The sequence below is a fragment of the Virgibacillus salexigens genome (genome assembly GCF_000723585.1).
GTDB lineage: Bacteria > Bacillota > Bacilli > Bacillales > Amphibacillaceae > Virgibacillus > Virgibacillus salexigens.
Map to the genome: position 1 here is coordinate 113141 of NZ_CCDP010000003.1, position 115343 is coordinate 228483.

The window sequence follows — 115343 nt, forward strand, 5'->3', positions numbered from 1 at the left end:
GGATTTACTTCTAATTCTTCTGTTTCATCAATTTTATATTTATACTTTTTATTAACAATATAGACATATCCAATTTTAACATCATCATCGAATTCAATTCTTCTACCCATTTCTTTCTCTCCTTGTTCCTCTAATTTGATTCCATATATATTCCTTGAAGTATTTATATTATACAGATAGGAAGGCGGTGGTAACATATTGTTTATAAATTATAAAATTTTTTTGACGGAACGAGGATAGAATCGTTTTATGTAAACAAACATCCGAGTGGATTCGAGTGAAACCATTCGGATGTTGATAGGAATAAGCTACTTTTGTCTTCGTCTCTATCGCTTAAGTTAATTATTCATTGATCATTATACATCAGTAAACACTAGAGGGATTTGTTTTCCTTGGTCATTCGTCATAGACTTTTCCTAAGATAACTGCATTGTTGTTATACACGTATTGTCGCCTTCAAAGGTGGAGATTTCTGATTCTGATACTTTTCCGCCATATTCTATTTTTACTTGAAATGTTTTATTCCTTGGCAACCATAAATCAATAAATCCATTTTTAAATGAGGTCATGGTTTCATCAATCACCACATTCCCCTCGTCATCTTGAATATATACATCAAACTCTTTTTCGACCAATTCGCCTTGGCAACCAGTTAGACTATGATTGGTACAAGGATGTGTTGCTTTCATAAATGGTGCAATCGAAACAAAAAATTCATCCTCTGGAAGATCATAAGTAGTCTCTTTATTATTACTGTCCGTTACAATAAGTTCTTCTGAAGTAATGGATGCTGTCCCATCATCAACACGATTAACACTGTAATCGTGCACCATTTCTTTTATATTATTTTCTTCCTTTTTATTCGAACTACTATCATCACAGGCAATTACTACTAACATGAGGAATAGTCCAGCCACTGCAAGAAGGCATTTCTTCATCTATTATTCAACTCCTATTTTAATTAAGTAACTTAATGCGATTTCTTTTTCATTTTAGCTTCATTCAAGCTTCTATATACCCTCCTTCTATAATAAGTGAAGCTTTAATGATGTCTTAAGAGCTAAAAACAGGTTTCTACTTGTTAGTTTAAGATAAATAGTTGCAGAAATTATGTAGAAGCTGTGACGGTTTATGAACAAAAATTTTAGGGAGTACCATTTATTTCTGAATTTCAATGGAGTGTTTCTCAAGAGAAAAGATAGTGTCGGCCATATATCTTATAAATCTAAAAATTAGATTGTATATTGACTTTGATTCAAGAGGTTACTATAATCGTGAAGTTGCATCATAGTGGGATAAAACATTATTTATATTTAGTAGCTTTAGAGGTTAAGAAATAGTTGATTTCTAAAGTTTTTTATATATGACTTTTTTTGTTTAAGGAGGTTATTTATATGAAAAATATTTTTAAAGATGTGCTGTTAATAATCGTTGGTTCTTTTCTTATCGCTGCCTCCGTTCAATTTTTTGTTATACCGAACAGGCTCGGTGACGGAAGCACAATAGGTATGTCTCTCATTTTATATTATTTATTTGAGATTCCTACTAGTATTAGTACGTTTATCATTAATCTGATTTTTATTGCCATCGCATATAAATTTTTAATGAAAAGAACCATCGTTTATACCATATTAGGCGTAGCGATGAGCTCTTTATTTCTAGGAATTCTAAGCTTTGTTCCTTTTGGTATTGAAGATATGGTATTGGGCATTATCTTCGGTGCATTATTACTCGGGGCTGGTTTAGGCCTGATTTTCATTGCTGATGGCTCGACCGGTGGAACTACCCTCCTGGCTTATTTACTAAATTACACTAAGGGATACAGCTTCTCCAAGAGTCTTTTTTATATGGATAGTGTTATTATAGCAGCGTTTATATTTATTATTGGAGTTAATAATATGCTGTATAGCTTTATATTTGTTTATCTGTGTACAAAAATAGCGGATCAAGTAATTGGAGGTTTCCATAATAAGAAAGCCATGACAATTATGTCAGATAAATATGAAGAAATCTCTAACGTAATTACAAACGAATTTGGCAATGCCGCTACGATTTATTATGGATACGGATACTACGTAAATAAAGATAAAAGAATTATCTATACGGTTATTAAAAAGACGGAGCTATTAAAAATCAAAAAACGAGTGCAAACCATTGATCCAAGCTCCTTTGTTGTAATTCATGAGGTGAAAGAGGTAGTTGGTGGAAAACTAGGATTTGTAAGTAGTAACACTCGGACAAATTAAAATAGACAAGCTTTCGTCGAGAGCTTGTCTATTTTATCATTCGGATGAATGGAAGGTTATTTCTCTGTAAAAATGAGATACTCGATGTATACTTGATGTTTACTGTATATCCACCATTTCTGGTCACAGCAGTCTCTATAGAACCATGGATTACTTTTAGCATTTGTGTACTCCATTTTCTCCATTACTTTTTAGCTATCATGAAAACCCCCTCGATATTGATATTCTATCGAATTTACATATCTCGCTCCCTATTTTATTATCATTAAAACGATTGTTAATTATTCAAGAGAATGGAAGCTTTATGATAATCATAGATACTCCGATAAGTCTAAACCTTCTGATTGGAAATTTTCTACATTTAGTGACAGAAAGTTTCATGTATGAAAGGGGATACACGCAATAAATTTCAAGTTATGGTACAATGTTTCATAAGTATCTAATGTCATTGACACTAAGTTTCATAGTAATTATCATCAAACTATGTAAGGAGGAGCGATCAATTGAAAATCGCAACCATTCGCTTAAAGGAGTATTACGAGCAGGCGAGTACAACAGAGAAAGAAATTATTTCATATATACTTGCCAATCCAGAAGAAACATCGAAGTTGACCATTTATCAGCTTGCAGAGCGGACATTTTCCTCGCCAGCTTCTATCATCCGACTTTGCAAAAAGAATAGCTTTAATGGATACAAAGAGTTTTCTAAATCGCTTCTATTTGAACAAGCAGTAAGAAAAAACTATAAAAACAAAAGAATAACGGATGTAACCAAGGTGGACAGTGTGAAGGAAGTTGTTGATAAGGTAACCAACAAGAACATCTTATCATTAGAAGAAACAACCAGCTTGCTTGACTACGATGTCATTGATGCGTGCGTCAAATCCATTTACAGATGTGAGAAGCTGGTGTTATTTGGTATCGGTGCCTCGTTAATTGTTGCCAAAGATGCGCAGCTGAAATTTACTCGAATTAATAAAATGGTATATGTAGCGGAAGATTGGCACACGCAATTGTTAATGGCGAAAAATATGACTGCGCATGATATTGGTATTGTTATTTCATATTCTGGTGAGACAGAAGAAATGATTCAATGCGCCAAAACAGTACAAGAAAATCAAGCAGAACTTATTTCTATAACCAAGTATGGAAGCGCAACCATATCTGACATGGCAGATCATAAACTTTTTGTTGCTGCAAATGAATACGCCTTTCGAAGTGGCGCAATGTCCTCAAGAATATCTCAATTGAATCTGATCGATATTCTTTATACAACTTATGTAAATATGCATTATGAAAAATCAATTGAAATTCTAGAAAAAAACCAGATAAAAAAGGAGTCTCATTAAATGATTAACTTAGATAAGATGACAACTGAAAAACAAAATTTGAAGACAATGAACTTGGACCAAATGTCCGTTTTAGAAGCATTGAAGGTGATGAATAAGGAAGATCAGCAAGTAGCAAAAGCAATTGAAGCCCATCTTTCAGAAATTGAAAAGGCTGTAAAAGCAATTATTGAAGCTTTTGAGCAAGAAGGAAGATTGATTTATGTTGGAGCAGGTACAAGTGGGCGTCTGGGTGTACTTGATGCAGCGGAGTGTCCACCAACGTTTGGTACAGAGCCAAATCAAGTAATCGGTTTAATTGCCGGCGGCGAAAAGGCATTTACGAAGGCAGTTGAAGGTGCTGAGGACAGCAAATCAATGGGAGAGCAAGATTTAAAGGAGATTCAATTGCAACCGAAAGATGTTGTAGTCGGTCTTGCAGCTAGTGGGCGAACACCTTATGTGATTGGAGCTTTAGACTATGCTAATACAATAGGTGCAAAGACAGTGGCTATCGCTTGTAACCAAAACTCAGAAATTGGGGAGATTGCCAAAATCGCTGTTGAAGTAACTACAGGACCTGAGGTTTTAACTGGTTCTACTCGATTAAAAGCAGCTACTGCACAGAAATTAATTTTAAATATGCTCTCTACAATCTCTATGGTTGGGATTGGAAAGGTTTATCAAAATTTAATGGTGGATTTACAAACCACCAATCAGAAACTAGAAGTGAGGGCGTTGCGCATCATCATGGCTGCAACAGAAGTGAACCAAGATGTAGCCCAAGCAAAATTAGAAGAGGGGGAAGGAAATGTGAAGCTAGCTATTACCATGATTCTATTGAATTGTGATGTAGCCACTGCTAAACAGAAGCTTCAGGAGTCAAACGGGCATATTAGAAAAACACAACAATAAACAGATGGGAGAGGGGTTATTATGGCGAATGAAAAAGAGAAATTCATAGATGAAATTGTCGAGCTGATTGGTGGAAAGAATAACATCCAATCAGCAACCAACTGTATGACTCGGATGCGTATTCGTATCAAGGATGAGAGTAGTGTGGATGTAAAAGGATTAAAGGAGTTAAATGATGTGATGGGGGTTGTACAAGCTGAAACACTTCAAATCATCGTTGGTCCAGGGAAAGCAAAAAAGCTAACAGATTTGCTGTTGGAAAGGTACAATGTATCCTCTGAAGATAGTCAGACTGAAATGACAGGAAATCAAACAGTTACGGAGGATTGGCAGGAAAATAAAGCTTCTATCAAACAGAAGCAGAAGAAAGGTAAATTAAAGTCCGCACTTGAAACAATTGGTGGTATCTTTATTCCAATGATTCCTGCCATCATTGCAGCCGGTATTTTCAATGGATTCAGCAGCTTGATCGGAACGCTGCAAGGGGAAGGAACGCTGACAGGCGATTTTTGGGAAGCAACACGATTACTGTTTTCTCTAATCGGAACAGGGTTTCTAGGATATTTCTCTATTTTTACAGGTATTAATGCGGCAAAACGATTTGGAGCCACTGAAGCGCTTGGTGGTATGATTGGAGCCATTTCTATTGCTTCACCACTAGTTGAACTTTCGCAGCTTTTTGGGCTTTATGATGCGGATGAGCCGTTAAATTCCATCTTAACGACAGGAAAAGGTGGTATTATTGGTGTTATTTTTGGAGTGTTTATTTTAGCTAAGTTAGAAAAAATGATACGTAAACGAGTTCCAGACGTATTAGATTTAATCGTGACACCAGTAGCAACATTACTGATCACAGTAGCTCTCTTTGTATTTATTATTATGCCGATATCTGGAATATTCTCTGATTGGCTTGTTAGTGGGTTAAGTGTAATTATTGGTTCTGATAACACAATCGTTAGTATTATATCGGGTTATATTCTATCTGCTGTATTTTTACCAATGGTATTACTAGGTCTGCATCATGGTTTGATTCCGATTTACGCTATTCAACTAGATGTACTTGGAGGCGTTTCACTGTTCCCGGTACTAGCCATGGCAGGAGCTGGACAAGTTGGTGCGTCCATCGCCATTTATCTAATATGTAAAAAAGTAGGTAATCACCGCATGAAGCAAATTATAGCAGGTGCGCTGCCAGCCGGGATTCTTGGTATCGGTGAGCCTTTGATATATGGGGTTACCTTACCGCTAGGAAAGCCTTTTATTACTGCGGGCTTAGGCGCAGGTTTTGGTGGAGCATATGTTATGATGATGCAGGTCATGGCGAATGCTTGGGGACCATCTGGATTAGTAGCTGTTCCATTGATGCAAGCAGATAAAATGATTCATTATGTTATCGGTATTTTTATCGCGTATATTGGAGGCTTTATTATTACGCGCCTATTCATTAAAAAAGAAGATGTTGCAAATGCCTAAACCACTAGGGATCTCTGTATATGTGTCTACTTTTGAATTACAAATTCCGATGTTAGAAAAGCTAAAAGGAAAAAACAGTTCCATTTTTACTTCATTTCATATTTCAGAAGAGGTAAACGATAGTTATGTGACTAAGGCAAAGGACATGTGCAAATGGCTTCATCAACATGGTTTTCAAATCATTGCAGATGTATCACCGAAAACATTAGAAATTTTTGCTCAACACGATCTTATTCGTTTTGCAGAAGATATGCATGTTTCCGTACTGCGTCTAGATTATGGCTTTGATGAACAAGAAATAACGCGGACTGCCAAGCAAATTCCAATCGCTTTTAATGCATCCACCTTAAATTTAGATGCACCATTTGTTTTAGAAGGTCACAAGTTATATGCCATGCATAATTTCTATCCAAGACCAGAAACAGGATTAGACTGGAAGCTTTTCGAAACTATTAACCAAACAATTAAGCAAAATGGGTCTGCACAACTGGTGGCATTTATTCCAGGGGATGAAATATTACGTGGTCCGATTTATGAAGGTCTACCAACAATAGAGACCCATCGAGAGTTGCCACCTTATGTTGCTTATTTAGATTTAATCAAGAATCATTCTGTTTATCAAGTGTTTATTGGGGATGTAACCATTTCTTCCGAGCAGCTAAAGCTGATTGAAGACTATCGATCAAGCAAGATTATCTCACTTCCTGTAAGGTTTGAATCTGATTTTGACTACTTATACGATCACGTGTATACCATTCGGATTGACTCACCAAGCGGTTTAATGCGATTGCAAGAATCGCGAGGGTATGCATCTCAAGGGAAAACGATTAACGTACAACATTGTACGGAAAGAACAAGAGGAAAAGTCACAATAGATAATGAGGCGTATAAACGTTATTCAGGAGAGATACAAATCATGCGTCAACATTATCCAAAAGATGGAAGGGTTAATGTCATTGGCGAGATAATAGAAGGGTATGTTCCCCTTGTTGATTGTGTAAAAAATGGAGAAAAAATCCGATTCGTCAAAATTTAATCTGGAGAAAAGAAGATTCTCTATTCCTAGCCTGATTTTTATTACGGTGGTACAGCAGCCATTAAACAGAGAAGGGGGAACAAGTTGACACATTTTGCATTACAGTTTTATGATTTTAACGAATGGGCAAACAAACAAATTTTTAGTCGACTAAACGAACTTCCGGAAGATATTTATCATCAAGAAGTTCAAAGTGTGTTTTCATCGATATCGAAAGTACTGGCACATGTTTATCTTTCCGATCTTGGCTGGTTAGGAGTTTTTTCTGGTAGAAGTATGAACTATGCATTAAGGATAGCTGAACAATTAAAAGAAGAAACAGAGGAAACAGGGTTAGCGGACATGGAGAAGCTGTTTTTGGATTTATCTGATCGATACAAAACATTCCTTAGCCAAAAAGAAAATATAGATAAGCAGCTTGTGATTGAACATCCCTCTGGCGAGCTAATGAACACAAGCGTATCCGAATTAGTACCTCATGTGGTGAATCACGGAACTTATCATCGAGGTAATATTACAGCTATGTTAAGGCAAATGGGCTATGCTTCTGTACCCACAGATTATGGAGTTTATTTATATATACAAAACAGCAATCAAACGAAATAAAATATTAGAAAGTAACTTTATAATTGATGAGCAGCTCTTAAAGGGCACCTCTATTAAATACCCTTTAAGTAGTAATCCACTCTAATCCATTACAGGTTGGGGGATAGAGAGAATGGATATTGTTGGGAAAGGGGCTGCTCATTAATTCAATTCCCTTTCTGAAACAATAAAACACGTAAAATTGTTTTGTAGCAGCCTTCCATTTGGAATAAAGAAGATATGTATAACTAGCAGCATGTAGAAATAGTCCAATAGATGCTTTAGCTTCGATATCATTTTGTTATAGAATATGATTCAATAAAAATAAACACTGTTTTCATCTCCATTATTGTATGCTTACATATAATTTCGATGAATGCAGTGTCTTTTAATTGGTAGTTGGAAAGGATGAATGCAATGAAAAAGCTATATTATGGTGGAGAAATTATCACGATGGAAAAAGACAAGGAACCAGTAGAAGCTGTATTGGTGGAGGATGGTGTCATTCAAGACTTAGGATCGTTATCCAAATTGGAACCACTATTCCAAGATGACAACATCGAAAAACATAATCTAGAAGGAAATACACTATTACCTTCCTTCATTGATCCCCATAGCCATATTTCGATGGTTGGTCCTGTTGCAGCTTTGTGTGATTTAAGTGAATGTGATAATTTCAATGAGATTGTGGACCAATTGAAGGCGTATATAAAAGAGAAGCAATTAAAAGATTCCGATCCAGTGATCGGTTTTGGTTACGACCATAATGTATTACAAGAAGCGGAGCATCCAACCAAGGAAGTTCTTAATCAAGTGTCAATGGATAGAATAGTTATCGTTATGCATACATCTGGGCATATGGGCTGCGTCAATGACTTGGCCTTACAAATTGCTGGCATTGATGAAAATACCAAAGATCATGAAGGCGGCACAATTGGTAGAGTACAAGGAACACTAGAGCCTAATGGGTATTTAGAAGAGGCGAGTATGATGGCTATGCGAGAAAAGTTAATGGGTGACATGGGGACAAATTTTGCAGCCATGATGCAGCAAGGACAAGAGATGTATATCAAAAATGGGATTACGACATGCCAGGACGGGGCGACAAGTAAAGAAATCATGCAGCTTTTTCATACCTTAGCAGATGAGAATGCACTCATGATAGATGTCGTTGCCTATCCATTAGTAATGGAAACACCGACAGAATTGCTGGAACAATATAAAAGATACGCTAAAAAATACAGCAATCGTTTTAAACTAGGAGGGTATAAGCTTTTCTTAGACGGTTCTCCACAAGGAAAAACAGCTTGGTTAACTGAACCATATGAAGGGGAAACAGATTACAAAGGATACGCATGGTATCAGGATGAAGAAGTGCGGCAATTCGCTTTAACTGCAATAAATGATGATGTTCAACTACTGACACACTGTAATGGCGATGCCGCATCAGATCAATTACTACGAAGCTATGCGAATGCTTTGCAGGTCTCAACTAATCCGAATAAACATAAGCTGCGCCCAGTGATGATTCATTGTCAAACTGTACGTGATGATCAATTAGATGAAATGCTGAAATTGGATATGATTCCATCGATTTTCAATGTGCACACCTACTATTGGGGAGATGTACATCTTAAAAACTTAGGAGCAGAGCGAGGCAGCAGGATTAGTCCAGCAAAAACAGCTTTTGATAAAGGATTGGCTGTGAATTTTCACCAGGACTCTCCTGTAGTTAAACCTGACATGCTTCATGCCATATGGTGTGCTGTGAATCGTAAAACAAGAAGTGGAAGTACCATCGGTGAGCAGGAATGTGTTACTGTGTACGAAGCATTACAAGCTGTTACCATCAATGCGGCGTATCAATATTTTGAGGAGAATACTAAAGGAAGTATTGCCATTGGGAAATACGCCGATTTAGTAATATTAGACCAGAACCCACTTACCGCGAATAAAGAGGAGATTAATAAGATTAACGTACTAGAGACCATTAAAGAAGGAAGTACGATTTACCAAAAGAATGAGACATGAACATCATGCTTGGACTCTCAATGAGAAGGTATTCGTTTAAAAGAAAGGCTTCTTGATTTACCCTTGTAGCTTGATTTATCAAAGTAAAAAGAATATAAAGCCTAATTTCTCCATGCGAGAAATTAGGCTTAATTTGTAATAGCTTTTTCATAAAGATGTATCCATGTTTTGATATTATTTAGAAACATGGAGAGGTAATCATCCTGGTTCTTATTGGTTTTGTTCCTCTTCTAATTCGTTTCCTTGATCCTGCTGTTGTTCCGTAGGCTCTTCGCTCGGATCTGGTTCCTGCTCATCATTTGTTGTCCCACATCCAAACAACAAACCAGTAGAAAGAAGTGCTGTGAAAATGGCAACTGGTAATTTCTTTTCCTTCATACTAATCACCTCATTTAGAATTTTTAATTGCTCCCTTATTTTTACCCAGATTAATTGTACCTATTCTTGTTAGATAAAAAGAAGATCAATTGATGAAGGGTTTTTTTGCAAAAGCTATTTAGCTGCTCTCTTGTAAATACTTCTTAGATAAGTTGGGATACTATTTCATGAATACAGTTATAAAAGACTTTTAAAGATATCGGAGTTTACTAAAAAATGACATTATTGCACTTAACTATCGAACTTATCGTCGGTTTTTTTGTTTTATTTATCATCGTTAAATTTGTAGGGAAAAAGATCATTGATCAAATATCTCCTTTTACTTTTATCGCGGCTATTGTATTAGGAGAATTACTTGGAAATGCATTATACGATAATAAAATAGGTGTTTTTTATATCGTGTATTCTTTGATCATCTGGGGAGGTTTACTTTTCTTGGTGGAGTATCTAAGCCAAAAACTCCTATCCTTCAGGGGTATGGTAGAAGGGAAACCCTCTGCACTAATTAAAAATGGCGTTGTAGATCGAGAAGCATTAAGGAAAAACAGGATGAACTTAAATCAGCTGCAAAGTCTTCTCCGACAAAGCGAAACCTTTTCAATACGTGAGGTTGCTTATTGCTATTTAGAAGCAAACGGATCAATTAGTATTTTAAAAAAATCAAAGTATCAAAAAACGGCTCAGGAAGATTTCAATATGCCTTCAAAAGTAGTCTCCGTCCCTGTCACCATAATAAGGGACGGTAATGTTTTATGGGATGAAATAAATGATCTGGGCTATGATGAATCGTGGTTAATATCACAGTTGAATTCCCAGAATATTACTGACTATAAAGATGTTTTTATTGCCGAATGGCTCCATAAAGACGGTCTTTTTGTACAGCCATTCAAGAATTAAACGTTAGTTACATTCATTGCAGAGAGAGTGAATGATAATCACAACTCCGTAATATAGTATGTTATATTCATATTGATAAAGTCATGGAAGGAGCATAATACATGTGTTGCTCATGCTGTCCAGTAACTGATAAACCCCTTATCTAAAAATGAAATTTAATTAGATAAGGAGATGAAAACATGTTAATTCAAAATAAAATGATTCAACGTGTGAGAGAGAAATGTATTCAAGATGATTCCGTTTCAGCTGGTATGATGTATGGATCTTTTACAAAAGGTGAAGGAGACCAGTATTCTGATGTTGAGTTTTATATATTCATTGAAAATGATAAGATGGATGATTTCAGCCCAAGACAATGGATTTCTGAAGTCTATCCATTTGACTTGATCTTCTATAATGAGTATGGAACGGAGGTAGTGATTTTTACAAATATGATTCGTGGAGAATTTCACTTTCTACCTGAATCAGAAATAGGAATCATAAAAAGTTTTAAACCGACGGGTGTTTTTCCAAATACGGATGCTATGTATATTTACGATTCGACAAAAAAATTAAAGGTTTTACTCGACGCTTTAGGTGGGGATGGCCCAAAGCGAATGACAGATGAGAATGTAAACTTCGCCTATAATAATTTTGTGAATGCTTGGTTGATGGGGGTAAACATTATGAAACGGGGGGAGCTAGCACGCTCTCTAGAGGTTCTCACCCATGTACAAAAATTTATCTTACGGCTAATAAGGGTCAAAGAACAAACGGTGGAGCGTTGGTTCAATAGTACGAAAAATTTAGAAGAAGATATAAGCATTGAATCGTACAATGACTATGTTTCGATTACGTCAGCATTAAAAGAAAATGAGTTAACAGATGCGTATAAAAATGCCTTGATGTTAGCCGAAAAATTATATGATGTATTGGCTGTTCACTATAAGCTAGAAGTAAATAAAGATGTGATTGGTAACCTATATAGTTATTATCTCGAGAAATAAAATCAATTACGTTAGCAAAGTTACAGGGCGCTATCCGGAGTATGGATATGCGCTCTATATTATTTCATGAAGATTTTGGTTTAAGAACTTAGATTATCTTGCCTTTTTACCATGCATGATTATACTTAGATCCATACAAAGTGCAATAAAAGGAGGAGTTGAACCATGAAGCAGCGTTTTAACTACATGAAAACGATTCAGAGGTTCTCAGATTAATGATTCAATTGGAGAAGTACAGGAATACAACGGGTTTGAGAATGAATTAATCGAATTAATAAAAATTCGGGCATCTCAAATAAATGGTACTGCGTTGACTTGGATATACACACAAAGGATGCCCGAGTACATGGGGAAACGGAACAAAGAATTTACTGTTTACCTGGTTGACGTGAATATCATTTCTATTCCGAGTCTGAAAAGGCAGCGCTTGAATTAACAGAAGCTGTTACAACGATATCAGTAAATGGTATACCAGACGATCTTTATGAAAAGAGGGAGCCTTCATTTTAATGAAAAGCAATATATTAATCTTGTTACTATTATCGTAACAATTAATGGTTGGAACCGGTCGGCTATTTCATCCCAACGCTTACCAGGAAATTACAAACCTTTAACGGTAAAGTAAATTTGGCAATATAAAATCCTTTATATTCAGAATTGATACGAGGAGGTTGTTCTTGCCGTTATATAGCTTGTTATGCGACGTTTACACAATAATTAACGACTTTGTAGATTTTTTGATTGAATCATAAAGTATCTTATGCTAATATTTAGACGCTGAATATTTAGACGTCTAAATATAGATGTGAGTAGTTCATTAATATTTTCCGCTTACTAAATGACTAAGAAAGGAGAATAATTTATGGGAAGAGTACAAAATAAAGTTGCATTAGTAACAGGTGGAGCATCTGGAATTGCTTTATCAACAGCTCATCTTCTGGCAAATGAAGGGGCAAAAGTTGTCATAGGTGATTTTAATATCGAGGGAGCAGAGAAAGTAGCAAAGTCCATCGTAAGTCGAGGTGGGGTAGCTACAGCAAAATTCCTCGACGCTTCAAATGCTGAGTCCATTAAAGAAGCGGTTGATTATACAGTAGAGACGTTTGGAAAACTTAATGTACTATTCAATAATGTTGGAGTAACGAATATTAACAAAGATTTAGACGTAGTAAACATCGATCTAGGTGAATGGGATCGGATTATGAATGTTAATGCGAAGAGTGTTCTTCTTGGCAGCAGATATGCAATCCCGCACATGGTTGAAGCTGGTGGTGGTTCAATCATCAATACGGCATCTATGGGGGGAGTTGCATCCGATGCTATTCGTACAGCTTATGGAGCTTCCAAGGCTGCTGTTGTAAATTTAACAAAGTATATTGCTACTCAATATGGAAAAGACTATATTCGCTGCAATGCAGTTGCACCAGGATTAATTTTAACGCCTGCAGCTGAAAGTAATATGTCGGAAGCTGTATTGGATATCTTTAAAAAGTATAATGCACTCCCATACAATGGGGAACCAGATGATATTGGATATACCGTATTATTCCTTGCTTCAGATGAGTCAAAATATATTACAGGTCAAACCATCGAAGTGGAAGGTGGTCACTATATTGCTAATCCAACTATTGCGGACTCCAATGCCTTTATAAATAGCCAAGATAAATAATGTTTAACGGTAGCAATATAAAGCATACCCCCATACATGAATGGCGTAATTTAAAAATATATAAGGGGAATATTAACAAATGAGTCAAATTAAAAGCAAAATTCATTTTGCATGGTTCGTATTAGTGGGACTATGTATTATCGTTGGTTTGGGGAAGGCAGGTTTAAATAATACTGCTGGACTATTCATCACACCAGTATCTAAAGACCTAGACATAGGTGTAGGGAATTTAACATTATATTTAAGTATCTCATCAATTGTAACGATGGTATTTTTGCCAATTGGTGGAAGGATTCTGGCAAAGTATGATGTACGAACGGTATTAATCGTTGCGATTCTTTTACAAGCAGGGGCTTTCTCCATGTTTGGATTAATGAACTCTGTTTGGGGATGGTATATCTTCTCAATCCCACTAGCGATCGGAGGAGTATTCATTACAGTTATTGCAGGACCAGTTGTAATCAATACTTGGTTCAAAAAGCGTAATGGGATTGCGCTTGGTATCTTGTCAGCATTTGGTGGAGTACTAGGGGTATTCACACAACCGATAGTTGGAAATTTAATTACTAATCTGGGTTGGAGAACATCTTATTATGCAATAGGTATTGCTGTTATTATTATTGTTATACCAACCGTTTTATTTCTTATTAGAAATAGCCCTAAGGATAAAGGATTAGTTCAATACGGGGCTGAAAGTGTAGCCGAGGGAGAAGAATCAAATGGGGCATCTACTAATTCGGGTATCACATTCAAAGATGCCAAAAAGTCATTAGCATTTTTGCTTTTGGCACTATTTTTCTTTATCATTACTGCGGTTTCAAGTTTTACTATCCATATACCAACTTATTTAGCAAATCAAGGATATGATGTGAAATTTACTGGGAATGCAATGGCAGCAACAGCACTAGGGGTTTTTATTGGTTCATTACTCTTTGGGTACTTAACGGATCGTATTGGAGTTAAAATCACTTCTTTATTGGCAATGTTGATTGGTTTATTATCAATAACCATGTTACTTTTGTTTGTAGATGTAGTTACATTGATTATTGTTGCACTAGTGTTATTTGGGTGTATGACATCTTCCATTGGGACGATAGCACCTGCTTTGACGACAGCAATGTTTGGAAGTCGTGATTATAGTCAAATTTACTCTACGGTTTCTTTAGGATTAGCAGTCGCTTCAGTTATTGCCCTCCCTGCATATGGATATATATTTGATTTTTCAGGAAGCTATGTACCAGCCTTTTATATAATTATTGGGATGTTTGTACTCAATATTCTATTTGTTATTTTAGCATTTCATAATAAAGAGAAAATGGTCCAAGAGGGATTATGGAGGTAATCTCCAATATAACCCTTTCTATTCCAAATAAGTGAAGGATGATTTTAATGAGATTAAAAGGAAAAGTAGGAATTGTAACAGGAAGTGGTTCTGGTATTGGTCGTGGGATTGCACTTGCGATGGCGAAAGAAGGCGCCAATATTGCAATTGTTGATATAAATGAAGAAAAAGCTAAATCTACTTTACAAGAGATTAACCAATACACAGAGGGCATGCTATTTATTAAGGATATTTCCAAAAAGGAATATATTGAGGAAATTATTTCTGAAGTGGTAGGTAAGTTTGGTAAGCTTGATATTCTTGTGAATAATGCCCATGCTTCCAAACAAGCACTTTTTAAGGAAACAACGATGGAATTGTTTGATTTGTCCTTTAACACAGGGTTTTATCCAACATTCTATTTCATGAAAGCTGCTTATCCAGAACTCAAGAAGTCTAAAGGGAAGGTTATTAACTTTGCTTCAGGAGCTGGTATTTCAGGTCAGCCTACACAAGCGTCATATGCTGCAGCAAAAGAAGCGATTCGTGGAATTACACGTGTTGCAGCTAATGAGTGGGGGCCAGAAGGTATTAACGTCAATATTATCGCACCTATTGCACTTACAGAGGGAGTAAAACAATGGAGGCAAAGCGCATCAGAATTATATGAGCAAATGATTAACAATATTCCATTGAGACGCTTGGGTGATCCTGAACAGGATATTGGCAGAACTGCTGTATTTTTAGCAAGCGACGATTCCGATTATATTACTGGACAAACCATCATGGTTGATGGTGGATCAATTAAAATATATTAAGGTGGTAGAGTGAAAATAGGAAGGTTAGATAAAAAGATAGCAATTGTAACTGGTGGAGCATCCGGGATTGGAGAGCAAATGGTTGACCTTTTCAGTAAGGAAGGGGCCACTGTAATTGCCGCTGATATAAATAAAGAAGCTTTAGAAAAAGTAAACCAAAAGGAAAATGTAATTGGAATGAAATTAAACGTCGCTTCGGATGAAGATTGGGCTGCCTTGGCCAAAGAGGTTTATCAATGTTTTGGAAAGATTGATGTACTAGTTAATAATGCCGGTATTTCTTCTGAAAAACCATATGCTGACATTAATCTAGACGATTGGCAAAAAATGCTTTCTATTAATGGTTTTGGTTCTTTTGCAGGTATTAAGCACGTTGCATCTTATATGGCAAAGGAGAAGAAAGGTTCCATCGTAAATATTTCTTCTTATACAGCTCAGATTGGACAAGGGTTTAATCATTACTCTGCATCTAAAGGTGCTGTTCGTGCACTTTCAAAAGCTGCTGCTACGACATTTGGTAAAAGTGGCGTCCGTGTTAACGCTCTCTTCCCCGGTATTATTGAAACACCAATGACAAAAGGATTAAGCACATCAAAAGAGTTAGTCGGACAATTAATCCAAGCAACGCCTTTACAACGTTTAGGACAGCCAGAGGATATAGCAAATGCGGCATTGTTCTTAGCATCAGATGATTCCTCATATATTACAGGTGCAGAATTAGTTATTGATGGTGGGTTTTCTGCCCAATAATATGCTAAACTAAAAGTGTCATTTTTAATAAAGGGGACTCTACTTCTTAGAAAGAAGGATTTAATTACATGGAAGAACAAACAATTTTTGACATTATTCATTCGATGGATAAGGTAACAAATAAGTTAATTATTCAATGGAATAAACTATTTGAAGAAGATCTGGGTGTTTCACATATCCTCATACTTGGCCATTTGAAGGCAAAGGGGAGAAGCCGTCCATCGGATATTGCAAAAGCTTTAGGATTGACTCCACCCTCTTTAACGCATTTATCAGAAAAACTAGTACAAAGGGAATTAATTATTCGAATTATTGATGAATCTGATCGGCGCATTATCTACTTAGACATTACGGACAAAGGTACTGAGATACTTAAAAGAGCCGATCAAGAAGGACAAATACTCCGTAAAAATTTGTTTGAAAAGTTAACAGACGAAGAGAGGCTTAGGTTGTTAGAAATTTATAAAAAGTTGAGCGATCTTTAATTCATGTTTTTGTATAATTAGGAGTGTGCTATTAACTATGTAAGTAAGAATGTGTACGGTTCTACTCACTTGATAGAATACAAAACTAAAAAGTACTGCGATTTATGGAAAAATGATATGCCCCCCATAAGGTAGACAGGCTAGAAATTAAAAAACTGTTTTGCCTTATGGGGGGATTTTTTGTCAAATTGCTTACAACAATGAAGATATACAAAGAGGGAATTTTGTTCAAACTATCAACTTATAATACAACTATTCGTAGATGAATTGAAACATTAAAAAAAGCTTGGTCTAGCTCCTCTTCATTTTTAATAGTTACAATTTCAACTCCCTATTAGAATTTCAATACAGAATTCTTCTAGTTTTTAATCATTGCAATTATGGTTGACATGTAGCCTCTTTGAAATGGATTATCGTGATAGCGAAACGGTAAGCATTTATTTCCCAAGCCATAAGTCTATCCATGACGCTCCTTTATCCTTATAATAGGAACCTAACAATCAAAGTGATTCTAACGAGAAATAAATTGTGAACGATATTTTGCAGGGGACATTCCCTTATATTTCGAAAATTGTCTTGAAAAGTGGTGTGGATTGGTAAAACCAACAAGATAGGCAATTTCTTCAATCGTATTGCTTCCTTTTCGTAATAACTCTGTTGATTTATTCAGTCGTGTCTGTATGATATACGTTTTTGGACTTAAATTCAGGTGCCTTTTAAATAACCTGAATAAGTATGATCGTTGCAATTGAACAACTTTCGCAACTCTTTCCACTGTTAGATCTGAACTGGAATAATTTTTTTCAATATATTTTAATGCACACTGTACATATCTTTCTGAATTTGACATACCTTGACGTAAATCTTCTTGATGCTTGTCAATTAATAATTCTAATATGTGATACGACTCACCAAGTGCAGCTAAGTGTTTATTATTAATAGAATAATAATAAACATTAGCAAAAAGGCTATCCATCTTATCTTTATCATCGTATCTGTATGTGAAGTTTTCCGTCCCTGCTTTTGTAGATGTCAAAAGCCCGCACTTTTGAAAAAACTCCTTACATAACCCCCCTTTAAATCCTATCCATCTGTAGCTCCATGGGTTACCCACTAAAGGATAGTAATTATTCTTTGTATTTGGGGGGATTAAAAAACCTTCTCCGTTTTTAAGGTGATGTATCTCATCATTGATAAAAAAAAGACCTTCACCTTTTAATATATAGTGAATCAAGTAGTAATCGATAGGCTCATATTGGTAAGGATCTCTAGGTTGTACATCCTCATATCCACATTCGAAAATATCGAATTCATCGCTCAGTTTGGTATCTTTTAAATATGTACCTATTGAATCAAACATATAAAAACCCCCATTTGCAACATAATGCTAATCATTAGCAACTTTTAGCTATTTCTGAAATTAATTTATATATATATACTGAAAGCGTAACCACTGATGGTTACGTTTTCTAATGGTATCAGTAAACGGTTGGCAGCGCAACAACAACCTTTATTTTTAAGGAGGGAATAAACATGAAACAAGACCGAAGAAGAATTACTTCCATTTCATTTTTGTTGATGACTTTTACAGCTGTGTTTGCATTTAATAACATCATAAATGCAACCGCTAGTATAGGAATGGCTGCTGTACCTACCTTTCTTTTCGCAACAATATTCTACTTTCTACCTTTTGCTTTAATGATTGGAGAATTTTCCTCTGCAAATGAAGATTCAGAATCAGGTGTATATAGCTGGATAAGAACAGCACTTGGAGAGAAATGGGCGTTCTTGGGTTCTTGGTCATACTTTTTTGTAAACTTATTTTATTTTGTTGCACTATTACCTCAAACACTTATCTATGCTTCGTTTACATTCACGGGTCATAATGTCTTTGAAGGTATTCACGCAACACTTACCATTTCAATACTATCCATTTTGGTTTTTTGGCTGGCTACATTTGTTTCTATCAAAGGGATATCCTGGATCACTAAAATCACAGATGTATCCGGTTTCGCCAGAATATTAATGGGTATAGGCTTTATCGTTCTGACACTAGCAGTAATCTTTTGGATAGGTGTTCCTTCTGCACAGGAATTCAGTACTGAAACAGTAATGCCAACTACGAATTGGACCTATTTTATGACATTGGCCTGGATTCTACAAGCTGTTGGCGGCGCAGAGGCAGTTGGTGTCTATGTAAAAGATATTAAAGGAGGTAATAAATCCTTTGTAAAAACACTTGCCATTTCTGCCATATCCATCGGTGTGATATATGCACTGGGCGCAGTATCAGTTGGCTTAATTATGCCGGCTGGACAACTTCAGGACAATTATTCTACCGCATTATTTGACGCTTTTACTATATTGGGAAGTCACTTCGGCGTTGGAAATGGTATAACAACAAGATTTGTAGGGTTAATTATGCTGCTTAGTGCATTAGGTTCTCTTATTATCTGGATGGCTGCACCTGTTAAAATTTTATTCTCTGAAATTCCAAAGGGTATTTTTGGAAAATGGATTTCCAAAACGAACGAAGAAGGTAATCCGACAAATGCCTTAATAATCCAAGGAATCGTTGTAACCGGTTTAATGATTATACCTGCAATCGGAATTGGGGCAATTGATACATTATTAGCAACTTTAATTAATATGACAGCTGCAACTTCACTAATTCCTGTACTGTTTCTACTTATCTCGTATATCGTATTACGCGTTAAAAAGGATAATATATCACGCTCCTTTAGGATGGGGAGCAGAAACACAGGAATATTCATTGGAATACTATTATTGGCACTCTTTACATTTGCATTTCTAACGTCAACCTTCCCATCTCCGTGGGCTTTAATAGACTATTTCCAAACTGGAACATATGCTGAAGGATCAGTAAATCCCTTATTTAAGCTGCTTTATAACATACTTGGTATTATTGTTTTCATTGGAATTGCCCTTATTTTCTACAAAAAATATGAAACCAAGCAAAAAAATAATTAGGTGGTGTTTGAATTGGTTAATAAAAAACTATGGGAAGACAACCATACAGACAGTATTAACAGAATGGAGCCAAGGGCGCATTTTACCAGTTTCCCTTCAGAAATAGATGCGAAAACTGGTGAACTGGGACATACACATTTTTATCAAAAGTTGAATGGCAGGTGGTCGTTTTTATTTTTAGATGCACCGGAATACAGCCCGCAAGATTTTTATAAAACTAGTTATGATTATACTAGTTGGGATACGATTGAAGTTCCTGGGAATTGGCAAAGACAGGGATATGGAAACATGCATTACTCTGATCTATGGTATAATTTCCCGATCATACCACCGTATGTGCCTGTTGAAAACCCCACAGGTATTTATCGGACAACTTTTGATATAGATGAAATACAGACCGATTATCAATATATTTTAAGGTTCCAGGGTGTTGATTCTGCGTTTGAAGTCTATTTGAATGATACTTTTATAGGTTACAGCAAAGGTGCCAGAATACAGAGTGAATTTGATCTATCTGATCAATTGATTACTGGCAAAAACATGTTAACAGTAAGGGTTTTTCAATGGTCTGATGGAACATATCTCGAAGATCAGGACATGTGGTGGTTAAGCGGCATCTTTCGGGATGTGGAGCTTTTTGCTAGACCCGTTGTCGGTTTATATGATTTTACGGTAAAAACAGTTTTTGACGATGACTATCATCATGCCACCTTAATTGTTCATCCAACAGTTGAATATAAAGGGCAGAACATTCATTATCAATTAGAGGATAACGACGGAAATACTATTTTTCAAGAAGAACAGGACAGCCGTGAAAGTCTTGTAAAAAAAGTAAATAATCCCATCAAGTGGTCATCAGAAGATCCTTATTTATATACACTCGCAATGACTGTTTATAGCGGCAAGGAAATGGTGGAAACAATCCATCAGCAAGTAGGATTCAGACAAGTGGAAGTGAAAGGAAATACTTTTCTGGTAAATGGTGTTGCGATCAATCTGAAAGGCGTCAACCGGCATGATTATCACCCGTTAAAAGGTCGTGTAACAACAAAAGAAGATGTAGAAGCAGATATTACCTTAATGAAGAAGCATAACATTAATGCAGTACGGACTGCACATTATCCAAATGCCCCATGTCTATATGAGTTGTGTGATCAATACGGTTTATATGTCATCGATGAAGTCGATCTAGAATGCCATGGCTTCGAATTAACAGAGGATTATAAATGGCTTGCCGATAACCTGGATTGGGAAGAGGCTTTTGTTAACCGTTTAAAACGAACGCTTATGAGGGATAAAAACCACCCATCCATCATTATGTGGTCACTAGGAAATGAATCTGCTTTTGGGCATAACTTCCGGAAAATGGCGGAATATGCAAAAGCAACAGACCCGACAAGGTTAGTACATTATGAAGGTGACTTTGAGGCCGAGGTAACGGATGTGTACTCTACCATGTACACCTGGCTTGAGCACGACAGCAAACAGACAATGGACCAGATTGCTAGTAGCACAACCAAACCACATATATTGTGCGAGTATGGACATGCCATGGGAAACGGACCAGGGAATTTAAAAGAATATCAGGATATTTTTTACAAATATGACCATATGCAGGGCGGCTTTATTTGGGAATGGTTTGACCATGGTATTGAGTCCTATAGTGACGATGGAAGAACGTATTATAAGTATGGCGGGGACTTTGGTGATGAACCAAACAACGGAAACTTTTGTATAGATGGCTTATTAATGCCAGACCGGACTCCTTCCACTAGCTTGAAGGAATACAAAAAGGTTATTGAACCGGTTGAAACGAGAGCCTTTGACATTCGTGCCGGCATCTATGAATTAGTAAACCGGTTGGATTTTAATTCACTGGACGACTATCAATTGACCTGTCAATTTTATGAAGATGATAAGCTAGTTGCGGAAAAAGAACAGGTCATTCCAGATATACAGCCTGGAAATGCTGCCAATATCGTTATTTCTTATCCTAATGCGAAACAAACCAAACCAGAAATACGATATACGGTGCATTTCACCTATACACTGAAGCGCGCAACAAACTGGGCAAAAGCAGGCTTTGAAGTTACAAGAAGTGTTTTTGTGTATGATGAAGCTATACCTACCATTAATTATAAGGGGGCTGATTCCGGTAATATAACGTACGTCGAAGAGAATGGGCTAGTTACGGTTTCAGGAGAAAAATTCAAGGTAACGTTTGATAAAGTGCTTGGGCAAATATTGGATTCAACATATAATGGTCATCGAATAATCGAACAAGGGCCTGCTTTCAATCTTTGGCGAGCACCTATTGATAATGATATGTATATTTTGGAAGATTATCGAAATGACTATTTCCTGCATCTTGGTCATGACATGGTACGCGATGTGCAATATGAGCTAAAAAAGGACCATTTTGAGTGGCGGATGCGTTCACTTTACGGAACCACGAACAATTCATGGTACTATGATTTAACATACACGTATAAGGTCTTTGCGGATGGCAAAATACAGGTTGCGCTAGAAGGCATTGCTTCCGGTCGTAAAGACAATGCACCGCCAATGTTGCCAAGGATTGGTGTGCAAATGAGAGTAAACAGATCATTAGATAAGGCCTCATGGCGGGGGCTTGGACCACACGAAAATTATACGGATTCCTGTCAGTCAGCCTATCCAGGAGTTTTTCATAAACATATAGATGATTTGTTTGTCAACTATGTGAAACCACAGGCCAATGGCAACCATATGGACTGTGACTGGGTCTGCTTAGGTAATGATAGTATATCACTTCATTGTAAGGCAGATAAAAGGATTAACTTCAGCGCCTTACGTTATGAAGATGCCGATTTAGAGAAAGCAAAGCACACGGTTGATCTGCAGGAACGGGACTATATTATACTTCACATCGATCAACAACAAAATGGCCTTGGCAGTAACTCATGTGGACAAGACCAATTAGATAAATACCGCTGTAAATTTCGAGATTTCACGTTGGAATTTGAACTGTCGCTGAAATAACTAAAGAAGAAAGGGGGGAATCTCCTTTCTTCTTAAATGTTAGTCCGCGTTTAACTTGCCCTTACGGCAATGGTTTTAACAATCTATCTTTTCAGGTGACGCTTGAGTATAACAGACGTTTTGACGAGCATGCAGACATAGGAATAATAACCTTCAGTGGTATTATCTTGGCAGAGTTCGGATAGTGATACTGTTGAGCAATAAATGCAATGGCTACTCCATTAGCCTGCTGTACAACCCGATATATCGCTACCATAGCTGAAATGAGGAACCTAAACATAATATAAAAGGAGGATTTTTATGAAAAAAAGGGGATGGAAAAGAAGCTTCGTTGTTAGCCTATGTATCTTGGTAATGCCTTTTATTGTTTTAGGTTGTGAAAACGAAAAGAACAGTACAAGTAACGAGGCAAACGTTAGTTCAGAGGGGGATACGGGAACTAACTCTGATATAGCCCGTATAAACGTTGATCGATTTGCAAACATATTGGATTTATCAGCGAATCCTACAGAAGAAGCTCATGGGGTATATGAAACAAATAAGTTTAATCATTTTTCTGATCTTGGTGCTTGGCATGGTTACTATCAGCCTGCTAAAGATAATAAAAAATTATTAGGTGGTTTTGCTGGACCATTAATTGTTAGTGAAGAATACCCAGTTAACCTCTCTGATTCCATTAATCGTATTCAAATTACAAATAAAGAAACAAATGAACAGTATGATTTAAGTAAAAGTAAGGATATCGATTTGTCTTCCTATCCAGGTAGATTAGAACAAAAATATGAGTTAGGTGATCTCACATTAGACATTACATTGATTTTTGTTAGTAATCGTACTGCATTAATACGTACAAATATGGTGAACACTGACGAAGAATCTTTGGAATTAGATATTTCTTGGAGAGGTTCAGTATTCAATAGCGTTATTGATGGGAATAATACACTTGATATCGGAACAAGTTTACAAAAAGATGGAAACGCAATACAAGTTAATTTTAGCAACGTTCGAGAACAGTGGAACTATTTCGCTACTGATGAAGTGAAGTATTATATTTCTCACGATAAAAAGATCAATACGGAAATAAACGGATTGGATTATATCTCTTCACTTGAGGATTCTGTAAGTTTAGATCCGGGTGAAACATTTGAAACCTATACAACGGAATCCTACACTTTTACAGAAGATGAGTTTTCTCAAGAGCAAGAAAAATCATCTGATTATATGGGTGAACCAGAGAGTCATTTTAAAGACAATAAGCAGAGATGGCAAGGATACCTAGATAAAACCTTTACTGGAGAAAAAGTAAGAGATTTTCCGCAATATCAGAATGCGGTAGTAAAATCAATTGAAACCTTAATGACTAACTGGCAAAGTCCTGCTGGAGCCATCAAGCATGATGGAATTGTTCCTTCGATGTCTTATAAATGGTTTATGGGTATGTGGAGTTGGGATTCTTGGAAAGCAGACGTTGCTTTAGCAGAATTTAATCCTGATTTAGCAAAGAACAATGTACGTGCTTTGTTCGATTACCAGATTAAGTCTGATGATAACGTTCGTCCACAAGATGAAGGCGTAATTATTGATGCTATATTCTATAACCAGAATAGTTCGCGTGGAGGAGAAGGTGGCAACTGGAATGAAAGAAATTCTAAACCACCATTGTCAGCTTGGGCGGTTTGGAATATTTATGAGGAAACGAATGATAAAGAATTTTTAGAAGAAATGTATCCTAAATTAATGGATTACCATAATTGGTGGTATACAAACCGTGATCACGACAATAATGGTGTTGCTGAATATGGAAGCATGGTAAGTGAGGCCAATTGGAAAACGGATGAAGACGGTAAAGTTATAAAGGATAAAAAAGGACAACCTGAACTTAATGATGAGGCCATAATTGAAGCTGCTGCTTGGGAAAGCGGCATGGACAATGCTACTCGTTTTGATAAAGAAGGTATCGGTGAAGATGATGTAGGTGTAAAAGTGTTTGAAAATAAAAGAGATGGAGAAGTAGTGGGTTATTCAATCAACCAAGAGTCTGTTGATTTGAACTCCTATCTGTATGCTGAAAAAGGCTTTTTGAAACTGATGGCAGCTGAACTTGATAGGAATGAAGACGAGAAAACATTAAGTAAAGATGCAAGCAAACTGAAGATGTATATACAGGAAAACATGTATGACAAAGAATCAGGATACTTTTACGATTTACAAATTAATGATGATGGACCTGAAACAAAATTATTAGTTAACAGAGGTAAGGGAACTGAAGGATGGCTTCCACTTTGGGCAAACTTAGCTACAGACGAGCAAGCAGAAACTGTAAAAGACAATATAATGGATAAAGATAAATTTAATACGTATATGCCTTTTCCAACCGCATCAAAGGATAACGAAAAATTCAGTCCAAGTGACTATTGGCGTGGTCCAGTTTGGTTAGATCAAGCGTTGTTTGGAATAGAAGCATTACAAAATTACGGTTTTGATATAGAAGCAATTGAAGAAACTAAAAAACTTTTTTACCATGCAGAAGGTTTAATGGGTAATGCTCCAATTCATGAAAATTATAATCCTCTAAATGGGAAAGGTATTAGTACGAAAAACTTCAGTTGGTCTGCAGCAACGTATTATTTATTGTATAAGAATAATATCTTGAGTAATAATCCAACTACTCAAGATGCTTTTAAGTAAAATTAGTACTGGTTGTTAGTGTTGTTGTATAAGCAATAAGTAAAAACGCTTAGAGAAACTGATACAAAACCAAATAAAAACTTCTTTCAATGGGATTGAAAAAGTCTGTAAGAAACTAAGTAATTCACTTACAATGGAGAGGCAAAAAATAAAATAATATTTAGCATACCAAATCACATAAGTTTTGGTATGCTATTTTTTGTTCTGTGCATGTGTTATGTCTAGGGAGTGGAGGTCTCTTACGGGCTTGGTAGTAAGCCCCGTTAGACAGAGAGAAGGGTTCCACTGTGAGGTGAAATCTGAAGGGAGTATGTGGCAAAGTAACTCTGCCCCTCACTGATATTGCCAAGGTAATACTATGAATTGTAAACCTTCTTTGAGCTAATACTTCTTTTATGTATTGGCTCCAGAAGTGTAATATTAGCTGATAAGAATACGTAGTGCTCTTGCTCACAGAGTTAATATTATACCCCAATTCAAATATGGTGATCACCATATTTGAAACTACTAAGGTTAACCATTATCATCTTTATTGTGGAGATGATCGTTAAGCTTTCTTAAATGAAGTTACGAATTGGCTAACTAATTATCAAATAGATATGAATGGTCATTACATCGTCCATGAAATGATAGAGATAAATATGACTGTCCAACGTGTGCGGAAGTAATAGGAAGAGAGTTAGCTAGTGCTTCTAGTTTAGGAGTTGCTGTTGATATTGTCATTGAAGGGTTAGGTTCAATTTCAGATAACCCATTATTTGTAGTAAACGTTAAAGATTGCCTCGTTTATTTAGCGGATAATCCAACTGACCCTTCTGAAATTTATGTTTTCTCGCTATGTTCTGTACTTGGATATACAGTACCGGGAACAGTAGGGTAAGTGGTATTACGATGTTTCTTTTATGATATGCAGTGGTGTTGCTACCCATTTAAGTTTGTATCATTGAAACGAACTTAAATGGGTAAGACATTAAAGGGCTACTTTGCAAGAACAGTTAGATTCTTTTTTCAGATGAGAATCAAATCTTATTAATAAAGTGGTTGTTGATTATGACAAGGTGGAAATCCATTTATATCCTGAATCATATAAAAATCGTATTGTTTCATAGCGAACTGATCTTGATACATGTACTCAATAACAAGGACCTTTCTGTCAGAAGTACCGCATAAAACTCCTGATGTGCCTTGCCCATTTGTTAAGGAAATTCCTACAGGTTGCCCTATTAAAAATCTGATTTTTTCTTGCCAAGGCATTGCCATCACTCCTTCTATATAAGTATATTACGTTAGAAATAATGGGTGCCTGTCTATCCCCTATTACATTACTTGTTGATTTTTTTCTTCTGTTACTTGTTGACTATTTAATTTTTTAATACCAAAACTATTTGTATAAGGAGCAAGAAAACCGTATAAAGCAGAGAAAACGATACCGCCCAAGTTAAAAACTGCCCATGGGAGGAACTCAAAGTTACCTACACCTAGTGTCGTTGCCATAAATACACCTGAAACGGTCCATGGCATAAGAACTTCTGTAATGGTGACTGAATCTTCCATGCTACGAGATAAATTTACTGGGTGCAGATTCCTCTTTTTGTACACATCACCATAAATATCTTTGATTAGGAAGTAGGTGACGAGGGCATTCGACGTACAATTGATCACAGCAAAACCTGTTACTAGAGAAGCGAAGATTACACTTCCAATGGATTTTAGGTAAGCTATAACTTTTTCAAGGATAACGTTAAGCGCTTGGGAAACCTCTAATGCAGAAGCGAAAAAGAATGCACAGAACACAAAGAACGTTGCATTGTACATCGAATAAAGTCCGCCGCGGTTAAGTAGTTCCTGAATATCTGCAGAAATAAGTTCTGGAGCGACACCTAGCATTTCTGTATTGAATCCTTCAACGGCCGCCGTAAATAAGTTAGCAACGGTGGCATGTTGAAATAGCAGGGCGATGATCATTGCCGTCACTGCTGAACAAAACAGTACGATTAATGGATTTTTCTTCATGAGAGAACCTGTAATAACGATCACTGCTGGAAGTAAAACCAAAGGGGTAAGACTGAACAACTCACTAATCCCAGTCAGCATCTCTTCAATACTCGTTAACTGCGTTGGTGATGAATCAATTTGTAGTCCAACAAAATAAAAAATGATGATAGCAATAATAGATGAGGGGACAGCGGTGTAGAGCATATGCTTAATGTGTTCATACAAATTCGAGCCTGCGGCAAGTGCACTCATATTGGTAGTATCAGATAATGGTGAGAGTTTATCTCCAAAATAAGCGCCTGACACGACTGCACCCGCGGTGATTGCCATGGATAAATCCATCGTTTGGGCAATACTCATGAGCGCGACACCGATCGTTCCAGCTGATCCCCATGAGGTACCAGTACATGTTGACACGATGGCTGTCGTTATAAATGCAAGTACATATAAGTAAGTAGGGTTGATGATTTCCAGCCCGTAATAAACGAAGAATGGGATTGTCCCTGAAATCATCCAGGTACCGATTAATAGTCCGATACTGAATAATATAAGAATAGCGGGCAAAGCGGTTTTGATTTTTTCTCCCATAACGGTAATAATCGTTTCCCAGTTATGGCCGTAAAACTTAGCGAATAGTGAAAACAGTACGCCTGCGAAGATGAGCATTAGTTCAGCTTGGTATTGAAGCACACCAATACCGACAATAAAAATGATAAGAGACAAGGCAATGGGAATTAATGCCATTCGTACAGTTGGGCGTTTCACTTCATTTTGACTCACTTGTATCTCTCCCTTTAGTAAAATTTTGCTTGTTTGCAGCACATGGAATCCATGTTCAAAAATCGTTGGTTAATAAATTTGAACTGCTTGTTAATAGACCGTTAAATACTATTTTTGTAAACGCTTTAAAAGTTCTGCGAAACAAACTAGTTTGTCTAATAGATTGGAGGAGAAAGGCTCTCTTCTTACTTTAAAGCGGTATCATTAAATGGAGTACAACGAAAGCCATTTGAAAAGTTTCTCGCGTTATGTCCACTTTTTTAATCGTTGCATTTATATTATCATACTATCAACCTGTATGAAAGGTTTGTTTTTTCTGAAAATAAATGCTGGGCCTTTGTTATTAATCAAACCCAATAGTATAATAGCTGTACATAGCTGATTCAGAGGTGAATGAAGTGAAAGCAATAAAAAAGAAGCGATTATCGGAAATCTGTGCAAAGGAAATCAAAGATTATATAAAAAGGGAAAATCTGAAGAGCGGTGATAAACTACCTTCTGTAGCTCAATTGGTAGATATATTGCAAATTGGAAGATCTTCATTAAGAGAAGCCCTTCAGCTCCTCGAAGCTCAAGGAGCCATTGAAGTATTAAATGGGAAAGGGACTTACATTAAAGATATGAATCCTTTTCAGGTTCAGCTTGCCTTTGAAGTGGAAGATAAAAAGAATTTCTTACTAGAGACGCTTGAGGTGAGGGAGGCACTGGAAGGAAAAGCTGTGCAATTAGCTGTACAAGTAGCTGATGAAGCGGATATTCAAGTGATGAAATTACATTTAAAACAATATGTTCGATTTTTGAGTGAAGGGAAAAGAGAGAAGGCAAATCTGGCAGATTCTAATTTTCATCAGGCTATTTACCGTGCATCAAATAATTCGATGCTTGAGAGCATGATCCATTCTTTCTGGGAAACCTTTCATGAATTTTGGAATGTGCCATTTGGAAAAGACGATATTTTTGACCAAAGCTATCCTTACCATGAAACATTGCTACAAGCGATTCAGGAGCGTGATTCGGTAAAAGCGCAGGAAGCATTTGAGAAAATCATGAAGTCAGTGCGGAACTCCATTACGGAAGTTCAAGTTTAGGAAGGAAGTGACTATATCTTAAATAGATAGATAAAAATTATCACCTCCCAGTATAAGGTTCCATAATGAACTATACCTAGGAGGAATGAAAAAATAAATCTTTAAATAAACGATAGTAAGGTGCCTCCGATTGCTCCTGTCAGTACAACTGTCCAAGGAGGCAATTTCCAGTAAACTAACATACTGAAAAGGATGGCAGCAAAAGCAAAATCAATCGGCTCTAAAATAGAGCTTGTCCAAATTGGTTGATAGAAGGCAGAAATAAGAATTCCAACTACTGCTGCGTTTACGCCCATTAATGCACCTTTGATTTTTCGATTACTGCGAAGACTATCCCAAAACTGGAGAGTTCCTAAGATTAGTAGAAAAGCAGGTAGAAAGATTGCAAAGGTTGCAAGGATCCCCCCTAACCAGCCATTCATTATAGCACCTAGATAGGCAGCAAAGGTAAATAATGGTCCCGGGACGGCTTGAGCTGCACCATAACCAGCAAGAAAGGCTTCTTCACTCAACCACCCTGTAGGTACAAATTCACGTTCAAGTAAAGGCAAGACGACGTGTCCGCCACCGAATACTAGCGATCCAGATCGATAAAAACTATCGAACATAGCGATCCAATGATTCGCACTGATTTCTCTTAAAATGGGAAGTAATAGTATTAGCCCGAAAAATAGCGATATACAAATGAACGAAAAACGCTTTGAAATTGGAAAATGAATATTTGCATCATCATTTGTATTGTTTTTTATAGATGAGAAACCCAATAAACCCAGATAATAGTATAATGCCTATTTGGGTATATGCTGTTTGCCATAGCAGGGTTACTACTAATGAAAGTAGTGCGATCGCTTTTCGCTTTAAATCAGGAGTTAGTTTTTGAGCCATTCCGATAATTGCATGAGCAACAACAGCAACCGCTACGATTTTTAAACCTTGAATCCAACCGGCACTACCAATGTCTAGGCCTTGCATGAGTAGAGCAAACACGATAAGAGCTAGTACAGAAGGAATAGTGAACCCTAAAAACGAAACAATACCGCCAAGTACTCCAGCACGCATTACGCCTATCCCAATACCAACCTGGCTACTCGCAGGTCCAGGTAGGAACTGGCATAATGCTACTAAATCAGCATAATGCTTCTCATCCATCCATTTCCGTCTACGAATGTATTCTTCATGAAAATAACCAAGATGCGCGATTGGCCCGCCGAATGAAGTTAAGCCTAATCTCGTTGAGACAAATAAGATTTCCAGTAACGATGGAATAGATACGTTTTTGTTTTGATTGTTCTTCTTCTTTTTCATTTCATCTCCTCCGGCTAATCTTTAATTTCTTTAAATAGTTCATACGCTTTCGCTCGCGCTTCTTTAAGAACAGTCAAGCCTTTATCCGTGGATGTGTAATACTTTCGGATTTTTCCTTCTACATTCTGTTCTTCTTTCGTTAACAAACCATCTGCTTCCATCGAATGAAGGATTGGATATAGGGTACCAGCGCTTATGCTATATCCGTGTTCTTTCAATTCCTCTAACATCCAGGAGCCAAAGATAGGATGCTCTGCAGCATGATGTAAGATATGAATCTGAATAAAACCTAAAACTAATTTTCTTAGTACTCTATCTTCCAATTCTACCCCTTCTTATCGAGTTATTTCGAAATACAATATCGATTTTCGATATCGATAATACCATAGGATTCATACTGCTTCAAGCTGATTGAAAAAATCAGATGTAAATTTTTGATAACATTCATACCTCCTATTTAGTTGTAAGTAAAAAACCAGATCACCATTAAATACGAAGAATTTTTAAGCAATTCTACGTTATACAGAATAAAAACTTTGTACAATAAATATTTTATAAAGTTTTCAAAGTGTATGGATTCAAATGCTTGTTTCGATTGTTGGATCTTTCTCCTATACTTGTATAGGCGACAAAGTTCGACAGTTTAATGGAGGTGCTAGTATTGTTAGAGTTTAAACACGTTTCCAAACAATTTGAAGACGGTACAATAGCCGTTAAGGATTTAAATTTACATATTAAAAAAGGAGAGTTTGTTTGTTTTATTGGGCCGAGTGGATGTGGTAAAACAACCACAATGAAGATGGTCAATGGCCTAATTGATAAAACGGAAGGGTCTATTCTTGTCGATGGAAAAGATGTGGTAGAACAAGATCCAGTTAAATTACGGCGATCTATCGGATATGTGATTCAGCAAATTGGCCTTATGCCGCATATGACGATTAAAGAAAATATTGTGCTTGTTGGTACGCTATTAAAATGGTCCAAAGAGCAGAAGGATAAACGTGCACGTGAGTTATTAAAACTAGTAGATATGCCGGAGGAATTTCTTGATCGATATCCGCACGAATTAAGTGGAGGTCAACAACAACGCATTGGGGTGCTTCGTGCTTTAGCAGCAAATCCACCACTAATTTTAATGGATGAACCATTTGGAGCACTTGATCCAATTACAAGGGATTCGTTACAAGAAGAATTTAAGAAGTTACAAAAAGAACTGGATAAGACCATTGTCTTTGTAACACATGACATGGATGAAGCGTTGAAGCTTGCCGACCGTATTGTCATTATGAAAGATGGACAAATTGTTCAAGCAGATACTCCAGATGAGATTCTGCGAAATCCAGCAAATGAATTTGTGGAAGAATTCCTAGGTAAGGATCGGTTAATTCAAGGCAGGCCTGATGTTACTACGGTCGAACAAATCATGGAGCATTCACCTGTAACCGTACAAATGGGAACGACTTTGAAATCTGCCATATCTACAATGAAAGATAGACATGTAGATTCATTGTTAGTGGTAGATAGTGAGAATAAGCTCCAAGGTTTTATTGACATAGAGGGGATTAATTTAAACTATAAGAAGATGCATCTCGTAGAAGAAATAATGGAGAAAGAGTTATTTTCTGTCTCTCGTTATAGTCTACTACGTGATACGGTTCACAAAATCCTTCGTCGAGGAGTAAAATATGTGCCTGTTGTTGATGATGAGAAAAAACTAGCAGGAATTGTGACTCGTGCGACATTAGCTAATCTTGTCTATGACACAATTTGGGGCGATGGTATGGAAACAAATGACATGGTAGCTGCAGCAGAAGCAGAATAGGAGGGAAGTGAAAATGATGGATTTTCTTGCAGAATACGGTAATGAACTGCTTGTTAAAACATGGGAGCATTTATATATATCACTTGCAGCGATTATTCTTGGCGTTTTAGTCGCTGTACCGCTTGGAATTGTCCTATCGAGGAAACCGAATTTTGCCGATCGTTTCATCTCATTTATTGGTATTTTACAAACCATTCCAAGTCTAGCAATTCTAGCATTCTTCATTCCGATTATGGGGGTTGGAAAGGTTCCGGCGATTTTCGCACTATTCTTCTATTCCTTGCTGCCGATTTTACGAAATACATATATTGGTGTGCGAGATGTGGATCCAGGTGTGAAAGAAGCAGGTAAAGGAATGGGAATGAGCAATTGGCAATCGATTGTGAAGATGGAGCTTCCTTTGTCTCTGCCGGTAATTATGGCAGGTATTCGCCTATCGACTGTTTATCTTGTTGGTTGGGCAACACTTGCAGCTTTTATCGGCGGTGGAGGACTTGGTGATTTTATTTTTGATGGATTGAACTTATATCAGCCATCACTAATTATTGCTGGTACGATACCGGCTACGATACTTGCTGTAATTGCAGATCGCTCACTTGCATTTTTAGAAAATCGGTTAACACCCGATGGATTAAAGGATTCTTATAAAACGGCATAAACTTGGAGGTGTAAATGTGAAAACAATGATTTATAAAGGCAGCATATTCCTTCTACTATTTGTGTTCCTTTCAGGCTGTTCTTTGCCTGGGCTGGCAAGTACAACTAATGAAACAATTAAAATTGGTTCATTAGGTACATCGGAATCCCATATCCTGGCGGAAATGCTGTCAATCATGATTGAGAGAGAAACGGATGCAGATACGGATTTAGTGACGCATCTTGGTTCATCTATTGTTCAGCATCAAGGCATGACGAGAGGGGACCTAGATATTACCAGTACACGTTATACAGGAACGGATTTATCCGGAGCTCTTGGCATGGATCCAATCACGGACCCAGATAAAGCGTTACAAATAGTGAAACGTGAATTCCAAGATCGTTTTAACCAAACTTGGGCTGCTCCATATGGATTTGAAAACAGTTATTCTGTGGCTGTGACCGAGGAATTTGCTAAAGAAAATAATATTGAAACGATATCTGATTTGGAACCGTATGCGAATGATTTACGTTTCGGTGTTGATAACGCTTGGATTAATCGTAAAGGGGACGGATATGACGGATTTAAACAATCCTATTTTTCCTTTGGAGAGGTTTTCCCAATGAATATAGGACTCGTGTATCAAGCGGCGGCTAGTGGCTACATGGATGTTGTTCTAGCATACTCTTCCGATGGACGGATTAAAGAATTTAATTTAAAGGTGCTTGAAGATGATCGACAATTCTTCCCACCTTATGACGCGTCCCCAGTAATTGCAGATGAGGTACTAGAGAAGTATCCGGAAATTCGAGAAATTACGGAACGGCTAAATAATCAAATTTCTACAGAAACGATGCAAGAGCTAAATTATCAAGCGGATGTGGAATTAATTAATCCTCGGAAAGTAGCCAAACAGTTTCTTGAAGAACATAATTATTTTGAGCAGTCAGTAGCAGAGGAGGGTGAGTGAAATGGAAACATTGGAACAATTTATCCATTATGTTAGTCAGAATAGTGGTTATATCTGGGTGCAGTTTTACAGGCATTTTCTGATGGCCGCCTATGGTGTATTATTTGCTGCAATCATTTCGATTCCTCTTGGTATACTAATTGCAAAATACGGGAAATTAAGCAGTTGGGTACTGGCATTTGGGAGTATTATCCAAACAATACCAGCATTGGGAGCAATGGCAGTTATTATGATTGTAATGGGACTTGGTACAAACACCGTAATTGTAACCCTGATGCTTTATTCCATTCTGCCAATTACGCAAAATACATATGTTGGTATGAAAGAGGTAAATAAAGATGTGGTTGAAGCTGGGTATGCTTCTGGAATGACTCGATTTCAACTGCTTCGCATGGTAGAACTACCACTTGCTGTTAGTGTTATTATGGCAGGGCTTCGTACTGCATTAGTTATTGGTATTGGGATTGCAGCAATCGGGGCGTTTGTTGGTGCTGGTGGCCTAGGGGCAATTATCCTTACTGGAACAAATGCCACGGATGGTACACCAATTATTCTTGCTGGAGCCATTCCAACAGCGTTAATGGCGATTATTGCTGATCTGATTATGGGATGGATTGAACGGAAACTGCAGCCCGTCAAATCTTCTAAGTAAGATTTGCTGAATCGTTCAACGAGGAGGAAAATGATGAAAGCTCATAACATGGAGATAGATAAAAATATGCCCTGTGAATTATCTGATGGTACGGTTTTACAATCCGATGTTTACCGTCCCGCCGAAGCAGGAGAATACCCGGTGCTTATGTTGAGGCTTCCATATAACAAGGAAGCGCGACGCTATTATGATGAATACCTAGAAGTCCCAAGAATGGTAGAGGCAGGTTATGTGGTCATCCTTCAAGACGTGCGCGGAAGATATGCCTCTGGTGGAGAATTCTATCCATTTGTACATGAAGGAAAAGATGGATTTGAGGCAGTAGAATGGGCGGCTCGTCTTCCATTTTCCAATGGAAAAGTCGGATTATTTGGCATGTCTTATCACGGATATACACAACTTGCTGCTGCAGTGGAACAACCGCCATCGTTAAAAGCCATTGCTCCTGTTATGACAATGGCTGATCCTTGGGGGGATATTCTTGGTACTGGCTCTGCGCCTCATGCGATTGGTAAGTTTGAAACATGGGTGTTAGGTTCCATCGTTGAAGACCAATTAAAACGAAGGAATCTACTAGATAAAGTACAGCTAAATAACTATTTGGAGCATCTAACCGAATATATGCATGAAGCGCCCGCCAATCAGTGGTCACCAATGAAGAATCTTGATCCAGGCTCATTTTTCTTCGATATCATGCAAGGGAGGTTGGACAATCAATTAGTCGAACGTTTGCAATTGAAGGAGCAGTTATCTCATGTAGATATACCAGCTCTTTTTATGGGAGGATGGTTTGACGCATTGCTTTCCCCAACCTTACAAGCCTATGAAGCGTATCAAGGGGATAAAATGTTGTGGATTGGACCTTGGACGCATGAACAAATGACTGGTCAAGCCGGTGCAGAATTCTTTGCTGGCGCAGCAAAGAATATAGGTGCTGATCAAATTGCAGACCCTACTGAAGTACATATACAATGGTTTGACAAATGGTTAAAAGATAAGCCATTGTCTATTCAAAAACCAGTACAGTTATACTTGATGGGTCAGCAAAGATGGGTAGCATACGATGAATTCCCTAACGTTGAACAACAAAAATTTTTTCTGGAAAGCAGGGGAAAATCGCAAACAAATGCAGGTGATGGAGAGCTAGTTTCCAAACCTTCGAGTAAGGTGACAGAAAGTTCACTTACACTTGATCCATACCATCCTGTTCCGACCAGTGGAGGAGGATCATTGATAGCAGGCGTGGAATCCGGTATATTTGATATAAGTAACCTTCATGAGCGTGATGATGTCCTTGTTTATACAACAAAACCGATAAGTGGCGACATACAATTATTAGGTACGCTCAAAGCAGAAATCTGGTGTTCTTCTCCAACGAGTTTATGTGATATTTCATTGCGAATATCTCATGTAGATCCAAGTGGTCGAGCATGGGTGCTTATGTATTCATTTCATCGTGAAAAGGTGGTGGATAACCATCCATTTTGTTTATTAGCAGATATTGGAACAACTGCATATAAATTGTCGAAGGGCCATCGATTACGCCTTGATATTGCAGCAAGTAACGCACCGTTGTATGATATTAATTTGAATAATGGTAAGACAACGAAAACCCATACCGAGGGTTATGTAGCGAATGAGACGATTTATCATGGAGGAAAAATGTCATCGAAGATTATTGTTCCATGTACAACGATATAATCAAATCTAAAGGAATCATGTAATGGTTAAAGCTCTTATTCTGTTATTCCTTTCCTTTGGCAATTATATAAACAATATGCTGCTTTCGTCATTTTGGTTTTTAGCTACAATGTGGTAAAGTTCAAAGAACATGCCAATAAGGAGATTTATTTAATGAATAATAGAGAACAAATTGAAAATGTTAAGACACAATTTATTGAAAAGATAACGGATAATATGAATGCCTTCGGGGTATCAACAAGTGTTGGGCGCGTACTTGGTATCATTTATATGAATAGAGAACCGATGACTTTAGATGAATTATCTGCTGAGACGGGCATGAGCAAAACCAGAATGAGTCAGGTAGTTAGAGAAATGATTGATATGAACATTGCTGAGCGTGTTTTTAAGAAAGGTGTCCGCAAAGATTTATATCAAGTAGAAGAAGACTATTATCAGACATTCATTTCTCTATTTATATTTACATGGCAAAAAGCGATCAATCGCAGCCGGAATTTCGAACAACGATTAATTCAAAAATTAGATACACTACAGCTGGAATCAGATGTAGCAGAAGAAGATGAACAAGCAATTAATGAACTTCTTCATGAAATTAGAGAGTGGATGGATTACTATGATTGGATCCAACGAGTTACGGAATTCTTTGCAAGTGGTGAAATATTCGAGCATGTACCAAAGAAAAAAACATAAACTAGTTAAAGCGATGTTTTCGTATAAAAGTGATTGCTTTTGCGAAGTCACCGTTTTTTTGCAGGTATCCTTTCAAGAGTAAGTACTTATGTATATAACGGGAACGTGTTAGAAAAAATTTATTCAGCTAACTTCATACGATATCATTTCTCAAATTGGAAACCGATTGATAGTGGTTATATCTAAAATTCATCCTATATGGTAAAAAGGAAGTTTCATAAATTATGGATTGAACCACAAGAACCAGACCATAGGTATATAAAATAAAAGGCCCTCCTAATCAAGGAGGGCAGTGAGCTGAAGTAAAGTGTTATAGTGATACAGTTTTATGTTACGTAAAATTCAACTTTCTGTGTATAATAAATGCCTAATTTTAAAGCACTTATATCCTAATTCCAATATAAATAAACCGTTTATTTACAATGGTGCCGGGAATACCTCTCATATAACAAAAGAGAGGTGGTGATTATGAGACAATATCATGAATCATTTTATTTTAAACGGGATATTGCTTACTTACAAGATCTGCTGCAGCGGTGTGATATTGAACCGGTGAAAAAGCAGATCCAGAACGAAATGAAATTTATTTATTCTGTATTGAGAAAATAACATGAAGAGACGAAGGCTTATTCCTTTAATCATCCGAACGATTTCACTCAAATCCATTCGGATGATTTTTTTAACATAAAACAGGTTCTTAGGCAGGACAGTCTAATTTAGCCGGCTTTCCTTTATAACAGACGCTTGCGCCTTCTGTTCTACAAACTGTTAACGCAGGTGAAGTTATTTTTAACATTTTGTAAATCATTTATTTTTCTTTTCTACTATACAATTTAACAATGCAAGAAAATTTATAAAAGGACAAGTTAGAATAAGGAGGAAGTTTATGTTTGGCTTACCTGTAGAAACAGCATTGCTTATGCTTCCTTGGCCGCTGATTTGGATAGCACTAGGGATATTCATGTTTATTAAGTTCGGCCGTGAAGAAAAACACGAAGCTCAAAGAAATGTGGAAAAAGGGGATGATGCTAAATGAATTTGGATATAATTATCTTCTTTATTTACTTACTATCGATGCTCGGAATTGGCTTATACTTTACGAGAAGAGCTTCGACATCGCCAGATCATTACTTATTAGGAGATAGAAAACTAGGAGCTCCTGTTACTGCAATCAGTATGCAAAGTACATCGATGAGCGGGTTTATGTTTATGGGCGGTCCTGCTCAAGCGTTTCAGGAGGGTTGGCATGCTTTATGGTATGCCATTGGAGATGCAGGTGGTTCGATTGTAAATATTTCTGTGCTAGGAAAACGAATGAGGCGTCTGTCGCAACTTTTGGGTTCGCTATCACCAATTGAATATTTAGAGAATCGGTTTGAAAGTGTAGCTATTCGTGTTGTTGGAGCAGTAATTGCTATTGTGTTTCTATTTTCCTATGCGTTCGCTCAATTTATTGCAGCAGGTAAGGCCTTAGAGGCAATGTCTGGTTTTTCTTATGAATGGGCACTTATTATTGGAGTAGGTATCATTATTACTTATACCGTAGCAGGAGGATACCTTGCTGTAGCGGTTAGTGGTTTTATTCAAGGAGTTATTATGTTTATCGGGGTTACAGCAATAGGGATTATGGTTCTTCCGGAAGTTGGTGGTCTTACAGGATTGAATGCATCCCTTCGATCGATTGATCCCAGTTATCTCAGTATTTGGGGTAAAGATCTTATTTATTATGGACAGTGGGGAGTTATTATTGGAGCAGTATTAATTTATGCGATTGGGTATATGGGGCTGCCTCATGTTGTCGTGCGACATATGTCAATGGAAAAACCAAATACTGCAAAGCAAGCTGTATTATGGTCTGCTGGATTTAATCAGTTATTTACATTTACTCCATATATTTTAGGTCTATCAGCAATTGTGATTATGCCTACCATTTCAGATCCAGAAATGGTTATTCCAGAACTTGTTTATACGTTTTTTCCAGGGGTTCTATCAGCTATTTTATTATCAGCCATTATGGCTGCTATTATGTCTACCTGTGATTCTTTATTAATGCAAGCGGGTACAACCCTATCACGTGATGTATATCATCGGTTTATAAATAAGCGTGCTAGTCAAAAACAGGTGTTATTGGTTTCGAGATTATGTATATTAATTGGCGGAGTAATTGGAATTATTGTAGCTACGTATCAACCTCCTACTGTTTTTACACTTGTTGTCTTTGCGTTTGGTGTATTAGGGAATACTTTTCTGGTTCCATATATTGCGTCTGTTTATTCACGTAAAGCGAACAAGGTAGGTGTATTATGTGCAATGATAGGAGGATCGGTAACAAATATATTTTGGGAATTGTTTTCTTTACAGGGTATTACTGGTGTTCATCCTTTTTTAGCTGGCTTGATCCTATCAGTAATGGCTATGTTATTAGGGAATTTATTTGGGAAGACTCCGCCTTCTTCTCCAGTACTTGAAGCATTTGAATTGGCGAAATTAAATCGAGATATTCCTAAAAATTTGGAAAAAGGAATACACGAAGGGCTAGCGATAGAGGCTCAGAATATTACGAAGTTCATAAGAAATAAGGAAAAAGTCACTAACATAGCTCTTCCTGCCAATGCAAAAATGGGGAGGTAGACTATGGACAATACAATGTTGGCTCAAGCAGTACGATTTACAGAAAAGGAAATTGAAACCAGCCTATATCAATTAGATTCAAATAGCCAGTTCTTAGTGAATCGGCTTGTATACTATCCCTATTACTATTTTAATTATACAGTACAAGCGAAACGTTTGTTCTTACCAGTAAAGGAGGAAGTGGGTTGTACAATTGACGGAATTAGTGGGAAGGGTTCTTTAATTGATTGTAAGCCAAAGCTTACTCATGTTGAACTACCGTATCATGTTCAGCTCCCGTTGAAACAATCGCTGGAAGACTGCCAAACGAAATCGGAATCATTTATTTACCATGCCATCGCTTTAAAAATGAGAATGTTAAGCCTTTCAGAATTAAAGCTGAAACAGAAACAGTTTTTTTACAGACCATACTGGATTGTTAATAGCAAAGACAGAAAGGCTGCAGACTTTATCGTTGATGCAATATCTGGTCAATATCACCCATTGTCATAAGGGGCTTTGAAATATAAATGGCGTATTATTGTTGAACTCCATTTATATTTTTTATGGCGGGTAATTAGTAGTCTGCTTTAAAAATTTTAAATATATTAACGTATACTATATTATGGATATATAAATAGGAAAAAATAGAATGTAAGTTGATGCTGATAAATGTGAAGATACGAAAGATTACTTCGAAAAAAAAGGAGGGAGTAGATGAAATACTGTATTTACCAAATGGAGATTGTGTTTGGAAACCCAAAGGAAAATAGAAAGAAAGTTGCTGGTTGGATAAAACAAACAGTAAATGAGGAAAAACCAGATACAATTGTTTTACCAGAAATGTGGACAACCGCTTATGCATTCGATGATCTTGAAAATCTAGCAGATGATAATGGGGAACCAACAATTGCTTTTCTACAAGATATGGCTTCAACTTACCATATCAATATCGTTGGCGGATCATTTGCTAATCAAAAGGATAATGAAATCTATAATTCCAGTGTAGTCATTGATCGTAATGGGGATGTCATCCATCAATATGATAAGTTGCATTTAGTTCCTATGTTAGATGAACACTTATATTTAACGGGGGGAAAAAACAAGGCAACCGTTTTTCATTTAGATGGTGTGAAAATGGGCATTATTATTTGTTATGATTTACGTTTCCCAGAATTATTGAGAAAGCTTGCATTAGAAGGTGCCCAAGTTGTGCATATTGTTGCAGAATGGCCAGCGGCGAGACGCGATCACTGGGAAATACTGCAACAGGCTCGCGCGATTGAGAACCAGATGTATATTATCTCTAGTAATGTGGTAGGTAACTATAATCATGTAGATTTTGCAGGTACATCAATGGTGATCGATCCTTGGGGAGAAGTGATCATTAAGGGGAGTCGTACAAAGGAAGAAATTATTCGTGCAACATTGAAGTTAGATAAAGTTGTCGATATTCGCAAAGAAGTACCAGTTTTTTCTAGTAGAGTGCCAGATTATTACTAAATAGTTCCACATGGAAACCAAATGAACTCAAGAGCATAAGATGCGTTCGTCTGAACCCAGCTTCTCTGATTAAACGAGGCTGGGTTTTTCGTGTTCTCTATAGGCAAAGGAAAATGGTATACTAGAAAGGTATTTGGGATAGAGGAGGTGGAAGGGATAATGAAAATTATTCGTTCTGTTGCGGAAATGCAAAAAGAGACGCTGATGCACAAAGAAAATAAACGGTCGATTGGTTTTGCTCCTACGATGGGGTATTTTCATAAAGGGCATCTTCAATTAATAGAAGAGGCAAAAAAAGAAAATGACATTGTCGCAGTTAGTATCTTTGTAAATCCTTTGCAATTCGGTGAAAATGAAGACTTTGGCCGGTATCCACGAGATGAGAAACGAGATATTCAATTAGCCGAATCATATGGAGTAGATCTCCTTTTTATACCGACTGTTGAGGAAATGTATCCAACGAAACCACAATTAAACATGGTCATGGTGGATCGTGTTGATGTATTATGTGGCAAGTCGAGACCTGGCCATTTTGATGGGGTAGTTACTGTACTAGCAAAGTTATTTCATATCGTTCAGCCAAATCGGGCTTATTTTGGTTTAAAGGATGCCCAACAAATAGCTGTGGTAGATGTGTTAATCCAGCAATATAATTTTCCAATTGAATTAATACGAGTACCTACTGCGAGAGAAGACAATGGACTAGCAATGAGCAGTAGGAATGTATACTTAACAGAACAAGAAAGAGCAGAAGCACCAGCAATAATTCACGCTTTACAAGAAGCTAAATCTTTAATGGAAAACGAGGAGCGTCATCCAGCTGTTATTGTAGAAAAAGTTCGCGCTTTATTGCAACAGCATACTTCTGCAAAGATCGATTATGTGGAGTTATTAAGCTACCCAGAATTAAAAACCATAGAGCAAATCAACCAGCAAGTGATTGTGGCAGTAGCTGTACAATTTGAAAAGGCGCGATTAATAGATAATATTATTTATCATCCGTAATAAAAGGGACTGCAGCTAAACAAATTTCGATTTAAACCGAAATATCCCGGGGGAAATTCAGTTTCTTGCCTATTTGTATAACGATGTAACGCTATGGAAGCAGTGGAAATCGTTGAGGTTGCTACAGGAACAGCATGTGTCCGAGTTGTTTGAGAATGCTTTAAAAATCGCATAGATTCAGCTGCCTTTTTTGCAAAAAGGCAGGAGAAGCTCAACTAATTGAAAGTGAATCTATAGATAGATGGGTTTAAATAGTCAATGATTATGTAGTGGACTAATGATAGGTCCATTGTTAATAAGCATTTGTGAGACCCCTCACCGAGGTGGATTTCGTCCAATGATCCAATGGTAACCTCTGCATGTAATTCCAGCCTTGTATGATTCAGCAATTTTCTTACTCATTAACCAACCTCCTGTCTCTTATAAGAAAACCTGTAACTATTTATAGTTTAAATGGTACTGTGAGCACGCACTTTTTGTGCGTTGGTTACGTACAGGTTACTTTTAAGGTGTATCGGTAAATAACGAATCGATGATAGAATAAAGACCAAAACATGATGCAACAAGGAAGGGTTGAAATGGCAAAACAAATACTAGCAAATGATTGGGAGCCTGTGTTATATGAGGAGTTTGGGAAACCGTATTACCTACAGCTAAGAGAATTTTTGAAACAGGAGTATGCATCGAAAACCGTATACCCAGATATGAATCATATATTTAATGCTTTACATTACACTTCATTTGAAAATGTAAAGGTAGTCATTTTAGGGCAAGATCCTTACCATGGTCCGAATCAGGCACATGGATTAAGCTTCTCTGTTCAAAAAGGCGTAGCATTACCGCCATCATTGAAGAATATTTTTAAAGAAATGGAAAATGATACAGGGAATCCAGTCCCCAATCACGGTTCATTAATCTCATGGGCGAAGCAAGGAGTACTATTGTTAAATAATGTATTAACTGTGCGAAGGGGAGAGGCTCATTCTCATCAAGGTATGGGCTGGGAGCAATTCACCGATCAAGTAATAAAATCGTTAAATAGGAAACAAAGCCCTGTTGTTTATATTTTATGGGGGGCAGCAGCGAAGAAAAAGCGATCCTTAATTGATACTTCAAAACATTATATCATCCAATCTGCACATCCAAGCCCGCTCTCTGCCTATCGTGGGTTTTTTGGGAGCAAACCGTTTTCTAAAACGAATGAGATTCTAAAGCAGAATGGACAAAAAGAGATTAATTGGCGATTGGATTAATCCATATCATAAGGCTGTCGAAGAACGTGCGAACGTCTCTCGACAGCTTTATTTTTATGTCTTGTTAAGCGAACAATTATTGACTAAAAATTCTAATTATGCTAAATTTAAATATAAATTAAATTTTCTAATATTAATTAAGAAGCTGCTAAATCTAAATGACTCTACGAGAAAGTAGAGCAATACTTAGGTTTAAACCAGTAATATGAACAGGTACTGATGGTTCTTTCTGCCTGCTTGTATTACTGGTTTCTTAGTTTTAACGACCGATATTCACAAGGAGGGTTATAACATGCAAGCAGATCTAATTATTATTAACGGAAACGTCATAACAATGGATGAAAAAAAACCAAGGGCAGAGGCAGTAGTCGTGAAAGATGGTTTGATTACCTATGTTGGTAAGACAAAAGATGCGTTAAGCTGGAAGAGTAAAGAAACGGAGATAAGAGACGTTTCAGGAAAAACCGTGATGCCGGGTTTTATCGAAAGTCATATGCATCCGACTCATTATGGATTAAATTTATTAGAGATAGATTGTAGACCAGAATCTGCACCGACAATTCATGCTATTTTACAAAAAATAAAGGAATTGGCTGCACGAATCCCTAAAGGTGAATGGATTCGTGGATGGGGGTGGGATGATAGCAAACTGAAGGAAGGGAGAATTCCAACTCGTTGGGAACTGGATCAAGCTGCTCCTAACCATCCTGTTGTGCTAAAACGAACATGTAACCATATGGTAGTCGTTAATTCATTGGCATTGGCTATAAGTGATATAAAAAAGGAAACAAACCAACCTGTAGGTGGACATATAGAATGTGACGATGAAACTGCTGAACCTACCGGACTGCTGCAAGAAAAGGCGCAAGGAATGGTGGCTGCTCCTGAGTATGACTTGGAAGAAATGGAGAAGGGGATGAAGCTTGCTCAGCAAGATTTTGTAAAATGGGGGATTACTACCGTTCATGATATGGCGACACAAAACTTAGAATTAGCTCTTTATCAGCAAATGTTATCGAAGAAACAATTAAAGGTAAGAGTCCGCCCATGGATTTGGGCGATCGACCAAAATGGTTGGAAAGGTTTATTAGAGGAAGTAGTGGCGCTTGGTATACGGAGTGGTTTTGGAAATAACATGCTTCGGATACAGGGGGTGAAATACATGCTAGATGGTAGTGTTGGCGGGCGAACAGCAGCTGTTGCACAACCATATGAAAAGGATGAAAAATTAGGCATCCTCTATAATGACGTGGATGAAATAGCTCCCCTATTTAAACAATCATTAGAGGCAGGGTTACGAGTTGCGGTTCATGGAATAGGTGAACGTGCAATAGAGGTAGCTTTAAAGGCATTTGAAATAGCAGCTAAACATTTACCAATTCAAAGAATGCGTAATCGTATTGAACATTGCGCGCTTCCGACAGAGAACCAGTTAGAGCGTATGAAACAGCTTGAATTAATTGCTGCTTCCTCTATTGGTTTTCTTTATCATATTGGGGATAGTTATTTGACTAACTTAGGGAAAGAACGGATGAATCGAGTCTATCCACATCGTTCATTCAGGGACTATGGAATTATTGCTCCTGGGAACTCGGATCTTCCTGTAACTGGAGGGAATCCTTTTACTGGCATATATGCGGCCATTACTAGAAAATCAATAACTGGTCAGGTTTTGGATGAAATACAAAATATATCTTTAGATGAAGCATTAAGAGCTTATACGACAGATGCAGCATACAGTTCATGGGAGGAAGATCTGATTGGTGCGTTACAACCATCCGCACATGCAGATATGATTATACTTTCACATGACCCATATGAAATATCACCAGAACAATTATTAAATATTGAGGTAGAGCAGACATTTATCGGTGGACAAGCTGTTTTCAGTAAGGAATCAGAAACCGTGAAGGGATGATATATATGTTTACTGAACAGGAACGTTTCATGTTGTCAATTATTGTAGTTGTATACTTCTGTCTTTTATTTGTGTTTTCTTTATATATAAACCAGCGAAAAATCAAAACCTATGAAGATTATAATGTAGCAGGCAGATCTGTTTCGATGTTTCCAATCGTTTTAACCTTTGTTGGTACAGCGATTGGTGGTTCTATTTTGCTAGGGTTTATGGAAAATGGATATCGCCTTGGTATGGGGCAACATTGGCTAAATGCGGGTATTTTAATAACTGGGATTATTACGGCTTCTTTTTTAGTGAAGAAAATTCGGCAAATAGGGGAAAAACATCATATGGTGACGTTGGGCGATTTTACGGCACTACGATATGGAGAAGGGGCAAGGATTCCAACTGTAATTAGTGTTTTGCTTGCATACTGTGCGATTACAGGAATGCAATTTGTGGCAATAGCCACCATTCTAAATTTAACCCTTGGTTTAAGTATGACCGTTGGAATTATTATTAGTTGGCTATTATTAACTGCAAAGACTTATTTTGGGGGATTAAAGTCTGTCGTTTGGCAAGATGCTGTACACGGTACGATTCAGACGATAGGAATTGTTGTGCTTTTTATCGTCATTCTTTGGGTTTCTGGAGACTGGGAGGGGATTGCCGCAAATGCGATAGAAATGGGGGAATCAGCAAGTTTGAGCGTGATGAACATATCTGTTAGTGAAGTACTTGTATATCTCTTTACAATAGGTGGTTATCAATTTGTAAGACAAGATTTATGGCAGCGATTTTGGGCAGCGAAAGATTACAAAACAGCAATGTATGGCTATTGGATTTCCATTATGCTTGCTTTTCTCATCGGTGTCATGGTTATTGTGATAGGGGTACTTACAAAATATGGGCTGCAAATGACTACCATTGCTCCTTCCCTAGTATATTATGAATCGATAGGCGCCGTTTTTCAATTCCCGCTTGTAGCAATTATGATTATTGCTCTCATGGCAACGATTATTTCATGTGCGGATTCCTTCTTCATGGCTGCTTCCTCTTCAATAATTAATGATATCATCAAACCCCGTATGAACCATGCATCTGAGCAAAAGATGCTTAAGTATAGTCGTTACTCAGTCATTTTTGTATCAATTATTGCATTATTCCTTGCGTTATACATGCCACAGCTCGTTGTTCTGTGGGTAATTGGTACAGCAATGCTCGTCTCTGGATTATTAGCACCTGCCGTAATTGGATTGTTTTGGAAAGGTGCGACCCAAACGGCGGGTATTTCAGCAATGTGGATCGGATTGTGCCTTGCAGTTGTTTGGCAGCTAGCTGGTCATCCCTTTGGTATTCATCCGGTATTTATTGGTTTACCATTGTCTACCCTCACACTTATTTTTGTGTCGTGGCTAACAAAAGCCGACGCTGCATCGAATATTTGGACAGAAGCAAAATAAATGATGAGTAAAACCCCCGGTTGCCTTGGGTTAGCTAGGGGTTTTACTTATTTTGTATAAGATATGTTGTTTTAAAGGGTTACCAGCTTCTATATTCGGATGTTGGAATTCCTTTATTTTTTCCATACCGATGCGCTCCATTACTTTTTCAGACGGCTTGTTTATTTTTGCTGTAAAGGAGTAAATAGTTGATAGATGAAAGTCATCGAAGGCATGCTGTAAGCAAGCTGTTGCTCCCTCGACTGCATAGCCTTTTTTCCAATACGTTTTATCTAACCTCCAACCAATTTCAACCTCATGTTTGAATTCGACATTCATATTTATGGTAGCTAAGCCGATAAAACCGATAAATTGTTGATCTTCTAACCGGTCCACTGCATAAATTCCGTAACCTTTATCATCCATATGCTTTTCAAATCGCTTAATTAACCAATCTGACCTTTCTTTGGATAGTAGTGTTGGAAAATACCGCATGACTTCAGGATCTGCATTCATGGCTGCGAATGGCTCCCTGTCAGATGCTTGCCAACTTCGAAAACCTAGACGCTCCGTTTTGAATAAGTAAGAGGGGCCCATTATCATTCTCCTTTCCTTGAGCGATTTTTCTTAAGACTTCATTATAACAAAAATTTTACTAGATTGAATTATATAAAAATTTATTGACTTCTTTTCGATAGACTCTTATAATCTACCTAACGATTGTTAGGTGGTGATATAGTGGAGAAAAAATTAATAGACGCTGCTTTACGCCAGTATGCTTTACATGGGTACCATGGAGCTACAATGAGAAAAATTGCTTCCGAAGTGGGAATAAAGCCAGCTTCCATTTATTTCTTTTATGAAAATAAGGAAACACTGTTTATAGCAGCGTTCCATCAATTATTGGAAAATCATTTTAACGAAATGCAACGGATACTACATCGATATCAAGACAAGTCGGTAGAGCAAATTTTTTCTGCCATGCTCCATGGAATTGTTGCTCACCACAAAGGAGATGAACAAGGAACAACTGCGTATATCTCCCTTGTCACATCACCTATCACAGAAATAAAAAAGGATTTACATGATCATATGCAGCGTTATAATGATTGGTTAGTTGAATCGTTAGAAAATGCATTAAAAAGTAGTTATCCATTGATGTCATCTAAGGAAGTAGATCGAGTAATAAAACAGTTTGTCCTTATTGGTAATGGGGTTTTTTGGGGAATTAAACTATATGAAGGAGAAGGTTTTGAGGAACAAGTTCGTCTTGCGGATCAGATGCTTCATACATTGTTTGCAGAGTTAAAGGAAACATACGCATAAGAATAAATGTAAGCAGGGGGGATATCATGAGTGAACGTTTTGAATTAGTCGAAGATTATGAGCTAGAACCAGTACCCGAAAGTAAACGAAAGGGATGGGTGAAGCTATCGATTGTGTGGATGGGGGGAATAGTTGCCTTATCAGCAATTGTTTTAGGAGGAACGCTAGGGGCAGGGATGCCATTTGGCCAGGCAATCCTTGCATCATTTCTTGGATCGTTTATTTTAGCTGTTATAAGTGCGCTCTGCTGTGTCGTAGGTGCAAGAACAGGAATATCTACCCCCTTAGTATCTAAATTTGCATTGGGTAATTATGGATCCTATGCAGTTTCAGTGATTATTGCGATTTCCTTATTTGGGTGGTTCGGTGTACAACTTGACCTATTTGGTGCAAGCCTACATCATGTTCTTCAGAATGGATTAAATATAAGTATTTCCCCACTATTTCTTGTCCTTATTGGTGGGTTACTTATGACAACGACGGCATTCATTGGTTACAAGGCAATTGAGAAGCTAAGTTTACTAGCAGTACCTCTGTTAGGATTATTACTAACTTTTTCGTTAATCCGAGTCATGAGTGAAAAAACATTCTCAGGAATGTCATTGGCCCCTATTGAAGGAGAAGCCATAACTTTTGGTGCTGCAGTTTCATTAATTATTGGTTCGCTTGCGATAGGAGCAATCATTGGTCCAGATATCTCGAGATATGCTCGATCTACAAAGGATGCCATTATTTCGTCTTTTATCGGTTATTTTATGGGATTTAGTATTGTGCTGATTATTGCGATTACACTAGCCAAAGCGACGGCGCAAGTAGATATTGTAGAAATTATGCTCGGGCTTGGCTGGGGTACCGCTGCGTTACTTGTATTAATTTTAGCGCAATGGACAACGAATGATAATAATTTATATTCTTCGGCACTTGGGTTTGCGGTGATTTTTCCGAACATTCCTAAATCAATATTGACAATCGGAGCAGGAACGATTGGGACAGCAATGGCTGTATTTGGTATTTATGATAATTTCATCCCATTTTTAAATTTTTTAAGTGCCTTCATTCCACCTATTGGAGGGATATACGTTGCTGATTATATGATTCATCGAAATAAATACGATTATAAAAAACTAAATAAGACCAAAAATATCGAGATTGTAGGTATGGGTGTATGGTTCATCTCCTCTTTTTTTGCTTTTATGACTACCCCCGCACCGACTGGTTTTGGTCTTTTGTCTTTAACAGGAGCACCAGGTTTGGATGCCTTTTTAATTGCTTTTCTACTACAACTTATATTAGGAAGGCTTTTTAAGAATACGAAAGAGGATCCAAATACATTGTTGAAAGTTGAAGGAGGAACAATAGAATGAGATACATTGGTAAACAAGAAATAGAAGATATAGCTGTTGGAGCGGCCTTATTAGGAACAGGTGGTGGAGGAGATCCTTATATTGGAAAGTTAATGGCTCTACAGGCAATTGAGGAAAAAGGGCCAATTCAGTTATTGTCAGTGGAAGAAGTGCCTGATGATGCATTAGTAGTTCCTTCTGCTATGATGGGGGCACCAACCGTCATGATTGAAAAGGTACCTAGTGGGAAAGAAGCAGTCGGAGCTTTTGAGTCTTTGCAAGCTTATCTTGGAAAAAATGTCTTTGCAACAATGCCAATAGAAGCAGGGGGTGTGAATTCATTATTACCATTTGCTTTAGCTGCAGAGTTGGGGTTGCCAGTCATTGACGCAGATGGGATGGGTCGTGCTTTTCCGGAACTACAAATGGTAACATTCTTTTTAGAGGGAATATCTGCTACTCCGATGGTATTGGCAGATGAAAAAGGTAACAGCTCATTACTTCAAACGGTTAACAATGTTTGGGCGGAGAGAATAGCCCGCTCGGCAACGGTTGAGATGGGTGGTTCTGTTATGTTGTCGATATATCCGATGGAGGGAAAACAAGTAAAACAGAGCGCAATTCATCAAATATTGCAGTTGGAAGAGCGAATTGGAAGAATCATTCGAGAGGCAAAACAATTCGATTATGACCCCATTGCTGAAATATTATCAATTACGAACGGTTTTCAACTATTTCAAGGAAAGGTAATTGATATTGATCGTAAAACAGAATCTGGATTTGCACGTGGTATGGCAACTATAGAAGGAACAGATAATTATCAAGACCAGCAATTGTATTTAAAATTTCAAAATGAACATTTATTAGCTGAAACCAAAGATAACGTATTATGTATGACTCCTGATTTAATCGCTGTTCTTGATTCAGATACTGGGCTACCAATTACGACAGAAGGGTTACGATATGGATCTCGCTGCGTCGTTATCGGATTACCGTGTGATAGGAAATGGAGGACTGAAAAAGGGATAGAAACGACAGGCCCTAGATATTTTGGATATGATCTAGATTACACTCCAATAGAAAAATTAATGTGTATGGAGGAGGAATGAAGATGAGAAGTTATCGTATTGGCATTGATGTAGGCGGGACACATACAGACGCAGTGATGTTAGATGAATTCTATCAAGTAATTGCTGAAACAAAAGCGCCTACTACAACAGATGTGAGTAAGGGAATCTATCATGCTCTAAAAGAGGTAGTTATGAATGCTAATGTTCCTTTAGAACAAATAAACTATGCGATGTTAGGTACAACCCATTGTACAAACGCGATCGTTGAAAGGAAAAGGCTAAATCAAATCGCAGTTATTCGGATTGGCGCTCCAGCGACATTAGCAATTAAGCCATTAATGGGAGTTCCAGAAGACTTACAAGAAATATTAGGGAAGTATATGTACATTGTCGAGGGCGGCCATGAATTTGATGGTCGGGAAATCGCTCGTCTTGATGAAGAAGAAATCTATCGAATTGCAAACAACGTAAAAGGGAAAGTAGATTCAATCGCGATAACATCTGTTTTCTCTCCTGTGTCAAATGCACATGAACAGCGAACGGCAGAAATTTTACACGAAGTGCTTGGTGATGAGTTGGAACTATCGCTATCAAGTGAAATTGGTAATGTAGGCCTTTTAGAAAGAGAGAATGCAACGATTTTAAATGCTGCCGTAGTGAATGTTGCAAAGGAAACTGCAAATGGTTTTATTGATGCATTAAAACAAGAGAATATCGATGCTAAGGTTTTCTTTGGGCAAAATGATGGTACATTAATGTCTGTTGAATATACCGTTCGATACCCCATTCTTACCATTGCCTGTGGACCAACAAATAGTTTGCGAGGAGCGGCCTTTTTAACAAATAAATCAGACGCGGTAGTTATAGATGTAGGTGGTACTACGACAGATATAGGTGTGTTAAGTAATGCTTTTCCTCGCCAATCATCACTTGCTGTCGAAATTGGCGGTGTTCGGACAAACTTCCGTATGCCAGATATATTGTCTGTCGGTCTTGGTGGAGGAACCATTATTCAAGTTTTTGAGGATGGCTCCTTTCAAATCGGACCAGACAGTGTAGGATATAAACTTTCGGAAAAAGCACTAATTTTTGGAGGGGATACACTTACAGCTACCGATGTCATCGTCGCTTTGGGGAGAGCCAATATAGGGGATGCATGTAAAGTCAATCATTTGAGCAAAGATCTACTGCAAGCTATTTATGAGAAGATGGTTTCCATGGTAGAAGAAGCGCTTGATAAAATGAAAACAAGCGCAGACCCAATACCAGTAGTTCTTGTAGGTGGAGGAAGTATTTTGTTACCTGAAGTGCTTAAAGGGGCCTCTGAAGTCATTAAACCAGCGAATTTTGGAGTTGCCAATGCGATAGGTTCAGCTATTTCACAAGTCAGTGGACAGATTGAAAAAATATTTATGTTAGATGAGTTAGGTAGGGAAAAAACAATGGAACGTGCAAAACAGATGGCATTTGAAGAAGCAAAGATAGCTGGAGGAGATCCAGGAGACCTAGTGATTGTAGACATAGAAGATGTGCCACTTGCCTATCTACCAGGAAATGCAACTCGAATACGTGCCAAAGCAGCCGGTTCATTGAAGAAGATGAGCTAATCAAAGAAGCGAGGGTTACAAGACATTGGTAATTCTCGCTATTTTTGTAATAAATCAAGCATAGAGACAAATATCTTAGTTAATGAAATGATGTTTTACCTGAGGGGATAAGTCAATAAAAGAAGATGTTTTTAAGCATCCTAAGAGAGGAGGTATCAGGTGAATTATCAAGAATTTGAAATGAAACAGCCCATCCTCCATACCCCACGCTTAAAACTTCGTAAAATAACCTTAGCAGACCTTCCAGCTATGTTTGCTTACACTTCCTTGGATGAGGTGACAAAGTATTTACCATTTGATACGCACAAACGTGTAGAAGATACAAAGCTATTTATTGATTATGTTCTAGATCAATACACAAATTGCAGGTTAGCACCTTGGGCAATTGAACTACAATCAACAAATACGTTTTTAGGTACGATCGAATATGTATTTTGGGAACAAGAGAATAACACAGCGGAAATAGCATTCGTTCTATCCAATCATTATTGGGGAAGAGGCATCATAACCGAGGCTGCAAGAGAAGTTATTCGATTTGGATTTGAGGAGATGGACTTAGAACGGGTTCAAGCTAGATGTTTTAATGCGAATATTGCCTCCCAAAGAGTCTTAACAAAAAATGGGTTCCAATTCGAAGGTACGCTGCGGAAGCGCTTATTTAGTAAAGGAAAACAACAGGATATTCGGGTGTATTCCTTATTAAGGCAAGAATACAGTATGTAAAATAAGAAAATCTTACGTACTCCTAGTTTTCTCCATTAGCCCATAAAAGTTCGAGAACATGCGGTGATAATAGCTGCCTGTCAGAGATGAAGCAGATTGCCTTCCATCTAGCCAGGGTGAACAAGGTGAAGAAGATACTTTTTCTGTCTTAAGGAACTGTAAAAGGGCGAATGCCCTTCTCCTAAAAAGCTATTCTATGAAAACAATTGTTGGAATAGGGGTAACTGTTTTCATTTCTTCGTAATATTCATACCAACACGTTTGCCGATAAGAGAAAGTGTTACGATCTGATATTTTGCTTGGACTGTTCAAGTTTGATCGGAATGATGCTTGATTTATCTTTTAGCATATCTTGTACTCCCTTGGTATTACCAAATAGCTGTAAAAGAGAGAAAAGCAACCAGGTAGTAGATTAACCATTCTGGTTGCTTTTTTTATCCATTATACAGTTTTAGGTGTTAATCCAAAGCAGCGTTTATAAATCCATTTGTAATCTTTTTCAGTTAAATCACGCGGATTCCCAACTGTTTGTGGATCTTTCATTGCTTCTTTAGATAAGCGGTCAATCATATCAGGAGCTACTCCCTGTTCTTCAAGAGAAGGGATATCTAAATCTTCAGCTAAGCGATACATTTCATTAACAGCTGCTTTAGCAGCCTCTTCGGTTGTCATATGGAATGTATCCACTCCAAGCGCTTGAGCAATACGAGCGAATTTATCTGGGTGCCCTTTCCAGTTATATTCCATTACTGGTCCCATCATTGTTGCAACACATTGTCCATGTGCAACTGGAATAATGCCACCTAACGTTTGTGACATTGCATGTGCTGCTCCAGCAGATTCACTTCCATAGGAAAGTCCAGCTAGCATTGCAGCTTGTGCCATACCATAGCGTGCTTCTAAATCTCCACCATCTGCATATGCACGGCGGATATATTTACCTACGTATTCCACGGCCATTAATGCAACCGCATCTGTTACTGGTTGAGCAAAATGCATAGTATAGCATTCGATTGCATGAGCCAATGCATCAATTCCTGTCATTGCTGTTACATGTGGAGGCATGGATACATGTAATTCTGGATCAAGGATAGTGAGATGTGCAGCGATTAATGGCCCGCCTGTATTGAATTTAAACTCGCGTTCTTCATCGGTAATTACTGCCCATTGAGTAACTTCTGATCCTGTTCCAGCAGTTGTTGGAATGGTGGTCAAAGGTGGGATACGATTTTCTAATGGTTTTTTCCCTTCCGCCGCTTCGTAATCTAGCACACTACCTTCATGAGTTGCTTCTACACCAATACCTTTCGCAGTATCCATAGAGCTTCCTCCACCAACAGCGACTAAGCCATTACATCCTTCATCTTTAAATACTTTTGATCCTTCAGCTATTAGGCGTACAGGTGGGTTTGGTTCTACTTTATTAAAAACGACAACTTCAATTCCAGCTTCCTTTAGATGCTTCTCTACTGGTTGAGTTACTCCTGCTTTATAGATTCCAGGGTCTGTTACTAGAAGTGCTTTGGTTACACCAAGATTTTTTACTTCTTCACCAATATGTTTGATTGCCCCGATCCCATGCTTAATTGCTGTAGGAATTTCAAATGTATGGAAATTATGCATATGTTCGATTTTCATATTTAAACTCATTATTATATTCCTCCTTAAAGATTAGAACCAATTCATTGCTTCAGGTTTTAAATTTTGAAAAATATGTTTCGTTTCTTGATATTCTTCTAATCCAGCTTTTCCAAGTTCACGTCCGATTCCAGATTGTTTAAATCCGCCCCAAGGTGCATGTGGGAAATAAAGGTTGAATTCGTTAATCCAAACTGTCCCCATCCGCATTTTAGCAACACATCGTTCTGCTTTGGCAATATCATTCGTCCAAACTCCGCCAGATAGACCATAAATAGAATCATTTGCTAGAGTAATAGCTTCTGCTTCGGTTTGGAAAGTTTCTACTGTAATAACAGGCCCAAATCCTTCTTCCTGAACCACATGCATCTCCGTTGTACAATTTGTAAGTACAGTTGGAAGATAGAAAAAACCTTGTTGCAGTGCTGGGTTATTCGGACGTTTTCCACCTACTGCCACAGTAGCACCTTCTTGCTTTCCCGTTTCCACATAATGAATTACTTTATTTAAATGTTCTTCAGAAATTAATGGACCCATTTGCGTATTCTTATCAAAACCGCTACCTAATTTAATGTTTTCGACCCGTTGAACTAGCTTCTCAATAAACTTGTCATGAATGGTTTCTTCAACAATTAGTCTTGTTCCCGCAGAACAAATTTGCCCGGCGTGAAAGTACACCGCATTTAATGCTTGATCAACTGCAGTATCAAAGTCAGCATCTGCAAAGATAATATTTGGATTCTTTCCACCCAGTTCCAGTGCTATGTTTTTTACATTCGCACTTGCTGCTTGCATAATCTTTTTCCCAGTAGCAATGCCACCAGTAAATGATATAAGGTCTACTTCCTCATTAGCAGATAACTCCGCACCAACGGATTCGCCTGGTCCAAGAATTAAATTAATGACCCCAGATGGAACTCCAGCTTCTTCCATTAATTCGAATACTTTCACTGTAGTTAATGGTGTGATTTCACTTGGTTTCATAATAAGTGTATTTCCTGCGACTAATGCTGGTGCTAGTTTCCAAGATGCTTGTAATAGTGGATAATTCCATGGCGTGATTTGCCCACAAACGCCAACGGGCTCATGTACCACTTTACTTATCGTATTTGGTATAGGAGAGTCAATGATTTCTCCTCCGTTTTTATCTGCAAGTTGAGCATAATAACGAAAGACTCCAGCAATATCTTCCATATCGCCGCGGCTCTCCTCAACGGTTTTTCCAGTGTCGAGGGATTCCAGCTTAGCTAATTCTTCTTTGTCTCTTTCAATTAATTCTGCAATGATATGAACAATATGTCCCCGTTCTGTTGCAGGGGTTGCAGCCCATTTCCCAGAATCAAACGCTTCCCTCGCTGCATTAATCGCTGCCTTTGTGTCAGTTTCATCACTTTCCGTAACGGTAGCAATGATTTCTTGATTAAAAGGATTAATGATGTCTCTCGTGGCATTTGAATGGGAAGCTACCCATTCACCATTAATATAATTTTTTTTGAAGTCCAAAGGGAAAAAACCTCCTTCATCCGTTAATTTTGTTAAATAATTATTTAACGTTTTGAACAAATTAAATGTAACATGGGGAGCAATAGATGTCAAAATGAAACCTTAGTTGTTCATTTAAGGGAATAGTAAGGTTCGTATAGTATAGGATCTACTTTATGTTTTTCATATTTGTTAGATTTTTTTATTTGAATAAGTAAGCCCCGCTTTTGTAGTGCATACGGCGTCGGATTTGTAATATAAATAGTTGACATATATTGAGGATACGTTAACATTAAGTTTGTAAAAAAAATATTTAATATATTAAATTTATTAAAAGTAGGAGGTGAAGATGAATGGCAGCTTCAAATGATGACATGGCTAGGGAGAAGCTGGAAGAGGCCAAGGGATATGTCATTGAAACCATTGCTGAAACAATGGATGTCTATGGTGTAACACCAGCAGCAGGAAAGTTATATGCAACCATGTATTTCAAAGACCAAATGAATCTCGATGAAATGCGGGAGGAACTTGGAATGAGCAAGCCAAGTATGAGTACTAGTGTACGCAAACTTCAAGAAAACGAGATGGTGAAGAAAAAGTTCCAACGCGGTTCTAGAAAGCACACATATGCAGCTGAAAAAGATTTCTTTCATTCCTTTATGTCCTATTTCTGTCAAATGTGGGACCGTGAAGCAAAAATGAATATGGAAGCTATAAAGCAAGCTGAATTTGAACTTGATCAGATATTTGAAGATGAAAATGTGTCGTCAGAGTTAGTTGATGAAGCACGAAAGATCTATGAGCTGCTTGATCAATCAAAAGTGTATTACCGATGGCTTGAACGTTTAGTTGCGAGTATTCGATCTGAGGAAATATATGAGTTTCTGCCGAAAGATCCAGAAGATAAAAATACGTAATGGGGAGAGGATTAGACTATTTATGCGTTTCATTAAAAGTAAACTTCTAGTTATAGGATTAGCAATCGTTGTAGTATTAGCAGCATGTGGAGATAGTACAAATTCAAATTCTGAGAACTCAAACGAAGATACCTCTGAAGATAAAGGTACCATTGAAATGGCTCAAATAAATTGGGCTGAGAATATCGCCGTATCTAATATGTGGAAGGTCATCTTAGAAGATCAAGGATATAAAGTGAATTTGAACTTGCTTGATATGGGTACCATTATGAAAGCTTTGGCGGAAGATGAATTGGATATCAATTTAGAAGTATGGTTACCAGTTCAAGATCAGGCATATTTGCAGCAGTATAAAGATGAGGTATTCTTTTCGGAAGAAACTTGGTATGACAACGCTAAAGTTGGTCTTGTCGTTCCAACATACTTAGAAGATATTAATAGTATTGAGGATCTGAATAAAAATAAAGAAATGTTTGAAGGGGAAATAACAGGTTTTGATCCTGGTGCTGGAACCATGGAAGTTACGGAGGAACTAATTAAAGACTATAATTTGGATTATGAATTGGTTCCTAGCTCTGAACCTGCTATGATTACGGAAATTGATCAGGCAATTAAAAACGAAGAGCCAATTGTTGCACCATTATGGAGTCCGCATCGTGTTTTCTCACAGTATGATCTGAAATATCTAGACGATCCTAAAGAGGTATATGGTGGCGTCGAAAAAATTCATCATGCGACCCGTCAAGGCTTTGCTGATGATTTTCCAGAAGTGAGTCAATGGATGAAAAACTGGAAAATGGATGATGATGCAGTTGGAGAATTAATGACCTATGTCAAAGATGCAGAAGAGCCAATTGATGGTGCAAGAAAATGGGTAGAAGAAAATCAGGACTTGGTAAATGAATGGTTGAATAAATAGATATACAAGGATAGTTAGCTGTCGAGGGATTGGCAGCTTTTCTTGTATAAAACTGAGGTGCACGTTGACCATCGTATTTCGTCCGTTTGACTTATTGACTTTTTGAACAAATTACAATTATTCTATTATTTATAAAATGATGGCTATAGTAGAGGAGCGTTTACGATGGAAAGGGAGAATTTTATTCAAGATCGTTTATTGAAAGAATTCGATGTTCAATTAAATCATAGTGGTATATCTGGTGAACGTATAGCTCAACGTATTAATGAATTGGCTACTATTGGGCGTACAGAAGATGATGGATCCAATCGGGTGGGTTACTCGGAAGAAGAGGTTCAAGCACAAAATCGAGTAGCTGGATGGATGCGTGATGCTGGACTTCAAGTAAGAAGAGATGGGGCCGGTAATTTAATTGGTAGATGGGAAGGAAAAGATCCTACATTACCAGCAATAATGAGTGGCTCGCACGTTGACAGTGTTCCAAATGGTGGACACTTTGATGGCACCCTTGGAGTTCTTGCTGCATTAGAAGTAGCTGAGGCATGGAAGCATACAAATTATCAGCCTATTCGATCTTATGAAGTGGTTGTATTTGCTGATGAAGAGGGTTCGCGTTTTAATGGTGGATTGAATGGTAGTGAAGGAATGATTGGTAATCAAAATCTGGAAGAAAAAAAGAAGCTAACGGATAAGGAAGGATATTGTTTCGAAGAAGTTCTTAACCAGAATCATTTAAGTATCTCAAGTTATCAATCTGCCAAACGAGATATGAATGAAGTTGAAATGTTTGTTGAAGTACATATAGAGCAGGGCAAGCGTTTAGAAAAGCAAGGGATCCCTTGTGGTATTGTGACTGGAATTGCAGGTCCATGTTGGTTAGAAGTTACCTTTATTGGAGATGCTGGTCATGCAGGAAACACCCCTATGGATGATCGCAAAGATGCTTTGGTTGCAGCTAGTAAGTTTATCTATGAAGTCAATCAATTGCCACGTCAAATAAATGACTCTGCAGTCGCTACTGTAGGTAAACAGTTCGTTGAGCCTAATGGCGTTAATGTTATACCAGGAAAAGTGACGTTGTATGTCGATATAAGGGATATTTATCAAGATACAAGAGATGCATTAGTAAATCAGGTATTGGATTTGGCGGAAGAAATTTCAAAATCTTTTCATATTACTTATCATTATCTAGAAAAAACCAGATTTAAACCAATTCCAATTCAAGAAGAAAAGCAACAGCTATTGGCAGAATGTATGGAAGAAGTAGGTGTTAAGCCTTATCGACTACCAAGTGGAGCAGGCCATGATGCGATGATCATAGGAAGACATGTGCCAATTGCGATGATTTTTGTGCAAAGTAAGGACGGAATTAGCCATAATCCCTTAGAATGGTCGAAGTTAAATGACTGTGTACAATCCGTACATGTTTTAAAGAGATTTATCGAAAAGGTACAGTAAGAATGATAAATAATGAAAGAGGTCTTTCAGATAGGAAAGACCTCTTTCTCATAATAATCCATCTTGTTCAAAAAGAAAATTATATGGGATATCGATGAAAATATATAGATGGTCAGAAATAGGGTGAGAATAGGTTCTGATTCGTTCATCTTTTTCAATATCTGTATATAAATCGGACAAGATTCCCTTTTTTTCCATATTCATACGAACGATATTTTCAAAGAAATATGGTCGCCAACTCCAGTTTTTTTGTCTGCCTTCTGCATATAAATACCAACTGCCATCTTCATCCTTCTCTGCATTAGAAGATAATTGAAACCCTGCTTCATTACAAATATAAACTCGAAATGTAAAATCATTACAATCGGATGCAATGGTAAGAATGGTTTCGTCATATGGATCATCTGGATTTATTTTCTTTAAAGTTGTTTTTAGTTGTTCATTAATTGTTTCAGTTAAATCAAGTTGGGCTTTCATTTTCTTTCGCTCAAATGTAATAAAATGATGGAAGTCTTTTTTTACCTTATCCTTACAGTTGTCAGCTGCGATAAAACCAGGCTGCGTTTTTACTAAATAGTTTCCTTGATAATAACGACCACCATTTCTCCAAGCATAATTTAATTGTTGAAATGTAGCTATCCCTTTAAACAATAACGTTGCCCCAATCTTACGTGAAAGCATGGACAATAAATGGTGCACATCTTGATATAGTTGAGGCAAGTCATCATCTTGGAGAAAAGCAACATCAACTTTAATAATATTTGGTTTGATAATGGTTAGTTTATCCAAATTGCCATTTTGTTGACCAACATTATCAATTGCAATTTGTATCCCATATGTTTGAATATACGCAAACAGATGTTTTAGCTCATCAATGTGGCTTGTTACAAAAGATTCGATAAACTGCAGTACAATGTTATTTAGAAGAAGGCCCTGCTCCACATAACCATCCAGCAGTGCTATCATACTGTCTCCATTATCTTTTAAAAGTAATTTGGCATCATAATGAATAAATAAATATTGAGATTGATTTGTAGTTATATATTTATCTAGTACTTTATGAAGTACAGCATTACTAAGCTCTAAACGGAATTCGCTAGGAATGGATTCATCCTGAGCAAACCAACACAGGTTATGTAATTCTTTATCTTCTGTTTGAAAGTACGGTTTTACTTCATAGCCTATAATTAATTGATTTTCTGCACTTATAATCGGATCGAAGTATGGAACGATCTGATCAAGCTTCATCATGATATCTAGTGGGTCCATACAAGTCAACTCCATTATTATCCTTTATACGTACATTATAGCATGTATGGTGTTAACTTCTCATTAGATGAACTAATATTGGTTCCCTAAAAAGAGAGGTGTACTTACCTCTCTATTATTTAGGCTGGTTCAAAATAAAGAGCTCCGGTAAAGGCAAAGGAATTATTTTCTGCTGTCGTGGCTCCAACAACTTCTTGTAACCCACAGATTAATAATCGACCGCCTGCTGAGAATGAGACATTTGGCGTGAAGTGGCAGTTAGAATCGTATCTGCAGGAGTCCTAAATATCCATTTATACTTAATGTTTTTGCTGCAGTTACAGGTATAAAAGTTATGGCACCAGTTAATCCAGTTTAATTAACATTATTATAAATCTCATTGATAATTTTTCCACTATCTTGTTTTCCACAACTACAATTGTTCTTCTGTTGGTTACATTTATTGCAATAATTATGCCGCTTTTTTCGATGTTCATGTTTACAATACATACAATTGTATGTATTCGCCGCACAATCACAATTTTTATTTTTATATTTTGGGTATCGATCATTCATATACATATATGTCTACTCCAATTCTACATAAGGTTATTCTCCTATAAAATATGAAAGACTAGACGAATTCGTATCAATCAATAACCTATGTTTTTATGAAAAGTTGAAGGATTTACCAAGATAGAAAACACCATTTAGAAAAAGCTAAATGGTGTTTTCGAAAAATTATTTTATGATAATCTGTGAATGGACCAAACAGTTGCTGTATCAGAGGTTCCACCAAGGTCTAGGTTAATAGTTAAACCATCTGCTTGATAAAACATAGCAACTACATCGCCTGCATTTAATTCTAAGTCTCCTTCTAAAGTGACTTGCCCACTTCCTAGTAATGCTCTTAATGTTAATACTAAAGCAACGTTTACGTTTAATACTGGGAATAAACCAGTTATTAAATCCGTGACAGTAGGAGACGTCCGCTGAACAACAATTGCCGGGTTAATTCCTGCGCCTAATGATACAGTAATTGCCGCCGTTGTAGAATAGCTTATTACAGCCTTTATCGAATATCTACCTGTTACAGGGACAGTATATTCACCTGCTACAGGGTCAAAGTCAGGTGAGGTATAGAACGGACTAGCAACAGACCAGTCTTCTAACTGGGTATCTGCAGTTACTGATGAAGGTGCTCTGTTTGCAGAGAACCCAGTAGCAGTTACGATATCGCCGGTAGGCCCTGTATCGCCGGTAGTTCCCGTGGCGCCAGTCGTACCCGTAGGTCCAGTAGCACCCGTCGCGCCGGTAGGTCCTTGCAGGCCAGTAGGTCCGGTGGAGCCTGTGATGCTATCCCCAGTGGCCCCCGTATCGCCTGTATCTCCCGTCGCGCCGGTAGGTCCTTGAGCGCCAGTAGGTCCAGTAGGTCCGGTGGAGCCTGTGATGCTATCCCCAGTGGCCCCCGTATCGCCGGTATCTCCTGTCACGCCTGTCGGTCCTTGAGCGCCAGTAGGTCCAGTAGAGCCTGTAATACTATCCCCAGTGGTTCCAGTTGCGCCGGTATCTCCCGTCGCGCCGGTAGGTCCTTGCAGGCCAGTAGGTCCGGTAGAGCCTGTGATGCTATCCCCAGTGGCTCCGGTAGGGCCAGTAATTCCCTCAAAAATTAGCTCGTAGGAACCTGGATTATCATTCGGATTGCCTGAAGGAGGTGCAACGATAACACGATAAATTCGTCCATTATAGGAAATGATATCACCAATTTGATAATTTCCTACGTCATTCGGATCATAAGGAATAACATCACTAAAACCAGGTCCAGTTACTCCAGTAGGACCAGTAGGTCCAGTAACACCAAAGTCACCGGTTATCCCAGTAAACCCTCCTACATAACCCCAGGGAAAGAATGAATTATTAATTTCATTTATTATGGTTCCACTAATCTCGTCACAACAACATCTATCTGGTTGTCTATTGCATTTATAACAGAAATCAGGTTCATCATTATGTTCTCTATCATGGTCGTGATGATTATCATTGAAATGTCTACAATATCTACAATTATGTTTATTTGCCTTACAATTGCATCTTCGTCTATGAAAAGGTGGATGTTTAGATCTAGACATTGTCATTTCTCCCTTATTAAAAATTGGCTCCTATATCGTATTAAAATTCAATTACGATAGATTATTATACCAACCCAATTTAGGAGTTTTATTGAAAATAGGCTAAATGAATTGTATATATGTATTTGACTAAAACGCTTTCTTATGGTAAATTACTTTCAAATGAAATCATATATATGAATTAAAATCACATATATAAATTGAGGAGATGCTATGTCAGTAAAATCTGCGAAACGAGTACTTGAGATTTTTGAAGTATTGTCTCATTATCAGCAAGGCTTAACGATTAAAGAAATTAGTGTGAAGTTAGAAATGCCACAAAGTAGTACTTTTAACTTGTTAAGGACATTAAAAGAAGAAGGTTATGTACGACAAGACCTTCAAAAAAAATACCGATTAGGAGAAAAATTGATTCCTATTGGCACAAGTGCAATGGAATCTTTAGATATTTATTCCATCGGTTTGCCTTATCTTCAGCGGTTAATGGAATCGGTTCAAGAAACCATCTTTATGGCTGTATTATCTGAGGATGAGTTAGTGTACATTGCAAAAATAGATACAAATCGATCTATCCGTACTACGGCACAGCCTGGATATAGGAAACCGTTGTATTGTACAGGTCTAGGAAAAACTTTCTTGGCTTTTATGGCAGAGGATAATAAGAATCAGTTGTTAAATCAAATGGAATTAAAGCCGATTACTGCTCGAACGGTTACAGAACGAAACGAGCTGGAGAAACAACTAAAATTATTTCAAAAATTGGGTTACAGTATTGATGATGAAGAAAATGAGGAAGGCCTATATTGTTTAGCTGCACCAATTTACGGTAGTAATCAGGGAATTATGGCTGCTATTAGTGTAGCTGGACCTAAGCAACGCATGCAAGTACGGACAGAAATGATTATAGAGGAATTGAAAAAAACTGCTCGGCGTATATCAAAAGGAATTGGTTATTCGGGATAGTGAACAGGAAGGAGGTTTCAAATTTGGATGTTGTTGCAATTGGTGAAACGATGGTATCCCTTACACCTGAAAAGGCGGGATTGATGAGGCATGCAGATTCTTTTATTCCAAAAGTTGCTGGTGCTGAAACAAATACATTGATTGGACTTAGTAGATTAGGTCACTCTACTGGTTGGATAAGTAGATTAGGAGAAGATGAGTTGGGGGCAATGGTTCTTAAAGAGGTGAAGGGAGAAGGTGTAGATACTTCATATGTAGAGTTGGACGCTTCAATTAGTACAGGAATGTTCTTTAAAGAAATAGTAAACGATTCCGATGTACGTGTTTATTATTATCGGAAGGACTCAGCGGCAACTAAGATGAATCCAGAAATTCTTAATAGAGAGTATATTACCAAGGCGAAGTATCTATTTATCTCAGGAATTACGCCTGCTATAAGCAGCACTTGTTGTGACACAATTTTTCAGGCAATTAACATTGCTAAAGATAATGGAGTATGCGTAGTTTTTGATCCCAATATTCGTCGAAAGCTTTGGAGCGAGAAAGAAGCAAAAGAAACATTACTACGATTGATTAAACGTTCTGATATCATCCTCCCAGGCAAGAGTGAAGGAGCATTTTTATTTGGAACGGAAGACAGTGAACAAATTAGTAATGCCTGTATGCAATTAGGGGCAAAGTTAACTGTGGTCAAATTAGGGGAAGAAGGCGCCTATTTTCAATCATTAGAGGAAAAAGGGTATGTTCCAGGGTTCCCTATATCAAGAGTTGTAGATCCGGTCGGTGCTGGAGATGGATTTACCGCAGGCTTATTATCAGGCTTATTAGATGGATTGTCGTCTAGAGATGCAGTAGAAAGAGCGTGTATAACAGGTGCAATTGCTACAACAGTTTCAGGAGATTATGAAGGACTTCCAGACAGAAAATTGTTAAAGGAAATACAGCGTAATGATAAGCGAGAAGATGTCAATCGATAATAGGAGTGAAAACATGAATACATTTCAATGGATTAAGAAGGAGAAATTGATAGCGATTATTCGTGGCTATAATACAGCTGACGCTTTAGCTATTGCCAAAGCTCTTTATGAAGGTGGAATTACAACACTTGAAGTAACGCTAAATAGTGAATCTCCTCTCCAAACAATTGAAAAAATAAGAAATGAATTGGGCAATGAAGTTAAGGTTGGGGCTGGGACGGTTCTAGACTCTGAGTCCGCAAGATTGGCTTTATCAGCCGGAGCGCAATTCATATTATCTCCGTCCTTAGATATTGATTCGATCAAATTAACAAAACGATATGGTGCAGTTAGTATCCCTGGAGCATTTACCCCTACAGAAATTGTTACAGCATTTCAAGAAGGAGCAGATATTATTAAAGTGTTTCCTGCGTCTTCATTGGGACCTAATTATATAAAGGATCTACAGGGCCCATTACCTCAATTAAAGCTTTTACCTACTGGAGGAATAACGCTTGAAAATGTCGCATCGTTTATTCAGAAAGGGGCTATAGGAGTAGGACTAGGAAGTGCATTAATTCCTAATACGTGTGAAGTGACAGCAGACTATTTATCTACTGTTACAAAAAAGGCAAGCGCTTTTACAGGTGAGATAACAAAATAAAAGGTTAGGAGGATAAAAATGAAAATAACCAATTATAGACTATATCAAGTACCGCCTCGTTGGCTTTTCTTAAAAATAGAAACGGATGAAGGAATTGTTGGTTGGGGCGAACCCGTAATTGAGGGAAGGGCTGCAACGGTAAAAGCCGCTGTGGAAGAATTGATGGAATATTTGATCGGTAAAGATCCACAGCGAATCGAAGATCATTGGAACTTAATGTACCGCTCAGGCTTTTATCGAGGCGGACCAATTCTAATGAGCGCTATTGCGGGTATTGATCAGGCGCTTTGGGATATTAAAGGTAAATTTTATAATGCACCAATCCACCAGCTGCTTGGTGGAGCTTGTCGTGATTCAATTAAAGTATATTCATGGATTGGTGGGGATCGTCCTGCTGATGTAGGGGCAGCTGCCAAAGAAGTAGTAGACCGAGGTTTCCAAGCTGTGAAAATGAATGGAACAGAGGAATTACAGTATGTTGATTCCCATCAGAAAATTGACCAAGTAGTTGAACGATTTGCTGTAGTCAGAGAGGCAGTTGGTCCATATATAGGAATAGGTATTGACTTTCATGGAAGGGTCCATAAACCAATGGCCAAAATTTTAGCAAAAGAACTAGAGCAATTTCGACCAATGTTTATTGAAGAACCTGTGCTTCCAGAAAATAACGAAGCATTACGAGATATTGCTAATCACGTTACAACCCCCATCGCTACAGGAGAGCGGATGTTTTCAAGGTGGCAATTTAAAACAGTTTTAACAGAAGATTATGTAGATATTATCCAACCAGACTTATCACATGCTGGAGGAATTACGGAATGTAAAAAAATTATTTCGATGGCGGAAGCTTTTGATGTTGCAGTTGCACCGCATTGCCCGCTTGGCCCAATCGCACTTGCCGCTTGTTTACAAGTAGACGCAACTTCGCATAATGCTTTTATTCAGGAACAAAGCTTAGGTATTCATTACAATGTTGGCAGTGATTTACTAGATTACATTAGTGATAAAGATGTGTTTAAGTATGAAGAAGGCTTTGTCAAAATACCAAATGGTCCCGGCCTTGGTATTGAAGTTAATGAGCCTCATGTTCAAAAAATGACCGAAGATGCTGAGCACTGGCGAAATCCAGTATGGAGACATCAGGATGGTTCAATAGCAGAATGGTAAAATTACAATACCATTCTGTAATATTATGTAAACGTTAACAAAGAGGGGGAGAAGGAATGACGGATACAACAATGCTCATTTTAGTTACTATATTGGGAATTGCTTTATTATTATTCTTAGTTATGCGTTCCAAACTGCAAGCATTTGTTGCATTATTAATCTCAAGTCTATTTATCGGTATTTTTTCTGGAATGGATCTTACCGAAGTCATCGCTACAATGGAAGAAGGAATGGGTGGAACATTAGGCTTTATAGCTGTTGTTGTTGGCCTTGGTGCGATGTTTGGCGAGATGCTCCGAGTGTCAGGTGGAGCTGAAAGGTTAGCCTTAACATTAATTAAGAAGTTTGGTGAAGGGAAAGTACAGTGGGCATTAGGTCTGACAGGATTTATTGTGGCTATACCAGTATTTTTGGATGTCGCACTAGTTATATTAATTCCAATTGTCTATAGCTTGGCACAAAAAACAAAGAAATCATTACTTTATTTTGGTATTCCGTTATTGGCTGGATTAGCAGTTACTCATAGTTTTGTACCACCTACCCCTGGGCCAATCTCTGTGGCTTCTATCTTAAATGCAGATTTAGGTTGGGTTATTTTGTTTGGTATTCTAGCAGGTGTTCCAGCTATGATTATTGCTGGGCCAATGTTTGGGAAATATATTTCGAAAAAGATACATCTAGAGGCTCCTGCATATATTACTGAAAAGCAATTACAAGAACAAGTAGATAATAATAATAGAGAGCTACCTAGTTTTGGAATGGTTGCAGCTCTTATTATGATTCCACTGGTTTTAATCTTAATTAATACCGTATTTGGACTAGTATTGGAAGAAGGGACATTTGTTCATTCTGCACTTACCTTTATTGGACATCCTTTCGTTGCACTTACGATTTCTACATTATTAACTTTTTATTTTCTTGGTACAAAACGAGGCTATACAAAAGAAGAAGTTCAAAATATTGCTACTAAATCATTGGAGCCTGCTGGGATTATTATTTTAATTACTGGTGCGGGTGGTGTATTTAAACAAACATTAATTGATAGTGGTGTTGGAGATGTATTAGGAGAAATGATGGCAACATCAAGTATGCCATTAGTATTAGTAGCATTTCTAATTTCGACATTTGTACGAGTCGCACAAGGGTCTGCTACTGTTGCAATGATTACTGCTGCTGGATTAATTTCACCAGTTATTAGTATGATGGATGTTTCTCAACCGATGCTTGGATTACTTGTTATTTCAATTGCTAGTGGAGCCACTGTATTCTCTCACGTAAACGATTCTGGTTTCTGGTTAGTAAATAGATTCTTTGGTATGAATGAAAAGCAAACATTAAAAACATGGACCGTGATGGAAACAATTATTGGACTTGTAGGATTCTTAGTAGTATTTGCCATTAGTTTCTTTGTTTAATAGAATAGTAATGATAAAAGGTGGGGGATGATTCCACCTCCTTTTATCATTTATGTGAGTCTGTGTATAGACCATACGGTTGGAGGAGTTGTTGCAGTTCCGATATTTAGGTTAATTGTTAACCCCTCAACTTGATAAAATAAGCCCAGAACATCGTCCGCTGTTAAATTACGCCAGTACTTAAAGTCACAGAAGCACTACCGAGAATTATTCTTAGGTTTAATAAAAGTGCAATAGTAACATTTAATACAGGAAAAAGGCCAGTTACAATAATCGTAACAGTTGGTGATGTCCTCCTAATTACAAAAGATGAATTAACAGCTGCACCAATTTGTGCAGTTATTACTGTTGTTTGATAACTAATGGTGACTTTGATAGAGTATCTTCCGGTAGTAGCGTTAAATCCTGTTCTAGTATAAAAGGACTTGTAACTGTCCAATTTCCTGATTGAGTGGAGGCATTTATTGTCGATTCTGATGTTCTTTGAGCGGAAAATCCTGTAGAAAGTACATTTGGTCCTGTTGATGCTATACTTCCAGTTGCACCTGTGATGCCATTGTTGCCTTGAGAGAAGGGGGAAAAGAGTATGGTATTTATAATATGTTGAGGATTATCATTATCACCATAAAAATTATTATTGTTATCTCTGGGCATGGACATACTCCTTCTTATAATAAGATAATCATTATATCTTATTATAAGAAGGAGTAAAAATGAGTGATATTTCTAATCCTAAATTGAATATTTTAAATGGATTTCAGTACAACATCGATTATTAGAAAATAAAAAAGCCTGTCGATAAAATGCGGACATCCACTCTATCGACAGACAGTGATTACATATCAACTGTTAAGTTATTGGCTCTATTTGTTCTTGCTTTCTTAAAGAATAAGAAGGTGAGAATAATGGTGAAGATAAATCCAATAATGAAAGAAGTGTTCAAGTCTAAACGGAAACCAATTTGTGCGTTTAGAATATAAACAAACACCATATAACTCATGAAAATGGCTGGAACCATAGAAACGAAATAATTCTTACCTTTTACAAATAAATACATGGTTGCTATCCATAATGCGATAACGGCAGTTGCCTGATTTGCCCAAGAAAAGTAGCGCCACAAAATATTAAAATCAATTTTAGTTAAAATATAAGAAACTGTAAATAAAGGAATTGCAATTGCTAATCGATTAAACACTTTTTTCTGACCAATGTTCAAGTAGTCTGCGATAATGGAACGTGCAGCACGAAATGCAGTATCTCCTGATGTAATAGGCAGTACGATAGCTCCTAAAACAGCTACAGTTCCTGCTACAGCACCTAATAAGGTTATTGCGATTTCATTAACGGCAGCAGATGCTGTTCCCTCTGCAATTACTTGACTAAGAGTTTGTCCATCAAATAGACTCATGGCTGCGGCAGCCCATATCATTGCAATAATTGCTTCGGCAATCATCATTCCGTAAAAAATATATCTTCCTTGTGACTCCTTTTGTGTCGTTCTAGAAATTATTGGTGATTGTGTCGCATGGAACCCTGATAATGCTCCACAGGTTATCGTAAAGAATATCATTGGTATAATTGGTAAATGATCCGGGTGCATATTAGTTATCGTCAATTCAGGAATTGTGTAATCAGAAAATACTAACGAAACTCCAATGGCTATTGTCCCAATTAATAAGACAGCGCCTAGAATAGGGTAAATACGTCCAATAATCTTATCAATTGGTAAGATGGTAGACAAGAAGAAATACAGGAAGATGATTCCTAATATAACCCAAAAGGCGACGTTACCATCTAGTAAAATATCAATTAAAGAAGCTGGTGTTGTCACGAAAACGGTTCCAACTAAAATTAATAATAAAAGAGAAAATGCATTTACAATATGTCTGGAAAACTTACCTAGGAAACGGCCTGCTAATTCAGGAATATGTGCTCCTTTATTTCGTATGGATATCATACCGGTCAGATAGTCATGAACGGCTCCAGCAAAAATGGAACCGATTACAATCCATAGAAAAGCAACAGGACCAAATAGAGCGCCCATTATCGGTCCAAATATTGGGCCTGTTCCAGCGATATTAAGCAATTGAATCATTGCGTTCTTTTGTTTATTCATTGGTACGTAGTCTACGCCATCATGATTGGAGTAGGCAGGCGTACTTTTTTCATCTGTTGGTGCAAAAAGTTTATCAATAAATTTACCGTATGTGAAATAAGCAATAATTAGTATAATAATAGATACAATAAACGTAATCATTCGATGCCCTCCTTTGATGTATGCGTTGAAAACGTTTACTATACCTATTATATCTAGTTATTATAAATAATCAAGTCATTTTTTGACGTTCAATAGCGAATTTTAAGGGATTTTGTCAGACTTGGTATTCAGTTAACTATACCATTATAAAGTAGTCCTTCATTAAATTGGATCAGCTTCAATCTATTTGTCTTTTTAATATAGATTGATTTATATTCTTTTTCCCCACTTGTGTTGTTTTCGATTAAGATAACACGTTTGTAAGGATTATCTGCTACTACCTTTAACTCAAATATTTCCAGATCAACGTTTTTTCGTATAATGGGATATTCAGGTAAGTCCTGCAAAGCACTTGTTGTTTTTATTGTTGGCTGAGAAGATTCTTCAGAAACACTTGCTGCAGATTCGTGATTACTGCATGCTGTTAGTAGCAACAAACCACATACAAATACAATAATTTTTTTCATTATTCAATACTCCTTTACACAATGGATGGTTATAACTTATGTGATGTCTAGTTTTTATCTTGATAGTTTTAGAATACGTTTTAACTCTTAGAAAACATTGTGTATTTTATTAGAATTTGCTAAGAATTTGAAGGCTTGGATAAATTGAAAAACAGACCAGATAGGTCTGCTTTAAAATCACCATTTAGGTTTGACTTTTAGTAATATATGTTTTAGTAGGTGGGGCAACATACGCTATAAAGTTTCTAAGTAGGGTTGAGGCATTTTTATCAATGATTACCATATCTCGATGTTTCTTTTCCATAAAATGTTCATCCGTCATATGTTGGAATAATGAAATGAGTGGATCAAAATAGTGATTGATATTTAATAGTCCACAAGGCTTTTGATGAAGGCCGAGTTGCGCCCAGGTGAACACCTCAAAAAATTCTTCTAGTGTTCCGGGACCACCAGGCAATGCGATAAATCCATCAGCAAGCTCTGCCATTTTCATTTTTCGTTCGTGCATAGAATCGACAATAATGAGTTCCGTTAAGCTTGGGTGAGAAATCTCTTTCTCCTTCAAAAATTGAGGCATTACCCCAATAACATGTCCGCCTCCATGTAATACAGCATCAGCAACAGCCCCCATTATCCCTACACTGGCACCACCGTATACAAGAGCAACATTTTGTTCGGCGAGTTTACTTCCAAGTTCTTTTGCCTGTTGAATATAATCCTCTGAAGCACCATTTCTTGATCCGCAAAAAATAGCTAATCTCTTCATTCTATCGCCTCCAATCCATATATAATACTAAGTATATAGGACAAATAATAAGTTGTTAATAGTTCTCTAATCTTATCATGCCAAATACTCACGGACCAACGCTATAAATGGAATCATAGAATAGGAATAAACCTTATCTTTAATGAATAGGATTTAGTGGATAACACATCATGTACGTTTGTAATGGCAACAAGAGGAGGCTGTACATCATGAACAGGGAGAACAGTCGGGTTCATGAAAATAAACAGCAAAAACAACTAAACGAATTTGTACGAAATAATTATGGAAAAGAGATGACAACAGAGGGAAGTGTTAAGATATCCGATGATGAGAATACATTAAAAGCAGGAGAACGTGGTCCACAACTTCTAGAAGACTTTGTAATGCGTGAAAAGATGACTCACTTTGATCGTGAACAAATACCAGAAAGAGTTGTTCATGCCCGCGGTTATGCCGCACATGGCTATTTTCAAGTATATGAATCACAAGAAGAACGTACATCGGCAAAGTTTTTACAAGATCCAGTATTTCTTCGTTTCTCTCAAGTAGCGGGTTCAAGAGGGGTAAATGAAACCAATCGAGATGTTCGAGGATTTGCCACCAAGTTTTATACCGAAGAAGGAAATTTTGATTTAGTTGGTAGTAACATCCCGGTATTCTTTATTCAAGATGGTATTAAGTTTCCTGATCTGATACATGCAGTGAAGCCAGAACCACATAATGAAATTCCTCAAGGTCAAACAGCTCATGATACGTTTTGGGATTTTATTGCTAATAATCAAGAATCTGCACATATGATGATGTGGATTATGTCTGACCGGACGATTCCAAGAAGTTTTCGAATGATGGAAGGTTTTGGGGTTCATACATTTCGGTTTGTGAATGAAGCAGGAAAGTCAGGGTTTGTGAAATTTCATTGGAAACAAAACTTGGTGTACACTCATTAATTTGGGATGAAGCTGGTAATTATCCGGAATGGGAATTGGGGATCCAAGTCTTAGAGGAAGAAGACGAGTATAAATTTGATTTTGATATTCTGGATGCTACAAAAATTTTGCCAGAAGAGGACGTTCCCGTACAGCGCATTGGAAAAATGGTTTTAAATAGGAATGTAGATAATGTATTTGCGGAAACAGAACAAGTAACACTACACCCAGGTAACATTGTACGTGGTATTGACTTTGCGAATGATCCTTTATTACAAGGACGGTTATTCTCCTATTCAGATACTCAATTTTATCGGGTAGGAACAAATTTTAAGGAGCTGCCAATTAACCGTCCAATTTGTCCGGTCCATAATAATCAACGAGACGGGGCTGCAAGAATCACTATTGATAAGGGTCAAGTAGCTTACCATAATAATTCGCTTGCCAATAATACACCTTATACTGTACCAGGGGATAAGGGAGGATTTGTAACATATCCTTCAGCTGTAGAGGGGGTGAAAACTCGAAAAACAGTGAAGAGTTTCTCTGAACATTTCTTACAAGCTCGCTTATTTTGGAACAGTATGACAAAAGTGGAGAAAGAACATATCACAGGTGCATTTAGTTTTCAACTAGAAAGGTGAATCGTATCTCAGTAAGACAGCAAGTGGTTAATATGCTAGGAAATATTAGTAGTAGTTTAGCTGCTTCTGTAGCTACGAATTTAGGCTTGGAAATTCCTCAAGTGAAGGAGTCATTCATAACAAAAAAATCACCAGCAGTAAGTATGGCTAATACTACCTTTTCGCCAAATACATTGCGAATAGGTGTAATTATTGCTCATGGATTTGATGAGCAAAAAACGAATCAAATATTAGATCAATGGAAAAGGATGGGACTTCAGCCGGTAATTATTAGTGAAAAACTTGGGAAAGTAAGAGGGGCAAATAGTACAGAATGGAGAGTAGAGGGTAGTTTTCTTACTGGTTCCCCTTTATTATATGACGGATTATACGTGGTAGGTGGAGATGCAGAAGGAACGACATTTAACTGGAAAACCAAATCCTATGTAGTTGAAACATACAATCATTATAAACCAATAGGGCTAACACATAAAGGAGCAACTATCATACAACCACTCGGTATTATTGGGCAGCCAGGAGTATTGGTGGAAGAAGAGTCAACTCCATTTGCAAATGACTTTACTAAAGTAATGACAAAACAGCGTTTTTGGGTACGAGGATAACAGAACGGATAGATTGATAGGATCTCCCTCCTGATCCTAGAAATAGCTTTCGATGAAAGCTATTTTTTTGTTTGATAATTTACACATAGTAAATTATTTGTCAATTTAACCGATCCAATGTTATACTTCTAATGTTCGAAAACAAGAAAGGGATGAGGACAAGATGGGTCGATTAGAGAATAAAGTTGCTATCATTACCGGTGCTGCAAATGGGATGGGAGCTATGGAGGCAAAATTATTTGCAGAAGAAGGAGCAAAGGTCGTTGCAACAGATATACAAACAGAAGCTGTAGAAAAGACTGTCAATGAAATTAAAGAAAATGGTGGAGATGCGATTGCCTTTAAGCATAATGTAACTTCAGAAGATGAATGGAAACAAATCATTGCAGCAAGCATCAATGCATATGGAAAGATTGATATCCTTATTAATAATGCTGGTGTTTCTAGTCCAGATACGATTGCTACAATGGAAATGGTGGATTGGAACAAGGTAATGGATATTAATTTAAACGGCTGTGTTATTGGAATGAAATATGTGATTCCGGAAATGCAGAAAGCTGGTGGTGGTTCTGTTATTAATATTTCTTCTATTGGAGGAATTGTAGGAATGGCTGGGACTAGCCCTTATACTGCTGCAAAAGGTGCGTTACGTTCGTTATCTAAATCAGCAGCCGTAGATTATGCGAAAGACCATATCCGCGTTAATTCACTGCACCCAGGTATTATCGAAACGCCGATGACCGCACCTTCAATGAAGGATGCGATGCAATACTATCAAACATTCACACAACTACCTTATCTAGGTAAGCCGGAAGACGTAGCTTATGGCGCTTTATTCCTGGCATCGGATGAATCTCGTTTCATGACAGGAGCAGAATTAGTTATTGATGGTGGTTGGACAGCATTATAATAGATAAAATCCAGACGATATCCATCGTCTGGGTTATTGATATGGACCATTTACAGACAACCGAAGCAGTGTTTTGGCCATCTCTTGTTTTGAATAAGGATAATGATTTTCTATCCACCAAATAATCACATCAAAAAATGCTGCTGTTGTAAATACAGTAATCATTTCTTTCGGTGCGGATAATTTTGATTCGTCAGGAGAAACCATGGTTACCCCTTCTTTAACAAAATGATAAAGCTCTGATTTAAATCCTTTGGCAAAGGGAGAATCTGTATTATTTACAAGCAACGATTCATAAAAAGCTTGATTGTCGAGAATATGTTCGAATAAATGAATGAATATGTTATGGTCGGTCATATCCATCCCATTCATACCTCTTAATGGAGGTTGCACATTTATTTTTTCACGAAGGTCTTCTAGAATTATATTTGATACATATAGAATGCATTGATCTAAATCATCAAATCGCAAATAGAATGTTTGACGGGTTATACCCGCTGTGTCACATAATTCTTTTATCGTTATCTCACTGATTTGTTTTTCACTTAGTAAACAAATCAGTGATTTTTTTAATTGTTTCATTGTTCTTCGTATTCTAGCGTCTCCAGTTGTTTTCTTCAATTATTATCCTTCCTCATAAATAAAACAATTGATTACAGCTAAGTATATCGATTTTATGTAAATTCATCAACTTCTTTCCTGTAGGCAACAAATTATTATATTCATTCTAATAGATATCAATTTTACTTATATATCACCCGATATTATAAATATCTAATCCATAAAAAAGATGAAAGAGGGGGGACGGGAATAAATGGAGAAATTAATGAATTTTAAGCGATTGAAGAATAAGTTATATGTTAGCTTCTCAATTGTGATTATTTCAAGTTGTTTATTAGGAGTTTATCATTTTATTTCTGTAGGAAAGACGAATCAACAAGTCGAACAGATGATTCACGAAGACTTTCGACTTGTGCAATATGGCAATGACATAAATGTAAACGTAGCAAGCCAAACTGGACTGGTTAGAGGATTTTTGCTCTACGAGGATGAAGCGTATCGTGAGCAGTATTATCAGATGCAGGAAAATAATTCCGTATTGGAAAACAAAATCTTAGATCTTAGTAATGTTGGAGAGGTTAACACGTTAGTAGATTTGAAGAATCAGTGGGAAGCGACAGTGGAGAAGGTATTCAATCTTTATGATAATGGGAATTTAGAAGAAGCGTTGTTTTTGATGACGGAAGAAGTAGAGCCTTTGGAATCACAGTTTAGAACAGGAATCGAACAATTACTGGCTGCAACGGAAGAAATGGCTACAGCAGATGGTCAAGCAATTATTAGTGATGGAAAGACGACTTATATTGTTATCATTGCTGTTACATTGTTGGTAGCAATTTTAAGTATTGAGCTGTTTACGGTGCGGCTGATCACAGCACCAATATCAAAAGTATTGCGGCGAATGAAGCAAATCGCGAAAGGGGAATTAAATCATCAGCCGTTAACTACAATTTTAAAAGATGAGTTAGGTCAGTTGATACATATCACGAATGAGATGAATCAGAATACCAATCATCTGTTAGGTAGAATACAAACTGTCTCGGAGACAGTAACTAGTCATAGCAGCTATTTGGCAGAATCAGCAAAGGAAACAAAAGCAGGTTCTGAGCAAGTTGCAACAACGATGCAAGAATTATCTGCTGGAGCAGAAACTCAAGCTGATAGTGCAGGTGATCTAGCGACGAATATGGAAGTTTTTGTATCGAAGGTTCAAGATACACATGATCAAAGTAAGCTAATTGAGCAAGCTTCAGGTGAGGTTTTAACCATGACAAAAGACGGTGACCAGATGATGAAGTCATCTTCAAAACAGATGCAGCGAATTAACGAGATCGTTAAAGATGCAGTAGACAAAGTAGAAGGATTAGATACCCAATCTCAAGAAATTTCCAAGCTTGTTACTGTAATTAAAGATGTGGCGGAACAAACAAATCTTTTGGCTTTAAATGCAGCGATAGAAGCTGCAAGAGCAGGAGAACATGGGAAAGGGTTTGCTGTCGTTGCGGATGAAGTAAGAAAATTAGCAGAACAGGTAGCAGGTTCTGTCACCGTTATTAGTAATAATGTTTCACAAATACAAGGAAATTCAAGTGAAGTAGCTGAATCTTTGGTGAGCAGTTATAAAGAGGTAGAAGAAGGGAATGTACAAATCAAGATGACCCAGGAAACGTTTGATGGTATTCAGTTGTATGTAACAGAAATGGTCAATACCATTAGAACGATGACAGCGAATCTTTCAGAAATGTATGGGACGAGTAATCAAGTGAATAACTCCATTCAAGAAATTGCTTCCATAACGGAGGAGTCCTCCGCAGGTATTGAGCAAACCTCAGCTGCTGCACAACAATCTAGTAGTTCAATGGAAGAAGTAGTAGATAGTTCAAAGCAATTAGCAAAATTAGCTGATGACCTCAACGATTTGATTCGTCAGTTCCAGCTTTAATCTAATAAAGAGGGTTCCCTATTAGGGCCCCTCTTTATTATCGTTATCTTCGATTACTTTTTGGATCAAAGGCGTCTCGTAATCCATCACCGATGAAGTTAATCGCTAGCACTGTTACTAAAATGGCAACTCCTGGTGGAATCCATGCTTCTGGATGATCTCTTAAGATACGTATATTCTGAGCTTCAGATATCATATTTCCCCACGTCGGTGTAGGTTGGGGAATACCGAAGCCGATAAAGCTTAGACCAGATTCAACAATAATATATGTTGCCATCATTAACGTAGCATTCACGATAATTGGTCCAATTGCGTTAGGTATAAAATGTTTTAATATAATACGTAAATCACTTGCTCCAATTGCACGTGCACCGAGTACAAATTCTTGTTCACGTAAAGATAGATATGTAGCCCGAATAATTCGTGTGAGATTAGGCCAAGAAGTGATAGCGATAATTGTTACAAATAGCCCAATCGTAACTTCCCCAATAATCGCCATAATGGTTAAAACGAGTACAAGAAAAGGAAGCATAAGCATAATATCAGCTGCACGCATAATTACACTATCAACTTTGCCTCCATAATAGCCAGCAATTGATCCTAGTAATACGCCGATAGCCAATGTGAAGAACATCGCACTAAATCCGACAATCAGAGAAATACGGCCACCATAGAGTAAACGAGCAAAGTTATCTTGTCCCTGTCCATTTGTTCCTAATATATGTTCGTCAGTAGGGCTTTTTTCAATTTGAAATAAATCTGTTGCAACAGGGTCCTGATCCGTGAATAAAGGGGCTGCTGTACAGGTGATGATGATGAGTAATAACACAAATACGCTAATCACTGCTAATTTATTTTTAATAAACCGTTGGAAAGCTAGCTGTAATGGACTTTTATGTTTCTTTGCATTCGTTTCTGGTAAATTTTCCGGTTCTGTAGGTAAGGTACTTTCTGTGTTCGATTGCATTTTATTCACCTCAATCGTATCGAATTCGTGGATCGACAATACTATATAAGATATCAGCGATTAAATTACCAACTAATATGAGAACGCCAAGAATCATAGCTATTGCCATAACTACCGGAAAATCACGATTTACTACAGAGCTTAAGAACAATGTTCCAAGACCAGGATATTGAAAAACTTGTTCCGTAATTACCGCTCCACTTAACAATACCCCTATTTCAAATCCCATTAAGGTAATGATGGGGATAAGTGCATTCCGAAGTGTATGCTTATAGAGGACATTACTATCTGACATCCCCTTTGCCCTTGCTGTTCGTATATAATCACTTCCCAGTACGTCAAGTACTTCAGATCGCATATATCGCATATAAGTAGCTGTTCCAGCTAACCCTAGTGTGATTCCTGGTAATACCATATGATGGATTCGATCCACAAATGCTTCAAATCCAGTAATACCAGGGGTGGACAAAGTACCTTGGGATGGGAACCACCCTAAATTAATCGACAAAACGTAAATAGCAATTAATCCGAAGAAGAAGTTTGGAATGGCCAAGCCTAGAAATCCAAAGCCAGTAGCACCATAATCCAATAGAGAATAAGGTTTTCTTGCAGAATAAATGCCAATAGGGATAGCGACGATAATGGTTATGGCTAAAGAAAATAATCCTAAATATAATGTATTTGCAATTCTATCCTCAATTAATTGTGCTACGGTGCGGCCGTTAAAAATTAATGAATCACCAAAATCGCCCTGCGCTGCAGAACTAATCCAGCGCCAGTATTGAACATAAATTGGATCATTTAATCCTAAAGCTTCTCGCTGCTGCTCGTACACTTCTGGGTCAACATTTGGATCGGCTAATGACTTCCCAGTTAAAGCATCGCCTGGAGCTAGCTGAGAAAGCCCGAAGACAATAATTGTCAATGCGAATAGCATAGGGATAAATACCAAAATTCGGCGAATAATATATTTATACATCCTATTCCCCCTTTCATTCTTTGGCAGGTTAACCATCTAACATGCTTTGGTTTTTCTTTAAAAGAAAGAGCATGCGTATGCGCACGCTCCTTCCTCCATTTGTTTACATTATTCGGTAACCCACCATTTCTCTGGATCATTAATAAAGGAGTAAGGCATCGGGTCGACTCCTTGTAAACGTTTGTTAAAACCGTAAATTTTATTTTGTGCATACAATAGAAGAGCTGGAAGATCTTCAGAAAAAACAGATTGCCATTCACTATATTTCTCTTTACGATAAGCTTGATCAAATGCCTCAGGAGCCTGCATTGCTTCTTGCATTAATGTTTCTGATTGTTCGTTATTCCAACGTGAATAGTTATAAGCAGCATCTGCTCCCCATAAACCAGATGGATCTGGATCACCGCTTCCTAGGCTCCAGCCTAATAAATATAAATCCCAATCCGTATTATCATTCGTTAATTCTTCTACATAGGCGGTCATTTCTTTTGGTTGGCGTAATTCAATTTTAATGCCAACATCTTCTAAGAATTTCTGCAAAATTGGTGCTGAGTCTTCACGAAGCTTGTTACCAGTAGGGTAATTAAGGTTGACAACCCATTCTTCACCATCTGGGGTCTCGCGGAATCCATCATCATTTGTATCCACATACCCAGCTTCGTCAAGCAGTGATTTTGCTTTTTCAGGATCATAGGTGTATTGGGTAACAGCGTTCTTGTCATATGCCCAGAATTGCTGTGCGATTGGTGCATTGATGACAGAACCATGTCCATATAATAAGTTATCAACAATGGCTTGGCGATCAATTGCATACGCCATAGCCTGACGGATTTTTTGCTCACCCATATCTTCATTTGCTTCCCAATTTTCTGGTTCTAACTTTCCTGCTTCAACATCCGCATCTGAACGATGATTTACCTTAAAGCCCATTAATTGATAACCGAAATCTGTTTGTTCAATTAACTCGATATGTTCGACACCAGCTACACTTTCATAGTCTGCAGCAGGGACGCCGTTGGGATCAGCGATAAAGTCAATTTCGCCATTTTCTAATAGTCCTAACATGACAGATTGTTCTACAATGCGCCAAACGATCTTATCCAAATAAGGCTCTGACTTCCAATAGTCTGCATTCTTCTCTAATACATATTGTTCACGATCAAGCATCTCTGTGAATTTAAATGGACCTGTTCCTATTACTTCACCAGCATTTAACGTGGCTGGATGTTCGGGTATTTCTGCTATCGGCACATCTCCAAAGATATGTTCAGGTATAATTGGGAAAGACACGTCTTTCAAAATGGTTACGTTCGGCTCAGCGAATTTAAACGTAACTGTGTGGTCATCTTCAGCAACAACACCTTCGAATTCATCGGTTTCGCCACTATTAAATGCTTCATAACCTTGTAAACGGACAACATAATCTGTTCGGATACCACCCGCTTCAACATAACCGGGACTTGATATTGCTTTGTACGTATACACGACATCTTCTGCTGTAAATGGTTCTCCATCATGCCAAGTCACACCTTCTTCAAGTGTAAGTGTAATCTCGGTTTGGTCTTCATTAATTTCCCATTCTTTCGCCAAATTAGGTTCGAATTCCAATTGTTTGTTCTGGCTTAGTAAGCTCTCATGTGTAAAGGATAGAATATTATCTTCATATGCTTCCTCATAAAATATAGGGTTAAATACTCCAGCAGGTGCAGTATCCATTGCTCCTGTCAACGTTCCACCCATTTGCGGCTCGCCACTTGCTGCTTCATCCTCACCTTCATCTGAACCTTCTGCTTCTGACTCATTTGGCTGGTCTCCAGAAGATCCTTCACTGCAAGCAGCTAAGACAATCCCAAACGTTAATACGAGTGCTAATACGAATAACCAATTCTTTTTCATCATTACAATCCCCCTTATCTTTTTGGATATAGCTCAAAACCACTACATATCTTTTATTCATCACCCCCAATACGTAATGAAGCGATGGGTTTATCTTCCTTGATCATATAAATGACAAGCAACATAATGCCCATCTCCTATATCTGTTAATTCAGGCCTTTCAAGTGCACATTTTTCGTGAGCATGTATACAGCGTGTTCGAAATGCGCAACCTGATGGAGGATCAGCAGGACTTGGAAGATCTCCAGTTAAATGAATTTTTTCGCGACGGTGTTTCACATCAGTTGAAGGAACAGACGAAAGTAATGCTTTAGTGTAAGGGTGAAGCGGATTATCGTAGAGAGGTTTCTTCGGTGCGATTTCTGCAATGCGACCAAGGTACATTACCGCGACCCGGTCACTAATATGTTTTACGACACTTAAGTCATGCGCAATAAAGAGGTAAGTAAGGTTAAATTCATCCTGTAGATCAGCCATTAAGTTTAACACTTGTGCCTGAATGGAAACATCCAATGCAGAAACTGGTTCATCACAGATGATAAACTTAGGATTTAATGCCAAGGCTCGTGCAATACTAATTCGCTGCCGTTGCCCGCCAGAAAACTCATGCGGATATTTTGTTCGATCACTTGCACGTAAGCCAACTTTTTCTAATAAATCGATACATTTTTGTTTCCGTTCTGGTTTTGTTGCAGAGGATTGGACGAGCAAGGGCTCCTCAATTAATTCTCCAACGCTCATTTTGGAATTGAGAGAAGCAAACGGATCTTGAAAGACGATTTGCATATTTTTTCGGTAGTTTCGTAGTTTACGATTACTTAAATGAGAGATATCCTCTTTATCAAATATAATTTCTCCTTCTGTTGGTTCTAATAGACGAAGGATCACTCTTCCCAATGTGGATTTTCCAGAACCAGATTCCCCAACAAGTCCGAGTGTTTCCCCTTGTTTTATCGATAATGATACATCATCTACTGCTTTAACATGACCAACAGTATGTTTTAGAATGCCGCCTTTTATTGGAAAATATTTTTTGATATTCTTTGCTTCAACAAGGATTTCATTCCCTTGATTTTGATTATGTAACTGACTTGTTTCGTTATTGGTTAATTGCTGTTCCAATGCCATTGTTTTCTTCCCCCTTAGTCATAAAGATAACAGCGAACCTTATGGTTAGGTTCAATAGATAGCAAATCGGGATTTGATCCGTAACATTGATCCATTACATGTGGACAGCGATCTGAAAACCGGCATCCCTTGGGAAAGCTATGGGCTGGTGGAACGGTACCTCTAATTGCTCCCAATCTTTTAACCTCTTTTTCTAAGCTTGGAAGACTATCTAATAAACCATTTGTATATGGATGTTTCGTATGTTCAAATAGATTTTCTACCGATGTTTCTTCAACTACTTGACCGCCATACATAACGAGCACACGATCTGCATATTCGGCTACGACACCTAAATCATGCGTAATTAAGAGAATCGACATATCTAGCCTTTCTTTCATTTCTTGTAATAAGTCTAAAATTTGTGCTTGTATGGTGACATCCAGTGCAGTAGAAGGCTCATCTGCTATTAGTAGTTTTGGTTCACATGATATCGCCATGGCGATCATTGCTCGCTGTCGCATGCCTCCAGATAATTGATGGGGATATTCATTAATAATCTGTTCTGCGCGTGGAAAACCAACCAGCTTTAATAACTCGATCGCTTTTTCCCTAGCTACTTGTTTCGTGTATTTCTTATGTTTTCTTAAGGTTTCAATAATTTGATTTCCAATGGTGTACACCGGATTTAGCGCAGTCATTGGTTCTTGAAATATCATAGCAATATCATTTCCACGAATTTTGGTCATCTGTTTACCGGATTTAGTTAACAAGTTTTCATTATGAAGATGAATGGTACCTTCTATGATTCTCCCCGGTTTATTTATCAATTGCATGATGGAGAGGGAAGTAATACTTTTGCCACTTCCAGATTCCCCGACAATTGCTAATGTTTCTCCTGGTGCTATGGAAAAGTCAACGCCATCAACAGCTTTAGCAACTAAGTCATTGTCCAAATAAAAGTAGGTCTTTAATCCCTCTACTTCTAATAATGGCTTTTGAGTCATTGATTTCACCTCAACGTATTGTAAGTAATATGTACTAATGATTAGGTAAATTATATAATAAATACGAATTATTTCAATAGTTATTTAAAAAAGAATTTTTAAAAAATAAAATATTTGGCCAATATTTTTTTCTTTGATAATGTAAAAACTCTCGAGTTTTATTGCTATTTCTCGAGAGTTTTTATGTTTTTTCCACATCTTTATTATAAATTTTTAAAAGAATCCACTGAATGCAAGCACCAATACTTAACCCGATTGGTAAAAAGAGAATTGGTAGCCATACCGGCCCAATTAAGTATCCGAACAATGTTAACTTTGTAGAAAACATTAAACCAACCGTTACAAAATAGGCGGAAAATACTAACGGCAAGTAGGAAAAGGGTTTTTCTCCGCCTCCAGCATCTTTATAAGCATCCCAAATTCCGAAAAAATATAAACAAGGATAGAACATGAGCCATAAATAGTTGGTAGCTTCAATAGCCTCATCAATTTTAAATTGAAAACTTAACATAATTAAACGATTAAAATTTCCCATAATATTAATGATAAATTCTAACCCTATTAATACTAAGCCCTTAACATATTTTTGATTAAGTAATTGACCAAAGCCTGGCAATGCAATACTCCATAAGAGAACCTCTAATTTTCTGCTTTTCTTTGGTAGTTTTGACTTCTGCATAGATGATCCTATTTTGCCAGATCTCTTCGATCAGCAGCCATTGGAGGTTGTTCAAGCCATCCATTATTTATCAAAATCTTATTCCCCTCATTTGCATACTTTCCTACTTCGGCGATTAGTCTTGAATAATGGACGCTTAGGTCATGTCTTGGGCTTGACGATAGAGCTACACCGTATTGCCCCATACTAGAAGCAATGAGGTTAGACACAAATGTCATCATTAATCGATCAGAAAAAGGTGCCACGGTGGAATCTGTAACTTCAGATGTTAATAATAAGGCTGATTCAGATAAGAATTCTTCATGTAAGATCGAAGTAAAGATTTCGAAGTGCTTTCCAGAAATATCTCTCCCTCTTTCAAAAAACTTTCTTACTTCTTTTGAGGCTGCCACCTGACTAAATCCCGTAATTAACGCATGACCAATTGCATTTCTTTTGGCATGGAATACCAAGTTTGTAATCTCGACTCCAAGTAGTGGTCTGCGTTCGCCTATCCAACCATTAATAAAATTTTGTTTATTAATAAATTCAATTTTGGTTTGTTTTGGGATTTGTGGACTTCCTATATATAATCCTTTTTGTTTCTCTAACTTTTTTGCCTGTTTATTTAATTTATTTGCTGCTTCGATATTGGTCGAATAATAGCTAATAACATCTTCACGGTCGGAAACAGTTAACCCCAAGCCATAGGAATTCATCATAAAATCCGTCATGTTATAAACGTATTTTAAATATAGCTGGTCAGAAAATAGGCGTGGAGCTTGAACATTAACATCCTCGGTTGTAAATGCATGTGGAAGAGGATGATTTGCACGATGAAATAATTCTTTAATATGTTCGATATGCTCTTCCACTAAAGCTAATGTCTGCTCAAGAATCTGTTTAATATCTGGATCGTCTACATGATTTAAGAAAAAGTGTAACCCACATTTCGATACGGTGTCATATTGGTAGGACGTCCACAAAGGTGAAATATCTGCTGCTGAAAAATTATTGCTCAAATGTATTACTCCTTTCCATCCATGGATCTTTTATACTTCTTTCTAGTTTTTTCGGAATTTCAATTCTTATACAGTTTTACATAGAAAACCATGATGTGTATAAAAATTATCCATATAGGGCAAAAAAAGGGGAAGAAGAATTCAAAAGTAGGATGTGATCCTCTTGGCTCGGCGCCTATTTAAAAATAAAAAGAAGAACCAAAAAGAACAAGCAATTCATAAAAACAATGAAAATTTCTCGCGGAATTTAAAGAAAGATTTAAGTGAAAACTTAAACGATATACGAACAATGCTTGATTCTCCTAACGACTTGGTTATTAGGGAGTTTCATATTAATGAGCACACTTGTGCAATTGTCTACATAGATGGTCTCAGTGACACTACTACGATTGAAGAAAATGTATTAAAAAACTTAGAAGTTATCGAAAGAAAGGATCAATTAGCAGAAGAAGAGAATTCAAATCTCCTTGCGCTAATTCATGAAGAACTTATCAGTATAACAGGAATACAAAATGTCGATACAATGGATGAACTATCACTATCTCTATTATCTGGCGGATCCGTATTTTTATTAGACGGGGTTGACCGAGTTTTATTATTGGATACAAAGAAATGGGAAAGCCGATCCATTGAAGAGCCTGTTTCAGAATCGTTAATCCGTGGTCCAAGAGAAGGATTTGTTGAAAACCTTCGTACGAATATGGTGATGATCCGCAGACAACTTCGTGATCCCAATTTACATTTTAAAACCCATGAAATTGGAAGGAGATCAAAGAAAAAACTAGTTGTTGCTTATATTTCAGGTATCATTCACCCAGACATCTTGAAAGAAGTGAATCGTAGACTGGAAGCAATTGATACAGATGATGCACCGGAATCTGGGTTTATTGAACAATGGATTGAAGATAGTTTTCTCTCGCCTTTTCCACAAATAGAAAATAGTGAAAGGCCAGATAAGGCCGCTTCGGCGCTGACGCAAGGGAAGTTTGCCATCATTTTAGATGGAACACCATTTGTACTGATTGCTCCTGCAACAATAGGCGGGACATTTCAGTCTCCAGAGGATTATTATGAGCGCTGGTTAATTGGGACGTTATTAAGAGGGCTGCGATACTTAGCGGCATTTCTTACGATGTTTTTACCGGCTTTATATATTGCTTTAGTTTCGTATCATCAGGGTATGATTCCTTCCCAATTAGCCTTCTCCATTGCAGCGACGAGGCAGGGGGTGCCATTCCCGGCGTTTATTGAAGCATTATTAATGGCGACAACGATGGAATTACTACGAGAGGCAGGGGCCAGGCTGCCAAAAACCATTGGCCAAACTATTGGGATTGTTGGCGGTTTAGTAATTGGCGAAGCAGCCGTTTCAGCTGGTATAGTAAGTCCAGTTATGGTCATTGTAGTAGCACTAACGGCAGTGGCATCCTTTACCATTCCTCAATACAGTGTGGCGATATCCTTTCGGTTAATTCGGTTTGGCTTTATGCTTGCCGCGGCATTTTTAGGATTATATGGGATCATTCTAGCTTATATTATGGTAAACATTCATATTGTCAACTTGAAAAGCTTTGGAGTTCCTTATTCTGCTCCATTTGCTCCAACCTTTTTCAAGGATTGGAACGACTTGTTATTGCGCGTTCCAGTTCCAATGTTGAACCGTCGTCCAAAGTATTTGCAACCAGAAGATAATAAAGCTGGTGACAGGGAGGGAAAACAGGTGTGAAGTGGTTTGAATACGGTGATGAGACAATTAGTGATAAAGAGTTAATGATTGCTGTTCCCTCCATTACGATTGGTGTAGGGATTCTTTCTTTGCCAAGATTCATCGCTAAGGATACTGTATCTTCAGATGGCTGGATCACGTTGGCGATTTCTGGAATTCTTTTTATTGGCTTAGCCTGGTTGATAGCGAAACTTGCTTCTAGTTATCCGAATCAGACGTTTGTAGAATATGCAGGCTCTTTAGTTACCAAACCAATTGCAGTTATTCTGACTTTTTTATTAGCTGTTCATGGATTGATTCTTGGCGCATATGTGATGCGGGTAATTGCAGATATTGCAAAAGAATACTTGTTTGATCGCACTCCCGTAGAGGTAATCGCGCTTAGTTTTCTATTAGTGGTCGTTTATGCAATTTCTGGATCACGAGCAGGTTTATTCCGATTAAATATGATGTTCTTTCCAATTATCATTTTTATTACAGGAGCAGTTGGACTCTTTGCGATTGCCTGGTTCGATCCGAAGAATTATTTACCAGTATTTAAAACAGATTTTTCAGGATATCTGTCCTCCTTTAAATCAAGTTCCTTCTCGTTCATAGGTTCAGGTATTATCTTGTTTTATACATGTCTCGTCCGAAAACCAAAAAAAGTACCAAAAATGGCAGCCCTTGGTATGTCTATCGTACCGGGGTTGTACATCGTTATCTACCTTATGTGTATAGGGGTATTTGGTAATTTAGCTACAGCAAATCTTAGCTATCCGATTATTGAATTGGCAAAAGAGATAGAAATACCTGGTGGATTTTTTGAACGCTTTGACTCGATCTTTTTTGTAATTTGGATTATGTCGATTTTTAATACGATGGTGATGGCTTTTGATGTTTCTGTCTTTGCATTTGAGTCCATTTTTAAATGGAAAAAAATACAACTTATCCTTGTTTTGACACCAATCGTCTATTTAATGGGGATGTTCCCTCAGGATCTAATAGCGGTTGTCCGTTTTGGTGAATTTGTTAGCTATTACGGCATTTCGGTAACCTTCTTCGTAACGATAGGTCTGTACATTATTTCAACGATAAAAAGGAGGAAAACAAATGCCAAAGCATAAGCTGATTTTCCTCTTTTTCCTTAGTTTTTCTATGGTGGTTTTACTAAGCGGCTGTTGGGATCGGGTAGAAATCGAAGATCGTGGATTTGCCGTTGGTGCTGCTATCGATCTCGTCGAAAAAAAAGCCAATGGCAACTATAAGTTAATGTTTACTGGACAGTTTGTCGTACCTTCTGGGTTAGGGGCGCCAACTCAAGGAAGGGGAAGCGGAGGTCAGAAGGCATATATGAATATCTCTGCCACAGGTGAAAGTATTTTTGAAATTAATCGTGAACTTGCAACGCTTACTAGTCAAGTACCGTTTTATCAACATCTGAAGGTTTTAGTAATATCAAAAGATATTGTGAAAGAGCCAAAGCTGTTTGGGGATATTTTAGATATTTTCATTCGAGATCATGAGATGCGAAGAGGTATACGATTAGTAATCGTTGAAGGGGAAGCGAAAAAAGCTTTGGATATAAAGCCGGATAATGAAAATATTCCTGCATTATATATTGATGCATTAATGGAAAACAATTATAAAAATGCTGGTTCACTAAAGCCCGTTCATATTGGTGATGTACAGGAATTACTATTAAGTAAGTTAAGTTACGTTCTCCCAGAAATCCATATTGCGAATAAGATGCTTCAGTATAAAGGTGCGGCAGTATTTGAGGGAAGTACGAATCAGATGATTGATTCGTTATCCGAGCCAGAAACAAAAGGATATGGTTTTTTAACAGAGGATAGTTCGGAAGGAGCACTAGAAATCAAAGCCGGTGGGGAAACGGCTACCGTTGAATTAACGCAGGTTACTAGAGATATGAAAGTCAATCCAAAAGCAAAAGATGATATTGATGTGAATATTGATATTAACATTGAAGCCAATCTAGCGGAACGATTTGGGAAAAGAAGCGTCTTTAACGCATCTTATATCAAAGAAATAGAAGAGGGGCTTTCGACTAAAGTAGAAGAATTAGCAAAAGGAACGAAGGATAAAATGCAAGATGACTTGAAGCTGGATGCAATTGGAATTGGTCATACCCTTCATCAACGTCATTATGATTTTTGGAATACGGTAAAAGATGATTGGGAATCCGGAGAAAATTATTTCTCTCAAGCAAATATTAATATATCAGCTAAGGCTAAAATTCATATCATTGGTTCCTCAGATAAAGTAAAAACGACTGGAGTTGAATAATGTGTGGCGAGAATGGACGAACTATCTGCCGGATTTTAAAACATTTGTATATATGGCATTTGCTTTTGTCATCCCATTAATGGTTACTTTTATCAATATGAAGCTTCATAAGTTAGGCGATCCGTCTTGGAAGAAAAAAGATGGGGCTAAAAATTATAAAAATAAGGGAAGGTAGTTGGTACGTATTACGATTCAATGATACACTAATGGCAAATGATCGGGTATGAGGTGTAAATATGAACGTTCATGATTATTTAAAATGTGATGCCACGGCTTTAGCTGAAAAAATTAGAAAAAGAGAAACAACTCCAACAGAACTCGTAGCATTTAGCATCCAACAATTAGAAAACGTAAATCCTAGCTTAAATGCAGTTGTGAATACGCGAAAAGAGAAGGCGCTTATAGAATCTAAAGAAGGTGTATCCATTGATCGTCCTTTTGCAGGAGTACCTGTTTTGCTTAAAAATATCTCGCAACGTCTAGCTGGTGAAAGAATTACCTCAGGGTCTAAACTCTTAGAGCATACGGTTGCCAAGGAAAATTCTCATTTTACAACAGCATTCTGCGATGCAGGATATCAATTCATTGGTCATACGAATACGCCTGAGTTTGGATTAAAAAACATAACGGAGCCAGAAATACACGGAGCAACTAAAAACCCTTGGAATCTAACGTATTCACCAGGTGGATCGAGTGGTGGATCTGCTGCAGCTATTGCGTCAGGTATTGTTCCGCTGGCAGGGGCAAGTGATGGTGGAGGTTCCATTCGAATACCTGCATCATTTACGGGGCTCTTTGGTTTGAAGCCGACAAGGGGAAGAACTCCTGTTGGTCCAGGTGTGGGTAGGCAGTGGCATGGAGCGGCAATTGATTTTGTTTTATCTAGAACGGTGCGAGATAGTGCAGCGATGCTAGATGTATTACAAACATCTCAACCGGAAGCAGCATTCCAAGCCCAATTATTTCTAGAAGAATATAAAAACTATATGCAAAATTCTTTATCTAAACCATTACGTATTGCCTTTACCAAGACATCACCAGTAGATACGCCAGTATCAAAAGATGCTAAATGGGCTGTTGATAAATTGGTAAAGTGGCTTGCCGAAGAAGGTCATATCGTTGAAGAAACGGAAGCAGCTATTGATGGTAAGCAACTCATGCGAAATTACTATCTAATGAATAGTGGAGAAATAGCTTCATTGTTAACCAATTTACAACATCTGATTGGTCGCCAAATAACGAAAGACGATGTAGAACTGGAAACCTGGCTGCTAAATTATGCTGGACAAGCTGTATCTGCAGCAGAGTTCTCACAAAGTATTGCTTCATGGGATAGTGTAGCAGAGCAAATGGCACGATTTCATCAGACATATGATTTTTTTATTACTCCTGCTTCTGCATTTACAGCACCCAAAGTGGGAGAGTTATCTTGGAATGAAGCAGAACAGGAGAAATGGATAAGTCAAATGGAAGCTGCTAAAAAAAGGGAACAACAAGAACTAATTTATGAAATGTTTTTGCCGAGTTTAACGTATACGCCATTTACACAGCTGGCAAATTTGACTGGACAACCAGCAATGTCTTTACCCATTCATGTATCTGAAGAGGGGATGCCAATTGGTGTGCAAGTGGTGGCTGGAAAAGGGGAAGAGCATCGATTATTACAATTTGCATACCAAGTGGAACAATCTGACTTATGGATCGGAATGACAGGTAATCCCTATTTTAAATAAACCAATTTATACCATATTATAATCAAATATCACTTATATCAAAAGGCGACAATTTGTTTTCGAACCAGTTATACAGCAAATTCTCGCCTTTTATCTGTTAAAAAAATCAATATTATTTTTTAACTAGGATAAATCTTAAGAAAAATATCATTATTTTTACTTATTTACTTTCTATTTCCATAAATGGATAAGCATTATATAATGAGTGACATGCGCTTACAATTTAGCATTATTTTCAGAATATTACTCATTTAATACAACAAGGAAGGAGAAAGATACATGGGGAAGAAAAAAGGTCTATTCCAAAGATCATTGGATGGGATTGAAGTAGTTGGAAATAAATTACCACATCCCGTCACATTATTCGCAATATTAGCATTAATTGTATTGCTATTATCTGCAGGTCTCTCACAACTTGGAATCAGTGTTGAACATCCAGGTGAAGAGGGAGAAATGGTTGAAATTAAAAACTTATTAAATGCCGAGGGGATCCAATATATATTTTCTAGCATGACAGATAACTTTATCGGATTTGCTCCTTTAGGAGTAGTTCTTGTTACGATGCTTGGTATCGGGATAGCAGAACGTTCGGGATTAATTAGTGCCCTTTTAAGAGGTTTCGTATTATCCGTACCAAAACGTTTTATTACGTTAGGGTTAGTATTTGCTGGGATTATGTCCAGTGTAGCTTCTGATGCAGGATATGTTGTGTTACCTCCACTTGGGGCCTTATTATTCGCAGCAGTCGGCCGTCACCCCTTAGCTGGTCTAGCAGCTGCATTTGCAGGTGTTTCGGGTGGATTTAGTGCAAACTTATTACTTTCTGGTACTGATGCATTATTGGGAGAATTGACAATAGCAGGAGCTGCTGTCATCGATCCTGCTTATGCTGAAGGTATGAGCATTGCGATGAACTATTGGTTTATTATTGTCTCTGTCTTTATCTTGACGTTAATTGGTACATGGGTGACTGAGAAAATAGTAGAGCCTCGATTAGGTGAATATAAAGGGGAATACCGTGAAAAAGTTGAGAATTTAACGGCTATAGAGAAGAAAGGCTTAATTTGGTCAGGTATTTCTGTAGTTGTTGGGCTTATTTTGGCCGCATTGTTAATCTTACCTGAAGGTGCACCAATGCGTGGTACTGGTGATCAACCAATCATTGACTCACCATTTATGGATTCATTAGTACCAATTATCGCTATTCTATTCTTTATCCCAGGACTAGCATATGGAATGGTTACGAAAGCTATTAAAAATGATAAGGATGTAGCTAATCAATTATCAGATACCATGGCATCCATGGGGATGTTTATTGTACTAGCATTTACAGCCGGTCAATTTGTGGCTTACTTTAATGAATCAAATATGGGCTTAGTGTTAGGAGTTTATGGTGCAGAGTTCTTGCAAAGTATTAACCTAACAGGTATTCCATTAGTTCTTGTATTTATTATTATCGCTGCATTTATCAATATATTTATTGGAAGTGCTTCAGCGAAATGGGCTATGATGGCGCCAGTCTTTGTACCAATAATGATGCAATTAGGATACTCTCCGGAATTAACTCAAATGGCATATCGTATTGCAGATTCTTCAACAAATATTATATCTCCATTAATGACATATTTTGCGATTATTATTGCCTTTGCACAGAAATACGATAAAAAAATGGGAATAGGAACGCTTGTATCAACGATGATCCCTTATTCGATGTTCTTCTTAGTTGGCTGGACAATCATGCTAATTGTATGGATGTTATTAGGGATCGAACTTGGTCCTGGAGCTCCAATCCTATATGAATAAGAAAAAAGCATCATCCGCTCGGATGATGCTTTTTTGCTGTAATTCCATTTTTTTCTTTTACTATTCTTAAGGTAGAATTCCTAAAGGCGGTGATGATTTTGTTTCAATCAAGAAAAGACCGACAAAATGAAAATGATGACGATTGAAGAACTTGTTCCTGAAGACCACTTACTCGGAAGATTGACCACTACAGCCATTTCTTCCTTATCACTGAAAACTCCGCGAACAAGCATTAATGACGGCTGCCTGCCAGAACATGACGAAGGTTTTCCTTCACCTACCCAAGGTGAGTTAGGTGAAGGAGAGTCTTAGTTAGACCAATGGCACTTCTTGATTTTTCTTATAGTTTTATAATTGCTTCTTTTAGAACCGATGTTAAATGACTTATTTCAGCTTTAGTAATCGAGAGCGGGGGTGACATCGTAATAATATTATTATAACCATCAACCGTATCGCTGGTTTTGCCAATGATAACTCCTTTTTGCTTACACTCGTTTACGACTTGAGCAGCCAACTTCTCTTCAATCGGCTCTTTTGTTTGTTTATCTTTGACTAGTTCAATTCCTGCTAATAACCCTTTTCCTCGTATATCTCCTACATGTGGATGCTGAAGCAGATCTTGTAATTCTTCCAACAAATATACTCCTAGTTGTTTGGAATTAGAAATCAGTTGTTCTTCTTCCATAATTTCTAAGTTTCTGATTGCTACTGCGCAGGCTGCCGGACTACCACCAAATGTATTTACATGACGAAAGTGGTCGTAGGGAGTTGCTGATGCTGTAAATTCTTCGTAAATTTCCCGTTTTACAGCAGTAGCTGCTAACGGCATATATCCACTAGTTAATCCCTTAGCCATTGTAATGATATCTGGTTTGACATCATAATGCATAAATCCAAAGGGTTTTCCAGTCCTGCCGAAACCGTTAATAACTTCATCTGCAATTAATAAGACACCATGTTTATCACAAATTTCCCGTACACGTTTCATATAATTATCATGTGGGACAAGTACACCACCGCCTGTGATAATTGGCTCCATAATAAATCCTGCAACCGTATCACTAATTTCCCAAGTCAGAGTGCGATCTAGTTCATCAGCTGCATGCAGACAACATGCCATAGTGTCTTGTGGGAAGGGGCTTCGATAACAGTCTGGTGGGGAAATGTGTACAAACCCTGATGCTAGTGGTTCATATTTATAAGCTCTTTGATTTTGGCCCCCGGCAGCTAGCGTTGCTAATGAACTACCATGATAGGAACGATAACGTGAGACAAACTTATAACGATTCGGTTGGTTTGCCTGTTGGTAATATTGCCTCGCAATTTTAAACGCTGTCTCATTTGCCTCTGAACCGCTATTTGAATAAAAAATAACATAATCATCTTCTAACCATTGATTAAGTTTTTCGCTTAGCTGTATACCTGGAATGTGACTTTGAGTTAAAGGGTAATAGGGCATTTGCTTTAATTGCTCCGCACATACATCAGCTAACTCATCTCTGCCATAACCAACATTTACGCACCATAAGCCAGCTTGTGCATCTAAATATTTATTCCCTTCAATATCCGTTACCCACACACCATCTGCATGTGTACTAATCATGGTACCTTCAGGGTTATATTTTTTCATGGCATGCCAAAGGTATTTCTCATCTTTTTCAAGTAGCGCTTTCTTCTCCACTTTAGTATCCATATAAAATCTCCTTTCCCATATGAGCGATTATTTCTTGAATTCCTATCTTCGATGAGTTTATGTGCAATAATGGATGTTCATGAACAATATCTGCTTATTCACCTAGAAAGTATGTCGTTTGTCGACAAAACAGATCAGTTACTAATTATAGAAACACATTTTATTTGACAAGTCAATATATTTAGAAAAAAGTAAAAATAATCTAGACGCCTTAACTTAATGGTTGATATACTATAGGAAATAATCAGTAAAATTACGATTATGCCCATTTTGACTGATTATTTCATCTTTTTTTGTTGTCGAACATATAATACGATTAAACATGTTAGATTATATTACGAAGTTATTTACTTTCATCTTCAAGTGAAATATAGTTATTTTAATGCCGACAATCGACGATGAATAATTGAAGCACTAATCACTTCCTCCATACATTAATAGTAGTATGATTCGTATCTATATCTAATTGGAGAAAAGGGAGTTAGTGCTTTTTTATATCGAATTATGCTTTGTATTGATTCATTGTTTAAATTGATGGGTGAATGTAAGTGAAGGTACAATTTCAACCTATGAATGGAGGGGTTTGTATGGTGTTTTTTTCTGTTTCAGAATTTTATGATAGGTTGGTAAAAACAAAACACCGTATGGCAAAAGAGGGTATCGACGTTTTGCTTATTACTGATCCTGCGAATATGAATTATTTAAGTGGATATGATGCTTGGTCCTTTTATGTACATCAGGTGCTCATTGTCTTCTTAGATGAGGATCAACCATATTGGATAGGTAGGGGACAGGATGCAAGTGCTGCTATGCATACATCATGGTTGGATAAGGATCATATCTACCCATATACAGATGATTATATACAATCATCCGATAAGCACCCTATGGAGTTTGTTAGTGACTTTATAAAAGCAAAAAAATATGATAATCAAACCATAGCCGCTGAATTCGATGCTTATTATTTCACTGCACAAAATTTTATTAAATTGAAAGATAATTTGCCCAACGCCATCTTTAAAGACGGCACGAATTTAGTAAACTGGATAAGGATTATAAAATCTGAACAAGAGATTGCGTTTATTAAGAATGCTGCCAAAATTGCGGAGGGCGCGATGACAGCAGCATTTGAATCGATTGAACCCGGTGTAAAACAATCAGATGCTGCTGCTGCAATTGCCCATGCACAGATTCGGGGAACAGATAATTTTGGTGGAGATTATCCAGCGATTGTTCCCTTGTTACCGACAGGGGATAAAACATCTGCATGTCATTTAACTTGGACAGATGATCCGTTTGTCCAAGGAGATCCTGTAATTATTGAACTATCTGGCTGTTATAAACGATACCATTCGCCACTTGCGAGAACCATTTTTCTAGGTATACCTGATGAGAATATCCAATATATTGCTGATGTCGTTGTAGAAGGAATTAATTATACGCTAGATGCAATTAAGCCAGGGATTACTTGTGAAGAAGTTGAAGCGGTGTGGAGAAAAACAGTTGAAAGAAGTGGCATTAAAAAAGATTCCAGGTTAGGGTATTCCATGGGATTAAATTATCCGCCTGATTGGGGAGAACATACAGCTAGCTTAAGAGCGGGTGATAAAACAGTGTTACAAGAGAATATGACTTTTCATATGATACCTGGGATCTGGCTTGATCATATGGGAGTGGAAATAAGTGAATCTTTCCGTGTAACTGAAAAGGGTTGTGAGGTATTGGCTGAATTTCCACGAGAATTACTAGTTAAGCCAAATATCCGGTTAGCATGAATAACAATTAAGGAAAAGCTTAATAGAGGTCATAACAATAGGCACAAATTGGGTAAAGTTGCTCAAAAAGGATAAAGGCAGAACTTGATTCATCTGCCTTTATCCTCCGAATTTAGTTACTTGTTATCCCAAACAGCAGAATTAATTAAGTTAGGTGGTTTTTTTCCCTCTAAACCTGTTTGTAAGTTTTTGGCAGCTAGTGTTGACATAGCAAGTTCTGTTTCAAGTGTAGAAGATCCGATATGTGGGAGTGTAACCACATTTTTCATCTGTAGTAATGGATTATCCAACTGAATGGGCTCATTTTCAAATACATCCAGTCCAGCACCCGCTATTTCTTTATGATTTAAAGCTTGAATGAGATCTTCTTCTACGACAGTTCTTCCACGTGACCCATTAATAAAGATTGCTGAATTTTTCATTAAGCTAAACTCTCGTTTGCCAATTAATCGTTCTGTTTCCTTCGTTAATGGGGTTATTAAACAAACAAAATCAGATTCCCTTAATAATTCGTCGAGGCTAGCATATCTTGCTTGAAATCTTTCCTCAGCTTCTGGTTTTTTTGTTCGACTATGATAAATAACCTTCATATCGAAGCCATGATGTGCTCTTTGGGCAATGGCAAGGCCGATTCTTCCCATGCCTATAATACCAACCGTTTTATGATGTACATCGGTTCCATAATGGGTGCTGTCTAATGATTCTATCCAATTGCCAGATTTTACATAGTGATCAAGCTCAGGAAGTCTTCTTGCGGTGGATAGAATCAACCCAAACACCATATCAGCAACGGTATCCGTTAAAATACCAGGTGTATTTGTTGCCATTATATTTCTTTTGGTTAAGGTTTCTATGTCTAAATTGTTGTAACCAACCGAGACATTGCTGACAATTTTTAAATTTGGTGCTTGGTTAATTAATGGTTGGTCAACATTTAGGTCAAGTCCAATAATCCCATCAGTTTTGTTTAGAAAGCTTAGAAATTCAGGATCTTTTGTTGTGTCCACGTTTTTAAAGAAACGGACGGTATGATTTTGTTTTAACTGGTCAAGTACCGGTTTTTCAACACGCTGAAAGGCCAGAATGTTCATCAAAGGTTTCCCCCAATCTATATTCCTTATCCATAAAAATGTATTTTCAACATAGACTGATAATAGGAAGAAGTCAAGCTGCGAATAGAAATATTTGATAATTCATATTTCATTGACAATAAAAATATTACCTTCTAGAATGAACCTATAGTTAGAAGTCGACAGTCGACAAAATCTTAATAGCGCTTTACAAAGGGGTTATATTCATGGATGAAAATGGCGTATTGTTAAAGAAATCTTTAGGAGAATTAATCGCAGAACAATTAAAAAAGGATATCCTGATTCGAAAGATTGAATTTGGCGAACGTTTGATTGAAGCCGACATTGCTGAGCGTTTTGATGTGAGCCGCAGCACAATACGAGAGGCTTTGAAAATTTTAGAGCAAGAAGAATTAGTAATGAATAAGAATAGAAAAGGGACGTTCGTTTCCAAATTTACGAATGTGGATTTAGATGAAATGACGGAATTACGTTTGATGATTGAAACAAAAGCTTTTATAAAAGCTTTAGATCACCTGGATAAAAAGCATTTCATTGAATTGTCTGCTATTATCGACGAAATGGAAATACAAGCAAACAATGGAAATTGGGACCAATTGTTTGGTCTAGATTTACAATTTCACCAATATGTAATTAATAGATGTGGGAATTCTCGAATTATTAAAATATATGAATCCATTGCCGTTCAAATTAGAGTATATATGGCACATTTAGATCAATATTATTCTAGTCCTCAATCCTATTATAAGGAGCATAAAGCTTTATATGAAGCTTTACTTCAAAGGGATGCTGCAATCGTACAAAAACAAGTGGAGCAGCATATCAAATATGTAGAAGATAAGCTATTAAGGAATAGCTAAACCGGGATAAAGAGAGGAGTGGTGTTTGATGGAATCCGTTCTTTTAAGGGAAATTTGGCAGGCGCGAAAACGGATTTCTGCAATTACCCAACCAACACCTCTGATTTATTCAGAAAATCTATCTGCTTTAACAAACAAATCTGTTCATTTGAAAATGGAAAATTGGAATACAACCCATTCATTTAAAATTAGAGGTGCGGCAAATAAGATATTAAGTCTGTCGCCTGAACAACGCTCTAGAGGCATTACAACTTTTTCCACGGGTAATTTTGGAATTAGTGTTGGATATGTTGCAAAGCAACTGGGCATCAAAGCTGTTATTTGCATATCAAATCGAGTCCCACAAGCTAAGGTTAATGTATTGGAAGCTACGGGTGCAGAAATAAAGGTCATTGGTTCATCTCAAGATGATGCTGAGCGATATAGTCGTGAATTAGAACAGAAACACGGTCTTTCTGTTATACATCCATTTGATGATCCGAAAGTGATTGCTGGATATGGGACCATGGGGTTAGAGATCTTATATGATTTACCTGAGGTTGATACTGTTCTAGCAGGTTTATCAGGGGGCGGATTGCATTCAGGTCTTGGGGTAACATTGAAAACAATGCATCCAGATCTAAGATTAATAGGTTTATCTACTGCACGAGGAGCTACGATGTATGAGAGTTTACAAGCTGGTTATCCAATTGAGCTTCAAGAAAAGGATACATTAGCGGATAGCCTGCTTGGAGGAATTGGTAAAAATAATCAGTATACATTTTCGCTTGTTCAAGCTTATGTTGATGAAATCAAAGTATTAGATGAGCAATTATTTGCAGATGGGATGACATATATGCTTGATAAGCATCGCGTTATTATTGAGGGGGCAGCCGCTTCAGGCATTGGTGCCATCCTTCATCAGCAAGTACATCTAGGTAATCATGTGGTTATTGTAATTAGTGGAAGTAGTGTAGATACATCGACTATTTTAAAGCTTATGAAGGATAAATTTGGTTAGGGGGAACGTTCATGGGTAAAGTCTTATATAATCAACAGTTTGTCGAAAGAAGTAAACTAATTGATATTGAAGACAGAGGATACCAATTTGGTGATGGAATTTATGAAGTTATTGGAGTTTATGATGGGGCTTTCTTTTTATTGGATGAACACTTACAGCGATTAAAACGAAGTGCAAAGGAAATTCAGTTATCTTTACCATATGAATTAACGGAGTTAAAAGAAAAATTAGTGGAACTTGTGTCTCTAAATGTATTAACAGACGGGGTGGTTTATTTACAAATTACGAGGGGTGAAGCTGAAAGATGGCATCATTTTCCTCACGAGTCAGTAACACCTATACTTATTGCCTATACCAAAATAGAAGAAACCTTAGATGAAGCTAGCAAGAATGGAGCGTCAGCCGTATTGACAGAAGATATCCGTTGGCTCCGGTGCGATATTAAAACGCTGAACTTATTACCAAATGTAATAGCGAAGCAAAAAGCAGTAGAAAACAATGCAGTAGAAGCTATTCTTCATCGAGGTGATGTGATTACCGAGGCAAGCGCATCTAATGTCTTTATGGTTAAAGACGGAAAGGTTTTCACCCATCCTGCAAATAATTATATATTAAATGGGATAACACGCCAGAAAGTATTGGAATTATGTGATAAGCTACAAATAACTGTGCAAGAAGAAGCTTTTACAATACATGATTTATTAGCAGCAGATGAATTGTTTATTACGGCTACTAAATTAGATATTGTTCCCATTATTCAGGTAGATAACCAGCCCATTGGTTCCGAAATTCCCGGAGAAACTACGAAGAAAATTATTCAAGCCTTTCATTCATCTCTTCAAGCATTGCGTATCTCGTAAATGAAGTGAAACATGAGGAGGTTTATTCATGTTCCAGTATGCGAATATGTTAGTAGAGAGTAATACCATAGCTGAAATCAATCTATCCGCATTTCATCATAATGTCCGTGAAGTAAAAACAAGATTGGCAAATGCGATGATGATGGCAGTTGTTAAAACAAATGCATATGGACATGGAATTGTTCCAATTGCTCAACAAGCGGTGAAAGCAGGGGTGGATAGGTTGGGAGTTACGAGCTTAGAGGAAGGTGTTATACTCAGGCAATGTGGCATCCCTGTTCCTATTCATATTCTCCCGCCAATTACCCCTTCTCAAGCAGAAGATGTTGTTTATTACCATTTAACGGCAACAATTAGTTCCAAAGCAGCTGCCCATGCAATTAGTGAAGTTGCTGTTCAACACGGAAAGGTTATGGCCGTTCATTTAAAGTTAAATACTGGATTACAACGATTTGGTGTTGAACCAAGTGACGTGCTTTCATTTTGCAGGTCATGTTACCAGTTAGAAGGGCTATACTGGGAAGGGATATATACCCATTTTTCTAATGCGGATGAGGGGGACTGGAAAACTACAAACGATCAATATGATTTATTTAAAGATGTAGTACAAATACTAAAGGCCAATGATTTTGAATTTCCGATCAAACATGTTGGCGCATCCACTATTGCACTTGAAAGAAAGGATTTGCATTTGGATATGGTACGTCCAGGTATCGCACTCTATGGGTATCATCCAGATGAAAGACAAGTGAATGATATTCATTTGAAAAGGGTCATGACCTTAAAAACAAAAGTCATTCATATTCGAAGTCTACCACCACAATCTAAGGTTGGCTACGGGGGAGAATATGTAACAAAAAAAGAGGAACGTATCGGCATACTGCCTATTGGACACGGAGACGGCTTTAAACGGTTACTATCGAATAATGGCTTTGTGTTGGTAGAAGGAAAGAAGTCAGAAATAATCGGTACCATTTCTTTAGATCAAACATTTGTTAATTTAACAGATATCCCCCATGTAGAGGAAGGAGCTGAAGCGGTTATTATCGGCGATCAAGAAAACCAAACAATTACTGCAAGAGATATCGCAACTTGGATTAACAGTAATATAGATGAAGTATTAGCTAGCTTAATGAGTAGAATTAAGCGTGTCTATGTGTATAGAGAAAAAGGATAGTTGTGTTAGTCCAATTATAAGTGTCTATAAATACCTGTGGGCCATAGGTGTTTTTTTATGTTTATTTACAGACTAGTAGTATAAAAATCTATCGATTTGATCATGCTAGGTAACGATTAGACATGATGTCTGCCTTTCACTAGTAGGTCTTTTTTAGTATAGTATATAGTATATAGCTATAATAGGTAGATATGAACTGAAAAATAATTGAAAATTTACATAGTTTTAAATTTGTTTGTTGAGAGGGGTTCGTATATGGAAGGTACAAAGGTTTACAATCCAAAAATAAGTAATGTCATCCATAATATTAATAAAGTAATGATTGGGAAAGAACATGCAGCGGTTTTAAGTCTTGTTGCTCTATTAGCAAAAGGACATGTGCTTTTAGAGGATGTGCCGGGTGTTGGAAAAACGATGTTAGTAAAAACGTTAGCCAAATCACTAGATTGTGATTTCCGCCGCATCCAATTCACACCAGATTTACTACCTTCTGATGTAACAGGTGTTTCCATATATAACCCAAAAACGCTGGAATTTGAGTTTCGGGGAGGGCCTATATTAGGAAATATTATTCTAGCGGATGAAATAAATCGAACCTCTCCAAAAACACAATCTTCCTTATTAGAGTCAATGGAAGAAAAAAACGTGACAGTAGATGGGAGGACACTCTCTTTAGCAAATCCGTTCTTTGTGATGGCCACACAAAATCCGATTGAATATGAAGGTACCTATCCATTGCCGGAAGCACAATTAGACCGATTTATTTTGAAATTAAAGATGGGCTACCCAACGTTTGCTGAAGAACTTGAAATGCTGGAACGTACTTCTGGAGATCATCCAATCGAAACCATTGATGCTGTTATAAGTAAAGATGAACTAATAGTAATTCAGGAAGAAGTGAAAGCTGTCTATATTGATACAAATGTGCAACAGTATATCATCAATTTAATTGCTAGTACAAGATCAAATCCAGCGGTCTATTTAGGAGTAAGCCCAAGAGGGTCAATCGCTTTAATGAAAGCTGCGAAGGCGTATGCGTATATTATGGAACGGGATTATGTATTACCTGACGATGTTAAGTATCTAGCGCCATTTGTATTATCTCACCGGCTTATTCTTCATTCTGAAGCAAAATATGAAGGTATGTCTACAGGTGATGTAATTGCCTCTATTATTAAACATACGCATGTACCGATTCGAAAGGAATTCCAATCATGACGTCTAGGTTCCGTGTAATAGCCAGTGGTATAGTAGTCGTCTCCTTTTTTTTACTTTTATTTTCGTATGCAATGTTTCAAGGTGGATTTGTCAGCTGGTTTCTATTTTTTAGTTTTCTACCTATTTTTTTATATGAATTGGGATTTTTATTGCATAGCATGAAAACATGGAAGGTTTCAAGACAATTATCTCATTATGTAATTAGAGCTGGTGATGGTATAGACGTAAAATTAGTGATAAAACGAAAATTACCATTTCCTTTGTACTATTGTATCTGTGAAGAGGTGGTACCAGAAACGTTAAGAAAGATAGATACCAAGCATCAAAAATATTCATTGATGGATGATCCAGGTGAACTATACACGAATCGAAATTTAAAAAAGGTGTTCTTTCCGTTATGGAAGCGAACATTCACGATGACCTATCGGCTTGAACAATTGCCTAGGGGTGAACATCTCTTACAAACGGTTCGAATACGGACGGGAGATTTTTTTGGATTAGTTAAAAAAGAATATACTTTTCACGTAACTGATGTAATTATAGCTTATCCTAATGCCAGGCCGATTGTAATGAAGGAACAAATTAGCAGCTTCCAACAAGGTACTGCTTCGACTTCAGCATTTCAATTAAATAATTCCAATGTTGCGACCGGAATTCGTGAATACATGCCTGGAGATCGTTTTTCGTGGATCGATTGGAAACAGACAGCTAAAAAAAATACGGTGATGACCAAAGAATTTGAACAAGAAAAAAGTACGGACATTCTGCTCATGTTAGATAATGGCATTTACCCAGAAACGAATTATGTCGTCTATGAAGCGATGGTGGAAGTGGTCCTTTCCCTAATGGAGGGGTTGAAAAAACAAGCTAGTCAAGTTGGTTTAGTAACTATTGGAGAGAAAACAGTATATTTTCCTGTCCATCATGACCCAGTCAAGTTAGATATGGTGAAAAATCATTTAACACGTATTCAGCCAGATGGGATTAAGCCTTTTTCGATTCGTGTTGAAAGTGAATTTGCCAAAGCAGGAGCTGGAAATGTAATCATCTTAGTAACGAGTCATATCGATATTGCGTTTATTGAAATCGTGAAGAAGATGAATCAACGAACGAAACGTATTGTACTTATTTTGATTCAATCAGCCAAGCATCATGAGAAAAATCGTCTTTTCATTCATCAGTTGCAGTTTGAAGGTATTCATATCCATATATTGACAGAACAACATCTAAAACAAAATCAATTAGAGGTGAAAGGAATATGATGAAATATGAACAAAGTAGACCGATTTTTTTCACTTCTTTATTGTATATTTGTGGATACATCCTTTTTTTAGAATGGTTGTATCCTTTGGAGCAGGTTACGGATACGCATAATTTAACTGTATTTGTTATTTACAGTGCTTTCTGTTTTGTTATTTCACTTTTTCAAATAAAGTGGTGGCTATCGTTTATTCTAAAAGGTGTCGCGCTTCTATTTATTGTAAATCATTTATTTTTTGAGACAACTTTTTTAAGTCCTAATTGGATGGAGCAGCTATTTCTTGATATTGGTTTTAATATGGATGCCGTATTATCACAAGCTTGGTATCAATTAACTCCAATGTTTCGTAGTGTTTTATTTTTATTACTCATTTGGCTTATGAGCTATCTTCTGCATTACTGGTTTGTTGTCATGAAGAAGATTTTGTTATTTGTCTTGCTTACATTCGTGTATTTGGCTATCTTAGATACGTTTACCGTATATAATGGAGCTTTGGCGATTATTCGAGCGTTTATTATATCGTTTATTGCGTTAGGAGTTGCGAATTTTAGTAAAGAAATGGATCGTGAAGCTATTTCGTTTCCATGGATGAGAAAATCTGCTGCGTGGATGATTCCTATCATTGCGATAGTTGCCTTTTCTTCTGCTGTAGGATTTGCAGCTCCAAAATATGATCCACAATGGCCGGATCCAGTCCCGTTTATTCAAAGTTCAGCAGAAAATGCTGGTATTGCAGGAGAAGGATCGGTTGTGCAAAAGGTTGGTTATGGTGAAGATGATACGAGATTAGGTGGCTCTTTTGTTCAAGACTATACACCGGTATTTCAGGCAAAAGCAGAGGAAAACCATTATTGGAGAATAGAAACGAAGGATGTTTATACAGGGAAAGGATGGACGAATAGCTCAGAGGCAAATTATGTACCAACAAATAGAATTCCTCCAATGTATGATAATACGGTGGATACGGAAGAATTAGAAGCAACCATTGAATTTCAAGGCAATACGTCGTTTGATAAAATTTTGCATCCATATGGTTTCAAAGAAATTTCGACACATAGAGGAAATGCATATGTTGACTTGAATTCGGAAGCAATACAACTGCGTGATGAGGGGTTTGAAGTTATAAATGATTTGAATACATTTACCGTTGATTATGATTACCCCACATTTAATATTGATAAGTTACGGGAAACCCCAACAATTAGAGAATCATTAGATAGCTATACACAGTTGCCAGAGACTTTACCAGAACGTGTAAAAGAATTAGCCAAAGAAATAACGGCAGGAGAGGAAACAGCTTATGATAAGGTGAAAGCAATTGAGCAGTATTTCTCAACGAACGGTTTTACTTATCAAACAACAGATGTTCCCGTACCTAAGGAAGGTCAGGATTATGTCGATCAATTCTTATTTGATTCAAAAGTAGGTTATTGTGATAATTACTCGACTGCAATGGTGGTTTTATTACGCTCCATAGACATTCCAGCTAGATGGGCTAAAGGATTTACTGGTGGAGAAGAGATCGATTCGACATCAGACTATAATGTATATGAGGTTACCAATGCAAATGCCCATTCATGGGTAGAAGTTTTCTTTCCTGAAATAGGCTGGGTTCCATTTGAACCCACACAAGGATTTTCTAATCTTTCCGATTTTCAAACTTCCATGGCGGATACAGGTGCTGAACAGGATGATGTATTAGCCCAGCAAGACCAAGATGAGCAACAGACACCGGAAGAAACTCCTCAACCTTCACAGGAAGAAGAAAATCAAGAAGCTGAGGCTGCAATGGCTTCACCGTCTGAGGGAAATAGCTCATTCCATTGGTTATATCTCGTTATCCTACTTGTTATCCTTGCGTTGTTGGTATTTATTGGTTATCGAACCAGATTCAGGTGGAAAACAATAATAATAAAAAGAAAGTTTATGGCTAATTGGAATGCGGAGAACTATCAGGAAGCATATCATTACGTAATGAAACTATTACGACATCGAGGGGATGGCAAATTGCCAGATGAGACCTTAAGAGAGTATGCTGTTAAGATAGATCGAAAATATTCTACAGATGAAATGAAAAAGTTAACGCAGCATTATGAGCAGCTATTATATCGCCAAGAAATCAGAGAAGTTCCTAGAACGGAGATTGCGCAATTATGGCAAAATTTAATTAAACGGATATTGGCTTGACCTTCCTAACGTTGGTTAGTAGAATAGGGACATAATCCAACAAATTAATCAGACATGCCGTTCGTATATCCTCGATAATATGGGTCGAAAGTTTCTACCGGAGCACCGTAAATGCTCTGACTATGAAGGCAGAAGATCAGTATATCTGGATTTCTGCCTTTTTGCATTTAAGAGAGTGCGAATTTCGTTCTCTTAATCGCAGAAGGTAGGAATCCAGTTTTTGTTTTAAAAGAACAATGATGGGCGAAGCGGCGGATTAAATATAGATAGGAGCTATGCAGATGAACAACAATGAATTGGTTTTAGTATTGGATTTTGGCAGTCAATATAATCAACTAATCACTCGTCGAATTAGAGAACTTGGTGTATATAGTGAATTGCATTCACATAAGCTCACTGCTGAAGATATAAAGCGAATGAACCCAAAAGGAATTATTCTTTCAGGTGGGCCACATAGTGTCTATGATGAGAATAGTTTTCGTTGTGACCCAGAAATCTTTGACTTAGGTATTCCGGTTTTAGGGATATGCTATGGTATGCAGCTAATGTCGCTTCATTATGGTGGGAAAGTAGAAAAAGCGAAAAACCGTGAATATGGAAAAGCGCTTATTGACCTAAAAGAAGATCCAATTTTATATAAAGGTACACCGAAGCAGCAAACGGTTTGGATGAGTCATGGAGATAAGGTAATACAGGAACCGGCAAATTTCCAAATCGATGCAACGAGTCAATCTACGCCAATTGCTGCAATGAGCCTTCCAGAAAAAGGCCTTTATGGAGTACAGTACCATCCAGAAGTGCGCCATTCTGAATACGGGAATCATTTACTAAAACAGTTTGTATTTGATGTATGTCAATGTGCAGGGGACTGGACGATTGAGAACTTCATTGACATGGAAGTAGAGAAAATCCAACAAAAGGTTGGCGATCGTAACGTCTTATGTGCATTAAGTGGTGGTGTTGATTCATCTGTTGTGGCTGCTTTAATTCATAAAGCAATTGGCGATCAACTCACATGTATCTTCGTTGATCATGGCCTGCTTCGTAAAAATGAAGCCGATGACGTTATGAAAGTGTTTGCTGATGATTTCCATATGAATATTATCAAAGTAGATGCAAAGGATCGTTTTCTTTCAAAACTTGAAGGGGTCGATGATCCGGAGCAGAAACGTAAGATTATTGGAAATGAATTCATCTATGTATTCGATGATGAAGCAGCGAAATTGAAAGATATCGACTTCCTTGCACAAGGAACACTGTATACAGATATTATTGAAAGTGGAACGGAAACAGCTCAAACGATAAAGTCACATCATAATGTTGGCGGGCTTCCAGAAGATATGCAGTTTCAATTGATTGAACCATTAAACACCCTCTTTAAGGATGAAGTCCGAGAGTTAGGCTCCCAACTGGGAATTCCTGATCATATCATCTGGAGACAACCTTTCCCTGGTCCAGGACTTGCTATTCGTGTATTGGGCGCAGTAACAGAAGAAAAACTGGAAATTGTTCGAGAATCGGATGCCATTCTAAGAGAAGAAATTGCTAAAGCTGGATTAGAAAGAGATATTTGGCAATACTTCACCGTACTCCCTAATATTAAAAGTGTGGGAGTAATGGGCGATGCAAGAACATATGACTATACGATTGGTATTCGAGCTGTTACCTCCATTGACGGCATGACGTCGGATTGGGCTCGTATTCCTTGGGATGTATTAGAACGAGTGTCTACAAGACTGGTTAATGATGTACAGCATATCAACCGCGTTGTGTATGATATTACTTCTAAGCCACCAGCAACCATTGAGTGGGAATAATCGAACAAAAACAATAAAAAAATATTCAACGTTCGTGTTTTGTTGACTTATGTAGAAAAAAATCGTATGATAATCCTATAAATAAAAAATAATGCGTATAATTTCGGGGATATGGCCCAGAGTTTCTACCAGACTACCGTAAATGGTCTGACTACGCAAAAAATAGATAGGTCAAGGATGTCATGGGATTTTCTCTGTATATGACAAATACGGCCTTTAATATTTTTTGCATAGAAGAACACTCTAGGGGAGAACCTTAGGGTGTTTTTTTATGTCCTATGTTTTTTATTGGGAAATGCAGAAAGATAGGTTATTTATATAGCAAGAAAGCCTGGATATCTGCTATTTGAAAGGGGAAGAAAAATGAAGAAGTATTTTCGCTTTAAAGAATTAGGTACGAACTATCGAACTGAATTTATGGCTGGATTAACCACATTTCTAGCTATGGCTTATATTTTATTTGTTAACCCATCCACTTTAGCGCTAGTAGGTATTGAAGAATTACCGGACGGCGTTACTCGTATGGATCAAGAGGCTGTATTTGCTGCAACAGCTATTGCGGCAGCGGTCGGTACGTTATTTATGGGAGTTATTGCAAGATATCCAATTGCTTTAGCACCAGGTATGGGATTAAATGCATTTTTTGCTTATACGGTCGTATTAGGTTACGGAATTCCTTGGGAAACAGCGTTAGCTGGCGTACTGGCATCAGGGATAATCTTTGTTATTCTCACATTAACTGGATTCCGCGAGAAAATTATTAATGCTATTCCAGCGAACCTTAAACTTGCTGTAGGAGCAGGGATAGGATTTTTTATCGCATTTATCGGTTTTCAGAACTCCGGAATCATTGTTGCGGATGATGCTACCTTGTTAGCACTTGGGGACATTACATCGCCATCTGTCCTGCTTTCGATATTTGGGCTCGTAGTATCGGTTATCTTAATGGCGATCGGTATTCGTGGTGGGATCTTTTATGGAATGATTTTGACGGCAATTGCGGGTATGATTGTTGGATTAATTGATCCGCCATCTGGAATGAATGGTATTGTTGGGGAAGTACCAAGTCTTGCTCCGACGTTTGGACAAGCGTTCGCTCATTTCGGAGATATCTTCACCATACAAATGCTTGTTGTCATTTTAACCTTTTTATTCGTTGACTTCTTTGATACAGCAGGTACGATTGTTGCAGTTGCTAATCAAGCAGGATTTATTAAAAATAACAAGTTACCACGTGCGAATAGAGCGTTATTTGCTGATTCAGCAGCAACAGTAGTTGGGGCTTCCCTTGGTACGTCAACAACAACATCTTATGTGGAATCAACAGCAGGTGTTGGTGCTGGCGGGCGTTCTGGCTTTACATCTGTTGTAACTGCCTTGTTCTTCTTGTTAGCATTATTTTTCTCGCCATTACTAAATATTATAACTGCCGAAGTGACGGCGCCAGCTTTGATCATTGTTGGGGTTCTGATGTGTTCTGCATTGAAAGATATTGAATGGAATCATTTTGAAATCGCAGTACCTGCTTTCTTGATTGTTATAACCATGCCGCTTACCTACAGTATTGCAACAGGGATCGCAATTGGGTTTATCTTTTATCCAATCACCATGTTATTAAAAGGGAGAGGCAAAGAGATTCACCCTGTCATGTATGCTTTATTTATTATCTTTATTTTATATTTTATCTTCCTAAGTTAGTAACAAGATAGTCTTGGTAAAGAAGAATCTGAACGATTATCCATTCTATTCGGATAGTAGTTCAGATTTTTTCTCGTTTATCTTTCTTGGTCATGAACATAGGCTTCTTTTCCATAAGGGAGGATATGGTAGATGAATATTAATACGGTTCCTATTGAAGAAACGATTCCCATACCAGTGTAAAGTGTGCCACCACCATAAGAATCAATGAGTGCTCCTCCTACCAATGAACCAATAATACCTGATAATCCAAAAAAAGTTGCAAAGAAAACAAGATGCCCCGTAGATTGCAATAACTTAGGAATCAATCGAGAAATATAGTTAAAAGACGCTAAATAAAATACTCCAAATGTTAAGCCGTGTAGGAATTGTAAGCCAATAATCTGGTAGGGGCTATCAGCAGCTCCGTAGATAAACCACCGAATGCTGTAAAGTACTCCTGCAATAATAACAAAAACAAGTGGATGATACTTTCTGAACCAAAACCCTGCACTAGCGAATACAACCGCCTCTGTCACAACGCCTACAAACCATGCAGAACCAACTAAACCTTCGCTTCCACCAAGTTGTTCAATATATAACCCAATGAAACTGTCATTTGCACGATGCGTAATACTTAAAAACATAATAAAAAGTAAAAAGATAACAAACGGTTTACTTTTAACAATTGCGCTGACATCCTTTAATTGAATTGGATCTGACTCTACTTTGACGTCAGTGAGTCGGAATGTCACAAGTAATGCAAGTGCTCCGAAGAATAAATAAGGAATAATCATATACTGAATCCCAACTCTAGTAAGGATTTCACCAATGATTAAGGATGACGTTGCAAAGCCGACAGATCCCCACCAACGAATTTTTCCGAAGGACACACCTAATTCATCCGCTCTTCGTTGCGCAAGGCTATCTCCTAATGCACCAATGGGTGTGACGAAGAAATAAAAAATAGCCCCCATTAAAATAATTGCAATTAAGGTTTCCATTTGGAAGAAAATAATGCTTGTAATGAGTAAGCCGATGATACAGACTTGGATGACCCGTTTTACCGTTTTATATTTATCACTCATGTAGCCCCAGAATGGCTGTGCAAAAATCGCGGCAAGTGGACCAACCGCTAACACGTATCCAATTTCATTACCGTCTAAGCCTTTGTATTTTAAATACAAGGGTAAATAACTAAGAATAATGGTGTTTGTGGCATGAAAGGCAAACAACAACATCTTCAAGGGTGTTAAGGATTGTTGATTAGACAAATATCTCGCTCCTGACTTTATAAAACGTTATCATTTTATGGCATAAATTAACCCCTGCAGCGAGAGGGTTAATTTAGGCGTTAATTATTCCAAAATTTTTCTATAAATTCATCTCTTCCAGATTTAGCACGATCTTCCTTATACGCTGTTTCATTTTTTTTGTAGAAATCTTGATGATACGCTTCAGCTGGATAAAAAGTAGAAGCAGGAAGTATCTTGGTTACGATTGGCTTTGTGAATTTGCCGCTAGCGGCTAGGCTTTCCTTCGATGCTACTGCAGCTGTTTTTTGCTCTTCATTATGATAAAAAATAGCAGTACGATAAGAATCTCCACGATCTTGGAATTGACCGCCATCATCTGTAGGATCAATTTGTTGCCAGTACACATCTAAAATAGTTTGATAGGATAGGATGGAAGGATCATAAATAATCTCAACCGCCTCATAATGCCCTGAATCACCAGTTTTAACATCTTCATAAGTCGGGTTGGATAGATGGCCGCCTGTATATCCGGATACGACCTGTTCGACGCCATCCCATTGGTCAAACGGTTTTACCATACACCAGAAGCATCCTCCAGCGAATGTAGCTCGTTGTTTCGTCATTTTATCCCTCTTTCGCCGTACATATTTTCATTTGCCATTAATTTATATAGAATAAAGATACTATATCATATTTAATAAGGGCGTGACATGATGGAAGAGCCATTTATTCATAAAGTATTTATAGAAAAGGAGAAAAAAACGGGAAATTCGGATAGGCTGGATTCACCTTCGAGTAAGAGCAGAAATAAAAACCCTATACAGGAGAAGCTTTGGTTGAGTGAGCGCGGGTTCATGACAGATGCATTGACAGAGGAAAACCAAAATAAGCAGGTTGAACAAGCAGTTTTGGCTTATCCAATAAAACATTATTATAGATGGCAAGAAGAGTTACAGCTAGAGAATATCGAGGTTGGCTCCATGGGCGAAGATTTTTCGGTACTAGAGATGGATGAGTATTCTGTATTTATTGGAGATATATACCGTATTGGAGATGCGGTTATACAGGTAGCGCAGCCCCGTCTACCAACGTGGCATATAGCTGAGCGTTTGCAGGTTGAGGATTTAGCAGTACGGATGCAACGTACGGGACGTACCGGCTGGTATTTTCGAGTGCTGAAAGAAGGGTTTATTCAGGCTGGAACAGATATAGATTTAATGGAACGACCAAATCCGAGATGGTCCATTGCAGCTTGTAATGAAATCATGCATCTATTCAAGGAGGATTTACGATTAGCTGAAGAGCTTATGCATTGTCCGGCACTTGCAAAAACATGGAAACAAGCATTGAAAAAAAGGTTATTGGGATTACCGTCGAATGAAAAGAAACGTTTATATGGTATTTAAAAAGCAGATATGCCACGAACTTAGGTTACCCGTGGCATATCTGCTTTAGCTATCCTCTAATACATGAACATTGATTCTATTTTTCCGACTTGTATCTGAGATTAAACGATGTAGTTGAATATAGACAAGGCCATTTTTGTAAGTAGCCTTAATTTTATCAGAACGAACGGGGAATGGTAGCGATATGCTTCTTTCGAAAACTCCTTGCAGAATTTCCTCTTGTACGACAAACCCTCGGGCATTGTCAATGTCAATTGACCCCTTGAGCTCTAAAGTCGCGTAGTCAACATATACATTAAGTTTATCAAGATCTGTTAATCCGGGTATATTAACTACACAGAAAAGTTCATTATCCGTTTGATATAGGTTTATTTGTGGAATGTTAGGTTTTATAATGCCTTCAAATTCATTCCAAAAGCTGTCGCCAAAGAAATGGTCCATATTCTTTTTCCAATCGGACATTTGCTGAAACGGGTCCAAATGATCACCTCATTTTAGATTTAACCTGATATATGAAAAGGGGACTTAGAAAGCATAGGGAATCATTGTTCCAGGTTAAGGTTTTTCATATTATCCTTACATTAGCCTATGCCCATTTGTGTGGATGGTGAATAGGAAATGAGCATGAATATAAAATGATTTCATATGATTGAAAAATAAGGTATGCTTAGCTTATAAATATAGGAGGGTTTCGCTTGTTAAGTAATGCATTTATAATGGTTGCAATTATTCTTGTGATTAACATTGTCTATGTTTCTTTATCCACTGTACGAATGATTTTAACCTTGAAGGGCAGACGGTATATCGCCTCCATAGTGAGTATGTTTGAGATAGTTATCTATGTGTTAGGGCTAGGGCTTGTATTAGATAACCTTAATGAAATTCAAAATTTATTAGCCTATGCCATTGGTTTTGGGATCGGTGTTATTTGTGGTTCGAAAATTGAGGAGAAATTGGCATTGGGATATATAACCGTTAACGTCATTTCTTCTGATCCAGATATTAAATTTACTAGAATGTTACGTGACAAAGGGTATGGCGTGACAAGCTGGTATGCATATGGAATGGATGGAGACCGGTTATCGATGCAGATTCTTACACCTCGAAAATATGAATTAAACCTTTATGAAACGATTAAAGAAATTGATCCGAAGGCGTTTATTATTGCTTATGAACCAAAGCAAATATATGGTGGTTTCTGGGTCAAGCAAGTTCGAAAAGGTAGATTAATGAACCCTAAGAAACGGGCAGAAGAGGATGTAGCAGGTAATAAGCGACAACAGGTCGATGCTGCTTCAACGCAATCATTAGACGATCAAGAGTAGGCCACTGATGGCTTGCTCTTTTATATTTGGTTAATTGCATAAAAACCGAACATTAACGAAAAAAAACAATAAATTGTTCGTTATTTTATTGACATAGCCTTGTTTCCTTGTTATTCTTAAGTCGATCGAACAAAATATAGATCCTCATATAAAACTGAGAATACGGCTCAGAAGTTTCTACCCAGCACCGTAAATGACTGGACTATGAGGGAAGTAGAATCGTTGTGCTAAACAATGATTTGTTTGAATGGATGAAAGACAGGTCTATTCTCTTCTCTCATTAGCCCTGAGGGTAGAAGAATAGACTTTTTTGTTTTTCTAAAAAATTGATATAAGTTACGTAAATGTGTTGTTAAATTAATTGCAACGATTATACCAGAAAGACTAATAGGGGGATTGTCATATGGTTGGAGTGATTATGGGAAGTATTTCAGATTGGGAAACAATGAAACACGCTTGCCAAATATTAGATGAGTTACAAATTCCGTATGAGGAAGATATCATTTCCGCTCATCGAACGCCTGATACGATGTTTACCTATGCGAAATCGGCTCGGGAACGTGGACTTAAAGTGATCATTGCTGGAGCTGGGGGAGCAGCTCACTTGCCAGGTATGGTTGCCTCGCAAACGACATTACCAGTAATTGGTGTGCCTGTGCAAAGCAAGGCATTAAACGGTTTAGATTCACTGTTATCGATCGTGCAAATGCCAGGTGGCGTACCGACTGCAACAGTGGCAATTGGAAAAGCAGGAGCAAAGAATGCTGGTATACTAGCCGCGGAAATTATTGGTGCTTTTGATGACTATGTTGCTGCAAAACTAGCTACATATCGTGAGGAAATGAAGGCGAATGTATCAGAAATGAGGGAAGATCTTGCGAAACACAACTAATATCATTTTACCTGGACAAACAATCGGGATTATTGGCGGAGGACAGTTAGGACGAATGATGGCAATTGCAGCAAAATATATGGGATATCGCGTAAATGTGTTAGACCCTACTGCTGCATGTCCTGCAGCGCAAGTAGCGGATCATCAAATCATTGCTGATTATGCGGATTTAGATGCTATTCAAGAATTAACAGCATTAAGTGATGTCATAACGTATGAGTTCGAGAATGTTGATTTACATGCTGCAGCTTATATTGAACAACAAGGGAAGTTACCTCAAGGCTCGTTTGCATTAGAAGTTACACAAAATAGAGAGAAAGAAAAGACATTAATGGAGGAAGCAAATCTTCCAGTCCCTCCATTTTCAATTGTTAAGAATGGAGCTGAATGTGAACAGGCTTTAGCCGACTTTCCATTTCCAGCTGTAATTAAAACATGTCGTGGTGGTTATGATGGGAAGGGGCAGCTAAAAATAGAAAATAGGGAACATATAGCTGCAGCAATCGAATTTGCTGAGCAACATGCTTATTGTATTGTTGAACAGTGGATTCCTTTCGACAAAGAGATCTCCGTAGTCTTTACCCGATCATTAAAAGGAGAAATTACCTTCTTTCCAGTTGCTGAAAATGATCATAAAAACCATATTTTATACCAGACTACCGTTCCAGCTAATATTACCAATGATGTGGAAAAGCAAGCGTATGAAGCAGTTGAGCAGCTTGCTGAGCATATGGATATTGTGGGAACTTTCGCGGTCGAATTATTTGTCAAAGGCGATGGGATTTACTTGAATGAAATGGCTCCAAGACCACATAATTCTGGTCACTATACAATTGAAGCTTGTACGGTTTCCCAGTTCACTCAACATATTCGAGCCATTTGTAATCTGCCTTTAACAGAAGTTAGATTGTTAGAGTCTGCCGTGATGATAAATATCTTAGGCGAAGATCTAGAAGCTATACTTCAAGCAATGACCAGGGCGTCTTCTGGTTTTGTTCATTTATATGGAAAAGATGAAGCAAAATCAAAACGAAAAATGGGACATATTACATTCATTGGGGCTACAATGGATAAAGTAAACGAGCAAATTCAGACATTCGAGGAGGCCAAACAATGATTGAACGTTATACCAGAGAAGAAATGGGATCGATTTGGAAAGAAGAAAATAAATTTAATGCATGGCTTGAAGTAGAAATTCTAGCTTGTGAAGCCTGGAGTGAACTAGGTGTTATCCCTAAAGAAGACGTAGAAAAGCTCCGTGCAAAAGCATCATTTGATATGCCGCGTATTTATGAGATTGAACAAGAAACAAGGCATGATGTAGTTGCATTTACCCGTGCTGTCTCAGAGACGTTAGGAGAAGAACGTAAATGGGTTCATTACGGACTAACTTCAACGGATGTAGTTGATACAGCCCTTTCTTATGTAATAAAGCAAGCAAACGAAATTCTTCGTAAAGACTTACTTCAATTTATTGACATCTTAAAAGATAAAGCAAGTGAACATAAGCATACGGTAATGATGGGAAGAACCCACGGCGTTCATGCAGAGCCGACAACATTTGGATTAAAGTTAGCACTTTGGTATGAAGAA

General features: G+C 37.5%; 99 protein-coding genes, 3 pseudogenes and 3 riboswitches (2 of these 105 running past the window's edge). Of the genes and pseudogenes, 72 read left to right on the forward strand and 30 right to left on the reverse strand.

Features of this window, described 5'->3' with window-relative positions; translation table 11 throughout:
* Together BN990_RS18855 and BN990_RS18860 are read right to left on the reverse strand one after the other, a co-directional pair.
* A protein-coding gene (locus tag BN990_RS18855; protein ID WP_021292491.1) for a DUF2283 domain-containing protein crosses the window boundary here: on the reverse strand, positions 1 to 110 show its beginning. Its footprint begins 274 nt before the window's first position; the window shows 110 of its 384 coding nt (coding positions 1-110); the start codon lies at positions 108 to 110; its stop codon lies beyond the left edge, outside the window.
* Positions 111 to 416: 306 nt separating this feature from the next.
* Positions 417 to 938, reverse strand: a complete 522-nt coding sequence (locus tag BN990_RS18860; RefSeq protein WP_021292490.1) for a CueP family metal-binding protein — start codon at positions 936 to 938, stop codon at positions 417 to 419.
* Between the two features lie 456 nt (positions 939 to 1394).
* Between BN990_RS18860 and BN990_RS18865 the strand changes: the two genes are divergently transcribed.
* The 7 genes from BN990_RS18865 (at position 1395) to BN990_RS18895 (ending at position 9614) form a co-directional block, all read left to right on the forward strand.
* Positions 1395 to 2246 carry a YitT family protein gene (locus BN990_RS18865; protein ID WP_021292489.1) on the forward strand — a complete coding sequence of 284 codons (852 nt, stop codon included), beginning with the start codon at positions 1395 to 1397 and terminating at the stop codon, positions 2244 to 2246.
* 503 nt (positions 2247 to 2749) lie between these two features.
* The gene (locus BN990_RS18870) at positions 2750 to 3595 is read left to right on the forward strand and encodes a MurR/RpiR family transcriptional regulator (protein WP_021292488.1); all 846 of its coding nucleotides are present in this window, start codon (positions 2750 to 2752) and stop codon (positions 3593 to 3595) included.
* Complete coding sequence (gene murQ, locus BN990_RS18875; RefSeq protein ID WP_038246329.1) at positions 3596 to 4489, forward strand: N-acetylmuramic acid 6-phosphate etherase; 894 nt, start codon at positions 3596 to 3598, stop codon at positions 4487 to 4489.
* A gap of 21 nt (positions 4490 to 4510) precedes the next feature.
* On the forward strand, positions 4511 to 5962 hold the full coding sequence (locus tag BN990_RS18880) for a PTS transporter subunit EIIC (protein ID WP_038246331.1): 1452 nt from the start codon (positions 4511 to 4513) through the stop codon (positions 5960 to 5962).
* A complete protein-coding gene (locus BN990_RS18885) occupies positions 5955 to 6998 on the forward strand; it encodes a MupG family TIM beta-alpha barrel fold protein (RefSeq protein WP_038246334.1) in 1044 nt (347 codons plus the stop codon). Before BN990_RS18880 ends, BN990_RS18885 begins: the two co-directional genes overlap by 8 nt.
* Positions 6999 to 7082: 84 nt before the next feature.
* Positions 7083 to 7604 carry a DinB family protein gene (locus BN990_RS18890; protein WP_021292484.1) on the forward strand — a complete coding sequence of 174 codons (522 nt, stop codon included), beginning with the start codon at positions 7083 to 7085 and terminating at the stop codon, positions 7602 to 7604.
* A gap of 396 nt (positions 7605 to 8000) precedes the next feature.
* Positions 8001 to 9614, forward strand: a complete 1614-nt coding sequence (locus BN990_RS18895) for an amidohydrolase (RefSeq protein ID WP_038246336.1) — start codon at positions 8001 to 8003, stop codon at positions 9612 to 9614.
* Between the two features lie 210 nt (positions 9615 to 9824).
* On the opposite strand, the gene BN990_RS23010 is transcribed toward BN990_RS18895, so the two are convergent.
* The gene (locus BN990_RS23010) at positions 9825 to 9992 is read right to left on the reverse strand and encodes a hypothetical protein (protein ID WP_021292482.1); all 168 of its coding nucleotides are present in this window, start codon (positions 9990 to 9992) and stop codon (positions 9825 to 9827) included.
* 216 nt (positions 9993 to 10208) lie between these two features.
* Between BN990_RS23010 and BN990_RS18900 the strand changes: the two genes are divergently transcribed.
* The 8 genes and pseudogenes from BN990_RS18900 to BN990_RS18930 all read left to right on the forward strand — a co-directional run bounded on the left by BN990_RS18900 (position 10209) and on the right by BN990_RS18930 (position 16918).
* Positions 10209 to 10889 (forward strand): YetF domain-containing protein, encoded by a 681-nt coding sequence (locus BN990_RS18900; RefSeq protein WP_038246338.1) that lies wholly within the window; start codon positions 10209 to 10211, stop codon positions 10887 to 10889.
* A 179-nt stretch (positions 10890 to 11068) separates the two neighbouring features.
* Entirely contained in the window at positions 11069 to 11875 is an 807-nt protein-coding gene (locus BN990_RS18905) for a hypothetical protein (protein WP_038246340.1), read from the forward strand.
* 165 nt (positions 11876 to 12040) lie between these two features.
* Positions 12041 to 12500, forward strand: a pseudogene (locus BN990_RS22135) (carboxymuconolactone decarboxylase family protein).
* A gap of 237 nt (positions 12501 to 12737) precedes the next feature.
* Positions 12738 to 13544 (forward strand): SDR family NAD(P)-dependent oxidoreductase, encoded by an 807-nt coding sequence (locus BN990_RS18910; protein ID WP_021292479.1) that lies wholly within the window; start codon positions 12738 to 12740, stop codon positions 13542 to 13544.
* Between the two features lie 79 nt (positions 13545 to 13623).
* Complete coding sequence (locus BN990_RS18915) at positions 13624 to 14886, forward strand: MFS transporter (RefSeq protein WP_021292478.1); 1263 nt, start codon at positions 13624 to 13626, stop codon at positions 14884 to 14886.
* Between the two features lie 47 nt (positions 14887 to 14933).
* The gene (locus BN990_RS18920; RefSeq protein WP_021292477.1) at positions 14934 to 15683 is read left to right on the forward strand and encodes an SDR family NAD(P)-dependent oxidoreductase; all 750 of its coding nucleotides are present in this window, start codon (positions 14934 to 14936) and stop codon (positions 15681 to 15683) included.
* Between the two features lie 15 nt (positions 15684 to 15698).
* A complete protein-coding gene (locus tag BN990_RS18925; RefSeq protein WP_031335841.1) occupies positions 15699 to 16433 on the forward strand; it encodes an SDR family NAD(P)-dependent oxidoreductase in 735 nt (244 codons plus the stop codon).
* Between the two features lie 68 nt (positions 16434 to 16501).
* The gene (locus BN990_RS18930) at positions 16502 to 16918 is read left to right on the forward strand and encodes a MarR family winged helix-turn-helix transcriptional regulator (RefSeq protein ID WP_021292475.1); all 417 of its coding nucleotides are present in this window, start codon (positions 16502 to 16504) and stop codon (positions 16916 to 16918) included.
* A 511-nt stretch (positions 16919 to 17429) separates the two neighbouring features.
* Here the strand turns inward: BN990_RS18930 and BN990_RS18935 are convergent.
* Positions 17430 to 18278: an AraC family transcriptional regulator gene (locus tag BN990_RS18935; RefSeq protein ID WP_021292474.1), complete on the reverse strand. Its 849-nt coding sequence runs from the start codon at positions 18276 to 18278 to the stop codon at positions 17430 to 17432.
* Positions 18279 to 18451: 173 nt separating this feature from the next.
* Here BN990_RS18935 and BN990_RS18940 point away from each other — a divergent pair, with 173 nt between their 5' ends.
* From BN990_RS18940 to ygjK, 3 genes are all read left to right on the forward strand, one after another.
* A complete protein-coding gene (locus BN990_RS18940) occupies positions 18452 to 19909 on the forward strand; it encodes an amino acid permease (RefSeq protein ID WP_021292473.1) in 1458 nt (485 codons plus the stop codon).
* A 12-nt stretch (positions 19910 to 19921) separates the two neighbouring features.
* On the forward strand, positions 19922 to 22930 hold the full coding sequence (gene ebgA / locus BN990_RS18945) for a beta-galactosidase subunit alpha (protein WP_074436709.1): 3009 nt from the start codon (positions 19922 to 19924) through the stop codon (positions 22928 to 22930).
* Between the two features lie 300 nt (positions 22931 to 23230).
* Positions 23231 to 25618, forward strand: coding sequence for an alpha-glucosidase (gene ygjK, locus BN990_RS18950; protein WP_038246342.1), 2388 nt, complete (start codon positions 23231 to 23233; stop codon positions 25616 to 25618).
* Positions 25619 to 26647: 1029 nt separating this feature from the next.
* Here the strand turns inward: ygjK and BN990_RS18955 are convergent.
* The gene (locus tag BN990_RS18955) at positions 26648 to 26872 is read right to left on the reverse strand and encodes a hypothetical protein (protein WP_021292470.1); all 225 of its coding nucleotides are present in this window, start codon (positions 26870 to 26872) and stop codon (positions 26648 to 26650) included.
* 63 nt (positions 26873 to 26935) lie between these two features.
* Positions 26936 to 28393: a Na+/H+ antiporter NhaC gene (nhaC, locus tag BN990_RS18960; RefSeq protein WP_198433940.1), complete on the reverse strand. Its 1458-nt coding sequence runs from the start codon at positions 28391 to 28393 to the stop codon at positions 26936 to 26938.
* A gap of 398 nt (positions 28394 to 28791) precedes the next feature.
* On the opposite strand from nhaC, the gene BN990_RS18965 reads away from it, so the two are divergent.
* Complete coding sequence (locus BN990_RS18965) at positions 28792 to 29481, forward strand: FadR/GntR family transcriptional regulator (RefSeq protein ID WP_021292468.1); 690 nt, start codon at positions 28792 to 28794, stop codon at positions 29479 to 29481.
* 101 nt (positions 29482 to 29582) lie between these two features.
* Here BN990_RS18965 and BN990_RS18970 read toward each other — a convergent pair.
* A pseudogene (locus BN990_RS18970) lies at positions 29583 to 30786 on the reverse strand (chromate transporter).
* Positions 30787 to 30800: 14 nt separating this feature from the next.
* Entirely contained in the window at positions 30801 to 31109 is a 309-nt protein-coding gene (locus BN990_RS18975) for a PadR family transcriptional regulator (protein ID WP_021292467.1), read from the reverse strand.
* Positions 31110 to 31447: 338 nt separating this feature from the next.
* Here BN990_RS18975 and BN990_RS18980 point away from each other — a divergent pair, with 338 nt between their 5' ends.
* The 15 genes from BN990_RS18980 to BN990_RS19040 all read left to right on the forward strand — a co-directional run bounded on the left by BN990_RS18980 (position 31448) and on the right by BN990_RS19040 (position 46992).
* Positions 31448 to 32608 (forward strand): betaine/proline/choline family ABC transporter ATP-binding protein, encoded by a 1161-nt coding sequence (locus BN990_RS18980; RefSeq protein ID WP_021292466.1) that lies wholly within the window; start codon positions 31448 to 31450, stop codon positions 32606 to 32608.
* A gap of 13 nt (positions 32609 to 32621) precedes the next feature.
* Entirely contained in the window at positions 32622 to 33266 is a 645-nt protein-coding gene (locus BN990_RS18985) for an ABC transporter permease (RefSeq protein ID WP_021292465.1), read from the forward strand.
* A gap of 25 nt (positions 33267 to 33291) precedes the next feature.
* A complete protein-coding gene (locus tag BN990_RS18990) occupies positions 33292 to 34215 on the forward strand; it encodes an osmoprotectant ABC transporter substrate-binding protein (RefSeq protein WP_031335834.1) in 924 nt (307 codons plus the stop codon).
* 1 nt (position 34216) lies between these two features.
* Entirely contained in the window at positions 34217 to 34867 is a 651-nt protein-coding gene (locus BN990_RS18995; RefSeq protein ID WP_021292463.1) for an ABC transporter permease, read from the forward strand.
* A 33-nt stretch (positions 34868 to 34900) separates the two neighbouring features.
* On the forward strand, positions 34901 to 36568 hold the full coding sequence (locus BN990_RS19000; protein WP_038246344.1) for a CocE/NonD family hydrolase: 1668 nt from the start codon (positions 34901 to 34903) through the stop codon (positions 36566 to 36568).
* A gap of 153 nt (positions 36569 to 36721) precedes the next feature.
* Positions 36722 to 37258, forward strand: coding sequence for a GbsR/MarR family transcriptional regulator (locus BN990_RS19005; protein WP_021292461.1), 537 nt, complete (start codon positions 36722 to 36724; stop codon positions 37256 to 37258).
* Positions 37259 to 37726: 468 nt separating this feature from the next.
* Entirely contained in the window at positions 37727 to 37867 is a 141-nt protein-coding gene (locus BN990_RS22730) for a hypothetical protein (protein WP_021292460.1), read from the forward strand.
* A 277-nt stretch (positions 37868 to 38144) separates the two neighbouring features.
* Positions 38145 to 38294 carry a hypothetical protein gene (locus BN990_RS23015; RefSeq protein WP_021292459.1) on the forward strand — a complete coding sequence of 50 codons (150 nt, stop codon included), beginning with the start codon at positions 38145 to 38147 and terminating at the stop codon, positions 38292 to 38294.
* Entirely contained in the window at positions 38291 to 39889 is a 1599-nt protein-coding gene (locus tag BN990_RS19010) for a sodium/proline symporter (RefSeq protein WP_051739311.1), read from the forward strand. The genes BN990_RS23015 and BN990_RS19010 overlap by 4 nt, the downstream gene beginning before the upstream one ends.
* Positions 39890 to 39892: 3 nt before the next feature.
* Positions 39893 to 40381 (forward strand): hypothetical protein, encoded by a 489-nt coding sequence (locus tag BN990_RS19015; protein ID WP_038246345.1) that lies wholly within the window; start codon positions 39893 to 39895, stop codon positions 40379 to 40381.
* A gap of 204 nt (positions 40382 to 40585) precedes the next feature.
* Entirely contained in the window at positions 40586 to 41371 is a 786-nt protein-coding gene (locus tag BN990_RS19020; RefSeq protein ID WP_021292456.1) for a carbon-nitrogen family hydrolase, read from the forward strand.
* A 159-nt stretch (positions 41372 to 41530) separates the two neighbouring features.
* A complete protein-coding gene (gene panC, locus BN990_RS19025) occupies positions 41531 to 42376 on the forward strand; it encodes a pantoate--beta-alanine ligase (RefSeq protein WP_038246346.1) in 846 nt (281 codons plus the stop codon).
* A gap of 578 nt (positions 42377 to 42954) precedes the next feature.
* Entirely contained in the window at positions 42955 to 43629 is a 675-nt protein-coding gene (locus BN990_RS19030; protein WP_038246348.1) for a uracil-DNA glycosylase, read from the forward strand.
* 292 nt (positions 43630 to 43921) lie between these two features.
* Positions 43922 to 45547 (forward strand): amidohydrolase, encoded by a 1626-nt coding sequence (locus tag BN990_RS19035; protein ID WP_038246349.1) that lies wholly within the window; start codon positions 43922 to 43924, stop codon positions 45545 to 45547.
* Between the two features lie 5 nt (positions 45548 to 45552).
* Positions 45553 to 46992 carry a sodium:solute symporter family protein gene (locus tag BN990_RS19040; protein ID WP_038246350.1) on the forward strand — a complete coding sequence of 480 codons (1440 nt, stop codon included), beginning with the start codon at positions 45553 to 45555 and terminating at the stop codon, positions 46990 to 46992.
* A gap of 30 nt (positions 46993 to 47022) precedes the next feature.
* Here BN990_RS19040 and BN990_RS19045 read toward each other — a convergent pair whose 3' ends face one another.
* Positions 47023 to 47568 carry a GNAT family N-acetyltransferase gene (locus BN990_RS19045; protein WP_038246352.1) on the reverse strand — a complete coding sequence of 182 codons (546 nt, stop codon included), beginning with the start codon at positions 47566 to 47568 and terminating at the stop codon, positions 47023 to 47025.
* A gap of 141 nt (positions 47569 to 47709) precedes the next feature.
* On the opposite strand from BN990_RS19045, the gene BN990_RS19050 reads away from it, so the two are divergent.
* From BN990_RS19050 to BN990_RS19070, 5 genes are all read left to right on the forward strand, one after another.
* Positions 47710 to 48297, forward strand: coding sequence for a TetR/AcrR family transcriptional regulator (locus BN990_RS19050; protein WP_038246354.1), 588 nt, complete (start codon positions 47710 to 47712; stop codon positions 48295 to 48297).
* Between the two features lie 26 nt (positions 48298 to 48323).
* Complete coding sequence (locus tag BN990_RS19055) at positions 48324 to 49661, forward strand: purine-cytosine permease family protein (RefSeq protein ID WP_021292449.1); 1338 nt, start codon at positions 48324 to 48326, stop codon at positions 49659 to 49661.
* On the forward strand, positions 49658 to 50749 hold the full coding sequence (locus BN990_RS19060; protein WP_038246356.1) for a DUF917 domain-containing protein: 1092 nt from the start codon (positions 49658 to 49660) through the stop codon (positions 50747 to 50749). Before BN990_RS19055 ends, BN990_RS19060 begins: the two co-directional genes overlap by 4 nt.
* Positions 50750 to 50751: 2 nt before the next feature.
* A complete protein-coding gene (locus tag BN990_RS19065) occupies positions 50752 to 52317 on the forward strand; it encodes a hydantoinase/oxoprolinase family protein (RefSeq protein ID WP_021292447.1) in 1566 nt (521 codons plus the stop codon).
* 159 nt (positions 52318 to 52476) lie between these two features.
* Complete coding sequence (locus tag BN990_RS19070; protein ID WP_021292446.1) at positions 52477 to 53040, forward strand: GNAT family N-acetyltransferase; 564 nt, start codon at positions 52477 to 52479, stop codon at positions 53038 to 53040.
* A gap of 441 nt (positions 53041 to 53481) precedes the next feature.
* On the opposite strand, the gene BN990_RS19075 is transcribed toward BN990_RS19070, so the two are convergent.
* Together BN990_RS19075 and betB are read right to left on the reverse strand one after the other, a co-directional pair.
* Entirely contained in the window at positions 53482 to 54690 is a 1209-nt protein-coding gene (locus BN990_RS19075) for an iron-containing alcohol dehydrogenase (RefSeq protein WP_021292445.1), read from the reverse strand.
* 21 nt (positions 54691 to 54711) lie between these two features.
* Positions 54712 to 56181: a betaine-aldehyde dehydrogenase gene (gene betB, locus BN990_RS19080; RefSeq protein WP_021292444.1), complete on the reverse strand. Its 1470-nt coding sequence runs from the start codon at positions 56179 to 56181 to the stop codon at positions 54712 to 54714.
* Positions 56182 to 56513: 332 nt separating this feature from the next.
* Here betB and cudC point away from each other — a divergent pair, with 332 nt between their 5' ends.
* The 3 genes from cudC (at position 56514) to BN990_RS19095 (ending at position 59454) form a co-directional block, all read left to right on the forward strand.
* Complete coding sequence (gene cudC, locus BN990_RS19085) at positions 56514 to 57077, forward strand: choline uptake/conversion transcriptional regulator CudC (protein WP_021292443.1); 564 nt, start codon at positions 56514 to 56516, stop codon at positions 57075 to 57077.
* Positions 57078 to 57099: 22 nt separating this feature from the next.
* Positions 57100 to 57996 (forward strand): glycine betaine ABC transporter substrate-binding protein, encoded by an 897-nt coding sequence (locus BN990_RS19090; protein WP_021292442.1) that lies wholly within the window; start codon positions 57100 to 57102, stop codon positions 57994 to 57996.
* A gap of 165 nt (positions 57997 to 58161) precedes the next feature.
* Positions 58162 to 59454 (forward strand): M20 family metallo-hydrolase, encoded by a 1293-nt coding sequence (locus BN990_RS19095; protein WP_021292441.1) that lies wholly within the window; start codon positions 58162 to 58164, stop codon positions 59452 to 59454.
* Between the two features lie 48 nt (positions 59455 to 59502).
* On the opposite strand, the gene BN990_RS19100 is transcribed toward BN990_RS19095, so the two are convergent.
* Together BN990_RS19100 and BN990_RS23420 are read right to left on the reverse strand one after the other, a co-directional pair.
* Entirely contained in the window at positions 59503 to 60723 is a 1221-nt protein-coding gene (locus BN990_RS19100; RefSeq protein ID WP_021292440.1) for an EAL domain-containing protein, read from the reverse strand.
* 725 nt (positions 60724 to 61448) lie between these two features.
* Positions 61449 to 62468: a BclA C-terminal domain-containing protein gene (locus BN990_RS23420; RefSeq protein ID WP_458647012.1), complete on the reverse strand. Its 1020-nt coding sequence runs from the start codon at positions 62466 to 62468 to the stop codon at positions 61449 to 61451.
* A gap of 576 nt (positions 62469 to 63044) precedes the next feature.
* Here BN990_RS23420 and BN990_RS19110 point away from each other — a divergent pair.
* Genes BN990_RS19110 through BN990_RS19130 form a run of 5 tightly spaced genes read left to right on the forward strand, consistent with a single transcriptional unit; the run spans position 63045 to position 67996 of the window.
* On the forward strand, positions 63045 to 63794 hold the full coding sequence (locus BN990_RS19110; RefSeq protein ID WP_038246368.1) for an IclR family transcriptional regulator: 750 nt from the start codon (positions 63045 to 63047) through the stop codon (positions 63792 to 63794).
* A gap of 23 nt (positions 63795 to 63817) precedes the next feature.
* On the forward strand, positions 63818 to 64771 hold the full coding sequence (locus BN990_RS19115) for a sugar kinase (protein WP_021290805.1): 954 nt from the start codon (positions 63818 to 63820) through the stop codon (positions 64769 to 64771).
* A 13-nt stretch (positions 64772 to 64784) separates the two neighbouring features.
* Positions 64785 to 65414, forward strand: coding sequence for a bifunctional 4-hydroxy-2-oxoglutarate aldolase/2-dehydro-3-deoxy-phosphogluconate aldolase (locus tag BN990_RS19120; protein WP_038246371.1), 630 nt, complete (start codon positions 64785 to 64787; stop codon positions 65412 to 65414).
* An 18-nt stretch (positions 65415 to 65432) separates the two neighbouring features.
* Positions 65433 to 66581, forward strand: a complete 1149-nt coding sequence (gene dgoD / locus BN990_RS19125) for a galactonate dehydratase (protein WP_038246375.1) — start codon at positions 65433 to 65435, stop codon at positions 66579 to 66581.
* A gap of 56 nt (positions 66582 to 66637) precedes the next feature.
* A complete protein-coding gene (locus tag BN990_RS19130) occupies positions 66638 to 67996 on the forward strand; it encodes a GntP family permease (protein WP_038246378.1) in 1359 nt (452 codons plus the stop codon).
* A gap of 342 nt (positions 67997 to 68338) precedes the next feature.
* Here BN990_RS19130 and BN990_RS22735 read toward each other — a convergent pair whose 3' ends face one another.
* The 4 genes from BN990_RS22735 to BN990_RS19150 all read right to left on the reverse strand — a co-directional run bounded on the left by BN990_RS22735 (position 68339) and on the right by BN990_RS19150 (position 71486).
* Positions 68339 to 68650 (reverse strand): hypothetical protein, encoded by a 312-nt coding sequence (locus tag BN990_RS22735; RefSeq protein ID WP_021290801.1) that lies wholly within the window; start codon positions 68648 to 68650, stop codon positions 68339 to 68341.
* 181 nt (positions 68651 to 68831) lie between these two features.
* Entirely contained in the window at positions 68832 to 70253 is a 1422-nt protein-coding gene (locus BN990_RS19140; RefSeq protein WP_021290800.1) for a carbon starvation CstA family protein, read from the reverse strand.
* Between the two features lie 128 nt (positions 70254 to 70381).
* Complete coding sequence (locus BN990_RS21630) at positions 70382 to 70720, reverse strand: membrane lipoprotein lipid attachment site-containing protein (RefSeq protein WP_051739317.1); 339 nt, start codon at positions 70718 to 70720, stop codon at positions 70382 to 70384.
* 184 nt (positions 70721 to 70904) lie between these two features.
* Complete coding sequence (locus BN990_RS19150; protein WP_021290798.1) at positions 70905 to 71486, reverse strand: LOG family protein; 582 nt, start codon at positions 71484 to 71486, stop codon at positions 70905 to 70907.
* A 209-nt stretch (positions 71487 to 71695) separates the two neighbouring features.
* On the opposite strand from BN990_RS19150, the pseudogene BN990_RS23425 reads away from it, so the two are divergent.
* Positions 71696 to 73658 (forward strand): annotated as a pseudogene (locus BN990_RS23425) (catalase).
* A gap of 163 nt (positions 73659 to 73821) precedes the next feature.
* Positions 73822 to 74568, forward strand: coding sequence for an SDR family NAD(P)-dependent oxidoreductase (locus tag BN990_RS19160; RefSeq protein ID WP_038246382.1), 747 nt, complete (start codon positions 73822 to 73824; stop codon positions 74566 to 74568).
* A 33-nt stretch (positions 74569 to 74601) separates the two neighbouring features.
* Here the strand turns inward: BN990_RS19160 and BN990_RS21635 are convergent, their stop codons facing one another.
* Positions 74602 to 75189: a TetR/AcrR family transcriptional regulator gene (locus BN990_RS21635; protein ID WP_051739318.1), complete on the reverse strand. Its 588-nt coding sequence runs from the start codon at positions 75187 to 75189 to the stop codon at positions 74602 to 74604.
* Positions 75190 to 75382: 193 nt separating this feature from the next.
* Between BN990_RS21635 and BN990_RS19170 the strand changes: the two genes are divergently transcribed.
* Positions 75383 to 77071 (forward strand): methyl-accepting chemotaxis protein, encoded by a 1689-nt coding sequence (locus tag BN990_RS19170; protein ID WP_038246384.1) that lies wholly within the window; start codon positions 75383 to 75385, stop codon positions 77069 to 77071.
* Between the two features lie 43 nt (positions 77072 to 77114).
* Here the strand turns inward: BN990_RS19170 and opp4C are convergent, their stop codons facing one another.
* From opp4C to BN990_RS19205, 7 genes are all read right to left on the reverse strand, one after another.
* Positions 77115 to 78038, reverse strand: a complete 924-nt coding sequence (gene opp4C, locus BN990_RS19175; RefSeq protein WP_021290794.1) for an oligopeptide ABC transporter permease — start codon at positions 78036 to 78038, stop codon at positions 77115 to 77117.
* A 10-nt stretch (positions 78039 to 78048) separates the two neighbouring features.
* A complete protein-coding gene (locus BN990_RS19180) occupies positions 78049 to 79017 on the reverse strand; it encodes an ABC transporter permease (RefSeq protein ID WP_021290793.1) in 969 nt (322 codons plus the stop codon).
* A 108-nt stretch (positions 79018 to 79125) separates the two neighbouring features.
* Positions 79126 to 80913 carry a peptide-binding protein gene (locus BN990_RS19185; RefSeq protein ID WP_420340856.1) on the reverse strand — a complete coding sequence of 596 codons (1788 nt, stop codon included), beginning with the start codon at positions 80911 to 80913 and terminating at the stop codon, positions 79126 to 79128.
* A gap of 90 nt (positions 80914 to 81003) precedes the next feature.
* Complete coding sequence (locus tag BN990_RS19190; protein WP_081856185.1) at positions 81004 to 82041, reverse strand: ABC transporter ATP-binding protein; 1038 nt, start codon at positions 82039 to 82041, stop codon at positions 81004 to 81006.
* Between the two features lie 14 nt (positions 82042 to 82055).
* Positions 82056 to 83027, reverse strand: a complete 972-nt coding sequence (locus BN990_RS19195) for an ABC transporter ATP-binding protein (RefSeq protein WP_038246394.1) — start codon at positions 83025 to 83027, stop codon at positions 82056 to 82058.
* A 181-nt stretch (positions 83028 to 83208) separates the two neighbouring features.
* On the reverse strand, positions 83209 to 83706 hold the full coding sequence (locus BN990_RS19200; protein ID WP_038246397.1) for a hypothetical protein: 498 nt from the start codon (positions 83704 to 83706) through the stop codon (positions 83209 to 83211).
* Positions 83707 to 83714: 8 nt separating this feature from the next.
* Entirely contained in the window at positions 83715 to 84707 is a 993-nt protein-coding gene (locus tag BN990_RS19205) for a DUF3231 family protein (RefSeq protein ID WP_038246400.1), read from the reverse strand.
* A 163-nt stretch (positions 84708 to 84870) separates the two neighbouring features.
* Here BN990_RS19205 and BN990_RS19210 point away from each other — a divergent pair, with 163 nt between their 5' ends.
* From BN990_RS19210 to BN990_RS19235, 7 genes are all read left to right on the forward strand, one after another.
* Entirely contained in the window at positions 84871 to 86433 is a 1563-nt protein-coding gene (locus BN990_RS19210) for a spore germination protein (protein WP_038246402.1), read from the forward strand.
* Positions 86430 to 87539, forward strand: coding sequence for a GerAB/ArcD/ProY family transporter (locus tag BN990_RS19215; RefSeq protein ID WP_021290786.1), 1110 nt, complete (start codon positions 86430 to 86432; stop codon positions 87537 to 87539). The genes BN990_RS19210 and BN990_RS19215 overlap by 4 nt, the downstream gene beginning before the upstream one ends.
* Positions 87526 to 88719, forward strand: a complete 1194-nt coding sequence (locus tag BN990_RS19220) for a Ger(x)C family spore germination protein (protein ID WP_038246406.1) — start codon at positions 87526 to 87528, stop codon at positions 88717 to 88719. Before BN990_RS19215 ends, BN990_RS19220 begins: the two co-directional genes overlap by 14 nt.
* Before the next feature lies 1 nt (position 88720).
* Entirely contained in the window at positions 88721 to 88894 is a 174-nt protein-coding gene (locus BN990_RS22740; protein ID WP_158295258.1) for a hypothetical protein, read from the forward strand.
* Between the two features lie 61 nt (positions 88895 to 88955).
* A complete protein-coding gene (locus BN990_RS19225) occupies positions 88956 to 90452 on the forward strand; it encodes an amidase (RefSeq protein WP_038246409.1) in 1497 nt (498 codons plus the stop codon).
* A 279-nt stretch (positions 90453 to 90731) separates the two neighbouring features.
* Positions 90732 to 92255 (forward strand): AbgT family transporter, encoded by a 1524-nt coding sequence (locus tag BN990_RS19230; protein WP_021290782.1) that lies wholly within the window; start codon positions 90732 to 90734, stop codon positions 92253 to 92255.
* A 126-nt stretch (positions 92256 to 92381) separates the two neighbouring features.
* Positions 92382 to 92567 carry a hypothetical protein gene (locus BN990_RS19235; RefSeq protein WP_038246413.1) on the forward strand — a complete coding sequence of 62 codons (186 nt, stop codon included), beginning with the start codon at positions 92382 to 92384 and terminating at the stop codon, positions 92565 to 92567.
* A 28-nt stretch (positions 92568 to 92595) separates the two neighbouring features.
* On the opposite strand, the gene BN990_RS19240 is transcribed toward BN990_RS19235, so the two are convergent.
* A complete protein-coding gene (locus BN990_RS19240) occupies positions 92596 to 93948 on the reverse strand; it encodes an aspartate aminotransferase family protein (protein ID WP_038246415.1) in 1353 nt (450 codons plus the stop codon).
* A 587-nt stretch (positions 93949 to 94535) separates the two neighbouring features.
* Here BN990_RS19240 and BN990_RS19245 point away from each other — a divergent pair.
* Entirely contained in the window at positions 94536 to 95723 is a 1188-nt protein-coding gene (locus BN990_RS19245; protein WP_021290780.1) for a M24 family metallopeptidase, read from the forward strand.
* 116 nt (positions 95724 to 95839) lie between these two features.
* On the opposite strand, the gene BN990_RS19250 is transcribed toward BN990_RS19245, so the two are convergent.
* Positions 95840 to 96814, reverse strand: a complete 975-nt coding sequence (locus tag BN990_RS19250; protein ID WP_038246417.1) for a 2-hydroxyacid dehydrogenase — start codon at positions 96812 to 96814, stop codon at positions 95840 to 95842.
* Positions 96815 to 97020: 206 nt separating this feature from the next.
* Here BN990_RS19250 and BN990_RS19255 point away from each other — a divergent pair, with 206 nt between their 5' ends.
* From BN990_RS19255 to BN990_RS19295, 9 genes are all read left to right on the forward strand, one after another.
* Positions 97021 to 97674 carry a GntR family transcriptional regulator gene (locus BN990_RS19255; RefSeq protein ID WP_038246419.1) on the forward strand — a complete coding sequence of 218 codons (654 nt, stop codon included), beginning with the start codon at positions 97021 to 97023 and terminating at the stop codon, positions 97672 to 97674.
* Positions 97675 to 97702: 28 nt separating this feature from the next.
* Positions 97703 to 98674 carry a pyridoxal-phosphate dependent enzyme gene (locus BN990_RS19260; RefSeq protein WP_038246422.1) on the forward strand — a complete coding sequence of 324 codons (972 nt, stop codon included), beginning with the start codon at positions 97703 to 97705 and terminating at the stop codon, positions 98672 to 98674.
* An 11-nt stretch (positions 98675 to 98685) separates the two neighbouring features.
* Positions 98686 to 99534, forward strand: coding sequence for a D-amino-acid transaminase (dat, locus tag BN990_RS19265; protein ID WP_038246423.1), 849 nt, complete (start codon positions 98686 to 98688; stop codon positions 99532 to 99534).
* 28 nt (positions 99535 to 99562) lie between these two features.
* On the forward strand, positions 99563 to 100711 hold the full coding sequence (alr, locus tag BN990_RS19270; protein WP_021290775.1) for an alanine racemase: 1149 nt from the start codon (positions 99563 to 99565) through the stop codon (positions 100709 to 100711).
* Positions 100712 to 100966: 255 nt separating this feature from the next.
* Positions 100967 to 101929, forward strand: a complete 963-nt coding sequence (locus BN990_RS19275) for an AAA family ATPase (protein WP_038246424.1) — start codon at positions 100967 to 100969, stop codon at positions 101927 to 101929.
* Between the two features lie 158 nt (positions 101930 to 102087).
* Entirely contained in the window at positions 102088 to 103191 is a 1104-nt protein-coding gene (locus BN990_RS19280) for a DUF58 domain-containing protein (protein ID WP_238323688.1), read from the forward strand.
* Positions 103188 to 105377 carry a transglutaminase TgpA family protein gene (locus tag BN990_RS19285; protein WP_038246426.1) on the forward strand — a complete coding sequence of 730 codons (2190 nt, stop codon included), beginning with the start codon at positions 103188 to 103190 and terminating at the stop codon, positions 105375 to 105377. The genes BN990_RS19280 and BN990_RS19285 overlap by 4 nt, the downstream gene beginning before the upstream one ends.
* A 41-nt stretch (positions 105378 to 105418) precedes the next feature.
* Positions 105419 to 105520, forward strand: a riboswitch (purine riboswitch).
* A 138-nt stretch (positions 105521 to 105658) separates the two neighbouring features.
* Positions 105659 to 107194, forward strand: a complete 1536-nt coding sequence (guaA, locus tag BN990_RS19290) for a glutamine-hydrolyzing GMP synthase (RefSeq protein WP_038246428.1) — start codon at positions 105659 to 105661, stop codon at positions 107192 to 107194.
* Between the two features lie 73 nt (positions 107195 to 107267).
* Positions 107268 to 107368: riboswitch (purine riboswitch) on the forward strand.
* A 189-nt stretch (positions 107369 to 107557) separates the two neighbouring features.
* Positions 107558 to 108892, forward strand: coding sequence for an NCS2 family permease (locus BN990_RS19295; protein WP_038246430.1), 1335 nt, complete (start codon positions 107558 to 107560; stop codon positions 108890 to 108892).
* A gap of 77 nt (positions 108893 to 108969) precedes the next feature.
* On the opposite strand, the gene BN990_RS19300 is transcribed toward BN990_RS19295, so the two are convergent.
* Positions 108970 to 110145 (reverse strand): MFS transporter, encoded by a 1176-nt coding sequence (locus tag BN990_RS19300; protein WP_038246431.1) that lies wholly within the window; start codon positions 110143 to 110145, stop codon positions 108970 to 108972.
* An 80-nt stretch (positions 110146 to 110225) separates the two neighbouring features.
* Positions 110226 to 110750 (reverse strand): peptide-methionine (S)-S-oxide reductase MsrA, encoded by a 525-nt coding sequence (gene msrA, locus BN990_RS19305; protein ID WP_038246433.1) that lies wholly within the window; start codon positions 110748 to 110750, stop codon positions 110226 to 110228.
* Positions 110751 to 110963: 213 nt separating this feature from the next.
* On the opposite strand from msrA, the gene BN990_RS19310 reads away from it, so the two are divergent.
* On the forward strand, positions 110964 to 111533 hold the full coding sequence (locus BN990_RS19310; RefSeq protein ID WP_232620912.1) for an MOSC domain-containing protein: 570 nt from the start codon (positions 110964 to 110966) through the stop codon (positions 111531 to 111533).
* 45 nt (positions 111534 to 111578) lie between these two features.
* Here BN990_RS19310 and BN990_RS19315 read toward each other — a convergent pair whose 3' ends face one another.
* The gene (locus BN990_RS19315; protein WP_234447121.1) at positions 111579 to 111995 is read right to left on the reverse strand and encodes an Hsp20/alpha crystallin family protein; all 417 of its coding nucleotides are present in this window, start codon (positions 111993 to 111995) and stop codon (positions 111579 to 111581) included.
* Positions 111996 to 112228: 233 nt separating this feature from the next.
* On the opposite strand from BN990_RS19315, the gene BN990_RS19320 reads away from it, so the two are divergent.
* The 4 genes from BN990_RS19320 to purB all read left to right on the forward strand — a co-directional run.
* Positions 112229 to 112858, forward strand: coding sequence for a DUF2179 domain-containing protein (locus BN990_RS19320; RefSeq protein WP_051739322.1), 630 nt, complete (start codon positions 112229 to 112231; stop codon positions 112856 to 112858).
* Positions 112859 to 112982: 124 nt separating this feature from the next.
* Positions 112983 to 113083: riboswitch (purine riboswitch) on the forward strand.
* Between the two features lie 178 nt (positions 113084 to 113261).
* Complete coding sequence (purE, locus tag BN990_RS19325; RefSeq protein WP_021290764.1) at positions 113262 to 113750, forward strand: 5-(carboxyamino)imidazole ribonucleotide mutase; 489 nt, start codon at positions 113262 to 113264, stop codon at positions 113748 to 113750.
* The gene (gene purK / locus BN990_RS19330) at positions 113734 to 114867 is read left to right on the forward strand and encodes a 5-(carboxyamino)imidazole ribonucleotide synthase (RefSeq protein WP_038246441.1); all 1134 of its coding nucleotides are present in this window, start codon (positions 113734 to 113736) and stop codon (positions 114865 to 114867) included. The genes purE and purK overlap by 17 nt, the downstream gene beginning before the upstream one ends.
* Positions 114864 to 115343, forward strand: the 5' portion of a protein-coding gene (purB, locus tag BN990_RS19335) for an adenylosuccinate lyase (RefSeq protein WP_038246442.1). The gene runs 816 nt beyond the window's last position; 480 of the gene's 1296 nt are visible here — the first part of the coding sequence; it begins with the start codon at positions 114864 to 114866; its stop codon lies beyond the right edge, outside the window. The genes purK and purB overlap by 4 nt, the downstream gene beginning before the upstream one ends.

Excerpts from the sequence above, each read along its gene's own strand:
- BN990_RS18860 (WP_021292490.1), bottom strand. The coding sequence starts at position 938 with ATGAAGAAATGCCTTCTTGCAGTGGCTGGACTATTCCTCATGTTAGTA.
- BN990_RS18865 (WP_021292489.1), top strand. The coding sequence starts at position 1,395 with ATGAAAAATATTTTTAAAGATGTGCTGTTAATAATCGTTGGTTCTTTT.
- murQ (WP_038246329.1), top strand. The coding sequence starts at position 3,596 with ATGATTAACTTAGATAAGATGACAACTGAAAAACAAAATTTGAAGACA.
- BN990_RS18880 (WP_038246331.1), top strand. The coding sequence starts at position 4,511 with ATGGCGAATGAAAAAGAGAAATTCATAGATGAAATTGTCGAGCTGATT.
- BN990_RS18885 (WP_038246334.1), top strand. The coding sequence starts at position 5,955 with ATGCCTAAACCACTAGGGATCTCTGTATATGTGTCTACTTTTGAATTA.
- BN990_RS18895 (WP_038246336.1), top strand. The coding sequence starts at position 8,001 with ATGAAAAAGCTATATTATGGTGGAGAAATTATCACGATGGAAAAAGAC.
- BN990_RS23010 (WP_021292482.1), bottom strand. The coding sequence starts at position 9,992 with ATGAAGGAAAAGAAATTACCAGTTGCCATTTTCACAGCACTTCTTTCT.
- BN990_RS18900 (WP_038246338.1), top strand. The coding sequence starts at position 10,209 with ATGACATTATTGCACTTAACTATCGAACTTATCGTCGGTTTTTTTGTT.
- BN990_RS18905 (WP_038246340.1), top strand. The coding sequence starts at position 11,069 with ATGTTAATTCAAAATAAAATGATTCAACGTGTGAGAGAGAAATGTATT.
- BN990_RS18910 (WP_021292479.1), top strand. The coding sequence starts at position 12,738 with ATGGGAAGAGTACAAAATAAAGTTGCATTAGTAACAGGTGGAGCATCT.
- BN990_RS18915 (WP_021292478.1), top strand. The coding sequence starts at position 13,624 with ATGAGTCAAATTAAAAGCAAAATTCATTTTGCATGGTTCGTATTAGTG.
- BN990_RS18920 (WP_021292477.1), top strand. The coding sequence starts at position 14,934 with ATGAGATTAAAAGGAAAAGTAGGAATTGTAACAGGAAGTGGTTCTGGT.
- BN990_RS18930 (WP_021292475.1), top strand. The coding sequence starts at position 16,502 with ATGGAAGAACAAACAATTTTTGACATTATTCATTCGATGGATAAGGTA.
- BN990_RS18935 (WP_021292474.1), bottom strand. The coding sequence starts at position 18,278 with ATGTTTGATTCAATAGGTACATATTTAAAAGATACCAAACTGAGCGAT.
- BN990_RS18940 (WP_021292473.1), top strand. The coding sequence starts at position 18,452 with ATGAAACAAGACCGAAGAAGAATTACTTCCATTTCATTTTTGTTGATG.
- ygjK (WP_038246342.1), top strand. The coding sequence starts at position 23,231 with ATGAAAAAAAGGGGATGGAAAAGAAGCTTCGTTGTTAGCCTATGTATC.
- BN990_RS18955 (WP_021292470.1), bottom strand. The coding sequence starts at position 26,872 with ATGCCTTGGCAAGAAAAAATCAGATTTTTAATAGGGCAACCTGTAGGA.
- BN990_RS18985 (WP_021292465.1), top strand. The coding sequence starts at position 32,622 with ATGATGGATTTTCTTGCAGAATACGGTAATGAACTGCTTGTTAAAACA.
- BN990_RS18990 (WP_031335834.1), top strand. The coding sequence starts at position 33,292 with ATGATTTATAAAGGCAGCATATTCCTTCTACTATTTGTGTTCCTTTCA.
- BN990_RS18995 (WP_021292463.1), top strand. The coding sequence starts at position 34,217 with ATGGAAACATTGGAACAATTTATCCATTATGTTAGTCAGAATAGTGGT.
- BN990_RS19000 (WP_038246344.1), top strand. The coding sequence starts at position 34,901 with ATGAAAGCTCATAACATGGAGATAGATAAAAATATGCCCTGTGAATTA.
- BN990_RS19005 (WP_021292461.1), top strand. The coding sequence starts at position 36,722 with ATGAATAATAGAGAACAAATTGAAAATGTTAAGACACAATTTATTGAA.
- BN990_RS22730 (WP_021292460.1), top strand. The coding sequence starts at position 37,727 with ATGAGACAATATCATGAATCATTTTATTTTAAACGGGATATTGCTTAC.
- BN990_RS23015 (WP_021292459.1), top strand. The coding sequence starts at position 38,145 with ATGTTTGGCTTACCTGTAGAAACAGCATTGCTTATGCTTCCTTGGCCG.
- BN990_RS19010 (WP_051739311.1), top strand. The coding sequence starts at position 38,291 with ATGAATTTGGATATAATTATCTTCTTTATTTACTTACTATCGATGCTC.
- BN990_RS19015 (WP_038246345.1), top strand. The coding sequence starts at position 39,893 with ATGGACAATACAATGTTGGCTCAAGCAGTACGATTTACAGAAAAGGAA.
- BN990_RS19020 (WP_021292456.1), top strand. The coding sequence starts at position 40,586 with ATGAAATACTGTATTTACCAAATGGAGATTGTGTTTGGAAACCCAAAG.
- panC (WP_038246346.1), top strand. The coding sequence starts at position 41,531 with ATGAAAATTATTCGTTCTGTTGCGGAAATGCAAAAAGAGACGCTGATG.
- BN990_RS19030 (WP_038246348.1), top strand. The coding sequence starts at position 42,955 with ATGGCAAAACAAATACTAGCAAATGATTGGGAGCCTGTGTTATATGAG.
- BN990_RS19035 (WP_038246349.1), top strand. The coding sequence starts at position 43,922 with ATGCAAGCAGATCTAATTATTATTAACGGAAACGTCATAACAATGGAT.
- BN990_RS19040 (WP_038246350.1), top strand. The coding sequence starts at position 45,553 with ATGTTTACTGAACAGGAACGTTTCATGTTGTCAATTATTGTAGTTGTA.
- BN990_RS19045 (WP_038246352.1), bottom strand. The coding sequence starts at position 47,568 with ATGGGCCCCTCTTACTTATTCAAAACGGAGCGTCTAGGTTTTCGAAGT.
- BN990_RS19055 (WP_021292449.1), top strand. The coding sequence starts at position 48,324 with ATGAGTGAACGTTTTGAATTAGTCGAAGATTATGAGCTAGAACCAGTA.
- BN990_RS19060 (WP_038246356.1), top strand. The coding sequence starts at position 49,658 with ATGAGATACATTGGTAAACAAGAAATAGAAGATATAGCTGTTGGAGCG.
- BN990_RS19065 (WP_021292447.1), top strand. The coding sequence starts at position 50,752 with ATGAGAAGTTATCGTATTGGCATTGATGTAGGCGGGACACATACAGAC.
- BN990_RS19075 (WP_021292445.1), bottom strand. The coding sequence starts at position 54,690 with ATGAGTTTAAATATGAAAATCGAACATATGCATAATTTCCATACATTT.
- cudC (WP_021292443.1), top strand. The coding sequence starts at position 56,514 with ATGGCAGCTTCAAATGATGACATGGCTAGGGAGAAGCTGGAAGAGGCC.
- BN990_RS19090 (WP_021292442.1), top strand. The coding sequence starts at position 57,100 with ATGCGTTTCATTAAAAGTAAACTTCTAGTTATAGGATTAGCAATCGTT.
- BN990_RS19095 (WP_021292441.1), top strand. The coding sequence starts at position 58,162 with ATGGAAAGGGAGAATTTTATTCAAGATCGTTTATTGAAAGAATTCGAT.
- BN990_RS19100 (WP_021292440.1), bottom strand. The coding sequence starts at position 60,723 with ATGGACCCACTAGATATCATGATGAAGCTTGATCAGATCGTTCCATAC.
- BN990_RS19110 (WP_038246368.1), top strand. The coding sequence starts at position 63,045 with ATGTCAGTAAAATCTGCGAAACGAGTACTTGAGATTTTTGAAGTATTG.
- BN990_RS19120 (WP_038246371.1), top strand. The coding sequence starts at position 64,785 with ATGAATACATTTCAATGGATTAAGAAGGAGAAATTGATAGCGATTATT.
- dgoD (WP_038246375.1), top strand. The coding sequence starts at position 65,433 with ATGAAAATAACCAATTATAGACTATATCAAGTACCGCCTCGTTGGCTT.
- BN990_RS19130 (WP_038246378.1), top strand. The coding sequence starts at position 66,638 with ATGACGGATACAACAATGCTCATTTTAGTTACTATATTGGGAATTGCT.
- BN990_RS22735 (WP_021290801.1), bottom strand. The coding sequence starts at position 68,650 with ATGCCCAGAGATAACAATAATAATTTTTATGGTGATAATGATAATCCT.
- BN990_RS19140 (WP_021290800.1), bottom strand. The coding sequence starts at position 70,253 with ATGATTACGTTTATTGTATCTATTATTATACTAATTATTGCTTATTTC.
- BN990_RS21630 (WP_051739317.1), bottom strand. The coding sequence starts at position 70,720 with ATGAAAAAAATTATTGTATTTGTATGTGGTTTGTTGCTACTAACAGCA.
- BN990_RS19150 (WP_021290798.1), bottom strand. The coding sequence starts at position 71,486 with ATGAAGAGATTAGCTATTTTTTGCGGATCAAGAAATGGTGCTTCAGAG.
- BN990_RS19160 (WP_038246382.1), top strand. The coding sequence starts at position 73,822 with ATGGGTCGATTAGAGAATAAAGTTGCTATCATTACCGGTGCTGCAAAT.
- BN990_RS19170 (WP_038246384.1), top strand. The coding sequence starts at position 75,383 with ATGGAGAAATTAATGAATTTTAAGCGATTGAAGAATAAGTTATATGTT.
- opp4C (WP_021290794.1), bottom strand. The coding sequence starts at position 78,038 with ATGCAATCGAACACAGAAAGTACCTTACCTACAGAACCGGAAAATTTA.
- BN990_RS19180 (WP_021290793.1), bottom strand. The coding sequence starts at position 79,017 with ATGTATAAATATATTATTCGCCGAATTTTGGTATTTATCCCTATGCTA.
- BN990_RS19185 (WP_420340856.1), bottom strand. The coding sequence starts at position 80,913 with ATGAAAAAGAATTGGTTATTCGTATTAGCACTCGTATTAACGTTTGGG.
- BN990_RS19190 (WP_081856185.1), bottom strand. The coding sequence starts at position 82,041 with ATGGCATTGGAACAGCAATTAACCAATAACGAAACAAGTCAGTTACAT.
- BN990_RS19195 (WP_038246394.1), bottom strand. The coding sequence starts at position 83,027 with ATGACTCAAAAGCCATTATTAGAAGTAGAGGGATTAAAGACCTACTTT.
- BN990_RS19200 (WP_038246397.1), bottom strand. The coding sequence starts at position 83,706 with ATGCAGAAGTCAAAACTACCAAAGAAAAGCAGAAAATTAGAGGTTCTC.
- BN990_RS19220 (WP_038246406.1), top strand. The coding sequence starts at position 87,526 with ATGCCAAAGCATAAGCTGATTTTCCTCTTTTTCCTTAGTTTTTCTATG.
- BN990_RS19225 (WP_038246409.1), top strand. The coding sequence starts at position 88,956 with ATGAACGTTCATGATTATTTAAAATGTGATGCCACGGCTTTAGCTGAA.
- BN990_RS19230 (WP_021290782.1), top strand. The coding sequence starts at position 90,732 with ATGGGGAAGAAAAAAGGTCTATTCCAAAGATCATTGGATGGGATTGAA.
- BN990_RS19235 (WP_038246413.1), top strand. The coding sequence starts at position 92,382 with ATGAAAATGATGACGATTGAAGAACTTGTTCCTGAAGACCACTTACTC.
- BN990_RS19240 (WP_038246415.1), bottom strand. The coding sequence starts at position 93,948 with ATGGATACTAAAGTGGAGAAGAAAGCGCTACTTGAAAAAGATGAGAAA.
- BN990_RS19245 (WP_021290780.1), top strand. The coding sequence starts at position 94,536 with ATGGTGTTTTTTTCTGTTTCAGAATTTTATGATAGGTTGGTAAAAACA.
- BN990_RS19250 (WP_038246417.1), bottom strand. The coding sequence starts at position 96,814 with ATGAACATTCTGGCCTTTCAGCGTGTTGAAAAACCGGTACTTGACCAG.
- BN990_RS19255 (WP_038246419.1), top strand. The coding sequence starts at position 97,021 with ATGGATGAAAATGGCGTATTGTTAAAGAAATCTTTAGGAGAATTAATC.
- BN990_RS19260 (WP_038246422.1), top strand. The coding sequence starts at position 97,703 with ATGGAATCCGTTCTTTTAAGGGAAATTTGGCAGGCGCGAAAACGGATT.
- dat (WP_038246423.1), top strand. The coding sequence starts at position 98,686 with ATGGGTAAAGTCTTATATAATCAACAGTTTGTCGAAAGAAGTAAACTA.
- alr (WP_021290775.1), top strand. The coding sequence starts at position 99,563 with ATGTTCCAGTATGCGAATATGTTAGTAGAGAGTAATACCATAGCTGAA.
- BN990_RS19275 (WP_038246424.1), top strand. The coding sequence starts at position 100,967 with ATGGAAGGTACAAAGGTTTACAATCCAAAAATAAGTAATGTCATCCAT.
- BN990_RS19280 (WP_238323688.1), top strand. The coding sequence starts at position 102,088 with ATGAAAACATGGAAGGTTTCAAGACAATTATCTCATTATGTAATTAGA.
- BN990_RS19285 (WP_038246426.1), top strand. The coding sequence starts at position 103,188 with ATGATGAAATATGAACAAAGTAGACCGATTTTTTTCACTTCTTTATTG.
- guaA (WP_038246428.1), top strand. The coding sequence starts at position 105,659 with ATGAACAACAATGAATTGGTTTTAGTATTGGATTTTGGCAGTCAATAT.
- BN990_RS19295 (WP_038246430.1), top strand. The coding sequence starts at position 107,558 with ATGAAGAAGTATTTTCGCTTTAAAGAATTAGGTACGAACTATCGAACT.
- msrA (WP_038246433.1), bottom strand. The coding sequence starts at position 110,750 with ATGACGAAACAACGAGCTACATTCGCTGGAGGATGCTTCTGGTGTATG.
- BN990_RS19315 (WP_234447121.1), bottom strand. The coding sequence starts at position 111,995 with ATGTCCGATTGGAAAAAGAATATGGACCATTTCTTTGGCGACAGCTTT.
- purE (WP_021290764.1), top strand. The coding sequence starts at position 113,262 with ATGGTTGGAGTGATTATGGGAAGTATTTCAGATTGGGAAACAATGAAA.